Source organism: Enterobacter sp. MGH85 (assembly GCF_001037655.1).
Classification (GTDB): domain Bacteria; phylum Pseudomonadota; class Gammaproteobacteria; order Enterobacterales; family Enterobacteriaceae; genus Enterobacter; species Enterobacter intestinihominis.
The window spans coordinates 2,971,114-3,086,456 of the sequence record NZ_KQ089925.1; the positions used below are offsets into that span (position 1 = coordinate 2,971,114).

Genomic DNA, 115,343 nt, shown 5'->3' on the forward strand with positions numbered 1-115,343 from the left:
AGTGCACGGGGATGAGCCGCTGACCTACGTCTACAGCGATCAGGACAGCTACGATCCGCTGGCACGTATTGACGGCGTTGATGCCCCGGAAATCTTCTGGTTCCACTGTCAGCCCAACGGCACACCGGAGCGGATGACGGATATCGAAGGGCAGGTGCGCTGGGAAGGGGTGAACAGCGCCTGGGGCAAGCTGCTGCGGGAAAGCGAGACGCAGGTATCAGGATATTCCCAGAACCTGCGTATGCAGGGGCAATACCTGGATCGCGAGACAGGGCTGCACTACAATCTGTTCCGGTATTACGACCCGGACTGCTGACGGTTTACGCAGCAGGACCCGATAGGGCTGGCGGGGGGGATAAACCTTTACCAGTATGCGCCGAATGCGCTGGGGTGGGTGGATCCGTGGGGGTTGAGTAGGTGTTCTGGAGGTACCCGCTTAACTGTTAATAAACCGAAGATTTTAAGCAGCACAAAGCTGTCATCAACTGAGAGAAAATTCCTCGAAAGACAGTTTATGAAAAAAATGAATGCCTTAAACCGAGCGGCTCAAAGAGGAGAGTTAGTTTGGTCCCCTGGCACCCATGAGGTTAGGATTTCATCTTTGCAAAGTTCTTACAGGCAGGCTGTTTCTGCACGCTTTGAAAAAATGTTTGGTTCAGCACCTGATCTAAGTAAATTAAACGCTGATCATCCTGTTGATTTAATTGTTGGAGGTTCGCCTACACAAAGATTACAAATGCTGAATGAAACTATTAATAAAAGTGTCGGTAGTTCTTTGAAAAATGCAGGCAGAAAGGCGGGGCTTCAGCCCGGAGATGCCATCAGTGAAATAATATTTCAATAGGGGGTAAAATGAATAAATCTATTAATATACAGACGGATACTGCCACATTAGTAATTTATGATTTGATGTCATTGAAGCATAGGATTAATGATGATGCAGATTGGTGGAGTCTTCCAGAAGATGAAGTTGAAGAAATAAATAAAGGGAATGTATTATTTCTCAATCTTGGAGATGATGGTAACTATAAAGTTGATATTAAAAGTGACATTGGTGAATATGCCGGATCGTTATTTTTAAACGTACCTACTGGAAAGGTTTTCATAGGGGCGGGAGAGGATGTCACTGGCGGAGATCTGGAGCCAGATGATTCAGATGCTATTTCAGGTGAGTTTATTACTTTAGAACCAGGTAGTTACGAGGTTAAATATAAAAAGCATGGTTCAGATGTGCTAATTTCCTTTACAAAAGCAACGTTTACTGAAAACTCATTAGAAGAGGGTGTTTATCTCTGAATAAAAATCCACGCCCTGGCGTGGATTTTTTCATCCAAAAAAATGTTAAAATGAAGAACCATAGATCAGAGACAAAAAGGCACTTCTAGTTATACTTGTGACTTTTTACATAAAATCAGTAAGGTAATCAAAATGTATTTTTTAGAAAGAAAAGATGCAGAAAAAATGCTCTTTGAATTTTTAAAGAGAACTTTAATAAAAGAGTCTGATATTGAAGAGTTAATGAGCATGGCAACTAAACATGATTCAGGCCCTCCGATGAAAGGTATAATGTATAAGTATGACAAAATGGAGAGAAATGAACTCACCGCACAAGATTTAGATGATCTTAGTACATTGATGCATTTTTATGGCCCGTGATTAAGCATATCAATTCTTTTCTTTTAAAATATTATAATTCCAGAGCCTGGAAAGCTATCAACAACCAAATAGATAATATTTTTATTATTTCTCAGAAAAGATATTCAAATCAAAACTAAATTTAAGGTTGTTATTCTTAATGATAAAAACCTGAAGCCTCATTGGAATCTTGAGGCCGTTCTAAAGAGTAAAGTCAGCATCAATATCAAAAACTTTCAACATCGTCCATGTATAAAAATAATTTTTTATTAAGAGAGAATATGAACGCTGACTTCAAGTTTATCTGAGAAAACAACGTGCTAGAATGGATTTTCTGTTCAAAAATTATTAGACTAAACATACCTCGCTTAGATGCCGCAAAGGTCGATCCTGTACGCCAATTAGTCTTTGCGATAAGCGAACCAGAACCATTACCAACCGTTTTGAAAATCTTCAATTTTTATACCTATGATATGAAGCTTAACACGCTGTCTCGGTCAGGCCCTGCGTGTTGAGATCGAAAGCGCCCCAAAATATTAACTATAACTAGTGGCAAAAGAGGGTTGCATAAGCAGTTCTAACAAGTGGCTGATAAACTGTGCTGAGAAGCAAAGGATGAGCACTGTTTACTTTGTCATATTTACCTATATAAAACCAGTCAAAGAGATTGACGCAGCGATACCTGCTCATGTGGAATGGCTAGAAAAGGGGAATTCAGAGCGGATCTTTCAGGCTTCCGGCATACTGATACTGTGAATCGGAGGTGTCAGTCTCGCTAAGTGCTAGTGTCAGGCCTTACTTGGAGAGCATCTACGCGAGAAGTCTTTACAGACTTTAAGTTTGAGACTCTGAAATCATTACTTTTGTACCCAGCTTGAAGACAGTTCTCTTAGACAATAACTTTTACCCTGCAATAAAAAATCCACCCCTAAGCGTGGATTTTTCCCGTTCATAAAAATTAAACGTAAACAAGAAGTTCATCACATCGCCATCTTCAACAATGTAATCTTTTCCTTATGCACGCATCTTGCCTCCTTCTTTCGCGTCTGGCCCTTCCTGACCCAGCTCGGCCATAAACTCTTCACGGTCGGCATCGTCCAGTTCAGCATTATCGGATTAAACCGTGGCGTAAACTACTACCACTAACGAACCTTCACCGCTTGAAGGTTCTGCTGAGAAGCTCACGCAAAACCGTCTGACGCAGCTCAACGGCATTCGGTGGCGCTATGACATCCACGGACGCACCGTATAGAAAGATAACGGTCAGACCATCTGGCACTACCGTTACGACGGCGAGCATCGTATGACGAGGGTCATCAGCCGGCCGAGGGACCGCAACAGGGCGCAGACGCAGGTCAGCTTCCGCTACGATCCACTGGACCGCCGCATCAGCAATACGCACCGCCAGATGCCTGACGGCCTGCCAACCGGTAAGCTGGTCGCCACCCGGTTTGTCCGGGAACGGTTACGGCTGTTACAGGAAATGTGCGGGGATGTGCTGCTGACCTACGTCTACAGCGATCAGGACAGCTACGACCCGCTGGCTCGTATTGACGGCGTTGATGCCCCGGAAATCTTCTGGTTCCACTGTCAGCCCAACGGCACGCCGGAGCGGATGACGGATAGCGAAGGGCAGGTGCGCTGGGAAGGGGTGAACAGCGCCTGGGGCAAACTGCTGCGGGAAAGCGAGACGCAGGTATCTGGGTATTCCCAGAATCTGCGGATGCAGGGGCAATACCTGAACCGTGAGACAGGGCTGCACTACAATCTGTTCCGGTATTACGACCCGGATTGCAGAAGGTTTACGCAGCAGGACCCGATAGGGCTGGCGGGGGGGATAAACCTTTACCAGTATGCGCCGAATGCGCTGGGGTGGGTGGATCCTTGGGGGTTGAGTAGATGTTCATCCTCAGGTAAATATAAGCTTGGAACAATTCTGGGACGTACAGTTTATAAAAATACTGTTGATATACATCCTGGGGTTCCTAAGTCAGTTCATACGTCAGTTCATCCTTCAATCAAAGCGAAAGTTAAGGATGGTTGGACAAACGTTGATTTGATGAAAAATGGCTATACTCCGATTGGCACAGATGGAAAACAAGTCAATCTTCATCACGTTCTTGGACAAGAACCTGGACCAATGGTGGAAATTCTTTCATCTACTCATAAGTTGTATCATAAGCAATTGCATGGATTAATCGAGAACGGTGGTAGTTTTAGAAATACTCCTGAACTTGATAGACAGTACATTAGATTCAGAAGTGCGTATTGGATGTTGAGAGCATTAGATTTTTAATAGGGTGTAAAAATGATGACTATCAAAGCTGCAATTGAATATTTGAACAATAATGCGACAGACGAAGTTTTTTGGTTAGGTCAAGTTGATATAGAACAGATTGATTCACTTGAAGATAACCTAGGCATTATACTCCCTCATGATTTTCGAGAGTTTTTATTTTCGGTTGGTGGCGGAGGGGTGATTGGAGAGGAGATTTCAGGAATAGTGGATAATAATGCTCTTGAAGAGTCAGGAGGTGCTGTTTTTTACGATACAATATATTGCCGTAAAGAATTTTCACTTCCTGAAAATTATGCTGTTATATATCTAAAAGATGATGAAGTTTGCTGGTGTATAGATTCAGGCAGTGAGGGTTTTGGAAGGGTTGTTAATTATGACCTATTTTCCAAGAATACGACAAACATCATAAGCCCTTCGTTTTCTGAATTTTTTGATAATTATGTTAAGTTGCGGACGTGATTAGTGGAATGAATGCCAATTGTATTCATGAGCATTTCCCAAGCTGATAAGGTCCAGGAGAGAATTTGGACCTTATTGTACGTATTCTATTGCTTCTAAATAGTGGTTGTTGATTATATGTTAAGTGATTAAATGTTGAAAATTAAGTATGAAATAATACATTTCCAAACAAATACAGCAACAATATCATTTATGATTTAGTTTCACTAAAACATAGAGTTAACGATGATGCAGATTGGTGGAGTCTTCCAGAAAATAAAGTTGAAGAAATAAATAAAGGAAATGTATTATTTCTCAATCTTGGAGATGATGGTGTCTATAAAGTCCTTACTAAACATGATGTTGATGAATATACCGGGGCGCTATTTTTGAAAGTACCTTCTGGAAAGGTTGTTATTGGGGCGGGAGAGGATGTCACGGACGGCGATCTTCAACCTGATGATTCAGATGTTATATCAGGTGAGCTTATTATTTTAGAGTCGGGTAGTTACGAAGTTAAATATAAAAAGCAAAGTTCAGAAGTTCTAATTTCCTTTACAAAAGCAACATTTACTGAAGCTCTTTAGAAGAGGGAGTTTATCTCAGAAATGAATCCACGCCTTGGTGTGGATTTTTCATTTAAAAAAACAAATGTTAAACAATTAATTCATCACGTAGCCATTTGTAACAATATTCTTTCTTCCTTCTGCGCATCTCTTGCTTATTTTTTTTTCGCGCCTTATTTACCCTTGCCCTTAATAAACTGTCAATTTACTCGCAACGAACAACACCACCCTGAGGATAGCCCCCTGTGGCTGCTGACCACCCGCAGCGAATACGACCGTCTTGGCCGACTGCATCGCCGGGACGTCTTTACCGGCAATGCCCAGCGCCCGTCGCCGCGCCGCTGGTCCCGCCGCTGGGATTACGGCTACCGCAATAACCTGGTGCGGGAAAAGCGGGACGATAACCCTTTCAACTAGGACAATAGCGCCTGCGACTACTCGTTCAGGACAGCACGCTGAGGGACAGGAGCAGTGGTGTTGGGATGCTGCCGGGAATTCGAACGGAGGATCCCCTGAGAAGATTATCCATAACCGTCTGCTGAAGGAAGTGCATAGGGATGCTCTGCTTACCTATTTTCTACAACGATCAAGACAGCTACGATTCGCTGGTGAGTATCAATGCCCCGTAGATTTTCTGGTTCCAATGCCAACTCGACTGCACCGATGACGGATATCGAAGGGCATAACTGTGGTACAGGTTCAAGTATTGGTAAACTTTTATCAGAACTTCCAGTTTGAACGATAATAAAAGTCGAGGTAATGTAATGAATGATAAAAAAATACAAATAGTTGATCTGCTGATTTCGCATAGTCAAATATTGTTACGCTCCAGAGACTATGATGAGAAACTGAGTCAGTGGGGGAGAGGAAATGTTTCGCAAAGTGCTGTATTTCACAAGGATTATGTTATATTCGATCCATTGCCAGAGGACGCGTTTGGAGCAAACGTCAATATCAAAATAGAGAATGATTTCAAATTAGATGAACATGCTCAGCGCTGTATTGTTGTACCATTTTTCATTACGGATAAACATAAGCTGCAAATCGCATCTGCAACTGAGAAATTCGATTTAAATATTGATGTGAACGATAAAGTTTATTCACTCTTTTATGAGGTTTGTGAAGGTGAAGAAATTTACTATAATTTCACTCTTGTACCGGCAAAAGAAGCTATTAATGCTAAGTTTTTGCTAGATGACCCTTGGGGAGGAATAAAAGACCATCCTCTCAAAGAAGGTATTTTTTAAATTTAATACTGATCGGGGAATTAATCTCGGAATAAAAAATCCACGCCAAGGCGTGGATTTTTTCACTCAAAACTAATCAGACGTTAAACAGGAAGTTCATCACATCGCCATCTTTAACGATGTAGTCTTTCCCTTCAGCACGCATCTTGCCAGCTTCTTTCGCGCCTTGCTCACCCTTGTAGGTGATAAAGTCTTCAAACGCGATAGTCTGCGCACGAATGAAGCCCTTCTCGAAGTCGGTGTGGATCTTACCAGCCGCCTGAGGCGCAGTCGCACCGACAGGGATGGTCCATGCACGCACTTCTTTTACGCCAGCAGTGAAGTAGGTTTGCAGATTCAGCAGCTCATAGCCCGCGCGGATCACGCGGTTCAGACCCGGCTCTTCCAGACCCAGCTCGGCCATGAACTCTTCACGGTCGGCATCGTCCAGCTCGGCGATATCAGATTCAACGGCCGCGCAAACCGCTACCACCACAGAACCTTCAGCCGCTGCGATTTCACGCACTTTGTCGAGGTACGGGTTGTTCTCGAAACCGTCTTCGTTAACGTTGGCGATGTACATGGTTGGCTTCAGGGTCAGGAAGCTCAGGTATTTGATCGCCGCTTTGTCTTCTTCAGTCAGGTTTTTCAGCGCGCGCAGCATGCCCGCGTTTTCCAGCTGTGGCAGACATTTTTCCAGGGCAGCCAGTTCCGCTTTCGCGTCTTTGTCGCCGCCTTTGGCTTTCTTCTGCACGCGGTGAATGGCGCGCTCGCAGGTGTCGAGGTCAGAAAGGGCCAGCTCGGTGTTGATGACGTCGATGTCGTCAGCCGGATCCACTTTGTTGTTAACGTGGATAATGTTGTCGTTCTCGAAGCAGCGCACAACGTGGCCGATCGCTTCGGTTTCACGGATGTTGGTCAGGAACTGGTTGCCCAGGCCTTCACCTTTGGATGCGCCTTTTACCAGGCCCGCGATGTCCACGAACTCCATGGTAGTTGGCAGAATGCGCTGCGGCTTCACAATTTCTGCGAGCTGGTCCAGACGCGGATCGGGCATAGGAACAACACCGGTGTTCGGCTCGATGGTACAGAACGGGAAGTTCGCCGCTTCAATACCTGCCTTGGTGAGCGCGTTGAACAGGGTGGATTTGCCCACGTTTGGCAGACCGACGATACCGCATTTGAATCCCATTTCTAAATCACCTTAATATCTTGATAATCAATCCGTTAACGATAACCGATTGAAGAAAAGTAAATAACTACGCCTATTATACACGTAACCCGCGCGACGCGCGGTAAAAAAGCCCCAGGGCGTCGATTATTGCGCTTTGAAAGCGTGCAGTCGATTGGTGGCTTTCGTCAGGCCGTCCTGAAGCCAAATCTCGGTGCAGCGGGCCGCTTCGTCCACCGCTTCGTCAATCAACTTCTGCTCAGAAACCGGTGGTTTACCCAGTACGAAACCAACAACTTTGTTTTTATCGCCCGGATGGCCGATTCCCACGCGCAAACGGTGGAAATTAGGGGTATTACCCAGTTTGCTGATGATGTCTTTAAGGCCGTTGTGGCCGCCATGACCGCCGCCCAGCTTGAACTTCGCCACGCCTGGCGGCAGATCCAGTTCGTCGTGGGCCACCAGGATCTCATCCGGATTGATGCGATAGAACGTTGCCATGGCCGACACGGCTTTGCCGCTCAGGTTCATAAAGGTGGTTGGCACCAGCAACCGCACGTCGGCACCCGCAAGATTGATGCGTGAGGTATACCCGTAAAACTTGGGTTCTTCACGCAGGGGCGCGCGCAGACGTTCCGCCAGCAGATCAACATACCAGGCGCCGGCGTTATGGCGGGTAGCGGCATACTCTGCGCCCGGATTGGCGAGGCCGACAATCAGTTTAATCGTCACGATTTACTTCCTAATGGGTTCCAGATCTGGCGCGTAGTTTACTGTCTGGCGCGCCGCTTGACAAAGTTCTGCCTGCTGTACACCGAAATGCGAATAATTTCTTCTTTGAACAATTAGAATTTCAAGCTGTTCAATGTCTTATTTGTAAATTTTTGTCCGGGAGTTATCTGTAAATGTGATCATTCACGCAACTCATATAAGTGGCGTTGTCTATACTTTACACACAAGGAGAAGGGGTTTTTCCCCTGACAACCCAAAGTTCCGGAGGTGACATATGAAACGCAAAAACGCTTCAATGCTCGGTAACGTGCTAATGGGGTTGGGACTGTTCGTGATGGTCGCCGGTGTCGGTTATTCAATTTTAAACCAATTACCGCAGCTTGACCTCCCACAATACTTTGCGCATGGCGCGGTGCTGAGTATCTTCCTCGGTGCGGTATTGTGGCTCGCCGGGGCGCGCGTGAGCGGACATGAGGAAGTCTGCGATAAATACTGGTGGGTGCGCCATTACGATAAACGATGCCGCCGCGACCAGCATAAGCACGGCTAGTGCCCCATAAAGAACACCGAAACGACTTCATCTGAAGTCGTTTTTTTTTGCATGACGCATTGACCCTCACGTAACGTAAGGCTTCAGAGTAGCAACACTGGCAGAACAAAAGGAGCCGTTATGTTGATTCAGGTGGGTGAACTGGCGAAACGTGCTGGGATCACCGTGCGGACTTTGCATCACTACGAGCAAACAGGGCTGTTGTTACCTTCTGCCAGAAGCGCGGCAGGCTACCGGCTTTATAACCTGGCGGATGTGCAGCGTCTGCATATGATCCAGACGCTGGCAAAAGCCGGGCTGGAGCTTGCCGAAATCAGGGATTTTCTGGAACAGCGTTCGCTGTCATTAGCGGAATTACTCGACGGGCAAATCACTTTGCTGGACAAGCAACTGCGTAGCATCCATACGCTGCGCAACCGGCTGGTGGAATTGCGTACCGGGCTGACCGACGATGCGACGCCGGATCTGGAATCCTGGCTACAGACTCTGGAGTTAATGAATATGTACGATCGCTGGTTTAGCAAAGAAGAGTTGCAGCAACTGCCGTTTGCGGTAGAGAAAGAGGCGCTGGCGGATATCTGGTCGGGTCTGGTGACGGAGGTTAAACATTCACTGGAACAGAACGTCAGCGTCACGGACGCGCGGGCGACCGATTTGGCTTCACGGTGGATGGAACGCCTGGAACAGGATACCGCAGGCAAACCGGAATTTTTGACCCGTCTGAACGAAATGCACAGCGTGGAGCCGCAGATGCAGGAGCAAACCGGCATTACACCGGAGATTACGGATTACATCACGCGGGCGTTTGCCGAATCAAAGCTCAGCATCTGGGAGAAATATCTCACTGCCGAAGAGATGGCCTTTACCCGGGCGCACTACTTTGACCGGATGATGGAGTGGCCGCCGCTGGTGGCAAAGCTACATCAGGCGCAGCGGGATAATCTCAGTCCCGCTTCTGACGATGCGCAAAAGCTGGCAGAAAAGTGGCTGGTTTTATTCCAGTCCTATGCGGGAACAAACCCGCAGACCCAGCAAAAATTTCGTCTCGCCATGCAGCAGGAGCCGCATCTGATGAAAGGCACGTGGATGACGCCTGCCGTGCTTGAATGGCTCCAGCAGGCGATCGGGGTGATGATGCAAAGACGTATCTCTGCATCAGATGACTCACAGATCCGCTAATGCAGCTTCACGGTTAGGGTAGAAGGACAATCGGCCAGGGATCGGCTGTACGCCCGCGCGCGCCATGGTGCGCAGGGGCTGGAATTCGAGGTTACTGATCCGCAGCTCGCAGCCTTCCGGCAGGCGGGCAACAAAGCGCTGGAAGGCATCCAGACCGCCGGCATCCAGCACCGGGACGGCATCCCACTTCAGCACCACAATCCGTTTGCCCGCGATGCGGGACGCCAGATCGCTGAACAAACCTTCCGCCGCGGCGAAGAACAGCGGGCCAATCACGCGCAACACCAGCACATCTTCAGGCACCTCAACGTTAACCGGGGAGAGACGCGTCATCTGCGCGATGCGGCGCATAAACAGCAGCGAGGCCAACACTATGCCGACGCTGATAGCGATAACCATATCAAACAGCACGGTCAGCGACATGCAGATCAGCATCACGATGATGTCATCTTTCGGCGCACGGCGCAGCAGATTCACCACCTTATGCGCCTCACTCATATTCCAGGCCACCATCAGCAGCAGCGCAGCCATGGCAGAGAGCGGAAGCCATGAAAGCAGTGGGGCAAGGATCAGCAGCGCCATGATCACCAGCAGGGAGTGAATGACCGCGGAAACCGGTGATGTCGCGCCCGCACGTACGTTCGCGGCGGAACGGGCAATCGCAGCCGTAGCCGTAATACCGCCGAAGAACGGTGCAACGATGTTCCCTAAGCCCTGACCGACTAGTTCGCTGTTGGCTTTGTGCTTAGTGCCGGTCATGCCGTCGAGCACGACGGCGCAGAGCAGGGATTCAATCGCGCCCAGCATTGCCATGGAGAACGCGGCAGGCAGCAGAGCGCGAAGGGAATCCCAGCTCAGGGTGAAGCTGGAGCCCGGCATGTCCCACGGCAGAACCAGCTGCGGCAGCAGCTGCGGAATACCGTTACCCTGTGAGCCATCCGCCAGAACATAGTGGAACTGGGAGCCAATGGTGGCGACCTGTCCACCGAGCAGGTTGACGACGCCCATCACCGCGCAGCCCAGCAGCAGAGCGGGGAGATGCCCCGGGAGACGAATGCCTAAGCGAGGCCAGACGATGAGTGTGCCGAGGGTAACGATGCCAATGGCTGCATCGCCCAGGTTGGCCGTCGGCAACGCCATAAACAGCGCGCCCACTTTCTGTAAGTAGTGCTCCGGAACATGGGCCATTTGCAGGCCGAGGAAATCCTTAATCTGCATGGTCCCGATGGTAATCCCAATCCCCGAGGTGAACCCCAGCGTCACGGAAAGGGGAATATATTCAATCAGGCGACCAAAGCGGGCCAGACCGAACAGAATTAAAAAGATGCCGGACATCAGGGTGGCAACCAGCAGGCCTGCCAGACCAAACTGTTGGGAAACCGGGTAGAGGATCACCACAAAGGCGGCAGTTGGGCCGGAGACGCTGAAGCGGGACCCGCCCGTCAGCGCAATCACAATCCCCGCAACGGCTGAGGTGTACAGCCCGTACTGCGGCGCGACGCCGCTACCAATCGCCAGTGCCATCGCCAGCGGGATGGCAATAATCCCGACGGTGATCCCGGCTATCAGGTCACGAACGAAGCGTGACGACGTGTATTTCTCTTTCCAGCAGGCGTCGATGAGGGCGCGAAAGGGCAGAACATGTGAGGAGGTTACGTTTTTCACAATTATCTATCATCCGTGTGCGCATCATCTGTCATATGAATGGCAGGTGAAGGAGGCATAAGTCATACAAATAAATACTATAAACAAAAAAACCCGCCGTAGCGGGTTTTTTGGCCGTGTTCGATCAGTGTTCGAACATTGCAGAGATGGATTCTTCGTTGCTGATACGACGAATCGCTTCGGCCAGCATCCCGGACAGAGTCAACGTACGCACGTTTGGCAGCGCTTTGATCTCGTCACTCAATGGAATGGTATCGCACACCACAACTTCGTCGATGACGGAGTTACGCAGGTTGTTTACCGCATTGCCGGAGAAGATCGGGTGAGTCGCGTAAGCGAATACGCGTTTCGCACCACGCTCTTTCAGCGCTTCAGCGGCTTTACACAGCGTACCGCCGGTATCGATCATGTCGTCCACCAACACGCAGTCGCGGCCAGCCACGTCACCGATGATGTGCATCACCTGTGAAACGTTAGCACGCGGACGGCGTTTGTCGATGATCGCCATGTCGGTATCGTTCAGCAGCTTCGCGATAGCTCGAGCACGTACCACGCCGCCGATGTCTGGAGAAACCACAATCGGGTTGTCCAGATTCAGTTGCAGCATGTCTTCCAGCAGGATTGGGCTGCCGAAAACGTTATCAACCGGCACGTCGAAGAAGCCCTGGATCTGCTCTGCGTGCAGGTCGACCGTCAGTACGCGGTCAACGCCGACGCTGGACAGGAAGTCTGCGACAACTTTAGCGGTGATTGGCACACGCGCGGAACGGACGCGACGGTCCTGACGTGCATAGCCAAAGTAAGGAATAACAGCAGTGATACGGCCAGCAGAAGCGCGACGCAGCGCGTCGACCATAACAACCAATTCCATCAGGTTGTCGTTCGTTGGAGCACAGGTGGACTGGATGATGAAAATATCACCACCGCGTACATTTTCGTTAATTTGTACGCTGACTTCGCCGTCGCTAAAGCGACCTACAGCGGCGTCGCCGAGGGAAGTGTACAGGCGGTTGGCAATACGTTGTGCTAGTTCCGGGGTGGCGTTACCAGCAAAAAGCTTCATATCAGGCACGAGAAGAACCTCAGGCATGCGTCCAGTGGTGGATAGCGTTCGCCGCAAACTGCGGGGCCTAAGCAAACGCTATCCAGGCGGTGTATTAAAGAGCGCGATGCAACGTCTGGAACAGGGTGACGTTGTCACCGAAACTCAGTCTGCGCCAGAATGGCCTGCTGTAGGGGGGAGGTGTTCATCCCGCGTGCTACAAAACCATGCAGCCAGTCCGGCGCTTGCTCAAGCACCTGACGGGCGGCGGATTCGGTGTCAAATTCAGCAAAGACACAGGCCCCTGTACCGGTCAGGCGCGACGGCGCGTATTCTAACAGCCAGGAAAGCACCGCATCAACCTCGCGAAAACGTTTTCTTGCGATATCCTCGCAATCGTTGCTGAATTCACAATTTAATAACGTTTTTATTGACCGTACCGGGGTATTTCTTTTCAGGTCAGGATCTTTAAAGATGACCGGGGTAGGAACGCTCACGCCAGGGTGAACGATCAGATACCATTTTTCCGGCGGATCGACCGGCGTGAGGATTTCGCCCACCCCTTCAGCAAACGCCGCGTGGCCGCGCACAAACACTGGTACATCGGCGCCCAGCGTCAACCCTAACGCTGCCAGCTCGTCCGTTGTCAGACCGCAACCCCACAGATGGTTAAGCGCCACCAAAACGGTTGCAGCATTTGACGAACCGCCGCCAAGACCGCCGCCCATCGGCAGGCGTTTGTCGATACGGATATCCGCACCGCTTCCCGCTGGCAGACGATCCGACGACGACGCCGTTTTCATAAGCAGGCGGGCAGCGCGCACGATCAGGTTATCGTCATGCGCCACGCCGTCGACTGGCGTCAGCAGGCAAATCTGCCCGTCCTGACGCGGTTCGATTGAGATCGTGTCGCCGTAGTCGACAAACTGAAACAGGGTTTGCAGGGTGTGATAGCCGTCAGCGCGCTGCCCGGTAATGTAGAGAAACAGGTTCAGTTTTGCGGGAGAGGGCCAGTGGGTCATCATTTAACGATCCAATTGTCCATTTTCAGCTTAATACGCTGGCTACCCTGCGTCAGCTCCATATTGGACGGCAGCGATGGTTGAGTCTTGCTGTCATACGCGCTGTACACCACTTTCCAGGTTTTACCGCCCTGGGTGTAGTTAACCTGGCTCAGACGGTATTGGTCATCAAGCGTATAGTCGGTGGCGTCACCCGGCAGGCCAAGGATCCACTGGCGCAGACTATTGAGCGGAATCGGCATCCCGGTCAGCTTGCCAATCATCTCTTCGGCGTCAGTCGCGGTGTAGTGCTGGCCTTTGTTATCGGTGATCTGCGCTTCGCCAGGCTTCGCGTTAAGCTCCAGCTCGGTGCTGCCCAGCGGGTTGAGCAGCAGCAGGCGATAGTTGTCCTGCCCCGTTTGCTGCCAGAAGAAGCGAGCATAAACTTTTTGTTCGTCAGAGAGATATGCAAATGCACCGCGGGTCTGGTACTGGCTTAATTTCAGCACATCCTGCTGGTGCTGATGCCACTGCGGTGAGTCGGGGCTTTTGCCCGGGCCCTTCGGCTGATGAACGGAACAGGCGGTCAGAACCAGGGCCGCCAGAGGCAGCAGGCGAATCATTCGGGTCATAATGATGACAAATCCTTGAGATACGTTGCAGTTATAACTGTTAATGCTAGCGTTGAAGGGTGCCACCGTCTACGTTCAAATTATCTCAAAGCGCGGCGTAAGCTATTACTCCGAAAGGGGGCAGTCTCTTTTATTGATCTCGCGCATCCTGTATGATGCGTCCTGCTAACCTTATTAACGCTGGTACTACTCCCGCTCAACATGACCCTATTAGCACTCGGTATTAACCACAAAACGGCCCCGGTTTCACTGCGAGAACGCGTTACGTTTTCGCCGGATACGCTCGACCTGGCGCTGGATAGCCTGCTTGCACAGCCGATGGTGCAGGGTGGCGTGGTGCTGTCGACGTGCAACCGTACCGAGCTCTATTTAAGCGTGGAAGAGCAGGACAACCTGCACGAGGCGCTAATCCGCTGGCTATGTGACTATCACAACCTCAACGAAGAAGAGCTGCGCAACAGCCTGTACTGGCATCAGGATAACGATGCGGTCAGCCATCTGATGCGTGTGGCCAGCGGTCTGGATTCGCTGGTGCTGGGCGAGCCGCAGATCCTCGGCCAGGTGAAAAAAGCCTTCGCGGATTCCCAGAAAGGGCATCTGAAAGCCAGCGAACTGGAGCGAATGTTCCAGAAGTCATTCTCCGTGGCGAAGCGTGTGCGAACCGAAACCGACATTGGCGCCAGTGCGGTTTCGGTTGCTTTCGCGGCCTGTACTCTTGCCCGTCAAATCTTTGAATCGCTGTCGACCGTCACCGTACTGCTGGTGGGGGCGGGCGAAACCATCGAGCTGGTGGCGCGCCATCTTCGCGAACACAAGGTGAAGAAGATGATCATCGCTAACCGCACCCGCGAACGTGCGCAGGTGCTGGCAGATGAAGTGGGCGCTGAGGTGATTGCGCTGAGCGACATCGATGAACGTCTGAAAGAGGCGGACATTATTATCAGTTCTACCGCCAGCCCGCTGCCGATTATCGGGAAAGGGATGGTCGAGCGTGCGCTGAAATCCCGCCGCAATCAGCCGATGCTGCTGGTGGATATCGCCGTTCCGCGTGATGTCGAACCGGAAGTGGGCAAACTGGCGAACGCCTACCTGTACAGCGTGGATGACCTGCAAAGCATCATTTCGCACAACCTTGCCCAGCGTAAGGCGGCGGCTGTGCAGGCGGAAACCATCGTTGAACAGGAAACCAGCGAATTTATGGCCTGGCTGCGCGCGCAAAGCGTCAGCGAGACCATCCGCGAATACCGCGGTCAGGCGGAGCAGGTGCGTGATGACCTGACGGCCAAAGCGTTAGCGGCCCTTGAACAGGGCGGCGACGCGCAGGCGATTATGCAGGATTTAGCCTGGAAACTGACCAACCGCCTGATCCATGCCCCAACCAAATCTCTTCAGCAGGCTGCCCGTGACGGGGACGATGAACGCCTGACTATTCTGCGCAACAGCCTCGGGCTGGAATAGCGCCCTATACCCATTTTCTAAGACAAGGTGCATTTACGCCTATGAAGCCTTCTATCGTCGCTAAACTGGAAGCTCTGCACGAGCGCCATGAAGAAGTCCAGGCGCTGCTCGGCGATGCCGGGACCATTGCCGACCAGGAACGTTTTCGCGCGCTGTCGCGTGAATACGCGCAGTTAAGTGATGTTTCAAAATGCTTTACCGACTGGCGACAGGTCCAGGAAGATATCGAAACCGCGCAGATGATGCTCGACGATCCTGAAATGCGCGAGATGGCCCAGGAAGAGTTGCAGCACGCTAAAGCGCGGTCAGAAGAGATGGAACAGCAGCTTCAGGTCCTTCTGCTGCCAAAAGATCCGGACGATGAGCGTAACGCTTTTGTGGAAGTCCGCGCCGGTACCGGCGGCGACGAAGCGGCGCTGTTCGCCGGAGATCTGTTCCGTATGTACAGCCGTTATGCGGAATCACGCCGCTGGCGCGTAGAGATCATGAGCGCCAACGAAGGCGAGCATGGCGGCTACAAAGAGGTTATCGCCAAAATCAGCGGCGACGGCGTTTATGGTCGGCTGAAGTTTGAATCCGGCGGTCACCGCGTGCAGCGCGTGCCTGCGACAGAATCTCAGGGACGCATTCACACCTCGGCCTGTACGGTGGCGGTCATGCCCGAGCTGCCGGAAGCGGAACTGCCGGATATCAACCCGGCGGATCTGCGCATCGACACCTTCCGCTCTTCAGGGGCGGGTGGTCAGCACGTTAACACCACCGACTCCGCTATCCGTATTACTCACCTGCCCACCGGGATTGTGGTTGAGTGTCAGGACGAGCGATCCCAGCACAAGAACAAAGCTAAGGCGTTATCCGTGCTGGGTGCCCGTATCCACGCGGCGGAAATGGCGAAACGCCAGCAGGCGGAAGCCTCTACCCGCCGTAACCTGCTGGGCAGCGGCGACCGTAGCGATCGTAACCGCACCTATAACTTCCCGCAGGGGCGCGTAACCGACCACCGCATCAACCTGACGCTCTACCGTCTGGATGAGGCAATGGAAGGCAAGCTCGATATGCTGATTGAGCCTATCGTGCAGGAATACCAGGCCGACCAGCTGGCGGCGCTGTCCGAGCAGGATTAATGGATTTTCAGCGCTGGTTACGTGAGGCGGCCCGTGAACTTTCAGAAAGTGAAAGCCCGAAGCGGGACGCCGAAATTCTGCTTGAGCATGTGACGGGTAAAGCCCGCACGTATCTGCTGGCTTTCGGCGAAACCGAACTGACAGCTGAACAGCTATCGCAGCTGGAGGCGCTGCTCGCCCGCCGTAAAACCGGCGAGCCGGTGGCGCATCTGGTTGGCGAGCGCGAGTTCTGGTCACTTCCGCTGTATGTCTCAGCGGCGACGCTGATCCCGCGCCCGGACACCGAGTGTCTGGTGGAGCAGGCGCTGGCGCGGTTACCGGCGCAGTCGTGTCAGATCCTCGATCTGGGTACCGGCACCGGCGCGATTGCGCTGGCGCTTGCCAGCGAGCGGCCGGACTGCACCGTGACGGCGGTAGACGTGATGCCTGATGCGGTCGCCCTCGCGCGGCGCAACGTTGAACGGCTGAGGCTGAACAATGTTTCCGTTCTGCAAAGCAGCTGGTTTGCCGCGCTTGAAAGCCGCATGTTCGAAATGATTGTCAGCAATCCGCCCTACATCGACGAAGACGATCCGCATCTCGCGCAGGGCGACGTGCGTTTCGAACCGTTGACCGCGCTGGTCGCTGCGAATCAGGGACTTGCGGATCTCGATCACATTGTGACAACGTCACGGCAACATTTGCTTCCCGGTGGCTGGCTGCTGGTGGAACATGGGTGGACGCAGGGAGAGGCGGTGCGAGCACTGTTTACGCGTGCCGGATACGCCGCCGTGGAAACCTGCCGGGATTACGGCGGCAATGAACGTCTGACGCTGGGGCAGTGGTCATGAGCCTGTTTACGCTGCTAATCTCCGTTCACCTGGTTTCCGTTGCCCTGACCATCGGCTTTTTCATTGTCCGCTACTGGTGGCGCTACAGCAATAATCCGCTGATTAACGCCCGCTGGGTACGTATCGCCCCACACGGTATAGACACAGTGCTGTTCCTTTCCGGAGCCGGGTTAATGTGGAAGACCGGCTATCTGCCATTTACTGATAAAGGCCTATGGCTGACTGAAAAGCTGTTTGGCGTTATCATCTACATCGTTTTGGGTTTTATCGCGCTTGGGCGTCATCGTCCGCGCAGCCAGCAGACAGGGTTTATCGCCTTTCTGCTGGGTCTGGTGGTGCTGTACATCATCATTAAACTCGCCACCACAAGAATACCGTTACTGGGGTAAGTCATGAGGTCCTTAGCCGATTTCGAATTTAACAAAGTGCCGCTATGCGATGGTATGATCCTGATTTCAGAGATGATCCGCGACGATTTCACATCACAGTACGTTTACGCTGAACTGGAAAATCTGGTCAGCCTGGCGCGCGAAGAGATCAATCAGGCACGTCCGCAAGACTGGCAATTAGAGAAGCTGATTGAGCTTTTCTACGGCGAATGGGGTTTCTGCGACACGCGAGGCGTGTATCGCCTGTCTGACGCACTGTGGCTGGACCAGGTGCTGAAAAATCGACAGGGTAGCGCCGTCGCGTTGGGCGCCATTTTACTGTGGGTTGCGCACCGACTGGATATTCCACTGGTGCCGGTCATTTTCCCCACGCAGATGATTTTGCGGGCGGAGTGGCTGGACGGTGAGATGTGGTTAATCAATCCGTTTAACGGCGACACGCTGGATGAGCATACGCTGGACGTCTGGCTGAAAGGCAACATCAGCCCGATAGCGGAGCTGTTCAATGAAGATCTCGATGAAGCCGATAACGCCGAAGTGATCCGCAAGCTGTTGGATACGCTGAAGTCTGCGCTGATGGAAGAGCGTCAGATGGAGCTGGCCCTGCGCGCAAGCGAAGTGCTGTTACAGTTCAATCCGGAAGATCCGTACGAAATCCGCGACCGCGGCCTGATTTATGCGCAGCTCGACTGCGAACACGTGGCGCTGAATGATTTGAATTATTTCGTCGAGCAATGTCCGGAAGATCCGATCAGCGAAATGATTCGCGCGCAGATCAACGCGATCGCGCATAAACACATTACACTGCATTAATCTTAATTCCGATTCACACCTGAATAAGGCGATCCTATGAAACAAAAAGTGGTTAGCATTGGTGATATCAACGTGGCAAACGACCTGCCGTTCGTGCTGTTTGGCGGTATGAACGTTCTGGAATCCCGCGATCTCGCTATGCGCATCTGTGAACACTACGTGACCGTGACCCAGAAGCTGGGCATCCCGTACGTGTTTAAAGCCTCTTTTGACAAAGCCAACCGCTCCTCCATTCACTCCTACCGTGGCCCGGGCCTGGAAGAGGGGATGAAGATTTTCCAGGAGCTGAAACAGACGTTTGGCGTGAAAGTGATCACCGACGTGCACGAAGCGTCTCAGGCACAGCCCGTGGCTGATGTGGTAGACGTGATTCAGCTTCCGGCGTTCCTGGCGCGCCAGACTGACCTGGTAGAAGCGATGGCGAAAACCGGTGCCGTGATTAACGTGAAAAAACCGCAGTTCGTGAGCCCTGGCCAGATGGGTAACATCGTCGATAAGTTTATCGAAGGTGGTAACGACCAGGTGATCCTGTGCGACCGTGGTTCAAACTTCGGTTATGACAACCTGGTTGTGGATATGCTGGGCTTCAGCGTAATGAAGAACGTCTCTAACCAGTCTCCGGTGATTTTCGACGTGACCCACTCCCTGCAATGTCGCGACCCGTTTGGCGCCGCGTCTGGCGGGCGTCGTGCGCAGGTGACCGAACTGGCGCGCGCCGGTATGGCAACCGGCCTGGCGGGTCTGTTCATTGAAGCGCACCCGGATCCGGTTAACGCAAAATGCGACGGTCCATCTGCGCTGCCGCTGGATAAGCTGGAGCCATTCCTGAAACAGATTAAAGCGATTGACGATCTGGTGAAGAGCTTCGACGAGCTGGATACCAGCAACTAATAAAAAACCCGCTTCGGCGGGTTTTTCTTTGCCCGGCGGCGCTACGCTTGCGCGGGCCTACGGGTTTCGTAGGCCGGGTAAGCGCAGCGCCACCCGGCAAAAAAATTACGCAAATATCGTCATCAGATACGCAATAAACAGCGCCATATGCGCCGCGCCGTTCAGCACATTGGTGCGGCCGGTTGAGAAGGAAATCTGGCACAGGAGTAGCGACGCTACCATCACAATCATCTCTGGTGCACCCAGCGCAAACTGCAATTCATTCCCCGTCATAAAGGCAATAAGCGTTACCACCGGAACGGTAAGGGAGATGGTCGCCAGAACGGAGCCAAAGAACAGATTCATCGCACGCTGCACCTGATTATTGAGCACCGCTTTCAGCGCTCCCAGGCCTTCTGGCGACAGGATCAACAGGGCTACCAGGAAACCGGTAAAGGCGACCGGCGCGTTCAGTTCAGTTAACAGCGCCTCCAGCGGGTTCGCATTCATCTTGGTGACCGCAATTACCGCAATCAGATGCACGATTAGCCAAACCGTGTGCCACGCGCTGCTGTGGGCCGACGGCTTACCGTGATGCGGGTCATCATCGTCGCCGTCGTCTTCATGCTCGTAAACAAACAGGCTCTGGTGCGTTTTGGTCTGGATCAGCAAAAACACGCCGTACATCGCCGCGGAAATCAGTGCCACCAGCAGCGCCTGGCCGGTGGTGAAGTTTGCGCCCGGCAATGCCATCGGGAATACCAGCACGATAATCGCCAGCGGGAACAGGGCGATCAGATACTGTTTAATGCCAAAAAGGTTCATGTACTGGGTGGCAAATTTGCGGCCACCTAATAAAAGCGAAAAACCGACCAGGCCGCCGGTAACAATCATAATGATGGAGTAGAGCGTATCGCGCATTAACGTTGGTGCGGCGTCGCCGGTGGCCATTAATGCGGAAATTAGACTGACCTCAAGAATCACAACCGAAAGGCTTAAAATTAATGACCCATACGGCTCTCCAAGACGGTGGGCTAAAACATCCGCATGGCGTACCACGCTAAATGCACTGGTTAAAATACCCACCAGAGCCAGAATATTGATCCCCACAACCACTGGCAATGACTGACTGCTTCCCCAGAAGAGCAGCACAGCCAGTGCCAGAACCGGGAAAATGAGAGAGGTCTCCTTGTGGCGGGTCTTTACCGCCTCGTGTGTTGCTGTCATGTGTTTCTCCAACAGTGCAGGTGCTTGTAATTATAGATAGATTTTGAGGGTGTTAAATTAACAGAAAACGGTTAAATACCCTGTATTTTTTACTTAATTTTACCCTTTAATGGGAATTTTATTCCTGAAGCTTATAATACCTTATTTACACAAAATATTAATTTAATAACAACGCCTTGCGCTCTTAATTAGTTCATTTCTTGCTGTCGGCTGGCACCCTGGCGTATCGTCGTCCACACTTATCTTTTAGCCAAAAGAGAGGTTAACGATGCCATACAAATCGAAAAGCGAATTACCGGATAACGTGCAAAACGTACTGCCTGCCCACGCTCAGGATATCTACAAAGAAGCCTTTAACAGCGCCTGGGATCAGTACAAAGATAAAGAAGATCGCCGGGACGATGCCAGCCGTGAAGAGACGGCGCATAAAGTGGCCTGGGCCGCCGTAAAAAATGACTATGAGAAAGGGGATGATGACAAATGGCACAAAAAGAAATAGCTGCCGAATAATACGCTGCCTCCATTTTGACATTTCAGGCGGTTGAACTGCCGCTGTATTGCATCTGGCCCGCGAATTGCTTATCGTTTCTCAACTGCTGTTAAAATGAACAGCACAGAATGCCGGGAAGGCGCATTAAAGATGTCGCAAGGAAGCATGCAGTGGCGGAGGTGGAATGTGTTAACGCGTGATTTCTTGATGAAGGCAGATTGTAAGACGGCATTTGGTGCTATTGAGGAATCGCTTCTGTGGTCGGCTGAACAACGTGCGGCGTCGCTTGCGGCAACGCTGGCCTGCCGCCCGGATGATAGCCCGGTCTGGATTTTTGGTTACGGCTCGCTGATGTGGAACCCGGCGCTCGAGTTTGTTGAATCGGCAACCGGAACGCTGCCTGGCTGGCACCGCGCCTTCTGTTTGCGCCTGACCGCCGGACGCGGCAGCGCGTGTCAGCCTGGACGTATGCTTGCACTAAAAGAGGGCGGGCGCACCACGGGCGTGGCATACCGGCTGCCGGATACCACGCTGGAAGATGAGCTGACGCTGCTGTGGAAGCGCGAGATGATCACCGGCTGCTATATGCCCAGCTGGTGCAAGCTGGAACTGGACGACGGCCGCACCGTCAACGCGCTGGTGTTCATTATGGATCCGCGGCACCCGCTGTATGAAGCCGACACCCGAACCCAGGTGATTGCCCCGCTGATTGCCGCCGCCAGTGGACCGCTGGGCACTAACGCCCAGTACCTTTTCTCGCTCGATCAGGAGCTGACGCGTCTCGGTATGCAGGACGACTGTCTGAGTGAGCTGGTGGTGAAGGTAAAAGCGCTGCTGGAAGGGAACCCGCTCAGCAATACGCTGCGCCCGGGTTTTGCCTGATAATACGCCCGGCTGGCCGGGCGTTTATGGTTATGCTGCCACGTAACTTACGGAATGTTCGAGCGACTGGCTGTGGCTGTCGATCAGCACATCCCAGGTGCCGGTGTAAGGCACCGTCAGCCAGGCCTTATCATCCTGGACGGTAAGGATATCTGCCTGCGATTGCTTTTGCCCTTTTGTACTCATCAGATGGATGCGGCAACGTTCTGAGCAACGCACCACTACCGTATCCCCGCCAAACAGTTTCAGACTCGTTTTAACTCGTGCCATTTTTTATACCCCGTCGTTTTTGCCCATCCCGAGCGTGATGTTGTTCACAATTTACTCATTGCATAACACCAAAGGGGAAGGTGGGTGATGCTGATTTCGATCAAAAAATGGCGCAACGATTAAACAAAAATGACAAAATTTCTGAAACCTTTCAGCCGACGCGCGTTTTCCCTGCTTAACGCGCGTCCGGGAAAAATTATATGCGGAAATGGCCAGCGGTCTCAGCAAGGTCGCCCGCCTGGCTTTGCAGCGCGCTGGCCGCCGCAGCAGACTGTACAACGAGTTCAGCGTTCTGCTGCACCATGCGATCCAGGTGAGTCACCGCGTGGTTAATTTCATGGATCCCTTTCATCTGCTCGCGGGTGGCAATAGATATTTCACGCATAATGCCAGACACGCTCCCGACGCTGGCGCGGATCTCATCCATGCTGTCGCCCGCAAGGTGCACAAACCGGGAGCCGGTTGCAACGCTTTCGGTAGTGGAGTCAATAAGGGATTTGATCTCTTTCGCCGCCTGAGCGCTGCGGCTGGCCAGATTACGCACTTCCCCCGCAACGACCGCGAACCCACGGCCCTGCTCACCGGCACGAGCCGCTTCGACGGAGGCGTTAAGCGCCAGAATGTTGGTCTGGAAGGCGATGCCGTCAATCACGCTGGTGATATCGCCAATCTTTGCAGAAGCCACTTCGATGGACTGCATGGTGCTGATTGCCTGCGAGACAACTTCGCCGCCGCGCGCTGCGGCCGCAGAGGCCTTACTGGCCTGGTCGTTGGCTTCTTCGGCCGATTCATTCGACTGGGTAACGGAGGCGGTTATCTCTTCCACGGCGCTGGCGGTCTCACGCAGGCTGGACGCGGCCTGCTCGGTACGTCCGGAGAGATCCTGGTTGCCTGCCGCAATCTCCTGCGCGGCGTTTTTCACTGAGGCGCTGGCGTCGCGAAGCTGGACCATCACCACCGAGAGCTTATTGCTGAAGGCGTTAAACGCCTGCGCAATTTGCGCCACTTCGTCATCACCGCTATCCGGCAGACGCTGGGACAGATCGTTGGTGCCGTTGGCAATGCTGTGCATCGCGTCGCGAATGTCGGACAGGCGCTTAAGCAGGCGGGCTATCAGGAGGTGGACAATGGCGCCGCTCAGAAGCGCCAGAATCACCAGCGAGATTGCCGACGCTTTCAGCAAGGAACGCATGCCGGAGGTGGCGTCGCTGCTGTCGAGGGCGACGACCAGCAGCCAGTTCGTGCCCGGCACGGCTGAGGCGATAAAGGTTTTTTCCTCATCATTCAGCGTCCCGTCGACCGGATTACCGCTCTTCAGCGCCGCAAGGTCGATGCCTTTGATCGTCCCGGTAAACGGCTTCAGCGTCAGGGTCGGCTCGTTGGCGGCAATAACCGTGCCGTCGCTGTTCAGGAGCAACCCGCTGCTGGCAGGCGTTGGGTGGATCCCGCGCACGTTCGCCACCACGCTATCCATGGCGACATCGCCCGCTACCACTGCTTTCAGAGTACCATTCTCCTTCACCGGTACGGCAAACGTCACCACCAGCTTCCCGGTCCCGGCATCAACGTAGGGCGCCGTCACAACCGGGCCGTCCGTGCTCACCACCTGCTGATACCAGGGACGAATGGTTGGGTCATAATCCGCCGGGACCCCCGCAGGATCGGAGAATTTCGCCGTCTTGCTGGCGTAGCCTGCGTAGACGTTGGTGAAGCCGCCCGCCTGGGCTAATTGCTTAAACACCGGAACCGGATCGTCAGCCAGCGCGATGCTCTGCGCGGAGGCAATCACCGTCATTTTGCTTTTGACCCAGTCGGCAATCGCCATATTGTGGCTGGCGCTGGTGCTGGTCAGTATATCGCGCTGCGACTGCTGATTATCCTGGCGCGTGACCTGAAAGTTGATAATGGTATTAAGAAGAAGGGCGACGACCATACAGCCTGTCGTCGCCGCAATAATGCGGGCGCGAATGGATCTGAACATAAGTGTAATACCTGCTGTGTTGTTTCCATGCCTATCGGCAATGGCGCAGGTAAACTTGATGCTGAAACCGCGTCCATAAGAAAATAATATTTTTAGCGATTTATTATTAAAAAGTTAATACTTTATCAGCGGTAAGAGTCCATTCAGCCAGTTCAACCAGCGTGCCAATTTCCACGCCATCAATCAGGGGCAGCCCGGTAATGCCGCGACCGTCGGTACAGGTTTTGCACAGCTTGACCGGAACGTTTTGCGCGGTCAGGATCTCCAGCATGTGTTGGATGTTGTAGCCCTCAGCGGGTTTCTGCCCCTTCAGCGCGGCCGTGACGGCATCGGACATCAAAAAGAGGCGCAGCTCCAGCTCACTCTCCTTATCGCGCAGCGCGATTGCCAGGCGCAGACTGTTAAAAAGGGATTCACTGCCGTAGGCCGCACCGTTGGCGACGATCACAATCTTCTGCATGTTGACTCCTGTTCTTTAAAAAGGCACGAATATTGCTTCTCATACCGAAGAATATGTATCGGAGAGAGAAACGATGACGATAGTGGCTGGCAGTTCGCCTGGCGCGACCGAATGGTTCCAGCGTGCAAGAATGCTGCGGGAGGAACAGCTCGGCAGATTAGCGCAGCTGGGCGCACTGGTGAACGGCATCAGTCGACTGGTGCATATGCTACAGTGCGAACGCGGTGCGTCAAATGTCTGGCTCTGCTCGCAGGGTAAATTGTACGGGCCTGAATGCAAGGCCAGCAGGGCTTTGGTGGATGAAAACCTTGCGGCATTGCACCTCCTGTTTAGCGAACCGCTGCCGGGCAGCGCCCTCTGCGAACGTATCGCCAGTGCACTGCACGGCCTTGAAACGCTGATGGTGCTGCGTGATGGCGTTACAGGTCAACGCGTCACCGCGCCGCAGGCGATGGAACACTACAGCCGCATACTGCGGCATCTGCTCAATATCGTACCTCAACTCAGCGACAGCATTGACGATCCGCACATCGCGGGCCGATTTGTGGCCCTTTACAGCCTGATGCAGGGCAAAGAACTTGTGGGACAAGAGCGGGCGTTAGGGGCTATTGGTTTCACCCAGGGATTCTTTGACGATGAAACTCGCCAGCGGCTGGTGGATCGCATTGATGGCCAGCAGGCCTGCTTTGAGGTTTTTATCTCCCATTGCACTCCAGACGTGCAGGAGACGTTTACCCTCAACTGTCAGCCGGGTCTGGAGACTGAAAAACTCAGGCGTGAAGCGTGCACCCGCCAGCCTCCGGCAGATAATGGCGATACCGCCCTCAAATGGTTTGCCCTGCAAACCGCGCGCCTTGAGCATCTGCGCACGCTGGAGGAGGTAGCCATTGCCGATCTGATGACGGCAGTTGAGGAGCGTCGCTATAGCGAAAACCTGCACGTAGACGATGAGTACGACGATATCCTGGCGCGATTTCCGGATAGACCACTGCTGCCGCTGGTGCGCCAGCAGGCGCGTGAAATTGAGCAACTCTCCCGTCAGCTTGCTTCCCTGCGCGACACGCTGGAGGAGCGCAAGACCATCGACAAAGCCAAAAGCGTGCTAATGACGCATCAGAACATGAGCGAGGAGCAGGCGTGGACAGCCCTGCGCAAAATGGCGATGGATAAAAACCAACGCATGGTGGATATCGCCCGTGCGCTCCTTACGGTGAAAAATCTGTGGAATGTACCCCCTGGGGAGTAGTTGCACAGTCAGTGGGCATTTAATGCCTGATTGAGGTGCGTAAAAGAGCGCTCTCCTTGCAGAAACCCCGTAAAGCCGGGGTTAAAAAGCTGGCATCACCTTTGCATTAACAGATTAACTATTTTTGACGATGCGCCAACGGCGGTGCATACGTCTTCGGGATAAAGGCGTCCAGCGGTGCATCAGCACCGTCGGGCGCTTTTTTTTGCCTTTTTTCAGGAGCAATTATGGCGGATTTGTCGAGACGGCGTTTATTGCAGGCCAGCATGCTGGCGAGTGGTGCGATGCTGTTGCCGGGTGTCATGCAGGCCGCATGGGCGGCGGGGTCAGATAAGCCGGAGCAGGATTCCGTGCGTATCGGGTTTATCCCCCTGACCGATTGCGCGCCAGTGGTTATCGCGGCCCTGAAAGGGTTCGATAAAAAACACGGCATTACCATTGTACCTACCAAGGAGGCGAGCTGGGCGGCGGTGCGCGACAAGCTGGTGGCGGGGGAGCTGGACGCCGCACACATTCTTTACGGCCTGCTGTACGGACTGGAGCTGGGTATCGCGGGCAAGCCGCAGCAGATGGCGAACCTGATGACTCTCAACCAGAACGGTCAGGCCATTACGCTCTCCAGCGATCTGGCGGAGAAGGGCGTTCGTGATCTCGACGGGCTGAAAAAGCTGATTACACAGCAGGCACCGGGAACCTACACCTTCGCGCATACCTTCCCGACGGGGACACACGCTATGTGGCTCTACTACTGGCTGGCCAGTGCGGGCATTAACCCGTTTGACGACGTGCGCACTGTGGTGGTCCCGCCGCCACAGATGGTGATGAACATGCGCATCGGCAACATGGTCGGGTTCTGCGTCGGCGAGCCGTGGAACGCGCGGGCGATTAACGACCGCATCGGGTTTACCGCCGCCACGTCACAGTCCATCTGGGCCGATCACCCGGAAAAGATCCTCGGCACCCGACGCGACTGGGTGGTGAAAAATCCGCACACCGCACGGGCGCTGGTGAGCGCCGTGATGGAAGCCGCGCGCTGGATCGAGGCGTCAGCGGAAAACAAACGTGAAACCGCGCAGATCCTCTCGCGCCGCGCATGGCTCAACTGCAAGGAACAGTACCTCACCGGACGCATGCTCGGCGAATACGACAACGGGCTCGGTCAGCGCTGGCAGGATGCGCACCCGATCCGTTTCTTCAATGAGGGTGCCGTGAGCTACCCGTATCTCTCCGACGGCATGTGGTTCTTAACCCAGTTCCGCCGCTGGGGTTTGCTCAACGCCGCGCCAGATTATGCGGGCATCGCACAGCGCATTAACCAGACCGCGGTCTGGCAGGATGCCGCGACCGCCGTGGGCGGCATGTCCACACCGTCATCACCGTATCGCAGCAGTACCCTGATGGACGGCACCGTCTGGAACGGCACCGATCCGGAAGGGTACGCCAACCGCTTCGCCATTCACCGTAAAGGGGCCTGAGTATGCAGCATCTGCAAAATACGCAACCACAAGAGAAGTCAGAGAGCGGGGAAGTGATTGTCCTGCCTCCGCTACAGGTTCGCCGTCGTGCGCCAGCGTTTACGCGTCGGATGAATGAGTTTTTACAGCGCGTCATCCCGGCGCTGCTCGGTCTCGGTCTGCTGGTGGTGCTCTGGCAGCTGGCGGCGATAAACAGTAAAGGTTTCCCGACGCCGCTCAGCACGCTCGATTCGGCCATGACCCTGTTTGCCGATCCGTTTTATCGCGACGGGCCAAACGATATGGGCATTGGCTGGAACGTGCTGGCGTCGTTGCAGCGCGTCGCCATCGGCTTCGGTCTGGCGGCGCTGGCGGGCATTCCGCTGGGCTTTTTGATTGGGCGCTTCACCTTTTTCTCCCGCATGTTCAACCCGCTGATCGCGCTCCTGCGTCCGGTCAGCCCGCTGGCCTGGCTGCCTATCGGCCTGCTGCTGTTCCAGAAAGCGGAGCCCGCGTCGAGCTGGACCATTTTCATCTGCTCCATCTGGCCGATGGTCATTAACACCGCCGAAGGGGTGCGCCGTATTCCGCAGGACTACCTCAACGTGGCCCGGGTGCTGCAACTCTCAGAGTGGACCATCATGCGCCGCATTCTTTTCCCCGCCGTGCTGCCTGCGGTGTTGACCGGGGTACGTCTCTCCATTGGCATTGCCTGGCTGGTGATTGTCGCCGCCGAGATGCTCACCGGAGGTTTAGGCATTGGCTTCTGGATCTGGAATGAGTGGAACAACCTCAACGTCGAAAACATTCTCATCGCCATCGTCATCATTGGCGTGGTCGGGTTGCTGCTGGAGCAGGGGCTGATGCTGATCGCCCGTCGCTTTAGCTGGCAGGAAAAATAAGGAGTGAAGATGAAACCTTTAATTCAGGTTCAGGCCGTGAGCCAGCGTTTTTCCACCGCCAGCGGCGAGTTTCTGGCGCTGCAAAACGTCTCTTTTGATATCCACGAGGGCGAAACCGTCAGTCTGATTGGTCACTCCGGCTGCGGCAAGTCGACCCTGTTAAACCTGATCGCCGGGATCACGCTGCCGACGGAAGGCGGGCTGATTTGCGACAACCGCGAAATCGCCGGGCCGGGGCCTGAGCGTGCGGTAGTGTTCCAGAACCATTCGCTGCTGCCGTGGTTAACCTGCTTCGACAACGTGGCGCTGGCGGTGGATCAGGTCTTCCGTCGCACCATGAGTAAGGCCGAGCGCAAAGAGTGGATTGAGCACAATCTCGACCGGGTGCAGATGGGCCACGCGCTGAATAAGCGCCCCGGGGAGATCTCCGGCGGTATGAAGCAGCGCGTCGGTATTGCCCGGGCGCTGGCAATGAAGCCGAAAGTGCTGCTGATGGATGAGCCGTTTGGCGCGCTCGATGCGCTGACGCGTGCCCATCTTCAGGACTCGGTGATGCAGATCCAGCAGGCGCTGAACACCACCATCGTGCTCATCACTCACGACGTGGACGAGGCGGTACTGCTCTCTGACCGCGTAATGATGATGACCAACGGCCCGGCGGCCACCGTGGGTGAGATCCTGCGCGTCGATCTGCCGCGCCCGCGCAACCGGGTGCAGCTGGCGGACGATAGCCGCTATCACCACATGCGCCAGCAGATCCTCCATTTCCTCTACGAAAAACAGCCGAAAGCGGCGTAATGAGGGGGCACGATGCGACTGGTCATTATCGGTAATGGTATGGCGGCAACCCGGCTGATTGCATCGCTCACCGGGCGTGTGCCCGGTCTTTTTGCTATCACCGTCATCGGTGACGAGCCGGAGCAGGCGTACAACCGCATCCAGCTTTCGCCGGTGCTGAGTGGTGAAAAGCAGGCGGAGCACATCTGTCTGCACGATGAAGACTGGTACACGGCACGAGGCGTGACGGTGCTGCGAGGAGAAACGGCGCTCGCAGTAGACGTCAACGCGCGTGAAGTGCATACCTCTGCTCGCACGCTGGGCTGGGATGCGCTGGTGTTTGCCACCGGGTCTACCCCTGTAGTGCCGCCGATCCCCGGCGGCGATGCGCCGCATGTGTTCACCTTTCGCACCCTGGCAGAGACCCGCGCCATCCAGAACCTCTCCGGTCCGGCGGTAGTGCTGGGCGGTGGCGTACTTGGCGTGGAAGCAGCGGCAGCGCTGGCGCGCAACGGTGACAACGTCACGCTTATCCATCGTGGTCCCTGGCTGATGGAACAGCAGCTGGATCAGCAGGCGGGACTGCTGCTTGAAGAGGCGCTGGCTGCGCGGGGTGTTAGCTGTGAATTCGCCTCTGGCATCGCGGCGATTAACGGCAAGAGCGTGACGCTACTCAACGGGCACAGCGTCACCGCCGCGCGCGTGGTGCTGGCCACGGGTGTACAACCCAACGTTGCGCTGGCAAAAGCCAGCGGCATTCACTGCGCGCGCGGCATCGTGGTGGATCACCAGATGCAAACCTCCGTGCCGGATATCTACGCCATCGGCGAGTGCTGTGAAATTGACGGCCAGACATTTGGCCTGGTCGCCCCTTGTCTGGCGCAGGCGGATATTCTCGCCGCGCGGCTGGCCGGGGAGATCACCGCGCCGTTTACCCGGACCGACAACGGCGTGCGTCTTAAGGTGACCGGCGTGGAGCTGTTCAGCCTCGGACGCGCGACGGCGCAGGCGGACGATATGGTATGGAGTTCATGGGATCCGCTGACCCGTCACTATCGACGTTTACTGATCCATCAGGGGACGCTGGCTGGCGTGCTGCTGCTGGGTGACTGCCGCAGCGCGGCAACCTTTACCGATTTACTGGCAACGGCTGCGCCCGCCCACGCGGACTGGCTGTTCGATCGTTTCACAACGCAACCGCAGGTTGCAGGACAGAACGCTATGACAAAACCTACTCTGGTGGTGGTTGGGCACGGTATGGTCGGCCATCATTTCCTCGAAGACTGCGTTAACCGCAATTTGCATCAGCAGTATCAGATTATTGTTTTTGGCGAAGAGCGCTATGCGGCCTATGACCGCGTGCATCTGTCGGAATATTTTGGCGGACGCAGCGCGGACTCGCTCTCGCTGGTGGCGGGGGAGTTCTTTGCCGATAACGGTATAGAGCTGCGCCTCTCGCAGCAGATTGTCGCTATCGATCGTGATGCACACGTTGTGCGTACCGCCAGCGGCCATGAAACCCACTGGGATAAGCTGGTGCTGGCGACCGGCTCGTACCCGTTCGTACCGCCCGTTCCGGGCAGCGATCTGCCGGGTTGTTTTGTCTACCGCACCCTCGACGATCTGGACAACATTGCGGCCCATGCGGCAGGCTCTCGCCGCGGCGTGGTAATTGGCGGCGGCCTGCTGGGGCTGGAGGCGGCGAATGCGCTTAAGCAGCTAGGGCTGGAAACCCACGTGGTGGAGTTTGCGCCGAACCTGATGGCGGTGCAGCTCGACAGCGACGGTGCGGCAATGCTGCGCAAGAAAATTGAGGCGCTGGGCGTAGGGGTACACACCAGTAAATCGACGACGGAGATTGCCACCGCAGACGACGGGCTGGTACTGCGCTTTGCCGATGGTGAACAGCTGGAAACGGACATGGTCGTCTTCTCTGCCGGTATTCGTCCGCAGGACGCGCTGGCACGCAGCAGCGGGCTGGCTATTGGCGAGCGCGGCGGGATCTGTATTGACGACGGCTGCCGGACCTCCGATCCGGACGTGCTTGCCATCGGGGAATGCGCGCTGTGGGAGGGGAAAATCTTTGGCCTGGTGGCCCCGGGCTACCAGATGGCGCGCGTGGCTGCCGCTGTGCTGGCGGGTGAGGAGAAGCGCTTCACCGGCGCGGATATGAGTACCAAACTCAAGTTGCTGGGGGTGGATGTGGCGTCGTTTGGTGATGCCCACGGGCGCACGCCGGGGGCGCTGAGCTACCAGTGGACGCACGGGCCGCAGCAAATCTACAAAAAAATTGTGGTCAGTCACGACAGCAAAACCCTGCTGGGTGGCGTGCTGGTGGGCGATGCCAGCGAATACGCCACGCTGGTGCAGATGATGCTTAACGGCATTAGTCTGCCAAAAGAGCCGGAAACGCTGATCTTACCCGCGTCGTCAGGCTGCGCGCCGAAAGCGCTGGGCGTGGCGGCGCTGCCGGAAAGCGCGCAGATCTGTTCGTGTCATAACGTCAGCAAAGGGGATATCTGCCTGGCGGTAAGTGCGGGCGCAACGGATATCGGCGCCATTAAGCAGTGCACCAAAGCGGCGACCGGCTGCGGAGGTTGTAGCGCGCTGGTGAAGCAGGTGATGGAGTTCCAGCTTGCGGAGCAGGGCGTGGAGGTGAAAAAAGATATCTGTGAGCACTTCCCGTACTCGCGTCAGGAGATATACCACCTGGTGCGCGTCAACCATATCCGGACCTTCGACCAGCTTATCAGCCGTTACGGACAAGGGCACGGCTGTGAGATCTGTAAACCGCTGGTGGGATCAGTGCTGGCCTCCTGCTGGAACGAATACCTGCTGAAACCGGCGCATCTGCCGCTGCAGGACACCAACGACCGCTACTTTGCCAATATTCAGAAGGACGGAACGTATTCCATCGTGCCGCGCATGCCCGGCGGGGAAGTGACGGCCGACGGGCTGATCGCCATCGGCCAGATTGCGAAACGCTATAGCCTTTACAGCAAAATCACCGGCGGACAGCGTATTGACCTGTTTGGCGCCACGCTCGAACAGTTGCCGGAAATCTGGCAGGCGCTGGTGGAGGCCGGATTTGAGACCGGTCATGCGTACGGGAAATCCCTGCGCACGGTGAAATCCTGCGTCGGGTCGACCTGGTGTCGCTATGGCGTGCAGGACTCCACCGGCCTTGCGGTCAAACTGGAGCATCGCTACAAGGGGTTACGTGCGCCGCACAAAATCAAAATGGCGGTCTCCGGCTGTACCCGTGAGTGCGCAGAGGCGCAGAGCAAAGACGTGGGGGTGATTGCCACGGACAAGGGCTGGAACCTTTATCTGTGCGGCAACGGCGGGATGAAGCCGCGCCACGCGGATCTCTTTGCCAGCGATCTGGACGACGAAACGCTGATCCGCACCGTTGACCGTTTCCTGATGTTCTACATTCGCACGGCAGATCGTCTGCAACGCACCAGTACCTGGATGGATAATCTGGAAGGCGGCCTCGACTATCTGCGCGAGGTGATCCTGAACGACAGTCTTGGGATCGCCCACGAGCTGGAGCAGGAGATGGCCCGGGTGGTGGAGACCTATCAGTGCGAATGGCAAACCACCCTCAACGATCCTGATCGCCTGGCGCTGTTCCGCACCGCGGTGAATGTCCCTGCCGCGGCGGAGAGCAAGCGCTGGCAGGAAATTTGCGGCATCGATGATATCCCCGAGCAGGCGGGCATCGGCGCGCGGCTTGGCCGAAAACCGATTGCGCTGTTCCGCTTTGGAACGTCCGTTTATGCCCTGGACGACCAGGAGCCGGGCAGCAGCGCGAACGTGCTTTCGCGCGGCATCCTTGGCGATGCAGCGGGCGAGCCGGTGGTGATTTCCCCGCTTTATAAGCAGCGCATACGTCTGCGCGATGGATGTCAGGTGGAGAACGGCGAACCCGTGGTGCGCGCCTGGCCGGTAAAAATTGAAAACGGCAAGGTTTGGGTTGGAAGCCAAGAGCTGGTGATGCGTGCGGAGGCCTCATGACGGAAACCCGTACAACGTGCCCTTACTGCGGGGTGGGCTGCGGCGTGGTCGCCAGTGTGGAAGATGGCGCGGTAAGCGTTCGTGGGGATGAAACTCATCCGGCGAACTTTGGTCGCCTGTGCGTAAAAGGATCTGCCCTTGGGGAAACGACGGGGTTGCAGGGACGTCTGCTGCGCCCGGTTGTTGACGGCATGGAGGTGGCATGGCCGCAGGCGCTGGGTGAAGCGGGCGAGCGGCTACGGAAGATCATCAACGAATGGGGGCCGCAGGCGGTGGCGTTTTATGCCTCCGGCCAGCTGTTGACCGAGGATTACTATGCGGCCAACAAGCTGATGAAAGGCTTTATCGGGGCGGCGAACATTGATACCAACTCGCGGCTGTGCATGTCGTCAGCGGTGGTGGGCTACAAACGCGTCTTCGGTGAAGACATTGTGCCGTGCAGCTACGAGGACGTGGAAAACAGCGATCTGGTGGTACTCGTTGGCTCAAACGCGGCCTGGACGCATCCGGTGCTGTATCAGCGGCTGGTGCAGGCAAAACGCAGCAACCCGCAGATGAAAGTGGTCGTGATCGATCCGCGCAAAACCGCCACCTGCGATGTCGCTGACCTGCATCTGGCACTTAAGCCCGGCAGCGACGCCGGGCTGTTTGTGGGATTGCTCAATCTGATTCAGGGGAGCGGCGAGTGGCCGATTCCTCACGTGGCCGCGTTTTGCGATCTGCCTTCAGACGAGATTGGCACCTTCTACGACTGGTTTGTCACTGCGCCACGCGCGATCACGCTCTACACCATGGGGATCAACCAGTCCTCCAGCGGCAGCGACAAGTGTAACGCCATCATTAACGTGCATCTTGCCAGCGGGAAGTTCAACCGTCCGGGCTGCGGCCCGTTTTCGCTGACCGGACAGCCAAACGCCATGGGCGGGCGGGAAGTGGGTGGGCTGGCGAACCAGCTGGCGGCGCACATGAACTTCGAGCCGGACGATCTTTCGCGCGTGGCGCGTTTCTGGGGAACCGAGCGGCTGGCACAAACGCCGGGGCTGATGGCGGTAGAGCTGTTTGACGCGATTGCCCGCGGCGAGGTGAAGGCGGTGTGGATCATGGGCACCAATCCTGCCGTGTCACTTCCCGACAGCCACGCGGTGTGCCAGGCCCTGGCAGCCTGCCCGCTGGTAATAGTATCTGAGGTGATGCAGGAGACGGACACCAGCCGGTTTGCTCATATCCGTTTTCCCGCCCTGGGCTGGGGCGAAAAAGACGGAACGGTGACCAATTCCGAGCGGCGTATTTCGCGCCAGCGCGCGTTTCTGCCTGCGCCGGGCGAGGCCAGACCGGACTGGTGGATCATCGCCCGGATCGCAGAGCAGCTCGGTTATGGCGATGCCTTCGCCTGGGAACACCCTCATGAGATATTTTGTGAACATGCGGCGCTGACGGCGTTTGAAAATAACGGCGAACGGGCGCTAAACCTGCGCGAACTGGCGTCGCTGTCGCGAGAGGCGTGGGACGAGCTGGCGCCTTATCAGTGGCATGCCGGTGATTTCCCGCAAAGAAATCTTGTACCGGTTGATCCTTTCTCACATGGGGCAGGCGTCGACGAATTGTACCCCTTGATACTGAATACCGGGCGGATCCGCGATCAGTGGCACACCATGACGCGCACGGGGTATGTTCCGCGCCTGATGCAGCATATCGATGAGCCTTTTATTGAGATGAACGCAACCGATGCGGCGCGCGCGGGGCTGACTGACGGCCAGCTGGCGCGGATAAGTTCCCCGCGCGGGGTCATGGTTGCCAGAGTACGTATCTCTACCGCACAGCGTGCGGGCGAGCTGTTTGCGCCGATGCACTGGAACGCGCAGTTTGCCCGGCAGGGGAAGGTCAACGCGCTGGTGGAAGGGCGGGTTGATGCCTGGTCCGGCCAGCCGGAGAGTAAACAAACCGCGGTGAGGATCCTGCCCTGGCTACCCGCCTGGCAGGGGGAGCTGTATGCCCGCGAGTTGCCAGCGCTGCCGCCGTCGGTATGCTGGTGGCGTAAAGCCTCACGTCTGACGGTGGCGGGGGAGCAGCCGTTGCTGTCGTGGGTCATGGCGTACGCCAGCGGTCGGGGCTGGCAGTTACAGGTGGCACAGACGGGAGAACGCAGCAGCGTGCTCGCCTGGCATCACGGCGAGCTGATGCTGGGCTACTGGGAGGGCCATACGCTGCCGGCGCTGGCGCATGCGTTTATTGAAGAAGCCTTTGCTGCTGCGCCCGTACAACTCGCTGAACGCCACGCGCTGCTGCACGGACAACGGCCGGGCGAAGATGCCGATCCCGGGCGAATTATCTGTAGCTGCTTTAGCGTGGGTGAAAATACGATACGTAAGGCGATAGCCGGAGGCTGTAATTCTGCCGCAGCGCTGGGCGTGAAGCTGCGTTGCGGTACGAACTGCGGCTCCTGCCTGCCGGAGCTGAAAGGGCTGTTGGGATAATAGTGTAAAGGCGTCAGGTGGCGGCTTCGCACCGGCACGAATTTGTAGGCCGGGTAAGGCGATGCCGCCACCCGACAATTCTGTTCAGGATATTCCTGAAATTTCTGTTAAGACTGGTTTTCAGTGCTTATGGCGTTAACATAATAAGTGTTTGTTCATAAACACAGGTTCTGATTGACGACGTTGAAGGCTGTATCGTCCCGCATCCGTTTTTTGCTGTTACTCCCCCTTTTTACGGCTGGAGCCGTTCACGGTGCGCCGAAATCCTTCGTGCAGCAGGCGCAAAATCCGTTTGATAACAACGGCGATAGTCTGCCGGATCTCGGTATGGCGCAACCGACTACCGAAGGCGAAAAACACCTGGCTGAAATGGCAAAGGCCTTCGGTGAAGCCAGTATGATCGATAACGGCCTGACGGCCGGGCAGCAGGCGCGACAGTTCGCGTTTGGCAAGGTGCGGGATGCCGTCAGCGGGGAAGTCAACGAGCAGATTGAATCCTGGCTTTCCCCCTGGGGTAACGCCAACGTCAATGTACTGGTGGATGACGACGGCAACTTTAACGGCAGCAGCGGAAGCTGGTTTATCCCCTGGAACGACAACACCCGCTATCTGAGCTGGAGCCAGCTTGGCCTGACGCAGCAGACAGACGGGCTGGTGAGCAACGTCGGGATCGGGCAGCGCTGGGTTGCCGGAAACTGGCTGCTGGGCTACAACACTTTTTACGACAACCTGCTGGAAGACAACCTGCAACGTGCCGGACTGGGCGCAGAGGCGTGGGGCGAAAACCTTCGCCTGTCGGCCAATTACTACCAGCCGTTCGCTGGCTGGCAGCCGCGTTCCGACATCCGGGAGCAGCGCATGGCGCGCGGGTACGACGTAACGGCCAAAGCCTGGCTTCCCTGGTTTCATCACCTGAACACCAGCGTCAGCTTTGAACAGTATTTTGGCGATAACGTCGATCTGTTTAACAGCGGTACGGGGTATCACAACCCGGTTGCGGTCAACCTGGGGCTGAATTATACCCCCGTTCCGCTGGTCACCCTGACGGCTGCCCATAAGCAGGGGGAGAGCGGCGTTAGCCAGAATAACCTCGGGCTGAAGCTCAACTATCGCTTTGGCGTGCCGCTGGCGAAACAGCTTTCCGCCGGGGAAGTGGCGGCGACGCGCTCGCTGCGGGGTAGCCGCTATGATTCACCTGAGCGTGATAATCTGCCCGTGATGGAATTCCGTCAGCGTAAAACCCTCTCGGTCTATCTGGCCACGCCGCCGTGGGATCTTAAGCCAGGCGAAACTGTGATGCTGAAGCTGCAAATTCGCAGCACGCACGGTATCCGTCAGATCCACTGGCTGGGTGATACCCAGGCGCTCAGCCTGACCTCACCGGCAAACAGCAACAGCAGCGATGGCTGGAGCATAATCATGCCCGCCTGGAACGACGCGGAAGGGGCGAAAAACGAATGGCGGCTTACGGCCGTGGTGGAAGATAAGGATGGGCAGCGTGTCTCCTCCAATGAGATCACGCTTTCCGTGGTGCAACCGCTCGTCGCAATGCCTGCCGACGATCCACGGTGGAAGTTGCTGCCGGATGAGTAAGTTAAAAAATGCGCTCCTGATGCACCCAGACGGCGGCTTCGACGCGGGATTTTAACTTCATTTTCTTCAGCATGTGTTTGACATGCACTTTGACCGTGCTCTCGGTGATGTCCAGACGGCGGGCGATCATTTTGTTCGGCAGACCCTGAGCAATCAGCTTCAGAATGTCGCGCTCGCGCGGGGTCAACTGGCTGACGTCACGGTCAGACGTGGCGCGGTTCGCACGCAGGCTGGCGGCCAGTACCGGCGTTAACGCTTCACTCAGCACCATCTCGCCTGCGGCAGCCTGTTGCAGCGCCTTGAGCAGATCTTCCGGCTCCATATCTTTCAGCAGATAGCCGTCTGCCCCCCGCTTGAGGGCGGTGACCACGTCTTCTTCATGGTTTGAGACGCTGAAGACCACCACCCGGCCAGAGAGGGATTTCTCCCGCAGCTTGTCGAGGGTTTCCAGGCCATTCATGCCCGGCATGTTGAGATCGAGCAAGATCAAATCAGGATCGAGCGATTCGGCAAGTTCAATACCCTGTTCGCCGTTGCTGGCTTCCCCGACGACGGTGATATCGGGCGCCATGCTGACAAGCTGTTTAACGCCAGTGCGCAGCATCGGATGATCGTCAATCAACAGGATAGATGCCGGTTCCTGATTAGTCATGGTTTTCTCCTTGAGCAGTTATGAGGGGCTTTTCGGGTATAAAGGTGACCACGACTTCGGTGCCACCTGACTCTCCCCGGCGAACCTGGCAATCACCGCGCAGGCTTTGCGCGCGGTCTCGCATGATGATTAAACCATAATGGTTCGTTCGTTCGGCATTTTCCGGCACGCCGCGGCCGTTATCCTGAACCCTGAGCTTCACCTGATTATCCTGGCAGCTGACGGTGACCGTGACGGCCGTCGCCTCGGCATGCTTGAGCACGTTGCTCAGGGCTTCACGGGCAATTTGCAGCAAATGGATCGCCTGGTGAGAGGGGACAAAACGCGGTGGCAACTGGTAATCCAGCTTCACCGGGAAGCCCAGCCTGGCACTAAATTCCTGACAGCTGGACTCCAGCGCAGGGCGTAGCCCCGGCTCGGTGAGCTGTAAACGGAAGGTGGTCAGCAGCTCGCGAAGCTGAATCCACGAGGTGTTAAGCTCGTTGCGGATCTGGCTGAGCAGCTGTTTGCTGCTCTCGGGCATGCCTTCGTCCTGCATTTGCAGGCAACTCACCTGCATCTTCATGCAGGAGAGGGACTGGGCGATGGAGTCGTGCAGCTCGCGAGCGATGGTGGCGCGCTCCTCCATCACGATCAGCTGCTGCTGTTTTTCCTGGTGACGGTCGAGCGCCAGCGTGGCCGTGAGCTGCTCTACAAGAGTATCGACCAGCTGCTGCTGGTCGTGGCTCAGGTGACGTCCGGCGGGCAGGGTGGCCAGCAAAATACCGTACTGGGTATGGCTGTCCATCAGCCGCCACTTGAGGGTCGTGCCGCTGGTGGTAAGCGGCGGCAAGCCGCGCGGGCACAGATGACACCCTTTATCGTCGCAGGAGACGTCCGACTGACAGGTAAATTCCTGATGGTTTTCCTCATCTTCAACGTCATAAACCCGTAGCTCAAGATCGTGGAGCAGAGTCAGGTTTTGCAGGCCGTTCAGTACCGGCGAGAGACGCTCGCAAAGCGGTACCTGCATATGCAGGCGACGGTTCGCCTGCCAGAGGAAAGAGAGGATCTCGTTTTTCTGCTCAAGCCCGGCGGTTTTCTCCTGGACGCGTTTTTCCAGTACCGCGTAGCTTTCAGATAGCTCCGCCGACATGGTGTTGAGCGCCTCGCCGAGCATCGCCATTTCGTTGCGCCCGCTGATGTGCGTGCGTTGGGTAAAATCGCGCTGTGTGACGGCGCGGGCCATCGCCAGGAGTTGCTTCCAGGGGTTAAGCAACCGCGCGCGCAGCCAGATAACCGTGAAAATCAGCAGCAAACCCATAAACAGCGCCATTGCGCGGTGAACCATCACCACGCGGTCAATGCGTAACTCTGTGGTGCGATCGAACGAGGAGACGAGATGATCGATGCGTGACACAAACCCGGCGACATCCTGGGCGACCGTTTCCCGGTCTTCCGCCCGCTTTAACCCGGGCTCCAGCTGGGTATGCCAGTAGCCCTGAAGCGCCTTAAGCTGAGATTGCTGGCCGTCACGGATGGCGGCTCTTTCCAGTTCAGGGCTGAATGCGGTACGCTCCATTTCGTCGATAAGCGGTTGGTCAGCCTGCGTCAGCGGCACCGACGCCAGCAGCCGGTAACTCTGCATACGTAGCGAGCCTGCCTCGTTGATGGCATGCGCATTACCCTGCACACCCTGTACCAGCCAGCCAGAAATAGCCATGCCGGTCACACCGATAGCGGTGGACAGCAGAACAATAAGCGCCAGCTGGTTAACCAGCGTCAACGGAGATAAACATCTTTTTAACATAGAGTTGCCGGGCTCCTGACGTGACCTGATTGCAGGAATGGCGCTATTCTGGTGCATACCCTGGAGTATACCCATACCAATAAAGGATTACCTCTAAATTGCCAGAGAGGTAACGGTTAGTGGGTGGACGAAGCAGGGATGCGTCAGCACCGTGAAAAACCACACCTTTTTTTCGTTTTGTATCTACTCATTAAGAGTGATGGCTTTTTTTTCGCCGCAAAACCTCCCACTTTTCCTTTGATTTATATCAACTTACCGCCGCCCTAAAGCCCTAATGTTTGCAGCATCATTCGAGAATCAGAGGTGTCTATGAGTCACTCTTCCGCTCCCGAAAGGGAAACTGGTGCCGTTATTACAGACTGGCGTCCAGAGGATCCGGCGTTCTGGCAACAGCGCGGCCACCGTATAGCAAGTCGTAATCTGTGGATTTCCGTGCCATGTCTGTTACTGGCGTTTTGCGTCTGGATGTTGTTCAGTGCGGTTGCGGTTAACCTGCCAAAAGTGGGCTTTACCTTTACCACCGATCAGCTGTTTATGTTGACTGCGTTGCCGTCGCTTTCAGGCGCACTGCTGCGCGTTCCTTACGCGTTTATGGTGCCGGTCTTTGGTGGTCGTCGCTGGACGGCTTTCAGTACCGGGATCATGATCGTGCCGTGCGTGTGGCTCGGTTTTGCGGTGCAGGATACCTCTACACCGTTTAGCGTGTTCGTGATTATCTCTCTGCTGTGCGGCTTTGCGGGGGCGAACTTTGCGTCCAGTATGGCAAACATCAGCTTCTTCTTCCCGAAAGCGAAGCAGGGTGGTGCGCTGGGCATTAACGGCGGTCTGGGTAACATGGGCGTGAGCGTGATGCAGCTGATTGCTCCGCTGGCGATCTCGGTCTCCATCTTTGCGGCGTTTGGCGGCGGCGGTGTGACGCAGCCCGACGGTTCAGTGCTGTTCCTGCAAAATGCCTCCTGGATTTGGGTACCGTTCCTGGTGGTCTTTACCCTGGCGGCATGGTTCTTCATGAACGACCTGTCCGCGTCCAAAGCGTCCCTGAGCGAGCAGCTGCCGGTTCTGAAACGTGGCCACCTGTGGGTAATGGCACTGCTGTATCTGGCGACCTTCGGCTCGTTCATCGGTTTCTCCGCAGGCTTTGCCATGCTGTCGAAAACCCAGTTCCCGGACGTACAGATCCTTCAGTTTGCCTTCTTCGGTCCGTTTATTGGCGCGCTGGCACGTTCGCTGGGCGGGATGATCTCCGACCGTCTGGGCGGAACGCGCGTTACGCTGGTGAACTTTGTATTGATGGCCATCTTCTGTGCGCTGCTGTTCCTGACGCTGCCTGCGGGTGGTGAGGGAGGTAACTTCTTTGCCTTCTTCGGCGTCTTCATGGTGCTGTTCCTGACCGCCGGGCTGGGCAGTGCGTCTACTTTCCAGATGATCTCTGTCATCTTCCGCAAGCTGACCATGGACCGCGTGAAAGCGCAGGGCGGGAGCGACGAGCAGGCGATGCGTGAAGCCGCCACCGATACCGCTGCGGCGCTTGGGTTTATCTCTGCGATTGGCGCGATTGGCGGCTTCTTTATTCCAAAAGCGTTCGGTATCTCACTGGATCTGACCGGCTCTCCGGCGGGTGCGATGAAGGTATTCCTCGTCTTCTATATCGCCTGTGTGGTCATCACCTGGCTGGTATATGGCCGTAATACCAAGAAAAACAAGTAAGCTTGATTATCCGTTTGCGCGGCCTGAGTGCCGCGCTTTTTTTAATCGCTTAATAGTTACAACATACTAATAGCGTTTCCCGTAGTCGCACACAGGTAACGCTGTGATCGCCATCGCTTTACAGGTGTCTCTACCCCTTAATACCTTAGATGTTAAATTTTGCTCCACTTATTGTACGATAAATAAAATATATCCATATAAATCATTAAGTTAAAAAATATTAACAGCTACCGCTTTGGTGGTATTTGATCTAATCCCCCCCACAGAGACCCCCCTCCGTCTTGATCGTTATCAATTCTCACCATCTTTCATAGCGTTACCTTCGCTGCAAATCAGCAATGTCGATTTAGAGAGCCACAGGCTCCACACAGGAGATACCCGATGAGCAAATTTTTGGACCGGTTTCGCTACTTCAAACAGAAGGGTGAAACTTTTGCCGATGGGCACGGCCAGGTTCTGGATACCAACCGGGACTGGGAAGACGGTTACCGTCAACGCTGGCAGCATGACAAAGTTGTCCGTTCTACCCACGGTGTAAACTGCACTGGCTCATGTAGCTGGAAGATTTTCGTTAAAAACGGTCTGGTGACCTGGGAAATGCAGCAGACCGACTATCCGCGTACCCGTCCGGATATGCCGAACCATGAACCGCGCGGCTGCCCGCGTGGGGCCAGCTACTCCTGGTATCTCTACAGCGCCAACCGTCTGAAATACCCGCTGATGCGTAAACGCCTGATGAAAATGTGGCGTGAAGCGAAAGTGCAGCACAGCGATCCGGTTGATGCATGGGCATCCATCATCGAGGACGCCGACAAAGCGAAAAGCTTCAAACAGGCGCGTGGTCGCGGTGGTTTCGTTCGTTCTTCCTGGAAAGAGGTGAACGAGCTGATTGCGGCCTCCAACGTCTATACCGTGAAAACTTACGGTCCTGACCGCGTGGCAGGCTTCTCGCCAATCCCGGCAATGTCGATGGTCTCTTACGCCTCCGGCGCGCGCTACCTTTCACTTATCGGCGGTACCTGTCTGAGCTTCTACGACTGGTACTGCGACCTGCCGCCAGCGTCGCCGCAGACCTGGGGCGAACAGACCGACGTGCCGGAGTCCGCTGACTGGTACAACTCCAGCTACATCATCGCCTGGGGCTCTAACGTTCCGCAGACCCGTACCCCTGATGCGCACTTCTTTACCGAAGTACGTTACAAAGGGACCAAAACCGTTGCCGTGACCCCGGACTACGCCGAAATCGCCAAACTGTGCGACCTGTGGCTGGCACCGAAACAGGGTACTGATGCCGCCATGGCGCTGGCGATGGGCCACGTCATGTTGCGTGAATTCCACCTCGACAAGCCAAGCCAGTATTTCACCGATTACGTGCGTCGCTACACCGACATGCCAATGCTGGTGATGCTTGAAGAGCGTGACGGCTATTACGCCGCTGGCCGTATGCTGCGTGCTGCGGATCTTGTGGACGCGCTGGGTCAGGAAAACAACCCGGAGTGGAAAACGGTCGCCTGCAACAGCAACGGCGAGCTGGTGGCGCCAAACGGTTCTATCGGCTTCCGCTGGGGAGAAAAAGGCAAATGGAACCTGGAACAGCGTAACGGCACCACGGGTGAAGAGACAGAACTTCGCCTCAGCATGCTGGGCAGCCAGGACGAAATCGCCGATGTCGGCTTCCCGTACTTTGGTGGTGAAGGTTCCGAGCACTTCAACAAGGTTGAGCTGCAAAACGTTCTGATGCACAAACTGCCGGTTAAGCGCCTGCAACTGGCGGACGGTTCTACCACTCTGGTCACTACGGTCTACGATCTGACCATGGCGAACTATGGCCTGGAGCGCGGTCTGAACGACGAAAACTGCGCGACCAGCTATGATGACGTGAAGGCTTATACACCAGCCTGGGCGGAGCAGATCACCGGTGTGCCACGCGCCCAAATCACCCGTATCGCCCGCGAATTTGCGGAAAACGCAGACAAAACTCACGGTCGCTCCATGATCATCGTCGGTGCCGGTCTGAACCACTGGTATCACCTCGATATGAACTATCGCGGCCTGATCAACATGCTGATCTTCTGTGGCTGCGTCGGGCAGAGCGGCGGCGGCTGGGCGCACTACGTGGGCCAGGAAAAACTGCGTCCGCAGACCGGCTGGCAGCCGCTGGCGTTTGCCCTTGACTGGCAGCGTCCGGCTCGTCACATGAACAGCACCTCCTACTTCTATAACCACTCCAGCCAGTGGCGCTACGAGACGGTGACCGCGCAGGAGCTGCTGTCGCCGATGGCAGATAAATCCCGCTACAGCGGCCATCTGATTGACTTCAACGTGCGCGCTGAACGCATGGGCTGGCTGCCGTCTGCACCGCAGTTGGGCACTAACCCGCTTCGCATTGCGGAAGCGGCGAAGAAAGCGGGCATGTCACCGGTGGACTACACCGTGAAATCGCTGAAGGATGGCTCAATCCGTTTTGCGGCAGAACAGCCTGAGAACGGCAAAAACCATCCGCGTAACCTGTTCATCTGGCGCTCCAACCTGCTGGGTTCGTCCGGTAAAGGCCATGAGTACATGCTGAAATACCTGCTCGGTACCGAAAACGGTATTCAGGGTAAGGATCTCGGCAAGCAGGGCGGCGTGAAGCCGGAAGAGGTGGAGTGGAAAGACAACGGTCTGGACGGCAAGCTGGATCTGGTGGTAACGCTGGACTTCCGTCTGTCCAGTACCTGCCTGTACTCCGATATCGTGCTGCCTACCGCCACCTGGTACGAAAAAGACGACATGAATACGTCGGATATGCATCCGTTTATTCATCCGCTGTCTGCGGCCGTTGACCCGGCGTGGGAATCAAAAAGCGACTGGGAAATCTATAAAGACATCGCGAAGAAATTCTCCGAAGTCTGTGTAGGGCACCTGGGCAAAGAGACCGACGTGGTGACGCTGCCAATCCAGCACGACTCCGCTGCCGAACTGGCGCAGCCGTTTGACGTTAAGGACTGGAAAAAAGGCGAATGCGATCTGATCCCGGGTGTGACCGCGCCGCACATTATTCCGGTTGAACGTGATTACCCGGCAACGTACGAGCGCTTTACCTCTATCGGTCCGCTGATGGAGAAGATCGGTAACGGCGGTAAAGGCATCGCCTGGAACACCCAGAGCGAAATGGACCTGCTGCGCAAGCTCAATTACACCAAAGCAGACGGCCCGGCCAAAGGCCAGCCAATGCTGAACACGGCAATTGATGCAGCGGAAATGATTCTGACCCTGGCACCGGAAACCAATGGCCACGTGGCGGTGAAAGCGTGGGCGGCTCTGAGTGAATTTACCGGCCGTGACCATACGCATCTGGCGAAGAATAAAGAAGAAGAGAAAATCCGCTTCCGCGATATTCAGGCTCAGCCGCGCAAGATTATCTCCAGCCCGACCTGGTCTGGCCTCGAAGATGAACATGTGTCCTATAACGCCGGATACACCAACGTTCACGAGCTGATCCCATGGCGCACGCTCTCTGGCCGTCAGTCTCTGTATCAGGATCACCAGTGGATGCGTGACTTCGGTGAAAGCCTGCTGGTTTACCGTCCGCCAATCGATACCCGCTCCGTGAAAGCGGTGATGGGGGCGAAATCAAACGGTAACCCTGAGAAGGCGCTGAACTTCCTGACGCCGCACCAGAAGTGGGGTATCCACTCCACCTACAGCGACAACCTGCTGATGCTGACGCTGTCACGCGGGGGGCCGATTGTCTGGATGAGCGAAGCGGACGCCAAAGATCTGGGTATCGAAGATAACGACTGGATCGAAGTGTTCAACAGCAACGGTGCCCTGACGGCACGTGCGGTGGTGAGCCAGCGTGTACCAGCCGGGATGACCATGATGTACCACGCGCAGGAACGTATCGTTAACCTGCCGGGTTCAGAGATCACCGAGCAGCGCGGCGGTATTCACAACTCTGTGACCCGTATTACGCCGAAACCGACGCATATGATCGGCGGCTATGCCCAGCTGGCCTACGGCTTTAACTACTACGGCACTGTAGGATCAAACCGCGATGAGTTCGTGGTGGTACGTAAGATGAAGAATATTAACTGGTTAGATGGCGAAGGTAATGACCAGGTACAGGAGAGCGTAAAATGAAAATTCGTTCACAAGTCGGCATGGTGCTGAATCTGGATAAATGCATCGGCTGTCATACCTGCTCAGTCACCTGTAAAAACGTCTGGACCAGCCGTGAAGGTATGGAGTACGCCTGGTTCAACAACGTGGAAAGTAAGCCGGGCACCGGCTTCCCGACCGACTGGGAAAACCAGGAGAAGTGGAAGGGTGGCTGGATCCGTAAAATCAACGGCAAACTGCAACCGCGCATGGGTAACCGTGCGATGCTGCTCGGTAAAATCTTTGCTAACCCGCATCTGCCGGGCATCGACGATTACTACGAGCCGTTTGATTACGACTATCAGAACCTGCACAACGCGCCGGAAAGCAAACACCAGCCGATCGCCCGTCCTCGCTCGCTGATCACCGGTAAGCGCATGGACAAAATTACCAGCGGTCCAAACTGGGAGGAAATTCTGGGCGGCGAGTTCGAAAAACGCGCCAAAGACCAGAACTTCGAGAACATGCAGAAGGCGATGTACGGCCAGTTCGAAAACACTTTCATGATGTATCTGCCGCGCCTGTGCGAACACTGCCTTAACCCGGCGTGCGTGGCGACCTGCCCAAGCGGCGCCATCTACAAGCGTGAAGAAGATGGCATTGTGCTGATCGACCAGGACAAGTGCCGCGGCTGGCGTATGTGCATCACCGGCTGCCCGTACAAAAAAATCTACTTCAACTGGAAGAGCGGTAAGTCAGAGAAGTGCATCTTCTGCTATCCGCGCATCGAAGCCGGTATGCCGACCGTCTGCTCTGAGAGCTGCGTAGGGCGTATCCGCTACCTCGGCGTGCTGCTGTACGACGCGGATGCGATTGAAAATGCCGCAAGCACCGAGAACGAGAAAGATCTGTATCAGCGTCAGCTGGACGTCTTCCTCGATCCGAACGATCCGAAGGTGATCGAGCAGGCGCTGAAAGACGGTATTCCGCAGAGCGTGATTGACGCCGCACAGCAGTCCCCGGTGTACAAAATGGCGATGGACTGGAAGCTGGCGCTGCCGCTGCACCCGGAATACCGCACGTTGCCGATGGTCTGGTACGTGCCGCCGCTGTCTCCGATTCAGTCTGCGGCTGACGCAGGTGAACTGGGCAGCAACGGCATTCTGCCGGACGTGGAAAGCCTGCGTATTCCGGTTCAGTATCTGGCCAACCTGCTGACGGCCGGGGATACCCAGCCGGTGCTGCTGGCGCTGAAACGTATGCTGGCGATGCGTCACTTCAAACGTGCGGAAACCGTTGACGGCGTTAACGATACCCGCGCGCTGGAAGAGGTCGGCCTGACCGAAGCGCAGGCGCAGGAGATGTACCGCTATCTGGCAATCGCTAACTACGAAGATCGTTTCGTGGTGCCGAGCAGTCACCGCGAGCTGGCTCGCGAGGCCTTCCCGGAGAAAAGTGGGTGTGGCTTTACCTTTGGCGACGGTTGCCACGGGTCAGACAGCAAATTCAACCTGTTCAACAGCCGCCGCATCGACGCGATGGATGTGACCAGCAAAACGGAGCCGCACCAATGATTGAACTCGTCATTGTTTCGCGTCTGCTCGAGTACCCTGATGCTGCGCTTGTGCAGCATCAGCAGGAACTCTTTGATGCACTCGCGTCATCTGAAAACCTGGATAAAGAGGATGCCCAGTCGCTGGGCATTTTCCTCCGCGACCTGCTGGCGCGCGATCTTCTTGATGCGCAGGCGGACTACAGCCAGCTGTTTGACCGTGGTCGTGCCACGTCTCTATTGCTGTTCGAACACGTTCACGGTGAATCCCGCGACCGTGGTCAGGCGATGGTGGATCTGATGGCCCAGTACGAGCAGCACGGTTTGCAACTCGACAGCCGCGAGCTGCCGGATCACCTGCCTCTGTACCTGGAATATCTGGCGCAGCTGCCGAAAGAGGAAGCGCTGGGCGGGTTGCAGGACATCGCTCCCATTCTGGCGTTGCTCGGCGCACGTCTCCAGCAACGTGAGAGCAATTATGCAGTCCTGTTCGATCTGCTGGTGAAACTGGCTAACGCCTCGGTTGACAGTCAAAAAGTGGCGGAAAAAATTGCGGATGAAGCCCGTGACGACACCCCACAAGCACTGGATGCCGTCTGGGAAGAAGAACAGGTGAAATTCTTTGCTGACCAGAGCTGTGGCGAATCTGAAATCTCCGCGCATCAGCGTCGTTTTGCCGGAGCGGTGGCTCCGCAATATTTGAATATCTCTAACGGAGGACAGCACTAATGCACTTCCTGAATATGTTCTTCTTTGACATTTACCCGTATATCGCGGGCACCGTGTTCCTGGTGGGAAGCTGGCTGCGTTATGACTATGGCCAGTACACCTGGCGTGCTGCCTCCAGCCAGATGCTGGATCGTAAAGGGATGAACCTGGCGTCAAACCTGTTCCACATCGGGATTTTGGGTATTTTCGCCGGTCATTTCCTGGGGATGCTGACGCCGCACTGGATGTACGAAGCGTGGCTGCCGATTGAAGTGAAGCAGAAGATGGCGATGCTCGCCGGTGGCGCTTGCGGCGTGATGACCCTGGTGGGTGGGCTGCTGCTGCTGAAACGCCGTCTGTTCAGCCCACGCGTGCGGGCTACCACGACCGGAGCGGACATCCTGATCCTCTCCCTGCTGATGGTGCAGTGTGCGCTGGGTCTGCTGACCATTCCATTCTCTGTGCAGCATATGGACGGCAGCGAGATGATGAAGCTGGTGGGATGGGCGCAGTCTGTCGTGACCTTCCGCGGTGGTGCCTCTGAGCATCTGGACGGCGTGGCGTTCATCTTCCGCGTTCACCTGGTGCTGGGTATGACCCTGTTTGTGCTGTTCCCGTTCTCTCGCCTGGTGCACATCTGGAGTGCGCCGGTGGAGTACCTGACGCGCAAATATCAGATCGTGCGTGCTCGTCGCTGATTCGCTGTATTGATACAACCCCGCATTTGCGGGGTTTTTTTTGTCCTGGAACCAGGGTTTCGTGCGGATGCCGGGTGGCGGCTGCGCCTTACCCGGCCTACGGAATTCACTATGCTCGGATCGAACCCTGGTCGAAGCTTCTCATCTTTCCCCGCATGGGAGAACCATGGGGCATTGTGCTTTTGGAGAGTGCTAAAGAATCTGGAAGTGATGGTGGTGGGGGAAGGATTCGAACCTTCGAAGTCGATGACGGCAGATTTACAGTCTGCTCCCTTTGGCCGCTCGGGAACCCCACCAGGGGTAATTCATATTTTGAGGTAAAGCTGGAGATGGTGGTGGGGGAAGGATTCGAACCTTCGAAGTCGATGACGGCAGATTTACAGTCTGCTCCCTTTGGCCGCTCGGGAACCCCACCACGGGGTAATGCTTTTAACTGGCCTGCTTCCTGTTGGAAGCGGGGCGCATCATATCAAATGAGACGCCCCTGTAAAGCATTCCTTTAGGAAAATGAAGCTGTTTGCCTGCTTTTTATCCGTAAAGGCGTAAAGCTAATCAATTCATTTTCCGAAGGATTAAAGAATAATCGTTCTGTTGCCGTACACAAAGACGCGCTGAGCAAGTACCTGATAAAGCGCACGGCTCAGTACGTTCTTCTCAACGTCACGGCCAGCACGCATCATATCTTCTGCCGTGTAGGTGTGATCCACGTGGATCACGTCCTGCATGATGATTGGGCCTTCGTCCAGATTATCATTTACGTAGTGCGCGGTTGCGCCAATGATCTTCACCCCACGCTCGTACGCCTGGTGGTACGGACGCGCGCCAATAAAGGCTGGCAGGAAGGAGTGGTGGATGTTGATAATTTTGTTCGGGAAGCGCGCCACGAAGGATGGCGTCAGCACGCGCATGTATTTTGCCAGCACCACGTAGTCCGGGTTATGCGCTTCAATCGCAGCAGCCATCAGGTTGTCGTGCTCTTCGCGGGTATGACCTTCATGGCTGACCAGTTCAAACGGAATGTCGAAACGTTCAACCAGCGTACGCAGCGTCTCGTGGTTGCCAATGACGGCGGCAATTTCGACGTCCAGGCCACCGTAGTTGGCTTTCATCAGCAGATCGCCCAGGCAGTGCGCCTCTTTGGTGACCAGAATGACAATGCGGCGACGACCCGCCGGGTTTAGCTCGCGCACCGAGCCTTCCGGCAGGGCGCTGTCCAGATCGGCAAGCAGGGTTGTGTCGTTGAAAATACCTTCCAGCTCGGTACGCATAAAGAAGCGACCGGTACGGTGGTCAACGAACTCGTTGTTCTGCACGATATTCAGTTCATGCTTGTAGCAAATGTTGGTAATTCGTGCGATCAGTCCTTTTTGATCGGGACAGATAGTGCGCAGAACTTTACGTTGTAATGATTGCATCGCCGGGAAATCCTGTTTATGTATTTGCGAAATCTGAGTTGTCAGGCATTACTGCCGCAACACTTTTTAAATTTTTTTCCTGAACCACAGGGGCAGGGATCGTTACGACCGAATTGCGGACGTGTGCCGTCAATATAATACCATTGCCCGCTGTCGTTTAAGAACCGTGAGCGTTCAATGATGGCGCCGGGTTTGTTTTGTTCGCTAAAGCGGGCGACAAAACTGACATAGCCCTCGTTGGCATCGCGGCCGGGAGCGGCATCAAAGACGGTAAGGCCCAGCCAGACGGTGTTGGCAAATCCGGCTTCAATCTCTTGCCGAAAATCGGCAGCATCACAGGACGGATGCCAGGTTTTAATCAGGTAGTCTGCGTTTTTGATCACAAAAGCAGTATACCGCGAGCGCATAAGGTGTGACGGGTCTGGTGCAACCTGCTCGCCAGAAAGATATCGCTGGCAACATAGGCTATACTCCAGAGCGCTACCACAGGGGCAGAGTTGAGACACGATTCTCTTCCTGGAACAAAAAATAAGGCGTTAAACGCTTAAGGTAGCAATATGTTAACTGAGCAGGTGCGTTGACGCTATGTCGGGAATCCAGGGGAAGTAAAACAGGGCTAATGAGAAAGGTAAAAATTGGACTGGCGTTGGGCTCAGGTGCAGCCCGGGGTTGGTCACATATTGGCGTTATCAATACCTTAAACCAGATGGGGATTGACGTTGATATTGTCGCAGGATGTTCTATCGGGTCGCTGGTCGGATCCGCGTACGCCTGCGGTAAGCTCCCGCAGCTTGAAAGCTGGGTGCGCTCCTTTAGTTACTGGGATGTACTGCGCCTGATGGATCTCTCCTGGCAGCGTGGCGGCCTGCTGCGCGGCGAACGCGTATTCAATCAGTTTCGTAAGATAATGCCCCTCGCTGACTTCAGCCACTGCCAAATGCCTTTCGGCGCCGTTGCAACCAACCTCAGTACGGGCAGGGAGTTATGGCTCACCGAAGGGGATATTCATCTCGCCGTTCGCGCATCCTGTAGCATGCCTGGGTTAATGGCGCCTGTGCCTCATAATGGCTACTGGCTCGTTGATGGTGGCGTGGTGAATCCTGTCCCCATCTCTCTGACGCGCGCCATGGGGGCAGATATCGTCATAGCAGTGGATTTACAGCACGACGCTCACCTTATGCAGCAGGATTTGATGCCGGTTAATCTTCAGAGCGATGATGCGGAAGAAGAGAAACTTGCCTGGCATGCGCGTTTACGCGGCAGAATAGGGCGCCTGACTGCCCGTCGCACGGTGACCGCGCCGAACGCCATTGAAATCATGACGACCTCCATTCAAATTCTTGAGAATCGCCTGAAGCGAAACCGTATGGCTGGCGATCCTCCGGATATTCTTATTCAGCCCTATTGTCCACAAATCTCTACCCTTGATTTCCACCGGGCTGAGGCCGCCATAGCAGCGGGCTCGTTAGCCGTCGAAAAGAAAATAGATGAACTGTTGCCTTTTGTGCGTACAGCACGTTAAGCACTTTTTTGATTACTTCAGCAAAATCTGACAGGCGATAGTACCAATAGCATGCCACTATTGAGTAACTGTCAGCCAGGGGAGGAACCATGACACAGCCATTGGCCGGAAAACATATTTTGATAGTAGAAGACGAGCCCGTTTTCCGATCGCTACTGGATTCGTGGTTATCCTCACTGGGTGCAACCACGTCCCTTGCCGAAGATGGCGTCGAGGCACTGGAAAAAATGGCCAGCATGGCGCCTGATCTGATGATCTGCGATCTCGAGATGCCGCGCATGGACGGATTAATGCTGGTGGAAAATCTGCGTAACGAAGGTTATCAGACACCGATACTGGTGATCTCGGCAACCGAAAATATGGCGGATATTGCTAAGGCGTTGCGTTTGGGTGTGCAGGATATCCTGCTCAAACCGGTTAAAGATTTAAACCGACTGCGTGAAACGGTGTTGGCCTGCCTGTATCCCAATATGTTTAATTCCCGGGTGGAAGAAGAAGAACGTCTTTTCCAGGACTGGGATGCTTTAGTCAGTAATCCGCTCGCGGCCGCGAAGCTGCTTCAGGAACTTCAGCCGCCGGTGCAGCAAAATATCTCTCATTGCAGAGTAAATTATCGCCAGCTGGTAGCGGCTGACCAGCCTGGACTGGTGCTGGATATTGCGCCGCTATCAGATTCCGACCTCGCTTTTTATTGCCTGGATGTTACCCGAGCGGGTGATAACGGCGTTCTGGCGGCCTTATTACTCCGTGCGCTGTTTAATGGATTGCTACAGGAACAATTATCCCATCAGGGGCAACGACTTCCTGAGTTAGGCAGTTTACTAAAACAGGTCAACCAACTTTTTCGCCAGGCCAATTTGCCGGGGCAGTTCCCGCTTCTGGTTGGCTATTATCACAGCGGGTTGAATAACCTTATTCTGGTCTCTGCTGGATTAAATGCCACGCTGAATACCGGCGAACATCATATACAGGTGAGTAACGGTGTGCCGTTGGGAACGTTGGGTAATACTTACCTTAATCAAATTAGCCATCGCTGCACCTCCTGGCAGTGCCAAATTTGGGGTGCCGGTGGGCGGTTACGCTTAATGTTGTCCACGGAGTAAGTAGTCAGATTTTATTTTTCAGATTGCTTTACCTGTGTTTTTGCTGGCAGTGCTACTATCGCTGCAAGTTTCATGCGTATTTGTCTTAATTGATCGGCAACGCGTTCTTTTCAGACCCGTATTAGTGGCTGAGACTGTATACTCAACGCGTTATTCAATGCATAAAAGTTCAAAACTTGAACAGTTCAGGAGAATTTCAATGGCTGCCCTAAATTCGAAAGTCAGAAAGGCCGTTATCCCGGTGGCGGGATTGGGTACCAGGATGTTGCCAGCGACGAAGGCAATCCCAAAAGAGATGCTGCCTCTGGTTGATAAGCCATTAATCCAGTATGTCGTGAATGAGTGTATTGCGGCAGGTATCACCGAAATTGTACTGGTGACGCATTCATCTAAAAACTCTATCGAAAACCATTTCGATACCAGTTTCGAACTTGAAGCAATGCTGGAAAAACGCGTAAAGCGCCAGCTGCTGGAGGAAGTGCAGTCTATTTGCCCTCCACACGTTACCATTATGCAGGTTCGTCAGGGCCTGGCGAAGGGCCTGGGACACGCAGTATTGTGTGCACATCCGGTAGTGGGTGATGAGCCGGTCGCGGTTATTCTGCCAGACGTGATCCTTGATGAGTATGAGTCCGATCTTTCCCAGGAAAACCTGGCGGAAATGATTAAACGCTTCGACGAAACCGGCAGCAGCCAGATTATGGTTGAGCCAGTCGACGATGTGACTGCTTACGGTGTGGTTGACTGCAAAGGTGTTGCCCTGCAACCTGGTGAAAGCGTACCGATGGTTGGCGTTGTTGAAAAACCTAAAGCGGACGTCGCGCCGTCTAACCTTGCTGTCGTTGGCCGTTACGTACTGAGTGCTGAAATCTGGGCGCTGCTGGCCAAAACGCCTCCGGGTGCGGGCGATGAAATCCAGCTGACGGATGCTATCGATATGCTGATCGAGAAAGAGACCGTGGAAGCCTACCATATGAAAGGTAAGAGCCATGACTGCGGTAATAAGCTCGGTTATATGCAGGCATTCGTCGAATATGGCATTCGCCATAACAGCCTGGGTGAAGAATTTAAAGCCTGGCTCAAAGGTAGCGTGGGTATTAAGTAATAAACTCACGGACCAGTGAACAAGACCGGTGTGGCGATGCCCACCGGTTTTTTTATGCCTGTCGATCCGTAATTGGCTGGAGATTGTCAAGGACGTTAAATAGTGAGCCAGGCAATATGACAGAATGTAAGGAGATGTTTGGGGAATATTATGGGCATAAAAAATCCCGCATTAAGCGGGATTTTTCAGAATCTTTCCAGATTAATCCTTGATCAGGAAGTCATCCAGTTGTTTACCTTGTTCGTCCATAGCTTTCTTGATTACAGCAGGAGTACGACCCTGGCCGGTCCAGGTTTTCTCTTCGCCGTTCTCGTCGATGTAGCTATATTTAGCAGGACGTGCTGCGCGTTTTGCTTTGGTACCGGTTTTAGCCGCAGCCATGCTGTTCAGCAATTCGTTTGGATCGATACCATCGGCAATCAGCATTTCGCGATACTGTTGCAGTTTACGTGTACGTTCTTCGATTTCAGCCGCTGCTGCGCTTTCTTCTTCACGACGTTCGTTAACGACAACTTCTAATTTTTCGAGCATCTCTTCAAGCGTTTCAAGGGTACATTCTCTTGCCTGCGCACGAAGAGTACGGATGTTGTTCAGAATTTTAAGTGCTTCGCTCATTGTAGTAATCTCAAACTTATAATGGGGGTGGGTTTGTTGTCCTAATAATAGAGCGTTAATTTCACTTGTGCAATAGGTTGGAATGTAAGGAATTCAAAAAATGCAAAATTAATGACGCTATTATTAATTACGCTAACTTAAATTTCATTGTTTGCTGGGGCGATGAGATATCGTTTCAAACGGCAAAAGCGCGTCATTTGCATGTTTGTTTTGTGACTTTTACCTCAGGAATTATAGTTGCGGTTGATAAATATCAGCCTTTCGTATTACTCCGGCTAAGCGCAGCGAACAGAAGAATAGTTAATAAATAGTGAATTTTAAAGATTGCAGAAGCCACTATAAAAAGAAGTGTTATCTCCGGTGTCGAGCTCGCCTTATTGTCCGTGCTAAAAGCCTTTACTGTCTGTTTTAACGCATTATTTTGCGCTATCAACGAAGAGTTTATTGGTGCAGAACAGCCTGGAGCACGCAGCCCGCCGCTGATGACAATACAAAATATGGTACAATGATCCATCGGGAATATTACACATTGATTAGGGTTCTTCGGCCAATGGCACAACTTTATTTCTACTATTCGGCAATGAATGCAGGGAAATCGACGGCGTTACTGCAATCCTCATACAATTATCAGGAGCGGGGGATGCGTACCGTTGTTTATACCGCCGAAATCGACGATCGCTTTGGGGCAGGGAAGGTAAGCTCAAGAATAGGGCTCTCGTCGCCTGCAAGGCTGTTTAACCCTGAAACGGACCTGCTTGAGGACATTCGTGCCCAGCATGCCTCTAAGCCTGTCCATTGCGTGCTGGTAGATGAAAGCCAGTTCCTGACCCGCGAGCAGGTCCATGCGCTTTCAGAGGTCGTTGATGAGCTGGATATTCCCGTTCTTTGCTATGGATTACGCACTGACTTTCGCGGTGAGTTATTTGCCGGTAGCCAGTATCTGCTCGCCTGGTCGGATAAGCTGGTTGAGCTGAAAACTATCTGCTTTTGTGGCCGCAAGGCAAGTATGGTTCTTCGCCTGGACCAGTCGGGTAAGCCTTATGCTGATGGCGAGCAGGTGGTGATAGGGGGCAATGAACGTTATGTCTCGGTCTGCCGCAAGCATTATAAAGAGGCGCTGGCTGTAGGCTCGCTGACGGCGTTACAGGGCGACAATCGCAAATAAAAAAAATGTCTTACGGATCCTCAGATATAAAAAAACCCGCCAGCGGCGGGTTTTTTTCACACTGTCAATCAAGCATTTTTCTTCGCTTTCTTGTCAGCTTTTACAACTGCGGGGATGTCTACTTTTACGGCAGCGACATCGCTTTCAGTGAAGTTACGACCGTAATAGGTATCCAGCAGGATCTGTTTCAGTTCGGAAATCAGTGGGTAGCGCGGGTTGGCACCAGTACACTGGTCATCGAATGCATCTTCAGACAGCTTATCTACGTGAGCGAGGAAGTCAGCTTCCTGAACGCCTGCTTCGCGGATAGATTTAGGAATACCCAGTTCAGCCTTCAGGCTTTCCAGCCATGCCAGCAGTTTCTCGATCTTCGCTGCAGTACGGTCGCCCGGTGCGCTTAGACCCAGGTGGTCTGCGATTTCAGCGTAGCGACGACGAGCTTGCGGACGGTCGTACTGGCTGAATGCAGTCTGCTTGGTTGGGTTGTCGTTGGCGTTATAGCGGATAACGTTGCTGATCAACAGGGCGTTCGCCAGACCGTGAGGAATGTGGAACTGTGAACCCAGCTTGTGCGCCATGGAGTGACAGACACCCAGGAAGGCGTTAGCAAATGCAATGCCCGCGATGGTTGCCGCACTGTGTACACGTTCACGAGCTACAGGGTTTTTCGCACCTTCGTTGTAAGAAGCTGGCAGGTTTTCTTTCAGCAGTTTCAGTGCCTGTAAAGCCTGACCGTCAGAGAACTCAGAAGCCAGTACGGAAACGTAAGCTTCCAGGGCGTGAGTTACCGCATCCAGACCACCGAACGCACACAGTGATTTCGGCATTTCCATGACCAGGTTGGCGTCAACGATAGCCATATCTGGCGTCAGTGCGTAGTCAGCCAGCGGATATTTCTGACCCGTTGCGTCATCAGTCACAACAGCAAATGGCGTCACTTCTGAACCGGTACCGGAAGTGGTGGTGACGGCGATCATTTTCGCTTTCACGCCCATTTTCGGGAACTTGTAGATACGTTTACGGATATCCATAAAGCGCAGCGCCAGTTCTTCGAAGTGGGTTTCCGGATGCTCGTACATGACCCACATAATTTTCGCGGCGTCCATTGGGGAACCGCCACCCAGTGCGATGATCACATCAGGTTTGAAGGAGTTAGCCAGTTCAGCGCCTTTACGTACAACGCTCAGGGTTGGGTCAGCTTCAACTTCAAAGAAGACTTCAGTTTCGACGCCAGACGCTTTCAGAACAGAGGTGATCTGGTCTGCATAGCCATTGTTGAACAGGAAACGGTCAGTCACGATGAGCGCACGTTTGTGGCCATCAGTAATCACTTCGTCCAGCGCGATTGGCAGAGAGCCGCGGCGGAAGTAGATAGATTTCGGAAGTTTGTGCCACAACATGTTTTCAGCTCGCTTAGCAACGGTTTTCTTGTTGATCAGGTGTTTTGGACCAACGTTTTCAGAGATGGAGTTACCACCCCAGGAACCACAACCCAGAGTCAGGGAAGGTGCGAGTTTGAAGTTATACAGGTCACCGATACCACCCTGAGAAGCAGGGGTGTTGATCAGGATACGTGCCGTCTTCATCTTCTGACCGAAGTAAGCAACACGCTCTGGCTGGTTATCCTGGTCGGTGTACAGGCAAGAGGTGTGGCCGATACCGCCCATCGCCACCAGCTTCTCTGCTTTTTCTACCGCGTCATCGAAATCTTTCGCACGGTACATTGCCAGTGTCGGGGACAGTTTTTCGTGAGCAAACGGCTCACTTTCATCAACGACTTTCACTTCACCAATCAGAATCTTGGTGGTAGCAGGGACGCTAAAGCCGGCGAGTTCAGCGATTTTATACGCTGGCTGACCTACGATAGCTGCGTTCAGTGCACCATTTTTCAGAATCACGTCCTGAACGGCTTTCAGTTCTTTACCTTGCAACAGGTAGCCGCCGTGGCTGGCGAAACGTTCACGAACGGCGTCGTATACCGAATCAACCACGACAACAGACTGTTCAGATGCACAGATAACGCCGTTATCGAAGGTTTTTGACATCAGCACAGAGGCAACTGCACGCTTGATATCTGCCGTTTCGTCGATCACAACAGGGGTATTACCTGCGCCTACGCCGATGGCTGGTTTACCGGAGCTGTATGCTGCTTTAACCATACCAGGGCCGCCGGTCGCCAGGATTAAGTTAATGTCCGGGTGATGCATCAGGGCGTTGGACAGTTCAACAGAAGGCTGGTCGATCCAACCGATCAGATCTTTTGGCGCACCCGCAGCAATGGCAGCCTGAAGCACGATATCCGCTGCTTTGTTGGTGGCGTCTTTCGCACGTGGATGCGGGGAGAAAATGATTGCGTTACGTGTTTTCAGACTGATAAGAGATTTGAAGATGGCGGTAGAGGTTGGGTTAGTGGTTGGAACGATACCGCAAATAATGCCGATGGGTTCAGCGATAGTGATGGTGCCAAAAGTGTCGTCTTCTGACAGCACACCGCAGGTTTTCTCATCTTTATAGGCGTTGTAGATATACTCTGAAGCAAAGTGGTTTTTGATCACTTTATCTTCAACGATACCCATACCGGATTCGGTAACGGCCATTTTAGCGAGAGGGATTCGAGCATCTGCAGCAGCCAGAGCGGCCGCGCGGAAGATTTTATCAACCTGTTCTTGGGTGAAATTGGCATATTCACGCTGGGCTTTTTTCACGCGCTCGACGAGGGCGTTCAGTTCAGCGATATTGGTAACAGCCATAATGCTCTCCTGATAATGTTTAAACTCTTTTAGTAAACCAGCGCTCGATACGTCTGACAGTATAGTCAGAGCCGATCCCACTTGCGTAACACACAGTAAAACAAAGGATTACTCACTGCTTCCGCTCACTAATTTACTAAAAGAGCCTTACCTTAGCATCATACCTTTTTGATAGGTGATCTCCCTGGCGGCGTAACCAAGATTACTCACTTCTGAGTACGAAAATTATGATCAAGATCAATTTTGTCCTAAGCTGATACCTTTCAGCAGGGTTATTTTGTGCTAATTATTCCAGTGTTAAATAATTAAGTAACTATTGGAAGTGGCGCTATCATTGATTATACAAATGTTTAACATCATGAATTGATAACGTTTTAGAACAGATTTCTGGTGAAGTGTGCGGCTAAAAAGCGTATCTTCAGCGCGGATTTATCATTACACGCTGTCTCTCCCTGACCATGCTCAATTGCGGAGCTTAATGTGATTCAAACGCTCTTTGATTTCCCTACATATTTCAAGTTTTTTATTGGCTTGTTTGCCCTGGTCAACCCGGTAGGGATTATCCCTGTCTTCATCAGTATGACCAGCTATCAGACAGCCGCCGCGCGAAATAAAACCAACCTGACGGCAAACCTGTCGGTGGCGATTATCTTGCTTACGTCTCTTTATCTGGGGGACGCCATTCTTCAGGTCTTCGGCATCTCGATTGATTCATTCCGAATAGCAGGCGGGATCCTGGTGGTGACGATTGCCATGTCGATGATCAGCGGCAAGCTGGGGGAGGATAAACAGAATAAGCAGGAAAAATCAGAGACAGCTATCCGCGAGAGCATCGGCGTGGTGCCACTGGCACTGCCGCTGATGGCGGGCCCGGGGGCAATCAGCTCTACCATTGTATGGGGAACACGCTATCACAGCCTGATGCACCTGATTGGCTTCTCTGTCGCCATTGCCCTGTTCGCACTTTGCTGCTGGGGCGTATTTCGTATGGCGCCATGGCTGGTTCGCTTGCTGGGACAAACGGGCATCAACGTGATTACCCGTATCATGGGTCTGTTGTTAATGGCGTTAGGCATCGAATTTATCGTTACCGGTATAAAAAGTATATTCCCCGGATTAGTACACTGACTTTCGTTTGAAAGAGCGGAGCCAGCGGCTCCGTTTTTTTACGTGAATATCAGCAAATCATATAAATAAAGTTGAAATACGCACCAGCCATAATAAGTTCTACTAATAACCCTCTTTTGTTGATTTTCAAGAGGTTGTTTATTTTCAGTTTGCTTCTCTGCCCATAAATCCTTCAAACGCTCTGTTATTTTACTCACATGATACTCTGGGGCTTGCTGACAGATAACCGAAATGATATTAGTAATTTCGACGCTGACCCAGACGAATGTGCTAAATAATAACCAGATGTTAAATTTTCGTGAAAAATCGTTCGAATTTGTCATGTCATCGCACCAGTCACGAGAGAACTCTACAACTGAATGTATTGTAAGGGTTTTACTTGTTTTTGGCGTGAAAGGTGGTCGGCGGCATAGCTACGCCTGACTCCGTAAAAGAGAAATGCTTAACAAATTTGCAAAATGTATTGGCGAGAGTTGGCACCATTTGGTACTTTCCGGCCTTATATTTTGCGGCATTAAACAAGTTGATGAGAACTATTTTCATATAGACCTCACTTAAGCTTTCCAGCACACCTCACTGACAGGGGAGAGGTGTAAAGAATCGACGCAAGATCGCCGTACGAGCGGTCAGTAATAATGAAGTCGATGATAGCAAGAAGTAAAAAAAGAACCTGACAGCAGCAAAAAAAACTCCTGCGCTGTACAGGCCCCAACAGGGGATTACACTACTGGCGAAGGCCAGTCATAATAATGAGTGGAGTATCAACACAATGTCCATCATCACAAAAAAAAGTCTGGTAGCGGCGGGGATTTTAACTGCGCTAATCGCGGGCAACGCTGCAATGGCTGCGGACGTTCCTGCTGGTGTTCAGCTGGCTGAGAAGCAAACGCTGGTACGTAATAACGGTGCGGAAGTGCAGTCTCTTGATCCGCACAAAATTGAAGGTGTTCCAGAGTCTAACGTTAACCGCGATCTGTTTGAAGGTCTGCTGGTGACTGACGTAGACGGCCACCCGGCTCCGGGCGTGGCGGAAAAATGGGACAACAAAGATTTTAAAGTCTGGACCTTCCATCTGCGTAAAGATGCCAAATGGTCTGACGGTACGCCGGTTACCGCCGAAGATTTCGTCTATAGCTGGCAGCGTCTGGCGGATCCGAATACCGCCTCCCCGTACGCGAGTTACCTCCAGTATGGCCATATCGCCAATATTGATGACATCATCACGGGTAAAAAGCCAGTAACCGACCTGGGCGTAAAAGCCATCGATGCCAAGACTTTTGAAGTGACGTTGAGCGAACCTGTTCCGTACTTCTATAAGTTGCTGGTTCACCCGTCCGTTTCTCCGGTACCAAAATCCGCGGTAGAAAAATTTGGTGAAAAATGGACGCAGCCTGCGAAAATCGTGACCAACGGTGCATATAAGCTGAAGGACTGGGTCGTTAACGAGCGTATGGTGCTGGAGCGCAACCCGCAGTATTGGGATAATGCCAAGACGGTTATCAATCAGGTCACCTACCTGCCAATCTCTTCTGAGGTAACGGACGTAAACCGCTACCGCAGCGGCGAAATCGACATGACCTATAACAACATGCCGATTGAACTGTTCCAGAAGCTGAAAAAAGAGATCCCGAAAGAAGTTCACGTCGATCCGTATCTGTGCACCTACTATTATGAAATTAACAACCAGAAAGCACCGTTCACCGACGTACGTGTTCGTACCGCACTGAAGCTGGCTCTGGATCGCGACATTATCGTGAATAAAGTGAAGAATCAGGGCGACCTGCCGGCTTACAGCTACACCCCGCCTTACACCGACGGTATGAAGCTTGTTGAACCTGAATGGTTCAAATGGTCCCAGGAAAAACGTAACGAAGAAGCGAAAAAGCTGCTGGCTGAAGCGGGCTATACCGCCGACAAGCCGCTGACGTTTAGTCTGCTGTACAACACCTCCGATCTGCATAAAAAACTGGCTATTGCCGTCGCGTCAATCTGGAAGAAAAATCTCGGCGTGAACGTGAAGCTGGAAAATCAGGAATGGAAAACCTTCCTCGATACGCGCCATCAGGGAACCTTTGACGTGGCACGTGCAGGATGGTGTGCAGACTATAACGAACCGACCTCATTCCTGAACACCATGCTCAGCGACAGTTCGAACAATACCGCACACTATAAGAGCCCGGCGTTTGATAAGCTGATTGGCGATACCCTGAAAGTGGCAGATGACGCCCAGCGCGCCGATCTGTACGCGAAATCAGAACAACAGCTCGATAAAGACTCTGCGATCGTTCCGGTTTACTACTACGTTAACGCCCGCCTGGTGAAACCATGGGTAGGGGGTTATACCGGTAAAGACCCGTTGGATAATATTTCCGTTAAGAATCTTTATATTATCAAGCATTAATGGCAATACGTGGGGCGAGCGAGCTTGCCCCACTGTGTCTATTTTGTAACATTCATCAGGCACACGCCAGAAGGTACGGGCAATGTTGAAATTTATCCTGCGTCGCTGTCTTGAAGCGATTCCAACGTTATTTATTCTAATTACAATTTCCTTCTTTATGATGCGTCTTGCGCCGGGCAGTCCTTTTACCGGTGAACGCACGCTTCCGCCAGAAGTTATGGCCAACATCGAAGCGAAATACCATTTAAACGATCCTATCACCACGCAGTACTTCAACTATCTGAAGCAACTTGCACACGGTGATTTTGGTCCGTCATTCAAATATAAAGACTATTCCGTTAACGAGCTGGTGGCGTCCAGCTTCCCGGTATCGGCTAAATTAGGGGCTGCTGCATTTATCCTGGCCGTTGTTCTCGGTGTCACTGCGGGCGTTATCGCCGCACTAAAACAAAATACCCGATGGGATTACGCCGTAATGGGGGTCGCAATGACCGGGGTGGTTATCCCCAGCTTCGTTGTCGCGCCGTTGCTGGTCATGATATTCGCGATAACCCTTAAATGGCTGCCCGGGGGCGGCTGGAATGGCGGGGCGCTGAAGTTCATGATATTGCCGATGGTGGCATTATCTCTGGCCTACATTGCCAGTATCGCCCGTATTACGCGTGGTTCAATGATTGAAGTCCTGCATTCGAACTTTATCCGTACCGCCCGAGCGAAAGGGTTGCCGATGCGCCGGATTATTTTCCGTCACGCTCTCAAGCCTGCACTGTTACCGGTGCTCTCCTATATGGGTCCTGCTTTCGTCGGCATTATTACGGGTTCAATGGTGATTGAAACCATTTATGGCCTGCCAGGCATCGGGCAGTTGTTTGTTAACGGGGCGCTTAACCGTGACTATTCGCTGGTGCTGAGCCTGACGATCCTCGTGGGCGCGCTGACCATACTCTTTAATGCCGTTGTCGATGTGCTGTATGCCGTTATCGATCCGAAAATCCGTTACTAACTGGAGCACGCCATGATGTTGAGTAAGAAAAACAGCGAGGCGCTGGAAAACTTCAGTGAAAAGCTGGAGGTCGAAGGTCGTAGCCTTTGGCAGGACGCCCGCCGTCGTTTTATGCATAACCGTGCCGCCGTTGCCAGCCTGGTCGTGCTGGTGCTTATCGCGCTTTTCGTAACCCTTGCGCCAATGCTCTCTCAGTTCACCTATTTCGATACGGACTGGGGCATGATGTCCAGCGCGCCGGATATGGAATCCGGGCACTATTTCGGTACCGACTCCTCCGGGCGTGATTTGCTGGTGCGTGTGGCGATTGGCGGCCGTATCTCCCTGATGGTTGGCATCGCAGCGGCGCTGGTGGCGGTAATTGTCGGCACGCTTTACGGTTCGCTTTCCGGTTACCTCGGCGGGAAAGTGGACTCCGTGATGATGCGTATGCTTGAAATCCTGAACTCCTTCCCGTTCATGTTCTTCGTCATTCTGCTGGTGACCTTCTTTGGTCAAAATATCCTGCTGATCTTCGTGGCGATCGGGATGGTGTCCTGGCTGGATATGGCGCGTATTGTGCGCGGCCAGACGCTGAGCCTTAAACGTAAGGAGTTTATCGAAGCCGCACAGGTTGGTGGCGTTTCTACCGCCAATATTGTGGTGCGTCATATCGTTCCTAACGTGCTGGGCGTGGTGGTGGTATACGCCTCCCTGCTGGTGCCAAGTATGATCTTGTTTGAATCTTTCCTGAGCTTTCTGGGATTAGGTACGCAAGAGCCGTTGAGTAGCTGGGGCGCTCTGTTAAGTGACGGCGCAAACTCCATGGAAGTGTCACCGTGGTTACTGCTGTATCCGGCGGGCTTCCTGGTCGTCACCCTGTTCTGTTTCAACTTTATCGGCGATGGCCTGCGTGATGCCCTCGACCCGAAAGACCGTTAAGGAGCGCCGTCATGACCATTATTGAAACGGCAACCGCGCCACAGGCGCAACAGCGGACCAGCGCACTGCTGGACGTTAAAGACCTCCGCGTGACGTTTAAAACCCCCGACGGTGATGTGACTGCCGTTAACGATCTCAACTTCGACCTGCGTGCCGGTGAAACGCTGGGCATTGTGGGCGAATCCGGTTCCGGTAAATCCCAGACCGCATTCGCGCTGATGGGCCTGCTGGCATCAAACGGCGTGATAGGGGGTTCGGCGACGTTTAACGGGAAAGAGATCCTGAATTTGCCGGAACATGAGCTGAACAAGCTGCGCGCCGAGCAGATTTCAATGATTTTCCAGGATCCGATGACCTCCCTGAACCCCTATATGCGGGTGGGTGAACAGCTGATGGAAGTGCTGATGCTCCACAAGGGGCTGGGCAAAGCCGAAGCGTTTGAAGAGTCCGTCAAAATGCTGGATGCGGTGAAAATGCCTGAAGCACGCAAGCGCATGCGCATGTATCCGCACGAGTTCTCCGGCGGTATGCGTCAGCGAGTCATGATCGCGATGGCATTGCTTTGCCGGCCAAAACTGCTGATCGCTGATGAACCAACCACCGCCCTTGACGTGACCGTCCAGGCGCAGATCATGACGTTGCTGAACGAGCTGAAGCGTGAGTTCAACACCGCCATCATCATGATCACCCACGATTTAGGCGTCGTTGCCGGGATCTGCGACAAAGTGTTAGTCATGTATGCAGGCCGCACGATGGAATACGGTAATGCCCGCGATGTGTTCTACCAGCCAGCCCACCCGTACTCTATCGGGCTGCTGAATGCCGTACCGCGCCTCGATGCGGAAGGGGAGTCGCTGCTGACTATCCCGGGCAACCCGCCAAACCTGCTGCGTTTGCCAAAAGGCTGCCCGTTCCAGCCACGCTGTCCGCATGCGATGGAAATCTGTAACAGCGCACCGCCGCTGGAAGCGTTTGCCCCAGGCCGTCTACGCGCCTGCTTTAAGCCGCTGGAGGAGCTGGTATGAACGCAATCGACGAAAAAAGAAATGTGCTGCTCGAAATCGCTGACCTGAAGGTCCATTTCGATATCAAAGACGGTAAACAGTGGTTCTGGCAGCCTGCCAAAACCCTGAAAGCGGTGGATGGCGTCACGCTACGCCTGTACGAAGGGGAGACCCTGGGCGTGGTGGGCGAATCCGGCTGCGGCAAGTCGACATTTGCGCGTGCGATCATCGGCCTGGTGAAAGCCACCGACGGGAAAGTGGCCTGGCTTGGCAAAGATCTGCTGGGGATGAAGCCGGATGAATGGCGCAATGTGCGCAGTGATATCCAGATGATTTTCCAGGATCCTCTGGCGTCCCTGAACCCGCGTATGACCATTGGCGAAATCATTGCCGAGCCGCTGCGCACCTATCATCCGAAGATGCCGCGCCAGGAAGTTCGCGATCGGGTGAAAGCGATGATGCTGAAGGTGGGTCTGTTGCCTAACCTCATCAACCGCTACCCTCACGAGTTTTCCGGCGGTCAGTGCCAGCGTATCGGTATCGCACGCGCGTTGATCCTTGAACCGAAACTGATTATCTGTGATGAGCCGGTTTCGGCGCTGGACGTTTCCATCCAGGCCCAGGTGGTTAACCTGCTACAGAAACTGCAACGGGAAATGGGGCTGTCGCTGATCTTCATCGCCCACGATCTGGCGGTGGTAAAACACATTTCAGACCGTGTGCTGGTCATGTATCTGGGCCACGCCGTGGAACTGGGCACGTATGATGAGGTGTACCATAATCCGCTGCACCCTTATACCAAAGCGCTGATGTCTGCGGTTCCCGTTCCGGATCCCGATCTGGAAAAAAATAAAACCATTCAGCTTCTGGAAGGTGAACTGCCTTCGCCAATCAACCCGCCTTCAGGCTGCGTATTCCGTACGCGATGCCCAATAGCCGGGCCGGAATGTGCAAAAACACGGCCGGTTCTGGAGGGCAGTTTCCGACATGCGGTTTCCTGCCTGAAAGTAGACCCGTTATAATCGCAAGGGCTGACATGATGTCAGCCCTTATTTTTTAGAGGTTAATGTGTCGCGATTATTCACGTCGGCCCGTCAGCGGCTTTATCACCTTTTATTTGATCCAGAAACGGTTTCCGGTCGCCGTTTCGAGGGTCTGTGTGGCTTATTTGCGCTGATTAGCGTCATTATTATCTTTATCGAATCCGGTGCCGGAACGCAGTACCACATGACGTATGAGGAGTGGCACGTTTTTGTCTGGCTGGAATTGATCGTCACGCTGGTGTTTACCGCAGAGTATGTGCTGAGGGTCATTAGCTGGCCAAATCCGGCGAAATACGTTTTCAGCTTCTGGGGATTTATTGATTTAGCCACTATCCTGCCGCTGTATGTCATGTGGCTGTGGCCTGAGATCAGCCTGAATTATGTGTTTGCCTGGCGCGCAATGCGGGCGATTCGTGTGTTACGAATTCTGAAGCTGCTGCGCTTTATGCCGTCGCTGAGGGTTTTTTGGGTCGCCATTGTCAGCGCCCGCCACCAGCTTATTCTCTTCTATTCGTTTATTGCTATCGTGATGATCGTTTTTGGCTCCCTGATGTATTTAATCGAAGGGCCAAAATACGGGTTTACCACGCTTAATGCGTCGGTTTACTGGGCTATCGTCACGGTGACCACCGTGGGCTATGGCGACATTACCCCGCATACGCCGCTCGGACGTATTGTGGCATCGATTCTTATCCTGATCGGTTATTCGGTAATAGCGATACCGACGGGGCTAATTACCACCCATATGAGCAGCGCCTTCCAGAACAGCAAGCAGCAACGCAAATGTCCGAATTGTCAGCAGGGAAATCATGAACCCGGGGCGCGGTTTTGTCACCGCTGTGGAAATGCTTTGCCGGATTAAATAAAAAAGGCTGCGCGGGCAGCCTTTTTTATTATTCGCGCCAGAGAATATGGCACAGCTTATGGTCTTTCTCGCGGCACAGCAGGACGCGGGCAAAGATGTCGTTAATTTCTCCGCCGTCTTCATCTGCCAGGCCAATTACCACCTCAGCGAAGAAGTCCGGGTTGAGATCAAAATCGACGTGTTCGGCCCAGTCTTCAGACGGATCGAACAGCTCAGCACCGCCACGCTCTTCAAATTGCAGGTTGAAAAGAATGACGTCAGCAGGGTCGAGATTATCGACCGCCAGCTCGAGAAAAATATCGTAGGCCTGTTCGAGCGTTTCGTCTTCGGTCAGGCGATTGTTCAGATCCATTTCCATGATGACTACCTGTTAAACATCGTTGGGCACGTTTTACAGCAACGGACTAAAGAAGTAAAACAGTCGTTCGGTAATTCGCTGCCACAGCGGACGTTTCGCCCACAGTCTGGCGTCCAGCAGGCGTGAGCGGGAGATATAATCATCCTGAACCGCCGCCAGATCGCCGCCGAAACCGGCGTCATCAATGACCAGCGTTATTTCAAAATTCAGCCACAGACTGCGCATATCGAGGTTGACGGTACCCACCAGGCTCAGCTCTCCGTCTACCAGCACGCTCTTGGTGTGTAACAGACCGCCTTCGAACTGATAGATTTTAACGCCCGCGGCCAGCAGCTCACTAAAGAACGCGCGACTTGCCCACCCGACCAGCAGCGAATCGTTCTTGCGCGGCATAATAATGCTCACATCCACTCCGCGCTGTGCCGCTGTACAGATGGCGTGCAGAAGGTCGTCGCTGGGGACGAAATAGGGCGTGGTCATGATCAGATATTCCCGCGCTGAGTACGCGGCGGTAAGCAGTGCCTGATGGATCAGATCTTCCGGGAAGCCAGGACCGGAGGCGATAGTGTGGATAGTGTGCCCGCTGGCTTCCTCAAACGGCATGATATTGCCATCCGGCGGCGGGGGAAGAATGCGTTTACCGGTTTCAATTTCCCAGTCGCACGAATAGACGATGCCCATAGAGGTTGCCACCGGGCCTTCCATGCGAGCCATCAAATCGATCCATTGCCCCACGCCGGAATCCTGTTTAAAGAAGCGGGGGTCGACCATGTTCATGCTGCCGGTGTAGGCGATATAGTTATCGATCAGGACCATTTTCCGGTGCTGACGAAGATCCATGCGGCGCAGAAAGACGCGCATAAGATTCACTTTCAGCGCCTCGACCACCTCGATACCGGCGTTGCGCATCATGCCTGCCCACGGGCTACGGAAAAAGGCCACGCTGCCGGCGGAGTCCAGCATCAGGCGGCAGTGGATACCGCGACGTGCAGCGGCCATCAGCGATTCGGCGACCTGGTCCGCCATGCCGCCCGGCTGCCAGATATAAAACACCATCTCGATATTATGCCGGGCGAGCTGGATATCACGGATCAGCGCCTGCATCACGTCATCGGAAGAGGTCATCAGTTGCAGCTGATTGCCTTTTACCCCAGCAATGCCCTGGCGGCGTTCGCACAGCTTGAACAAAGATGCGGCCACGCTGCTGTTCTCTTCGGCGAAGATATGCTTGCAGGCTTTAAGGTCGGCAAGCCATTTTGCCGTGGAGGGCCACATGGCACGGGCGCGTTCGGCCCGGCGTTTACCCAGATGAAGTTCACCGAAAGAGAGATAGGCGATGATGCCCACCAGCGGCAGAATGTAGATAATCAGAAGCCAGGCCATGGCGGAAGGCACCGCTCTGCGTTTCATCAGAATGCGCAACGTCACCCCGGCAATTAACAGCCAGTATCCTAAAATGACCAGCCAACTCACCACGGTGTAGAAGGTTGTCATAAATAAAAAATCCTTTTGAAAGCGTATTGTTATGAGTTTACGCATCAGGATTCATCTGGCAAATAAAAACGGCAGATAAAAGCGCTGGTTTGCCGCCTGCTTAGGCATATAATGGCATCTCTGTTAGAGAAAGAGTTGTAGACATGAAGCGCAGTAGAACTGAAGTAGGGCGCTGGCGCATGTTGCGACAGGTGAGTCGTCGTAAGGCTCGTTGGCTGGAAGCACAATCCCGCCGCAATATGCGTATCCACGCCATCAGAAAATGTGGCCTGAACAGACACCGTAACGCGCTGCTGTTCGCGGTCCAGGATATCTGAAAAGCATGAGGGGCACCGTAAAGGTGCCCATTAAACATCCAGACTATCAATTTTTGCAGTCTCCTCCCGTCTGCTTTCCACGATATACTACGTCCCCATAACGTCATGATATTAAAAGATGAATCCTTATCTCTGGATTTTTATTGCACTTTTGGCGCTGGATGCGCTCAGGGAAGGTTTAGGACTTTCGTCATTTTCCTCATTGGCAGATTATGTTTTTGCATGGGGAATACATTGGCTTTATTAAAGGAAAAAAGGATGAACGTAAAAGTGATGGCAGCACTCTTCGGGATTGCAGTATTAAGCGGTTGTGCCAGTAGCAAAACCTCACCCGAACGGCACGCGTTTTATTTCGTGTCGCATCAGTCCAGCTTTACTGGCGGCAATTACACCTCCAGCGTGCAGAAAAATTATCACCTGAACGTAGCGCAGTTCCGCGAGCTTTATGCCCGGGGCAAAGCTGACCGTGCGGAAGGGCGGACTCAGGCTGAAGCCAGTGAATACGCGCAAAGCATTCGCGATCAGTTGAAAGAAAATGCGAAGTCGCAGGAATTGTACGCAGGCAACGCGAAGGATAAATGGTCTTCGGACATGGACAGTAAAGACGCCATATTATTTGGTAACGAACTGGCCGCGACTTATCTTGATGGCTATAACGGCGTACAATAGCGCAACTGATTCAGGGGATACCGTTATTACTGGTATCCCCGCTGTTTTTGAGCAAAAGGAGTGAGACGTGTTTGCGGAGTTTGGTGTACTGAATTTCTGGACCTATGTTGTCGGCGCATTTTTTATCGTGCTGGTTCCAGGACCGAACACCTTGTTTGTGCTGAAAACAGGGATTGGCCACGGCGTTAAGAAAGGCTATCTGGCAGCCACCGGTGTGTTTATTGGTGATGCCGTGCTGATGTTTCTGGCCTGGGCGGGCGTCGCCGCGTTGATCCAGACCACTCCGGTATTATTTAATATTGTCCGCTATCTTGGGGCGTTTTATCTGCTGTGGCTCGGCGGAAAAATGCTCTGGTCCGTTATGACACGTCAAAAAAATGCGCACGAAAGTAGCGCCGAACCGGCAAGCGCGATCCTTAAGCGTTCGCTGGTGCTGAGCCTGACGAACCCGAAAGCGATTCTCTTTTTATGTATCGTTCTTCGTGCAGTTCATTGATGTCAATGCGAAGGATACCGGCACGTCGTTCCTGATCCTCGCCACAACGCTTGAGCTGATCAGCTTCATGTACATGAGCTTCCTGATTTTCTCAGGCGCGTCTGTCACGCGTTATCTGAAAACCAAAAAGAAACTGGCGAAGCTGGGGAACGGGTTGATAGGCCTGCTGTTTGTTGGATTTGCGGCGAGGCTGGCGTCGCTGCACTGAATGAAGAAAAGGCTCCCGAGGGAGCCTTTTTAATATCTGGCGTAACTTGAAAGACGCGCCAGACAAGGCTTCACGTTTTACTACTAGCAGTCAAAAGCCATAAAAAGCGGCTCTGACGCGCCCGGAGTCCTGTCAATAACTGTGGAAAGCTCACAGGCGGTGGCGATCCAGTTATGACCCCCACACCGTCCGAGCAAGCCGCAGCGGTGTTAAATCTGATTGAGCGCGGGGTTATCGGTTGGAATGAGCCAGACGTTGTGTAGGTGCTTAACGAGGCGTTAAAAGCTCGCGCACCGCGCAAACATCGACATCAAAGAAGCAATGCGCCGCTCAAAACCAGCGAGCAAGCGCCATCAGCCCGGATGACAAAGTCCGAAAGGGATCGCGTCGCAAAAATTCGTTTCGATTTAGCTCAGGACGGCATTACCCCGGAACGGTGTGAGCTCGACGCGCTGGCGCGTGGGGCACGGTGATTTATGGCAAGAAAAGTTTCAAATATCCGGCTACTGACGAGTGGCCTGGAAATTCAACTGAAATGGAGTGGACTTTATGAAAGATTATTTATTCAGATGGCTAATTATCGCAAGAGAAAATAACCGCAAATATAGCGAGATCAGCGATACGAAAATTGAGGGGTTTACACCGGTGATAGGTTCGATAATTCCGCCGCCACGTCGACGATAGCAACGCCGCCGGTGCTGAAACTCGCTTTCAGTGTCGGTGGTGTTGAACAACGAGCCCTGAGAGGCGTTAACTTCTAAGCCGATAAAATCAGAATCAGGAAAAGTAGATTGAAGTAAAAACGTCCTTTATGATGACTCAAAGGTTAGCCCAAAAGGAAATCATGACAATGAGCGTTGGATTAATTACAGACGAGCCAGGACGTTTCTACACCTTCCAGTCTACATTGCCAGCCGGTGAATATTTCGAATTTCGCCCACGCAATCCTCCACTGAACTCAAAACCCATCGTTGATGACGAAAGCGGGATGTGTATTGGTTATTCCGTCGCTCAGGCTCCCGGTTTATGGCAGATTTATGATGCAGACGGCATGTTTGTTAGGCTGGAAGAAGCGCCATTAGAAGCCCCCCTGATTGACCCAACAGACCTCGCTCTAATTGCTTTTGGTGCATTTCGTCTTTTACGGGCAGGTCAGGCGTTACTGGAAAGTGGTGTCAAAGCCGGCGTAACTGTGAGGCTCAGTGAGGCTACCATCAGTCTCTTGCGTGGCCGCCTTAAAATGGGCTTATCCGCTCGCGCGCTCAGGATGAGCGAATCATCGGCAAAACACATGCTGACCCCAGGTCGTTATGTGCCTTTGCAGATTCAGGAAAAGGCCATTCGTTATGGCATAAGAACGCCGGATCCTCTCAAAAAGCCAGGGCTTTTCCGTTACGAGGCTCGTATGTATAAGCTGGTGGAAGACAGGCAAAATAAAGGCACTTATATTTATAAGTCTTACCGTCTTGAGGTTTTGGTCAGGGAAGCTGACTGGACTATCATGCATTTTCAGTACATGCCGTAAGGGGGGATCATGATAGATATCACAAGCGGTGACAGACACCTTAAATTAACACCTTATGAAAGGCTGGCTGAGCCCGAAGAGCCTGCCTATAGCCGTATTATGGTTTGGGTTGAATTCTCAATCCCAGCCTTAAAAACAGAGTTTGCTGCAGAGTTTTTTGTCGGTCAGTTGGAGCAGTTCAGGAATGATACACATGATTTCCATCTGGCCTTAAAGACAGGGGCGAAATTTAAGGATATTAATTTAACCTCGGCATTCGAGCAGGTTGTGCTTAAGTTTCATCAGGCACATTTTGCCGGGGCTGTTGGCGTTAGCATGGTACTTAAGCCTGAAAACCATGCTGACAGTATTACCCTTGATGATTCCTTCGATATTGATGAAAGTTACTTTCCCGACCTGCTCTCTGGACTGGACGACATCATTTCATGGCAAAACTGATGCTTGCATCAAGCCACAAGACCGGCACTCAGAATGCCGGTCTTGTTATGCCATTTACTCGTGATTTTCTCGTATTTAAGCTCTACATGCATCAGGTGCATGAGTTTGCATCCGTTTTTTACTCCAGCATTTGCCAGTCAGCGCCAGCGCTGGCACAGCTTTCCGCAACCGCGTTGTCGTGGCAGTTACAGCGACGACTCATGCTGCCTTCCAGACCGTGTGATTTCAGGAACGACTGCCACTCATGGCTCGTGTACTGACTGACCTGATCAGAGTGAACCAGTACCTGCTTATGAGGATTACGCCTCAACACCGCCATAAAGAATGCGTTCAGGACAATCTCTTTTGTCATGCGGGGTTGCATTGACCAGCCGATAACTTTGCGTGAGAACAGGTCAACCACCACGGCCAGATACAGCCAGCCTTCGTGGATTTCGGCCTGAGCATCTGACTGTTCATTATGAGTGGAAGAATCCGGACCGTACTTCTTTATCCAGGCGTAAAGACTGTGAGTGGTGATATCGAGACGTGTTGCAACACTGGAAACAGAATGACCGCGTTCAACAACCAGTTTGACTGCTTCAATTTTAAACTCTTCAGGATAACGCTTACCGCTCATGGGCACCTCTCTTTAAGTCATCTTAAATGACTCTGAGGTGTCTGTTAAACCCGTGGCGATTCAATTTCATTGTGTTAAGGTGTTTAAAATGGCTCCCGAGGGAGCCTTTCGTTTCAGAACACTTTTTTATACGGGCGAACCGTGACTTTCTCGTACACGCCGGCTGCGACGTACGGGTCTGCTTCTGCCCAGGCCTGCGCGGCTTCCAGAGATTCAAACTCGGCAATCACCGTGGAGCCGGTAAAACCCGCTGCTCCCGGATCGTTGCTGTCAACGGCAGGCATCGGGCCTGCGGTCAGCAACCGACCTTCATCCTGTAGCAGCTGTAAACGCGCCAGATGGGCAGGGCGAACGGAAAGACGTTTTTCCAGAGAATCAGGTACATCTTCAGCGTAAATCACATAAAGCACGGCAAAGCTCCTTAACCGGTAAAAGTGACATTTACGTTATGTGAAAGCACAAATGACTGCAATGTAAAGATAATAACAATGTTAAAACCCTGATCTGGATGCCCCTTTTTTGCCCTCTTATACGCTTAAATTGCGCCAGGACAAAGTGTCTTATTGAATATGATTGCTATTTGCATTTAAAATCGAGGTTCGGTTTTTTAACGTTGATGATTATGACTTCGATGACCCTTGATTTACCTCGCCGCTTTCCATGGCCGACGCTGCTTTCCGTCGTTATTCACGGTGCTGTCGTGGCGGGTCTGCTCTATACCTCGGTTCATCAGGTTATTGAAATGCCAGCGCCAGCGCAGCCAATTTCTGTGACCATGGTATCGCCCGCGGATCTTGAACCGCCGCAGGTTGCGCCGCCGCCGCCACAGCCCGTTGTTGAACCCGAGCCGGAACCCGAGCCGATTCCTGAACCGCCAAAAGAAGCGCCGGTGGTGATCCATAAGCCAGAGCCGAAACCTAAGCCGAAGCCAAAACCCAAGCCGGTCAAAAAGGTGGAAGAGCGTCCGAAACGCGAAGTGCGTCCGGTTGAGCCACGCACCACGCAGCCGGTTGAAAATGCCGCCCCGTCACGTCCGCTGATGAGTAACACCACGACCGCGACAAAACCGACGGTAACGGCGCCAGCGGGCCCGCGCGCGCTGAGCCGTAACCAGCCGCAGTATCCGGCACGTGCTCAGGCGTTACGTATTGAAGGGCGTGTACGGGTAAAATTCGACGTTACGGCTGATGGACGTGTGGATAACGTGGAAATCCTGTCCGCACAGCCGGCGAATATGTTTGAACGCGAAGTTAAATCGGCCATGCGCAGGTGGCGTTATGAAGCCGGTAAACCCGGCAATGGGTTGATTGTAAATATTGTCTTCCGCCTGAACGGCGGGGCACAGATGGAATAAAAGAAGCCTCCGCAAGGAGGCTTTTTTTTACCTGAGGATCAGCTCCGTGGGAGCTGGCGGGGCTTACCGTCGCTATCCACTGCCACGTAGATGAACAGGGCCTCCGTCGCCTTATAGCGCTGACCAATCGGTTCAGAAGAGACTTTTTTCACCCATACTTCAATGTTAATGGAGATAGACGTATTGCCGCGTTTTACGCAGCGTGCGTAACAGCACACCACGTCCCCCACCGCGACAGGGCGCAGGAAGGTCATGCCATCGACCCGGACGGTTACCACGCGCCCGTGTGCAATCTCTTTTGCCAGGATTGCACCGCCCATATCCATCTGCGACATTAACCAGCCGCCAAAAATATCGCCATTGGCATTCGTATCCGCAGGCATTGCCAGTGTGCGTAAAACCAGTTCGCCCTGTGGGGCGTCATTTGTTGTCATTGTTTTAAACTCGTAACTGAAGACTTCAGGCGGGATGCTACTATGATTTCTGGCTGGAGAGAATAGGGTTAGCGCCCGCAGCGCGGGCGCCTGAAGGTCAGAAGGACATGGTTACGCCAGCGTAATAGGCGCGGCCCGGTTCGTTATAGGTAGATGCACCGTCATTTTCACGGTAAATCTGCTTGTCAAAGAGGTTGCTGATGCCGGCATTCAGGCGCAGGTTTTTGGTCAGCTGATAGTTACTGCCGATACCCACGATGGAATACGCGCCGATCTCTCTGTTGGACATCGCATTTTCCTCTTTGCGGATTTCAGCGTTTTCTCTGGGCTTCTGGCGGCCGTACATCGTCCAGCTTACGTTGGCTGAAAGCTTGCTGTTAACCTCCCAGTCCAGCATGGTGTTGACGGTATATTTGGGGATAATCGACAACGGATTACCGGTGTCTTTACTTTCAGACTGAATCATATACGTCGCATTAGTACGCCAGGTTAGCGTGTCGCGAATAACAGGGACGGTGAGGTTGCCTTCCAGCCCTTCAACAACGGCCTTACCGCCGTTCTCCCATTGCAGGATATTTGCGTCGCTGCTTGTCTGCCCCAGCACGTCCGTTCCTGAAACGATCTTGTTTTTGTAATCATTGCGGAACCAGGTAATTCCAGCCTCGTAGCCTTCCAGGGCAAAGGCCAGGCCGATCTCTTTGTTCACGCTGATTTCCGGATCCAGATCCGGGTTACCTAACAGATAACAGCTTCCTTCGGAAACGTTATTCGGGCAGCCATTGCCGCGGGTGGAAAGCAGATAGCCTTCGCTGGATTGATACAAATTTGGCGCTTTAAATACCCGAGCGATACCCGCTTTAACCTTGAACATGTCACCCAAATCCTGAGAGAGGTTCAGGCTCGGACTCCAGTTGCTGCCAAATTGATTGTGATAATCAAAGCGGAGCCCTGGAATCAGGTTGGTGCCCTGACGCGCTTCAATATTGTCCTCAAGATAGATGCCGGTGAGGTCAGCGCTGTTTTTGCTGTTGCGCTCAGAAGCCGTGCCGGGAACGCCGTTAATCACTTCTCCCGACACATTTGTCGACTGCATTGAGGCCGGATCGTTCAGTTCATCACGGTTCCATTCTGCACCCACGGTTAGCGTCTGTTCTACCAGCCAGAAGAGAGGAATGTTCAGTTCACCCGTTGAACGGTATGACTCCAGCCGGCTGGTATCGTATTTATCGCTATTGATCATCCCTTCAACTTTGCTCGTAGAGCCTTCTTCCAGTCGGGTGTTGTTGGTCTTTTCATAATAAACCCCGAACTTTGACTGACCCCAGTCCCAGATGCCGTTGTGCGTAATGCCATAAGACTGGCGGTACATTCGGTTGGTTTCGTGTCCATACAGGGACGACACCAGACCGTCAGGGCTGACGTTGCTGTTGCTGTATTGAGTATCACCCGCGTAGATATTGCCCTGGCGGCTGTAGCTGTAGTCGAAATCGATAATCTGCTGTGGCGTGAGTTTCCAGGAGAGCAGGGCATTAATGTCCTTGTTACGTACGCCCTCTCGCCCGGCGGCGTAAGAGCCGTTTTGCGCGGTGTTGATGTCCTGAGCATCTGCGTCGGTTTTGTTGATGTTCCCGTACAGGCGCATCGTTAACGCATCGCCCGCGAGGGGGCCGCTCAGATCAAAATTAGCGCGTTTCGTCGCCCCCTCTTTATCATTTTCAGGCTGGTTAGTGTACAGGGAGAGGGAGCCGTGCCAGTCGTTGGACGGGCGTTTGGTAATGATGTTGACGACGCCGCCGGCAGCCCCCGAACCATAGCGGGCGGCAGCTGGTCCCCGGAGCACTTCAATACGCTCAACCATCTCTGGCGGAACCCAGTTGGTGTCCCCGCGGGTGTCGCGCTCTCCGCGCCAGCTGTAGCGCACCGAGTTACGTGACGTCACCGGCACACCGTCAATCAGAATCAGCGTGTTCTCTGGCCCCATACCGCGGATGTCGATCTGACGGTTGTTACCACGACTGCCTGTCGCGCTGTTTCCGGTGAGATTAACCCCGGGCATTTTGCGAATAATTTCCGAAAGATCGTTAACCGGTGGATCCTTTTCTATGTCCTTTGCCGTGATGATGGAAACCCCCGGCTGTTGCTTTAGGGCCTCTTCAGCGGTTGCCTGAACGACCATTGTTTCACCATCGGCGAGAGGATCTTCCGCTGCGTGCGCGCTCTGGTATAGCGTTGAAAAAATGGCGAGTGTAAGTGTAGCCGGGGCAAATCTTATTATGTTATTCATCAACTCATTTCCATTTGTTAAAAATGCGATGAAGAATATTAATGATAGTGATTCTCATTACAATAAAGCGACAGCAATCTCCATAAAATCTTCATGATTCAGACATTTTCGCAGGAAGGTTGTGGAGAAAAGGGAAGGCGGGAAAAGAGGCCAGACCGCGTGACGATCTGGCCAGAAGGATCAGTGCTTGTCATCCTGCGGCATGTGGCGATAAATATAAACGCCGCTGAGCAGGGTGAAGATAAGGGTCAGCGCCGTCAGGCCAAACACCTTGAAGTTGACCCAGATATTCTGCGGCAGCCAGAATGCGATATAGATATTCGCCAGACCACACAGAATAAAAAATAGCGCCCAGGCGATATTCAGACGCCCCCACACAGCCTGCGGCAGCGTCAGTTCTTTCCCCAGCATGCGCTGGATCAGCGGCTTCTTCATCACCCACTGGCTGATGAGCAGCGCGCCCGCAAACAGGCCGTAAATCACTGTGACCTTCCATTTGATAAATTCATCATTGTGGAAGAACAACGTCAGACCACCAAACACCGCCACCATCAGGAAAGTGATGAGCGCCATCTTTTCAACTTTGCGATAGCGAACCCAGCTGTAAATCAGCACCACAGCCGTTGCCACAATCAGCGCCAGCGTGCCGGCATAGATGTCGTACAGCTTATAAAAAGCGAAAAATACGATCAGCGGTAAAAAATCAAGAAACTGCTTCATTCTGCGATCCCGGTTACTGACGAATTAACATGTACAGGCGGAACAAATAGACCAGCAGTACAGCTGAAATCAGATTGCTCAGCGTATTGGCGACAACCGCGCCGACGTTTGGCGTTAATACCGCAAAATTCGGCGCAAACAGCAACAGTAGAGTCTTGGCCAGCAACCAGCTGATAACGGCCGGGGCGACCAGACGCATATTCGCCCACGCGAGCCTTATACTGCTGCGCATGGCGGTGAAAATACCCATTTTGTCCTGCACAACCATTACTGGCGCAAATGAAAGCACGATAGCCAGCAGCACGCCCGGAACGACAACCAACATTATCCCCATCTGGACCAGCAGCGTAGTCAGGAAGATGAGGATAAACAGTTTCGGCAGCACCGGAGCACTGGCCCCGATGGCACGTAACGCGCTGACGCGTTGGCCGGCAGACACCAGCTGGATCATCACCAACACGCCACCCGCCAGAATGGCGTTGCCGATCAGCCCCGAGAAGGTAGATGCCGCAGATGCACGCAGCAAGATTTGCTGTTGCTCTGGCGTCATATTCTGCACAAGGTCAAATAACCCTGCGCTGCCTGCAAGATGATCCCCCTGGCTCAGCGAGGCAATCTGTTCATCACTGGGTGAGAACGCATGACCCAGCACCACCGTAATGAAGGCGCACAACAACGCGATCAGTAAAAAAGTAACGAACTGATTGCGGAAAAAATTTCCCGTGTCACGGTAGACAGACTTCGCCGTGATAGACATGCACTCTCCTTGAGTATTGCAGGTGTTAATTAGCCGGCAATTGTACACCGGATAACACGCTGGTGGCAGCATCAAGGCTTGTATGGAAAAGCATATCTTTGTAAAGCGGCGGTAATCCATAGCGGGCGCGGGCGCGATTGCATGCCTCATTGACCTGTCCATCCTCTCCCGACATCGCGAAAGTGCGGCACGGGCTGGGGCGATCCGCGTAAATGGAACAGCGGGTGGATACCCCTGGTTCACCTTGCAGTGCCACACAGCGGCTCTGTTTTTGGTTGGTGCCGCGCATGCAACGCAGGAAAGGGGTCAAGGGTTCAGTGAGATCAACCGGAACGGTGCCGCCGCCATCGCTGGCTTCAGCCCAGTAGAAAGAGACTCGAAAATACGCACAACAGGCTCCGCACGTCATGCACGGGTTATGATCACTCATGGCACACCTGCAAAAGTAGAACGCATCAAATCAGATTGTGAGAGCGATAAATTATCCAGCCGCTACAGGAAGCGCAAGAGAGGAAAAACAGAAAATTTTTCAACTATGAAATGCCAAAAATTGACGCGGTAACAACTTATTGCTTTATGAGGCGTCACCAAAAATTAACCTAGATCAATGAATGTTAACTTACTGGTTTTAATGTGATCTGTGTTAGATCACTTATTACTCATTTGTGAGTATATTCTCCTCCGCAATTAAAACCACAACGATGGAGCGGATATGAAAAAATTAGCGGTGGCAGCCCTTATCTTAAGCAGTCTCTCTGGCGGCGCGTACGCGCATGAAGCAGGTGAATTCTTTATTCGTGCCGGTTCGGCAACGGTGCGTCCAACGGAAGGTTCCGACAATGTACTGGGTATGGGCGGGTTTAACGTTAGCAATAACACCCAGTTAGGCCTGACATTCACGTATATGGCTACGGATAACATTGGCGTTGAGCTTCTGGCCGCCACGCCATTCCGTCACCGCGTCGGTTTAGGGCCGACCGGGGACATTGCTACGGTGCACCATTTACCACCAACCCTGATGGCGCAGTGGTACTTCGGCGATTCCAGCAGCAAGTTACGCCCTTATATTGGTGCAGGCGTTAACTACACCACCTTCTTTGATGAGAAATTTAACGATACCGGTAAAGAGGCTGGGCTATCCGATCTCAGCCTGAAAGACTCATGGGGCATGGCGGGGCAGGTTGGTCTGGATTATCTGATTAACCGTGACTGGCTGATCAACGCCTCGGTCTGGTATATGGACATTGATACGGACGTGCGCTTTAAAGCTGGCGGCCAGCAGCAAAGTATCAATACCCGTCTGGATCCGTGGGTATTTATGTTCTCAGCAGGCTATCGTTTCTGACAGAAGATATATCCCCGGTCAGCCGGGGATTGCTGTATGGTGGTTGTTCCACATACCTGGCTGGAGGGGATATCCCCAACATCAAATTTGAGTGTCCGGTTTGTGCAGGTAAACAGTTTCAGTTCACGACGTTCAGCCCAGCACATAGCCTACCTCACGGTGCTATCTGTTCCGTTTGCGGAACACGTCTCACCATTCATTCATGCCTGCCGAAGCTCAGACGACGACGGTGGCCAAAGCCAGTAAACTAGAAAAGGCCTCTGAGAGGCCTTTTTCGATCGTGAAATCACTTCTGAATTAAATAACGAATGGTTGGTCCGTCCTGCTGGATATCTAGCACGGTATAGCCGTGATTTTTGGCATCAAGCGGAATGTTATTGATCGACTGGGGGCAATCGCTCACCACTTCCAGAATTTCACCTTTCTTTAGCTGCGGTAGCGCTTCAAGCGTGGCGACGGCCGGGTAAGGGCAAGGTTCACCCACCATATCGAGACGATAATCAGGCACGATCTCTTTCATGCGGCATTCTCCTGAGTTTCAGTTTTGACGGTGACGCGTCGGAAGAAGCGCTTCTCTTGTGCAACAACCAGTAAGAAGGCGATAAGCAGCAGGGCGTAGGTCACCAGGAGTCCCCCGAGTGGACCAAAGGTTTTCAGCAGGTTGACCTTGTCCCAGTTTGTTGCCAGCACCGGAGAGACGTCATCCCAGTAGCAGGCCAGAAGGGTAGAGCCAATCACGTTACCCAGACCCACCCACCAGTAATGCACCTGGCCTTCCACAGCGCGATACATCCAGCCGGTTTCACACCCGCCCGCCAGCACGATGCCAAAACCAAACAGCAGCCCGCCAATGACCGCATTTGGGCCCGCCCACATGATTTTCGGTTCCACGCCGAGCTGAACGTAGCTGAAGATGCCGATCGCGCTCACGGCCATACCGGCAATGATCGCCTTCGCCATCATGGTTCGTCCGGTGATCCACATATCGCGAAACGCGGAGGTAAAGCAGATCTGCGCGCGTTCAATCAGCAGACCAAAGCCGACGCCGAACAGCATGGCCAGACCGAGTTTGGGCTGATTCATCGCCGTGCAAATCGCCCAGGCAACCATAGCAAAAAAGACCAGCATACCGAGGCGGAAGCGACGACGCGCCTGATCGGGTTTTTGCGTTAACGGAGATGCAGCGCTAACTTTCGTCATTTTCACCGGAATGCGGAACAGTGGCAGCAGGGTGAACTTTGCACCGAAATATGAGCCAATGGCGGTGGCGACGGCAAAGAACCAGGCATGCAGCGAGAACTGCGGAATACCGGTAAAGAACGCGGCCAGATTACAGCCCATCGCCAGGCGGGCGCCAAACCCGGCAATGATACCGCCGACCACGGCCTGCATAATGCGGATGCGGCTTTTCGGCATGCGCAACTTAACGTTGTTGGCCCACAGCGCGGCCGCAAAACATCCGCCAAACATGCCAATGATCATCATTCCGTCGATGCGGGTCAGCGGTGAGCCCTCAAGATGGATCAGTTTGAAGTAACCCCACTCTTCGGCATGAACGCCTGCCAGCTGTAATAGCTGCCCACCCCAGCGGGTAAACTCGCCCGTAACAGCCCAGAAGGTGCCGGTAATACCGAAATAATAGGTAGAGAGAATGCCTGCCGCGATAACGGCCGGAACAGGTGACCAGAACTTAACCAGGTAAGTCTGTTTGAAGGAATGCCAGGACATGAATAACCTCTGAACTCAGAAGGGTAACGCTAAAAAGAGCCCAGATCATACGCTTACGCGAAAGTTTGAAAAGTCATTCACACCGAAAATATCGACAGGATCAATTTTGACCTGCTTCTTTCAGGAAGAGAGAAGGGAAAACCGCCTGACGCCGGTGCCAGACGGTGTTAACGGTTACGCCTTGTGTGTGGCCGCTTTCATGGATGTGACGAATGCGTGTAACTCAGCCAGCATCTGATCTGGCTTATCCACGTTCTTCTCGATGATTTTCACGATAGCCGAACCGGAAATGGCCCCGGCGGCTTTCGCGTCAATCGCCGCAGTAACCTGATCCGGAGAGGAAATCCCAAAGCCCTGAAGCGGCGGCGCAGCATGGTATTCTGCCAGCTTCTCCACCAGATGATGCAGCGGAAGCGCGGCTTTGTTTTCCGCACCGGTGACGCCCGCACGGGAGAGCAGGTAGGTGTAACCCCGTCCGTAAGAGGCAATCTGGCGCAACAGAGCGTCATCGGCATTCGGTGGACAGATGAAAATCGGCGCGACGTTGTGGCGCATCGCCGCCTGACGGAACGGCGCAGACTCTTCAACGGGCACGTCAGCCACCAGCACGGAGTCAACGCCCACGCGGGCGCACTCTGCGTAAAACGCATCAATACCGCGGCTGAACACCAGGTTGGCGTACATCAGCAGGCCGATCGGAATGGTCGGGTGCTTCTGGCGGATCGCCGCCAGCATTTCGAAGCACTGGCCCGGCGTCACGCCCGCAGCAAACGCGCGAAGCGTCGCGTTCTGGATGGTCGGGCCATCCGCCAGCGGATCGGAGAACGGAATCCCCAACTCCAGCGCGTCGGCACCGGCGTCAATCAGGGTATCGATAATCTTCAGCGACAGCTCCGGACCGGGGTCGCCCAGCGTCACGAAGGGAACGAAAGCGCCTTCCTGGCGGGCTTTCAGTTGTGCAAATGCGTTGTCGTAGCGTTCCATCAGATTTCCCCTCGTGCTTTCAGAATATCGTGAACGGTGAAAATATCTTTGTCACCGCGACCGGAAAGGTTTACCACCAGCAGTTGCTCTTTTTCCGGGTTTTCCTTCATCATTTTCAGCGCGTGTGCCAGCGCGTGGGAAGACTCCAGCGCCGGGATGATCCCTTCATTGCGACACAGCGTTTTGAAGGCCTCCAGCGCTTCGTCATCAGTGATGGAGACATAATCCGCGCGGCCGGTGCTGTTGAGGAACGCGTGCTGCGGCCCTACGGACGGGAAATCCAGCCCGGCTGAAATTGAGTAAGACTCCTCAATCTGCCCTTCATCGGTCTGCATCATCGGGGCCTTCATGCCGAAATAGATCCCCACGCGGCCATGCTTCAGCGGCGCACCGTGCTCACCCGTTTCAATGCCGTGGCCGGCAGGCTCAACGCCAATCAGCCCAACGCTGGTTTCGTCGATAAAATCGGCAAACATGCCGATGGCGTTAGATCCGCCGCCAACGCAGGCGATCACCGCATCCGGCAGGCGACCCTCTTTTTCGAGGATCTGCGCTTTAGTCTCTTCTCCGATCATGCGCTGGAATTCACGCACGATGGTCGGGAACGGGTGTGGGCCTGCCGCGGTACCGAGCATATAGTGGGCGGTTTCGTAGCTGCCAGACCAGTCGCGCAGCGCTTCATTACAGGCATCTTTCAGCGTGGCAGAACCGCTGTGCACAGGGATCACTTCCGCCCCCATCAGACGCATACGGAACACGTTAGGCGACTGGCGTTCCACGTCTTTCGCCCCCATATAGATGCGGCACTTCAGGCCGAGCAGGGCGCTGGCGAGGGCAGAGGCCACGCCGTGCTGGCCCGCGCCGGTTTCGGCGATAATTTCGGTTTTACCCATACGTTTGGCGAGCAGAGCCTGGCCAAGCACCTGATTAGTTTTATGCGCGCCGCCGTGCAGCAGATCTTCACGTTTAAGGTAGAGCGTGGTTCTGGTGCCTTCGGTCAGGTTGCGGCATTTGGTCAGTGCCGTCGGACGACCGGCGTAGTTTTTCAGCAGGTCAGTAAACTCCGCCTGAAACGCCGGATCTTTCTGCGCGCTCACGAACGCTTCTTCCAGCTGGCGCAGCGCGGGCATCAGGATTTGTGGGACGTACATCCCACCAAACTCACCAAAATACGGGTTAAGTAATGTCGTCATCTTCTCTTCCTTAATATGCACGCAGAGTTTTAAATACCGATGCCAGCTTGCTGGCGTCTTTTATGCCCGGTTGGGACTCTACGCCTGAATTGAAATCGAGGCCGGCGCAGCCGGTTTTGGCTGCTTCCACACAGTTATCGGGGCTTAATCCCCCCGCCAGCAGGACATTGTCCAGCACTTCGCCACGCAGCAGTGACCAGTCGAAACGCTGCCCCGTGCCGCCCTGGCCGTTGTCGAGCACGTATTTATCAACATGCGTAAGGTTACGCGCGGGCAGGATGGCGCCAACGCTTTGCGCTTTCCAGATCTGAACCTGAGGTGCCAGAACATGTCGCAGAGCATCGATGTATGTCTGATCTTCATCGCCATGTAGCTGAACCGCGCTCAGGGATAACGCGTCCGCTTTCGCCGCAACGTCGTTAATATCCGCATTGCGGAACACGCCCACATAGCTCAGTGGCGCAGCCGCAATCACCTTGCGCGCCTGTTCTTCATTAACGGCGCGAGGAGAGGACTCAACAAAGATCAGACCACCATAGATTGCGCCCGCCTCATACGCGGCCTGCGCATCCTGTTCACGGGTCAGGCCGCAAACTTTGTTCTCACCCAGCAGCACGCGGCGCACGGCCGCATTAAGATCGTCGTGTTCCATCATCGCGGAACCGATCAGGAAACCGTTGGCAAAGTGGCTGAGTTCGCGCACCTGAGCGTAGCTGTTGATTCCGGATTCGCTGATCACCGTGACGCCCGCACCCAGACGCGGCGCAAGCTGGCGCGTACGGTTAAGGTCAATCGACAGGTCGCGCAGGTCGCGGTTGTTAATGCCGACCACTTTGGCTTCCAGCGCGATGGCGCGCTCCAGCTCCTCTTCGTTGCTCACTTCGGTAAGCACGCCCATATTCAGGCTGTGCGCGACGGCGGAGAGCTGGCGATACTGTTCGTCAGCCAGCACGGAGAGCATCAGCAGGCAGGCATCGGCCTGGTAAAAGCGCGCCAGCCAGATCTGATACGGGTCGATAATAAAGTCTTTGCACAGAATCGGCTGCGGCGCGATGCCGCTGACTACGGGCAGAAAATCGAAGCTGCCCTGGAAATATTTCTCATCCGTCAGCACAGAAATGGCAGACGCATGATGCTTGTAGATACCGGCAATACGCGCCGGGTCGAAATCGTCACGGATCACGCCTTTGGACGGAGACGCTTTTTTACACTCCAGAATAAACGCGGTACGCGCGCCCTGGAGGGCATCATAGAAACGACGGCTGCTCGGAACGACGTCATTCTGAAAACTGGCGAGCGGCTGCTGTTGCTTACGGGCTTCCACCCAGATGGCCTTATCGGCGACGATTTTCGCTAAAACGGTCTGCATTATTTACCCTCTTGCCGCAAGTGCGGTAACGCGATCGTAAGCTGCACCGGAGCGCAGTACGTCCAGAACTTTTTGGGCGTTGGCTTTCAGATCTTCCTCGCCATGTAAACGCATCAGCATGGCTACGTTGGCCGCCACGGCGGCCTCATGGGCGGCCTCACCTTTACCTTGTAATAAGCGCGTGAGAATGTCACGGTTTTCTTCCGGCGTGCCGCCCGCCAGGGCGTCCTGATGGTACGGGGTCAACTCGAAATCAGCGGCCTCAAGCTGATAGTTCAGCACTTCGCCGTTATTCAGTTCGGCCACCAGCGTGGGCGCATGCAGGGAAACTTCATCCATCCCGCCGCTGTGTACCACGGCGGCGCGTTGGTAACCGAGGACGCGCAGCGTCTCCGCAATCGGCAGGACCAGCTCCGGACTGTAAACGCCAATCAGCGCCAGCGGCGGGTGCGCCGGGTTAATGAGTGGACCGAGCACATTAAACAGTGTCCGGGTTTTAAGCTGCTGGCGAACCGGCATCGCGTGGCGGAAACCGGTGTGATACTTCGGCGCAAACAGGAAACAGACGCCCAGGTCATCCAGCGCTTCACGGGAACGCTCGGCGTTCATGTCCAGATTGATACCGAAAGCCGCCAGCAGGTCGGACGATCCGGAACGGCTGGACACGCTGCGGTTGCCGTGCTTCGCCACTTTCAGTCCGCATGCCGCCGCCACAAAGGCGCTGGCGGTCGAAATATTGATGCTGTTGCTGCCGTCGCCACCGGTCCCAACGATATCGGCAAACGGATAGTCCGGGCGCGGGAACGGGGCAGCATTTTCCAGCAGCGCGGTTGCCGCACCGGCGATCTCCTGCGGGCTTTCGCCGCGCACTTTCATGCTCACCAGCGCAGCGGCCAGCTGCTCAGGCTTCAGCTCGCCGCGCACAACGGCGGAGAAAAGCTGGTGGCTCTCCTGCTGGCTCAGGGTCTGGGCCTGATACAGTTTTTCCAGAATCGGTTGCAGGGTGTTGGTCTGCTCCAGCTTTTGCAGCGCCCAGTTGAGCGTTTGCTCCAGCAGGCGCGCGCCGTTAGACGTCAGGATAGATTCCGGGTGGAACTGCATCCCGCAGACGCGATCCGCATCGTGACGCACCGCCATCACCATCCCTTCAAACGAGGCGTTAATCGTCAGCCCGGCCGGAATATTGCTGCCGACCAGCGAGTGGTAACGCGCTACCGGAAGCGGGTTCGGCAGACCGGCAAACATCGCCTGACCGTCATGTTCAATGCTTGACGCTTTACCATGCAGGATCTCCCCCGCCTGACCCACGTAACCACCGTAGGCTTCGACAATCGCCTGGTGGCCGAGGCAGATGCCGATAATCGGCAGCTTGCCGCGCATACGGGTCAACAGCTCAGGCATACAGCCCGCTTCGCTCGGTGCGCCTGGCCCCGGGGAGAGCATCAGCACCGGGTTTTGCATGGTCGCCAGACGGTCAATCAGCGTCTGGGCCGGAACGTGGTTGCGATAGATAACGACATTGTGCCCATTCGCACGCAGCTGATCTGCCAGGTTGTAGGTAAAGGAGTCGATATTATCGAGCAGCAGAATGTCAGCCATCAGAAAATCTCCTGTGCATGGTGTGCGGTAGCAATGGCGCGCAGTACCGCGCGCGCTTTACTGCGGGTTTCGTCGGCTTCCGACTGCGGAACAGAATCCAGCACAATCCCGGCCCCGGCCTGGACGGTAGCAATGCCGTCCTCAACGTAGGCGGAGCGAATCACGATGCAGGTATCGAGGTCACCGTGAGCGGTGAAATAGCCCACCGCGCCACCGTAGCTGCCGCGACGGCGGCCTTCAGCTTCGGCAATCAGCTGCATGGCGCGGACTTTCGGCGCGCCGCTCAACGTGCCCATGTTCATGCAGGCGCGGTAGGCGTGCAGGACGTCGAGGTCGTGGCGCAGCTCACCCACCACGCGGGATACCAGATGCATGACGAAGGAGTAGCGGTCGACTTTGGTCAGGTCTGCCACATAGCGGCTGCCCGGCGTACAAATACGCGCCAGGTCGTTACGTGCCAGGTCAACCAGCATCAGGTGTTCGGAGAGCTCTTTGTGGTCGGTACGCATTTCCAGTTCGATGCGGCTGTCGAGATCGCGGTCCAGGGAGCCATCGGCACGACGGCCGCGTGGACGGGTTCCCGCTATCGGGTAGATCTCAATCTGGCGGCTGGTGGCGTCGTACTTGAGGGCGCTTTCCGGTGACGCGCCGAACAGGGTGAAATCATTGTCCTGCATAAAGAACATGTACGGGCTTGGGTTGCTCTTTTTCAGCACATCGTAAGCCGCCAGCGGCGACGGGCAGGGCAGTGAAAAGCGACGGGACGGCACCACCTGGAAAATCTCCCCGGCACGAATCGCTTTTTGCATCTGACGCACCACCGCGCCGTACTGATCGTCGGTCTGACTCACCTCGCAGGTCATCTTTTCAACACGCTGCACCGGGAGCGCGGGCGGTGCTTCTGACATCTGCTGTTGCAGTTGGGCGATGCGCTGCCCAAGTCGGTTTTTCTCAGACACGGACGGCGTGAACAGGCTGGCCTGGATGCGGGTGTATTTTTTCTGATGGTCGATCACCAGCAGGGTTTCGGCCAGGTAGAAGCAGTAGTCCGGGCAGCGGTTACCCTGCTCGGTTTCCGGTAAATCTTCAAAGCCAGCAACCAGGTCGTAAGCAAACAGCCCACCAAAGAACATTGCTTCGCGCTCATCTTCCGGCACATTGACCAGATTTTGCAGCAGGCGGAAGGCGTCGAAAACGGAGAGTGAGCAGAGGCGGGCATCTTCATCCAGCAACTGGCTTACCGGCGGGAAATGCAGAATTCGCAGGTCCGGATGACGCTCATTTTCAATGCCTGAAGGCAGAGCCGCATCCAGCAGCGGCAGCAGCGACGCACCATTCTCGGATAACGCCTTAATAGTGACAGTGTCACCCGCTGCGGTAATGCGCAGCGCGCTGTCAACCAGCAGCAGGCTTTTGAGATCGTCCTTGCTGTCGATATCAGCAGATTCCAGCAGCAGCGTCGCAGGACGTGCACCGCACACCTGATGAAAGAGCGCGGTAGGGTTATGGCGATAGGCCGTCTCGCAGGTCAACAGTTCGAGGTGGGGTTTGGCTGTTTGCATGTTGTTATTCTCATATTCTGTTCAAAAAAAAGCCCGCTTGGGAGCGGGCCGGGTATCTGTTTGCTATTCGCAGACGCGTGACACTGCCCGAAGATCAGGAAGTACGCCACCAACCGTGCAGAGCGAAATGTGCTGTCATTTTCAGATACCTTTCTCGTGTGAACTTGCGTACTAGTTAACTAGTTCGATGGCGTGTTGTCAACCCCTGATTTCAGTATTTCGCGGTAAGTCGGTATCATAGGTGCTTCGGATGTCTCCAGACTGTTATGGGAAGTGCTTTGAGCGATACCACCTACGCCGTAATTTATGATTTACACAGCCATACGCAGGCTTCAGATGGCCTGCTGACGCCCGAAGCCCTGGTCCATCGCGCCGTTGAAATGCGTGTCGGCACGCTGGCAATAACCGATCACGACACAACAGACGCCATCCCCGCCGCGCGCGCCGAGATTGCCCGAAGCGGGCTGGCGCTAAATCTGGTGCCCGGGGTCGAGATCTCCACGCTCTGGGAAAACCACGAAATTCATATCGTTGGCCTGAATATTGATACAGAACATCCGGCAATGTGCGCATTTTTGCAAGAACAAAAAGCACGACGCAATCAACGCGCGGAGTTGATAGGCGAACGTCTTGAGAAGGCGCATATCCCCGGTGCGCTGGAAGGTGCGCGCAAGCTGGCGAACGGTGGGGCGGTCACGCGCGGCCATTTCGCCCGTTTTCTGGTTGACGCCGGTAAAGCGACGACCATGGCGAATGTGTTTAAAAAGTATCTGGCCCGCGGGAAAACCGGATACGTTCCTCCCCAGTGGTGTACAATAAAACAAGCTATTGATGTGATTCATCATTCTGGTGGTAAGGCCGTATTGGCCCATCCGGGGCGGTATAATCTTTCTGCTAAATGGCTGAAAAGGCTGCTGGCCCATTTTGCCGAATCCGGCGGTGAGGCGATGGAAGTTGCCCAGTGTCAGCAGGCACCCAATGAGCGTTCGCAGCTCGCGACCTACGCCCGTCAGTTTGGCCTGCTTGGGTCACAGGGTTCAGATTTCCATCAGCCCTGCGCGTGGATTGAACTGGGGCGCAAGCTCTGGTTACCCGCTGGCGTTGAGCCCGTCTGGCAGCTCTGGGAACAGCCACAGCAAATTGAAGAGAGGGAAGTATGAGTCAGTTTTTCTATATCCATCCGGATAACCCACAGCCACGTCTGATTAACCAGGCTGTGGAAATCGTCCGTAAAGGTGGCGTTATTGTCTACCCAACCGATTCTGGCTACGCGCTGGGCTGTAAAATCGAGGATAAAGGGGCGATGGAGCGCATCTGTCGCATCCGCCAGCTGCCGGACGGCCACAACTTTACCCTAATGTGTCGCGATCTCTCTGAGCTGTCGACCTATGCGTATGTCGACAACGTGGCCTTTCGCCTGATCAAAAACAACACGCCGGGAAACTACACCTTCATTCTGAAAGGGACAAAAGAGGTGCCGCGTCGTCTGTTGCAGGAAAAACGTAAAACCATCGGCATGCGCGTGCCGTCGAACCCGATTGCCCAGGCGCTGCTGGAAACCCTCGGCGAGCCGATGCTGTCTACCTCGCTGATGCTGCCGGGCAGTGAGTTTACCGAGTCCGACCCGGAAGAGATCAAAGATCGTCTGGAGAAAGTGGTGGAGCTGATTATTCATGGCGGCTATCTAGGCCAGCAACCGACCACCGTGGTGGATCTCACCGAAGACGCGCCAGAAGTGATTCGTGAAGGCGTGGGCGATGTTAAGCCTTTCTTGTAAGGGTGTAAGCAGATATACTACGCGGCCATCAAAGCAGGGCGCCGCCCTGTTTTTGACCTGATTCGACGCCTGTGAAGGCGCACAAGATAAATATTAAATCTTTTGCAATCAATTAGTTAATGTGTCTCGGTTAATGGTTATTACCAGCTTGTGTGACAGCCATTAGCTACATCTCGACTCTCATCATGTATGTACACGTTTCCCTACCATTCCTGTCTTCGTTGGTACTGTTCCTTACTTGGTATTAATACGACAAATTGGAAAGCCTCATCGATTCTCTCGCTCAAAGACAACGCTCATTTGTCGAAATTATGCTTGATAGTAAACGCGAAGACTATCCCATCTGGAACAATACCTAACTGTAATTATCCTCTCATCATATGCACGTGTTAGAACTTCCTGTTCCGGAAGCTGGAATACATCATCAGATAGCGTTTCAGATTGCGTAATGTCATCAGATTCATTAGCGTTTGTGGTCGCATCCTTTTGTTGCGAATGTAGTACAGGGTGAAAAGCTGATATTTTTTACTCGATACGTCTAATTTTGCTTTGTGCTTCCGGTAAAAATCCAGATAACCTGAAAACTTACGTCCTGAGCAGGTGATGCGGACCTCACCGTGATTGACATATAGCACCTGAGTTATCACGTCCAGTTTGAAAGGATCGCCATAGGTTTCAGCCAACCGGTAGAATGCATCATAATCCTGAGCGGCGGTCAGGTGTTCATCAAACAGAACCTGCTGCATCCGGCTGGTTAAAGTAAGCATCTGGTTGCCGATAATATTCCGCTTATCAAACAGGTTCTTTTTATAGGGAGGTTTAGGGTAAACCTGTAATTCATTAAGGTGCTTGTATCCGGTGCTGTCGCAAAGGTAATCATCAGCGTATAAGAAGCTGTGCTGTTGAAGTTTATGTTGGCAGGCAAGAAAGGAGGACAGGCGTGTCGGCAGCCATTCATCATCATCATCCAGACCCGTTATCAGATATCCCTTGGCCATTCGTATCGCCTGATTCCGGACGGCACAGGCTCCGGAATTAAATTCATTGCGGATGTAGGTAATGCGCGGGTCATTCAGATCGGCGATATAAGTCTGAAGTTTATCAAATGACGATGAGAAATCATCGATAATAATGAGTTCCCAGTGTGTATAATCCTGTTTCAATACTGATTGTATAGCCCTGATCGTCAGTGTTTCACGGTTCCAGGTAGGCATATAGACGGAGATGAGCGGTCGGGATGAAAGCGTGTCGCTGCTAATATCCACACGCTCTGTCAGTGCCCCAGTAAAAGTAGCTTTTTGTATGTCACTCCCTGAAAAGTCCACTCCGGTACAGTTCGCGTGACTGAAAATCGCCCCTTCCGTTTTACAGTGGCTGAGATTTGCCCCTTTCAGAGAGGCATATGAGAAATCGGCTCCCCGAAGATCGCTGAACGAAAGATCGCAACCCGATAAATTAATATTACGCAAGTTAAACCTCCTAAGATCCATAAACCGCAGGTCCGAACCTGCCAGATCCGACTGGTGACGAGGGTTCTTAAGGTCAATGTGATGATATTTCAGCAGTTTTTTTTGAATTCTATTTTTGCTGTTCATGTTCAGCTTACTGTGAGTATCGATAATAAATTAGGCTTGCAGTTAATCACTCCCCATATCATTCTGCAATTGTACCCATTCATTTTCAGAAATATTCCCAAAGACAAACTGACGTTATGTAACATTTGTTTATAGTCGTCTGGCGTTCGCCAAGGATGGCAAAACTGCCAACGTCAGCACATTCAAACTTTTCATGGTGATCACCATTCTAAAGAAAACTCCTCTGTTAAATCGTCCTGCACGTCCTGACCGTACCCGATGTAATACATGGTTGAACGTGGATCTGTCTGCCCCAGGAAATGGGCGATAGTTTCAATAGCTACACCATTTTCGAATAGGATTCGCCCCCGACTTTTTCGCGGCGTATGGCAGCCCACGTTAGAGAATCCGGCTCTACGTCCCATCTTCCCAAATTCAGTGAATACCGTGTTACGGGTTACTGCGTTGCCTTTACTACGTAGATCGCCCTTGCTAAAGATGAAATCCGTCTTCACTGGCATATCGGCTTGCTCTGCCTTACGTTGCGCTACGGCTGACAGCATCGCGGCTGTCACCTTTGGCCTCACTACGTTTCCGGTTTTCTCCTGCTTCACCTTAAGGTGAGATTGCCCTTCTACATCTTCGTACCGGAGTTTGAGCACATCAGAGATACGTAGACCGCTTTCATACATAAACACCCACAAGCAATAAAACAGGTTGCTTCTGGCGTTGCGCTGTAGCTCTGCTGCTACTGCCTTAACTTCGTCTGCACTCTTTAGCGCCTGACTAATACCTTTCATCTTTACCCCTCCTTATGTTCGTTTCGGTGAAAACATCATTGATCAGAAATTGATCATTTTCAACAGGTTGTACGATACGTATGTTTAAGAAGAGCACAAAATGATCAAAATGTGTGCGCGGTTGCTTGAGTTGCTTAACGGCGTGATCAAGGCCGCCCCAATTCCAGGAGCAGATTTTGGCAAATATCAGTAAGTGATTGAAAAATAGATGAAAAGACGTTTAATCTCATGAGTCATGAAAGGGGTATTCTGTCAAGAAATTTATTTTCGATGGTGGGGTGTTACCCCTGTTTGCACGGTGAAGTGATGGAAAAGTGTACTGATTGAATAGAATCAATGAGTTGCAGAATACACTTTGCTAATGTGTATCGAAGTAGGGCGTAATTGCACTGTAGATGATAGTTATTATGATTTGAATTGGTTGCGATAAGAAATGATTAGAATGCTAATGAATTGGCGGGTTTTGGCATGGAAAAAGAAACATCGTTTCAATTTAGAAAACTCGTTCAGCACAGTGCATCGAATATGGAAGTGCTCATTGTGGACAATGACCGCTGTAAGCCTTGCGTAGTACGGTTTCCGCATAAGTGAGTGATAGTTACTATTTGCTAACTATGGCAACTTTATCCCTGTAACAACGGCAATCTTTACCTGGCATTTAAGATAGGTTTTGGCGTTATTAATGTAGTTTTTTGATAGGGATAATCTAAGATTTGCCTCTGGCTGTTCTTAGGATTGTTGCATGTGCGATTTGGAGTGAGCAGGGCGACGGTCTACCGTTGGGTGAAGGTCTGATCGGTACTTTGGATAACCCTCAAATTGAGGTGTATTTGCACCTGTGATAATCGGATAGCCATCAAATTGAGGGATAAACTCAAGATATAACCCTCAAAATGAGGGATAGATTGGCAGGATAACCCTCAAATTGAGGTGCTATACAAAGAGATTCTAAAAGCGATCTCTAAAAGAGAGCTTTTAGAAGATCTATGTTTTTGCGCTTGTCGCAAAAGACCTTTTGCCTGGCGTCTATCGCCGTCACTCCTGGCAAGCAGCCTTACTTCGCTTCCTTTCGGGCTACGTTGGCTGGCCTCGTTCCGCTCACGACGCAGCAAAGCGTTATCTATACATTCTGTATGGTGCAATGGCTTTGCCACCGTGAAACGGTTGCACACGATGATTTCGCCGTGGGCGAATACCATTGCGCTGTGCGCGGAATTACCATCTGACCAACCAACTACCGTTGATTGTCCATCTGATAAGCTGACTAACTTCACCTCTTACTCTCCATTTCATTACGTGCAAGGTTTCAGTAAGTCAGTGGCTCAGGCTTCACTATCACTCGTACCGTGTGCCAGTTCATCCAGCCTCAATCCAATCCCAACACCTACTATCCTGATAACTAACGTTATCCCTCAGTAGTTGTGCTATTGGTTTCGGTAAGTGCCAGAGGGCGGACTTGATGCGAATAGAACGCCTCAGACGCGCTTTAAGCGGTTTTGAGAGGGTAGGGGATGTAGATTGCTACCGATGTAACAAAAGCTCTCAGAACGCGATACAGGAGGTTTTGTTAGTGTGAGAAGGGGTTGAACAAATAGCTTGAGTGTGTTAAAATTTTAATTCACTTAATTTTGAAATTAGCTATTGACTTTGAAATCATTTCATGTTATAGTAAGTTTTGTCGGGTGATGAAAGCATTCATCCCGTTACCTTCTTAGGCATCCAGCCTAACGCAAACAATCCAAATTACACCGCACTATCAGGCAACGTTATTAACGTTCTCCCTGGATGGTGTTTTCGTTTATCTCACACAAGGAGAATCAAAGTTAAGTATTTCAACCCAGAACTTGTCTTCGAGGCTTTGAAAACTGGAGACAAGACCCGCAAGGCACTTAACAGCCAGCGAGCAGCAGCACAGCGTCAAGGATATTTGGAACACGCTGAAAGATTGCGTAAAGGAATCGAACTTTACGATCAATGGAAAGCTGAACAGGCTGAAACCACCACCAACGACTAAACCAGAAGGAGAAACCAAATGAGCGACATTATAAACGCAACCCCAAAGGGGAAGGCATTCACTACTCTGAAAATTGATGATTCAACGTTTCAAGCTCTTTTTAAGGCAGCGAGAGCGCAAAGAATTACCGTAAGAGAATACATTCTTTCTATTCTTGACCAGCACGCGGAGAAATTAACAGAGGGCAAGTGATCCCAAACTCACCTATTAACCGCGCAAGCGGTGACGACAAACAAGGAATAATAACCAATGACCAAAATAAAATACATCGATACTAACGATTTCGATTATGTTCCATCTGAAACAGCATTTCTCGAATGCACCAGGATCACCAATCTGAAATCAGGCATTACAGAGTCACTCACAAACAATGACAAAGATTTTTACGTCAGGATGCGGCATCGCTACTATTACTTCGTGAAAGAGTTGGGCGGTACTTATTACGATAACGTCGATCAGCTTGGTCAAAGTATTGGTGTCAGCCCAGCAACGGCAACACGTATTGTTGCAAAGCTGAGAAAGATCGGTCTTATTTCCAGTGATAATCCAAAGCGATCCAATCAATGGACTGTTACACCGCTCACGCCGGAAAACTTCCTCTTAGAACGTGATCGTAACGCGCTGGAAGATAAAGCCGATCCTGATTGGGTGGACTGTCTGAAACATCCCGTGTTTGGCAAATCTAATGAAGACGTAACTCCAGAGGTGCAATTAGAGGTGCAACGCGAAGAGGCGAAAGCCGATCCGATGTGCGAGCTTGAGGAAGCACCGGAAGAGGAAACGCCAGCGCCTGAAAAAGTGAAGCCCACGAAGAAACCAGCGGCAAGGAAAGCACCCGCCAAACAGCAAACCGTTTCCCCATTCGAGTTTAAAACGCCACGAGACGAACGTTTTGATGGGTTAGCCTTTGAAAGGTTAAACGACGCATCTGATCGCTTCTTAGTTTTCCAGGATTACGATCTGCCATACCTCGTGTTATTCGAAAGTCAGGGGAAACTAACCAACCCAGCCGCAATAGAACATTTGAAAATGAAGAGGAATCTCTTCGAAATAACAGGGCGCTTGTAGCCATTTTAACCAGGAGGACTAATTGATACAATACTTAGTGAAATACGGCGTTGACCGTATTCAGATTAATGACGCTGGAAAGCGTGTGTTAGAAACCCTGCATTACTTCTATAAATCCAAACCGACAAAGATCAGCTACGGTGACATTATCGAACGTTCTGGATGTTCGCAAGGTGGTGTGATGTTCTGACTACATTCTCTTAAATCTTTCGGTGTGATCGATTTTAAAGAAGCTGGACATCTCGACATAACAATAAAATCTATGATCTCGGATTATGAGATCATTTATTCGAACGACTAAATAACAACAATCGGGAAACTTTTATGATCATCGCTATGTATTGGTTATTTGCATTTTACGCAGTATGGACATTAACGAGAAAACACGGAAGTTTCCCTCTACGAGGAATGAATGGGACGAAAAGAAAACGTAACGTAGTTACAAAATTTGAACGAAACGCACAATCATTATTACGAACATCTGATTTTCAAAATCTATCTCGCCTTTCGAAGGAATACAATTCTGTTCCTGGTGAATGGCAAACTACAATAATTGAAGAGAATAGCCCTGCAATGTCTCCTGACGAGATGGGCGCATTACAGGATATTCTCAATAGCTGCCCAGGTGCATTCTGGAAACCCAGGAAGATGAAAATCTTTAATGTTGATTCATCGAATCTTAAGAAGTGGCAAATTCTTAATTTCTCCTCATACGAACATTATTGCGGCTGGCTTTCGGTTAATCACCTTAACAATTTAACCCGCGACTTTGACACCCTATTTGATACCAAGGAACATTATGACTCTTAAAACTTTGGACATCGTGAACAACGTGAACACCCTAATTAACTCTTTCCACGATATTTGGCATTTACCAACCCTACAGCTTGTTAATAAGGCGTGGCGTGAGAGAACGCCCTCCGTGCTCCTGGAGGCGGTGCAATACACTGAACAGGCAATCACTGCCCTTGAACACTGGTATGCTGCTGTAGAGCACCTGGTGCAGATGAACGGGGATACCGTCACCGTGGATCAGGCGTGGCGCATTGCCAATGATATGGAGGAGCTTGCTTGCTCCCTGCAATACATCACCGCCGAACTTGCGGAACTGGCAGGAGCCATTGCCGAGAAATACGCAGTAAGCAAATTTGAATAAAAATGCAAGGAAAGTGAATAAAATTTCGGTTTGGGTATTGACAAATTAACAGAAATGTTATAGAATAAGAAGTATGGATAGAATTCGAATCACTTCTCCCTCCTGAATGCCGTTTCCCATAGCGGCACTCTTTCCATTCGAATGTTCTCTCTGAAAGTGTTGGTTCTTTCTTCTTTGTCTTGTTTAGTTCCGAAGGAATGCGCGGGCGTTCCCACTTGTGTCGGGTGGTAACGGACAATCACCGCGCACATTCTCTTTCAGAGAGCAAATTCTTTGCTCTAAACCTTATAACCCCGTTAGGGTGAATGTAGTCAGACTGAATAAATGCCGTCAGTGGTAGTTACGTTCAGGCTGGCAATCTCTTATTACTATTCCAGTGGTGATATTGAGATTCCATTCCCACTTCTCGCCATGACAGAAGGGCTTCTGTTTTGAAGTGGGAGCAATGACGGGCGATCCTTCTTCTGTTATTCGTAACAGTTGCGCCCTTCATTATTTTAGATGTCATTCTTTAACATCATGATCCTCCGAAACGAAAATGATTTTAACAGAATGCTTTCTAACAAGGGCATACTCTTCAGGGCTACTTCGGTAGCCCTTCTCTTTACCCTGCATACAGCATTTATGTTGTACGCAGACACAACGCGAAGGAACAACATGTTTCTATTAAATAATCGCGACCGAATCCTAAAATACAAATCCGAAGTGATTCAAGTTAACCCTGAAATAACAGCTAAAGTGGCTGAAATGGCAGGATGCACTATAGAAGAAATTGAACTCGCTGTAGAGCGTTATTTCCCTTCTGAGGACACTCCTCAACTTAGTATGCAGGAACGGATCGCAATCAAATCCAAGGAAATCAAACAACAATGATTGTAGACCTAACCGAACTTTTCCCGGTTCGTAAGAGCTTCACAGACATTGTGAGCTACGCCACTGATTCTTTTGCAGTCGTAGAAGGTCGTGTTTTCGACCTGCCAGCGGATATTCAATGCGCCGATGTCATCGGGGCTGATGGCGCTCTCTATACCTCTGGCGATAATGCCTTTGTGGTGGTAAGTGATATTGTGAGTGCTGCGACGGTAAAACCGTGAATGTCCTACGTGCGCCTAATGTTGGCAGCTTCGTAGCGCTCAAAGCCGACAACCTGAATGCAGCTAACCACGCAGCAGCGATCAGCGCATTACAGGCGCAAGGCTTCGCCACTCGTGAATTTTTCACCTCTTAAGCAAGGAAGATAAATAATGATTAAAATCGCAATTGGGCGTGAGATGGTCGATTTAGCGCCAATCTTCCAGGCCCTGCCGGAACGTAACTACCTTATGAATGCCCTCGACCTCTTCGACGAAGTAGGTGTTCAGAATCCGAAAGTGGTGGTGACACAGCTGCTGGAAGATAACACCAGCCTGTTTAACACCCCGCAGAGCCGTTATTCATCAAACCACGACACTACCGCGCGTCAGAGCGGCAAAGAATATTTGGTGGAGATTCCTTGGTTTGCAAGGGAAGACACCTTCAAACCAGTAGACGTACAAGGGAAAAGGGTACAAGGCACTGATTACGAACAAACCGTTACAGACCTGTACACCGAATACACTGGGAAACATAAAATTGCTTACCTTCGAACCCGTGAAAGTTACCTCGCACGATCACTCTTCTCTGGTCAGGTGTATACACCTGCAACTGATGACCTGCTGATCTCTTATGCTGAATTGTTTGGCGTTGTGCCAATGACAGCCAGCGTGAGTGCAGCGACAGCGGCACAGGATTTTGATGCCATCTTAGACAAAGTTCAGGCTGCCGCAGGTGGATTGGCTGGTCAGATTGAACGAGTGATCGTATTCGCTAAACCTGCTGCATTCAGCCAGATTCGCTTCTCTGACAGTATGTCTAAAGCGTTCCAGTATGTAGCGCCATATGACGACCGTAACCTGTTCTACCAGCGTCACGAGCTTCTCCCTGGTGTTTCAACCTTTAGCCTACCTGGTAGCCCAGTAGATTTTGTGAAGGTCACAGACACGCTGATCCTTGCACAGATGCCAGATGATTGAGATGGTGGCGGTTCCGGTGTTCAGCAAGGGCAGTGGCAGTACAAACCCTTATCAGAACATCTACGGCGCTGCCTCGGCAACTTTGCGCTGATTGATGCTGCACCTGCTGAATACTACTCCTGGGGCTACCTGAGCGAGCGCGGCGATGCTTACCACGTTATGCACGAAAACTCAGCACTGCCAGTTAACCATGCGTTAGGTATGCAGGTGAAAATCACCATCACTGCTTAATGAGCAAGCGGCAGCCTGCCGCTGGAAATAATCAGGCGTTTTAATGAGGGATGCTCACTAATCCACAGCGCAATTGTGGCTCTGGTTGCATCCCTTTTTTTATTTCCAGAATATGAGGAAAGATAGAGGTGGAACTCATACTCAAATCCAATCGTGGCCTACACGTCCGACTGAGTGCAGACGATGCAGAAGGGCTGCTCAAGGTGAGCCAGCTTTGCGAGCTATTAGAGATATCGTATACGGGCGTTAGAGCGCGTATTTTCCGTGGTGAAACCGTCGAAGCGGCAATTCATCACTTCTTGGATCAGAAAGGCGGTGGCGATGCTTGATATCAACGTAGCTTCCATCAAGACGACGGTTACATTCGTGGTGGATAAGCAGAGCATTGCTCTGGCTAAAGCCGCAGCGGATAACCTTCAAAAGCACTTCCAGAAAATAGCCGATCCCAAGATTCGCTTCCAGGCTCAGAAGCAGCGCAGACAGAAAGCTCGTCAACAAGCCGATGATGCACGTTTTAATGATAAACCTCGTGATACGAAGGAAATGAAAGCCCAACGTGCGGCGCAGAAGCAGAAAGCCAGGGATGAAAAGGCCAATCTGAAAGCGAAGCAGCAGCTACAGAAGCGCCAAGAGACAGCCGAGCTTAAACTTCACCATGCAGGGCTACAAGTGTCAGGAATTAAAGGTAAATACGGACTTGATCCTAAATCTCAATATGAAGCGTTACGTTTCATACGTCAGCAAACAGAGGAATTTGCCAAAGGCAATCTGACCAGTGACCGTATGAACGCATCTATTCGTGAGCGTGTAACCCTGTTACGCAGAGAAGCCGCACAGCAAGCCAAAGTGACACAGGCACAGCGTACCCAGTATGCCGCAGCAGCCACTAAGCTAAAGGCTCAGAAGGGCGGGAATGCTCCTATCGTCGGTGGTGGGGTATTAGGAAGCCTTGCGTTAACGGCTGGCTCCCTCGGAGTGGGGCAGCGAATTGTTGACAAAGGGAATGAAAATCTTGACCTGGTGCGACAGTCGGCTCTTGTTAAGACAAATCCTAATGCAATCAAGACAATGGTAGCCTGGGGGCAGCAACATGGGGTTGACTCAGCTAATACATCTAAAGCCGTTGATAATATGAAAGATGTTCGTGAACGCCTCGCCATGACTGTTAACGATGCTCAAATGAAGAATGGCGAATGGAAGGGTGGGGATGGTGGCATTACGTCGATAATGAACAAATTTGGATGGAGTAAGGATCAGATTTCCAAGTTCCAAGATTCACCACTCGATTTTGTTCAAGCTACAGTGAATGAAGGGCAACGCCGTGGTATGTCACAGGCTCAGATTGGTACGCTGATTGAGAGTTTAGGTGATGACCTGATGCACTACACAGATATGTTCATGAATAACGGAGCTGAGTATAACAAGACGCTGAAACAGCTTGTGGAAAGTGGTCAAACTCTTAACGACGAGCAAATCAAACAAACCTACGCTTACGGCGATCTGTCTGTGGCAATGGGTAATCTGATGAATGGTGTGGATAATTCTTTATTCACCGGATTCATGAAAGGCTTCGCTGATGGTGGTGATGACCTTGTGAAGAACACCAAAGTGATTACTGAATCGGCTGGAATGCTCGGAGAGGGGTTAGGCAATCTCTCGAAAGAAATCACCGGATTTGTGGGTGAGATTTCCAGTGTGGTGAGTGATATCAATGCTGGGCTTCGCTCTCGTTTCCCAGAGTGGTTTAGCAATGCTAACAAACCAGCGGCACAGAGTTTGTATGATGGTGCTGTTACAGGAAGTGCCAACAGTGCTGCCGATTGGGTGCAGGACAAGACAGGGTTTAATACCCGTAGTGTCGGTCATGCTGTTAAAGGTTGGTTAGGAATAGATGATAAGCCTACAGGGACAGCGGTAGAACAGTACGGCCTGAATGGTGATTCTCTGCGAGGGGGAGCGCTTCGTGATTCTGCTATATCATCCCTAACCAGCACCAATAGTGCGCCATCGTACAACCTTGCACCTGTATTCAATCTCAATCTTGAAGCGTCTGTTCCGCTCACCATCGCCAGCGATAGCTCAAGATTAAGCGATTACATTGATTTCCAGGCGAGAGCCTCACAAGCAAGTTTCGCACAGTCACTAACCTTGTCAGCCTTGAGCGGTCAAAGCAGTACAGGCGGGTGATACATCAAAGGGGCGTAAGCCCCTTTTTTGATGGTTTCAACACTACAGCAATAAATCCACGTTTTTAAAAGGGACAGATTTAAAAAGATACCCCTGTAATCCCCAAATCCCCACCTCACGCAGTAACCCCATATGATCTCTATTCTCAATCCCTTCAATAATAATTTTGTCACAGTGTTTTTTGATTGATGCAATCAGCTGGTTGAAGGTTGGTTTCTGCACCTGTTCATTAAAGAAGCAGCGATCTACCTTTACAACCTCAAAGTATCCTTCCATCAAACTAACTACATTCGCGTTTCCTGCGCCAAGGTCATCGAGCCATAGCCCATTTACACCCTGGCTCAGCGATTTTAATAAGGGACTTTTCAATCCCTTATCCAAACCAGGGAAATGCTCAGAAAGTTCAAGTTTGATGAATGGCATCGATTCGAAAGTTTGTCTAAGTATGTAGTCATGACGTATCAGAAAAGCCATTTGCTGATCAATGTTCAGTGTACAAAATAGATTCTTTTGCTCGAACCACGTTTGCTTAATGGCAATGTTTCCACATTGTTCGTATAGGAAAAGCCGCTTCCTATCTAAATCCCAAGATGAAATTACGAACTCAGGGTGAAGGGGACGTCCATCTGAGGTAATGAAGCGAGTGAGAAGCTCAACGCCTAACAACCTCTCGTCAATGCTCACAATTATTTCCGCGATAAATTGAGTCTGCATGTGTTTACTCCATGAATGTAACAGACTGATAATGATGCATTTAAAAATGCTGATCAATAAAAGCGATCAATTAGCAATATACGATTGATAATAACGATTGATATAAGCGATTGAAATATGGGGGGAAAATAAATTTCAGATCATTCCTAATCATGGGTTAGGGGGCTGAGGATTTATGTGTTCTTGAGCGGGAAGATATAAATGGGGCATCAGCCCCTTTTTTAGTTCTGGAAGTCAACTACACATAACAGGTCTTTAAGCGGTGGGCGATGCGTGTAAATAGAGGTGACGCCTAAACTTTGGGTTCGGGAATGACCAACTACAAACTGCATCAAAGGTAAAGACACGCCCCCAGATGCAAGGCAATGGCTTACGAAGGTGTGACGAAGACTATGTATGCGCCTTTTTAGCCCAAACTCATCATAATCAGGGATACCTGTTTCATTCATCAACTTACCCCATTCGACTGTTGCTGTGGTGTAGTTAGGTAAGTCACTGAAAATCAGATCACCATCGTTTAGAGCATCGGCAAGACTGAGTAAACCTGACTCTAAAACCTTATTGAGTGGTATCTGGCGTTGGGCATGTTCGGTTTTCCCGTCTTCTATATAAATGTACCAGCGTGAAGTTTCTTCATCTAAACGGATGTCCCGCTTTCTGATAGAGGCAATCTCGCCACGTCGAGCACCAGTATAAATGAGGGTGAGGAAGTACCATTTGCGCCAATCGTTATTTTCCAGTGAGAACAGCTTGGTTTTAAGCTTACTCAACTCAGTGTTGCTGAAATGACCTCTCCGATTAGGCTTCACCTCATATGTGATTCCATCGGTTGGGGATTTCTCTAACTGGTCTTTGGTTTCGACGAGGTAAGTTTTAAAAAGCGAGCGCCAGATCTTGAGATGTTTTTCAACATGCTGACTACTGATCAGATCTTCCTCTGGTACGTCATAATCAATGCATTCAGGCAAAGATAGGCGCTTGTATGGCAGCTTAGTACGAGTAGGTAAGTTTTCGGTCACTTTCAGCGCTTCACGAATATCTTGCTTAGTAACCCGATCAATCGGTTTATCACCAATAACGTAAATCAGCACATCAAAGAAACGCTGGTTCTCGTTAGCGATGCTTGCTCGCCATTTTTGACCTTTTTCTTCAACATACTGCGTCCATGCTTCGGAAAGTTTGATTGCTTGGCTTGCGGTATCTTTAACTTCCGTTGAAAAAGCCTGGTTTGTTTCAACCCTACTTTGGGGTGAAGATTTTAGTTTCTGCTCTTCTAACTGATTTTGCAGTGTTGCAATGAGTTGGCGATATCGTAGCAAATCTTTCGAATAGAATGCTTCATAGGCTTGCGCGACGGTCGCGCGGCTCATATCAAGTGCAGCACCTACTTGATTCGCAAAGGGCAAATCTCCCTTGGAAAGTTCAAGTTTCTTCATGTGAAGACTTGCAAGCACTTCGTTTGCTGTCTGATCGCTACCATTAACCACGCGTTGGAAGTGAGCTTCCGAATAGCCTTGTGCGGCTTCTACCGTATCTGAAGCAGATAATAGACAATTAGGATGTATGTTTCTGTGCCACTGTCCTAACTCCGGCAGACGCTCCACCTCTGCAATATCTCTTTCGAGTGCATGTAGAAGATAGTTGTCAAAGTCCTGCTTAGTGGCAGCTCGGTAGCCTTGCATTTTGCGTTTGAACTCTTCGAGGCTCATCGTTCCATTCTGCACAAGGGGAATGAAAGGGCGGATCTGATTCATGATCACTTCTGCTTGCTTTCGGCTATCAGTACCGAGACTCAGACGCACAAAACTTGTTGAATCATTTAGTCTAAAGTTAGTGTAGTATGTGCGCCCACGAATCATTGTGTGTGACAGCTTGTGTGACACGTTGTTTGCCATGCTGTGTACCATGAAAGAGTTACAGATCAGTGAGTTAAGTCGATTTATTGGCTAACTCGTTGTTTTAGAAAGTATACCAGACGCCTGTGAAGGCGACACCTGAGGAAGCTCAATGAGCGAGAAGTTACAGAAAGTGCTGGCGCGTGCCGGCCACGGTTCGCGCCGTGAAATCGAAGCCATTATTGAAGCAGGTCGCGTGAGTGTGGACGGTAAAATCGCCACACTCGGTGACCGCGTTGAAATCGTACCGGGGCTGAAGATCCGCATTGACGGCCATCTTATCTCCGTGAAAGAGTCCGCTGAACAGATCTGCCGCGTGCTGGCTTACTACAAGCCGGAAGGCGAACTGTGTACCCGCAACGATCCGGAAGGCCGCCCGACGGTGTTCGACCGTCTGCCAAAACTGCGTGGCGCCCGCTGGATTGCCGTAGGGCGTCTGGACGTGAATACCTGTGGCCTGCTGCTGTTCACCACCGATGGTGAACTGGCAAACCGCCTGATGCACCCGAGTCGTGAAGTGGAGCGTGAATACGCCGTTCGTGTTTTCGGCCAGGTTGATGAGAACAAACTGCGCGATCTGTCGCGTGGCGTTCAGCTGGAAGACGGCCCAGCGGCGTTCAAAACCATCAAGTTTACCGGTGGTGAAGGCATTAACCAGTGGTACAACGTTACCCTGACAGAGGGACGTAACCGCGAGGTGCGTCGTCTGTGGGAAGCGGTCGGTGTCCAGGTAAGCCGTTTGATTCGTGTCCGCTATGGCGACATCCTGCTGCCGAAAGGCCTGCCACGTGGCGGCTATACCGAGCTGGATCTGACGCAAACTAACTACCTGCGCGATCTGGTTAGCCTGACGCCAGAAACCACATCGAAAGTGGCGGTAGAGAAAGATCGTCGTCGTATGAAGGCGAACCAGATCCGCCGTGCGGTTAAACGTCACAGTCAGGTTAGCAGCAATCGCCGCTCTGGCAGCCGTAATAACAACGGTTAATCTAAAAGCCCGGTGAATATACCGGGCTTTTTTCTTCAGTAATCAATCCCTATTTGCGCTTTGATACCCGCATCGAACGCATGCTTAACCGGACGCAGCTCGCTGATGGTATCGGCCAGCTCCAGAATGTCCCGATGACACCCGCGCCCCGTGACGATCGCCGTCTGGTGTGCAGGGCGGTTCCTGAGGGCCTCCAGCACGGCTTCCAGCGGCAGGTAGTCATAGGCCACCATATACGTGATCTCATCCAGCAACACCATGTTCAGCGACGGGTCAGAGAGCATTCTTTTGGCATGCTCCCAGACGGCGAGGCAGGCTGCGGTATCTGTTTCCCGGTTCTGGGTATCCCAGGTAAAACCGGTCGCCATCACCTGAAACTCAACGCCATGCGGTTCGAGCAGATTACGCTCGCCGTTGGGCCATTCACCCTTGATAAACTGGATCACGCCCACTTTCTGACCGTGCCCGACTGCGCGGGTGGCGGTCCCAAATGCGGCGGTGGTTTTGCCTTTGCCGTTGCCGGTGAACACGATGAGGATCCCGCGCTCGTCCTGAGCGGCCGCCACGCGTGCATCAACCTGTTCTTTCAGACGCTGCTGGCGCTGCTGATGACGGTCTTCACTCATTGCGATATCCCCGGTTTGCGGCCTGGCTGAGCATCGAATGTCATTCCGGTTTTACGACGGCTGTCGTCACCCATTAGCCACAGGTAAAGAGGCATAATATCGGCCGGGGTTTTAAGCTTTTGCGGATCTTCTGTCGGGAACGCGCTGGCACGCATTTTAGTGCGCGTACCGCCAGGGTTAATACAGTTAACCCGCAGATGGCGGTTTTGATACTCTTCGGCCAGCACCTGCATCATTCCTTCCGTGGCAAATTTTGAGGCGGCGTAAGCCCCCCAGTTCGCACGACCCTGACGCCCCACGCTGGAGGAGGTAAACACCAGCGAACCGGAATCTGAGTTAAGTAATAAAGGAAGCAAGGCCTGGGTCAGGAAAAACGTCCCATTGACGTTAACCTGCATCACCTGCTGCCAAATCTCCGGATCCTGTTCATCCATCGGGCGCACTTCGCCCAGTAACCCCGCGTTGTGCAGTACGCCGTCCAGACGCGAATAATGCGTACTAATGCGCTGGGCAAGGGCCTGACATGACGCTGGCGTACAGGTCAGCAGATCGAGCGTATACCAGGGCGTGGGGGTACCGCCTGCGTTTTCGATTTCACGGGCAACGGCTTTGAGCTTTTCTTCATTACGTCCCAGCAGAATAAGGCTCGCACCGTATTCAGAATAAGTCAGCGCCGCTTCGCGACCAATCCCGTCGCTGGCACCGGTAACCAGAATGATGCGGTTCTGTAGAAGGTTTTTTTGTGGCTGATAATGCACGGTGGCTCCTCAGGCGCATTGGGCGTGACTTGCACCTTTATTTATGACTTTTCGGCTTTATGCCCGAAACCGCGTCAGAATTCAATCAGTCTACAGGACAGAACGCTGGGAAATTAACAATTTGCAAAGATTTAAACCAGAAACGGGGGATTCCTGAAGCCGCCTCGCAGAGCTAATGTCCAGAGCGAGACGCCTGCGCAGGGCTGTTGTACACTGGCGTGAAAGATTCGTGGTTAAATCAAGGTGGAACGCGTGGAATTACTTTCTCAGTATGGGTTGTTTTTGGCCAAAATTGCGACGGTGGTTATTGCTGTCGCGGTGATTGCCGTCCTGATTGTCAACCTGACGCAGCGTAAGCGTCAGCGTGGTGAGTTACGCATTACCCGCCTGAGCGAGCAGTATAAAGAGATGCGGGAAGAGATGTCTCTGGCGCTGCTTGACGATCATCAACAGAAACTGTGGCTAAAAGCCCATAAGAAAAAACATAAGCAGGACGCCAAAGCCGCGAAGGCGAAAGCTAAGCTCGCCACGCCACAGGCTGTCGCAAAACCGCGCGTCTATGTGCTCGATTTTAAAGGTAGCATGGATGCGCATGAAGTATCCTCTCTGCGTGAGGAAGTGACAGCGGTGCTGGCCGTGGCGACAGCCCAGGATCAGGTGGTGGTACGCCTTGAAAGCCCGGGCGGCGTAGTGCATGGGTATGGACTGGCGGCTTCGCAGTTACAACGTCTGCGGGATAAACAGATCCCGCTCACCGTGGCGGTAGATAAGGTCGCGGCGAGTGGCGGCTATATGATGGCGTGCGTGGCGGATAAAATCGTCGCAGCACCGTTCTCCATTATCGGCTCGATTGGGGTGGTTGCGCAGATCCCTAACTTCAATCGTTTCCTGAAAAATAAAGAGATCGACATCGAATTGCATACGGCGGGTCAGTACAAACGTACGCTAACGCTGCTCGGCGAAAATACCGAAGAGGGACGGCAGAAGTTCCGGGAAGATCTGAACGAAACCCACCATCTGTTCAAGGATTTCGTGCACCGCATGCGCCCAACGCTGGACATTGAGCAGGTGGCTACGGGCGAACACTGGTACGGCACGCAGGCGCAGGAGAAAGGGCTGGTGGATGAAGTGGGTACCAGCGACGACCTCCTGCTCAACCTGATGGAAGGCCGTGAGCTGGTGGGGGTGCGCTTCACCCGACGTAAGCGCCTGCTTGACCGTTTTACCAATAGTGCGGCAGAAAGCGCGGATCGCCTGCTGATACGCTGGTTGCAGCGCGGACAAAAGCCGCTGCTGTAAAGAAAAACGCGAGGCAGATGCCTCGCGTTTTCGTTTTAATCGACCAGGTGGTACTTCTCTGAGAGGGTATGCGCCAGGTATTTAAACATGTTAAACACGGCGGTGCTTTTCGGGGTTGGTAACCCTTGTTCATCAAGGAAGTATTCACCGCTGAACACCAGCACGCCATTACGTTGTTCCACGCCAGTCGCTTCAATCCCCGCCAGGGTGTCTTCATGGTCGCGAATGAGTTTGTTTGCTTCGATAAGCAGTGAAGCTCGGTCAATGGGTTGGGTCGTATTCTGCATATTCCACTCCTTAAACAGTGACAATAGTCTACGCCTGGGTCGCTTCGGGGGCAAATTTTCCCTGCTATACGCGGGTATAAGGAACAGGGGCTGGCTGGCGGGATTTGCTTTTGCATGCTAATAAAGTTGCGTAACGAATTTTATCAGGTACAGTGTGCGCTTTCGTCATTCTGGCAACAGAATTGCTTGACATTCGACCGGGAATTCGTCACGAATGAACTTTGATGTGAGAAAAATACCCGAAAACTCAATGACCTGGATGTCGCCATACTGACGTTCGGTAAGACAAAGGGGTTGATATCCCCTGACGACGTCGCAATATCAATGGCTCGTCGTCAGCGGAAGGGAAATCAACGTGCGGCGTATTCCTGGAAGAATTAAATTAGGTAAAGGTGAATATGGGTAAAGCTCTCGTCATCGTTGAGTCCCCGGCAAAAGCCAAAACGATCAATAAATATCTGGGCAATGACTACGTGGTTAAGTCCAGCGTTGGTCACATTCGCGATTTGCCGACAAGTGGCTCAGCCAGCAAAAAGAGCGCAGACTCTACCTCCACCAAAGGGGCTAAAAAGCCTAAAAAGGATGAACGTAGCGCGCTTGTCAACCGCATGGGTGTTAACCCATGGCACAACTGGGATGCACAATACGAAGTGCTGCCAGGCAAAGAAAAAGTCGTTAACGAGCTGAAACAGCTTGCTGAAAAAGCAGACCACATTTATCTCGCAACCGACCTTGACCGCGAAGGGGAGGCCATCGCATGGCACCTGCGGGAAGTGATTGGGGGTGATGACAAACGCTACAGCCGTGTAGTGTTTAACGAAATTACAAAGAATGCGATTCGTCAGGCGTTTGAAAAGCCGGGTGAACTGAATATCGACCGTGTTAACGCTCAGCAGGCGCGTCGCTTTATGGACCGCGTTGTAGGCTACATGGTTTCGCCGTTGCTGTGGAAAAAGGTCGCTCGCGGCCTGTCTGCGGGACGTGTGCAGTCTGTGGCTGTTCGTCTTGTTGTCGAACGTGAACGCGAGATCAAAGCGTTTGTCCCGGAAGAGTTCTGGGAAGTGGATGCGAATGTCACCACGCCGGGCGGCGATGCGCTGCCGTTGCAGGTGAGCCACCACAACGACAAACCGTTCCGTCCTGAAAATCGCGATCAGACCATGGCCGCCGTAGCGCTGCTGGAAAAAGCGCGTTATCAGGTGCTGGATCGTGAAGACAAACCGACCAGCAGCAAGCCTGGCGCACCGTTTATCACGTCAACGCTTCAGCAGGCGGCAAGTACGCGTCTGGGTTACGGCGTGAAGAAAACCATGATGATGGCCCAGCGTTTGTATGAAGCGGGTTACATCACCTACATGCGTACTGACTCCACCAACCTGAGCCAGGACGCTGTCAGCATGGTGCGTGGCTATATCGAGGACAACTTCGGTAAGAAATACCTGCCGGACAGTCCTAATCAGTACGCCAGCAAAGAGAATTCTCAGGAAGCGCACGAAGCGATCCGTCCTTCTGACGTTTCCGTTCTGGCGGAATCTCTTAAAGATATGGAAGCGGACGCCCAGAAGCTGTATCAGCTGATCTGGCGCCAGTTCGTGGCCTGCCAGATGACGCCAGCGAAATACGACTCCACTACGCTGACCGTTGGCGCGGGTGATTTCCGCCTGAAAGCGCGCGGCCGCATTCTGCGTTTCGACGGCTGGACAAAAGTGATGCCTGCGCTGCGTAAAGGTGATGAAGACAGAACGCTGCCTTCCGTCAACAAAGGCGACGAGCTGTCGCTGGTTGATCTGGTACCGGCCCAGCACTTCACCAAGCCGCCTGCGCGTTTCAGCGAAGCGTCGCTAGTAAAAGAGCTGGAAAAACGCGGCATCGGTCGCCCGTCTACCTATGCGTCAATCATTTCGACCATTCAGGATCGTGGATACGTTCGCGTTGAGAACCGTCGTTTCTATGCTGAAAAAATGGGTGAGATTGTTACCGACCGTCTGGAAGCTAACTTCCGTGAGTTGATGAACTATGACTTCACCGCGCAGATGGAGGACAGTCTCGATGAGGTTGCCAGCCATAAGGCCGAGTGGAAGAAAGTTCTCGATAGCTTCTTCAGCGATTTTACCAACCAGCTTGAGAAAGCTGAGAAAGATCCTGAAGAAGGCGGCATGCTGCCTAACCAGATGGTACTGACCAGCATCGACTGCCCAACCTGTGGCCGTAAAATGGGGATCCGTACCGCAACCACGGGCGTGTTCCTCGGCTGTTCTGGTTATGCGCTGTCGCCGAAAGAGCGTTGCAAAACCACCATCAACCTCGTGCCGGAGAACGAAGTTCTCAACGTGCTGGAAGGTGACGATGCGGAGACCAACGCACTACGCGCCAAGCGCCGCTGTAAGAAATGCGGCACGGCGATGGACAGCTACCTGATCGATCCAAAACGTAAACTGCACGTTTGCGGTAATAACCCAACCTGCGACGGTTATGAGATCGAAGAAGGTGAGTTCCGCATTAAGGGCTATGACGGTCCGATCGTTGAGTGTGAGAAATGTGGTTCCGAAATGCACCTGAAAATGGGACGCTTCGGTAAGTACATGGCATGTACCAACGACGACTGTAAAAACACGCGTAAGATCCTGCGTAACGGTGAAGTTGCGCCGCCGAAGGAAGATCCGGTTCCGCTTCCTGAGCTGCCGTGCGAGAAGTCAGATGCGTATTTCGTGCTGCGTGACGGCGCTGCCGGGGTATTCCTGGCGGCCAACACCTTCCCGAAATCGCGCGAAACCCGTGCGCCGCTGGTAGAAGAGCTGTACCGCTTCCGCGACCGTCTGCCGGAGAAACTGCGTTACCTGGCCGATGCGCCACAGCAGGATCCGGAAGGCAACAAAACCGTGGTGCGCTTTAGCCGTAAAACGAAGCAGCAGTACGTGGCGGCAGAGAAAGAGGGTAAAGCGACCGGTTGGTCAGCCTTCTTTGTCGACGGGAAATGGGTTGAAGGCAAGAAATAATCTTCCCTTACCGTAACTTACCTGTAAAAGGGCCGGACTTCCGGCCCTTTTTTATTACGTAGTTATTATTTTTTGTTCCGTACTATACAGCCTGGCTATAAATGATATAGTGGTTATAGTTAACCCGTTTCTTATTATCAAATCGTATTAAGCGATTGACGCATGCGCTAAATCGGATGGTCTGGCATGAAATTACAGCAGCTTCGCTATATCGTTGAGGTCGTCAATCATAACCTCAATGTCTCTTCCACCGCAGAAGGTCTTTATACCTCGCAGCCTGGCATCAGTAAGCAGGTGCGTATGCTGGAGGATGAATTAGGTATTCAGATATTTGCCCGCAGCGGTAAGCACCTGACTCAGGTCACGCCGGCAGGGCAGGAAATCATTCGCATCGCACGAGAAGTGCTTTCCAAAGTCGACGCCATTAAATCCGTCGCCGGGGAACATACCTGGCCGGATAAAGGCTCCCTTTATATTGCCACCACGCACACGCAGGCGCGTTATGCGCTTCCCGGGGTGATCAAAGGTTTCATCGAACGCTATCCCCGCGTTTCCCTGCATATGCATCAGGGCTCACCGACGCAAATCGCAGAGGCCGTGTCTAAAGGCAATGCCGATTTTGCCATCGCGACGGAAGCTCTTCATCTGTACGATGATCTGGTCATGCTCCCGTGCTACCACTGGAACCGCTCTATTGTCGTGACCCCCGATCATCCGCTGGCGGGGAAGGGCGAAGTGACAATCGAAGAGCTGGCGCAATACCCGCTGGTTACCTATACGTTCGGATTTACGGGCCGTTCTGAGCTAGACACCGCCTTTAACCGCGCCGGATTAACGCCACGAATCGTCTTCACTGCAACGGATGCGGACGTCATTAAAACGTACGTGCGTCTGGGTCTGGGCGTAGGCGTTATTGCCAGCATGGCGGTGGATCCTGTATCAGACCCGGATCTGGTGCGTCTGGACGCGCATGATATCTTCAGCCACAGCACCACCAAGATAGGTTTTCGTCGCAGCACGTTCCTTCGCAGCTATATGTATGATTTTATTCAGCGCTTCGCACCGCATTTAACGCGTGACGTGGTCGACACGGCCGTGGCGTTACGCTCCAATGAAGACATCGAAGAGATGTTTAAAGACATCAAACTTCCTGCCAAATAATTACACCCGGTATCTTTCTCTTCTGGAAAGATACCGGTTTCCCCCTTTAAATCTAAATTAGAATTAACCTCATCTGCGCCTACTGTCATATATCGTCATAACCCATTTGATGAATAGGGTTTTACTGTCGCAAATTTGCGACAAAAGTAGAAACTAATTTACAGGTGTGCAAATTATTCTTTTCAATTATTTATTTCTGGTCAAAAGATTGAATTTTCCCAGGCTCAGATTCGTAAATTCACTGGCTTTTCGGCTAAAGTTTCTTTAGGATTTATCTCATCAGATGATTACTTGTGCCAATTGTTTGGTCTCTAAATGATAAGCGATATCGATTGTATGAGGTTAGCAATGCCGTCAGGAAGTGAAGAACCGCAAAGGGATCCCGCGCTTAAGCGTAAAGCCTGGCTGGCGGTCTTTCTCGGCTCTGCCCTGTTCTGGGTGGTTGTTGCTCTTCTCGTCTGGAAATATTGGGGTTGAATATGGTCATGACGGTGCGTACTGACGCGAGAAAAGAGATGTGTCAGCTTCGTGACAATGCTCACAAAGCGCGTAAGGCGCCAGCAACCAGCGTGCCAGGCTCCTGGCAACTGACGCCACAGCAGCAGGCCTTTATTGATGTGTTCGCAGAAGACGAACCCAAAAAACAATAATTTTGATTTTTGCGTAATGATGCAAATAGTCTGAATAAAGACTGTGCACTTTTGTACTCCTTAATAAATACACATCAGCAATATAGAACGAGGGCAGACCTCGCATCCTTAAATAATTAAAGTCTGGTGTCCCTATGATGAATAACATGACAACCGTAAAATACTGGTCATGGCTCGGCGTATTCTCAGCGTCGATCCTCTTCTGGTGTCAGCTCCTCTGGCTGGCCTTACACTAAATCGTAAAACCTCGCCACGGCGGGGTTTTTTGTTTAATCCCTCGCGTTGGACCATTCCTAAATTTATCAATTTGGGTTGTTATCAAAACGTTACGACATCTTTGTGTTATCTTTAATTACAGCCCTGATGATTGTCAGGACATCCCTGTTTTTAAGGAGGAGCTTATGTCGTTAACCCTACGCGAAGCCAGTAAGGACACATTACAGGCGGAAAATAAAACCTGGCGCTACTACAGCTTACCGCTGGCTGCCAGGACGCTTGGGGACATTTCGCGGTTACCCAAGTCGTTGAAAGTACTATTGGAAAACCTCTTGCGCTGGCAAGATGGCGACTCGGTTACCGAGGAGGATATCCAGGCTCTGGCAGGGTGGCTGAAAAATGCTCACGCAGACAAAGAAATTGCCTACCGCCCGGCCAGGGTATTGATGCAGGATTTCACCGGCGTGCCGGCGGTTGTGGACTTGGCCGCCATGCGTGAAGCTGTTAAGCGTCTCGGGGGCGATACGGCTAAGGTGAACCCGCTCTCACCGGTAGACCTCGTCATCGACCACTCCGTCACCGTCGATCACTTTGGTGACGACGATGCTTTCGGTGAAAACGTCCGTCTGGAGATGGAACGTAACCATGAACGCTATGTCTTCCTCAAATGGGGTCAGCAGGCGTTCAGCCGCTTCAGCGTTGTTCCACCAGGCACCGGCATTTGTCACCAGGTCAACCTGGAATATCTCGGCAAAGCCGTCTGGAGTGAATTGCAGGATAAAGAGTGGGTGGCTTACCCGGATACGCTGGTGGGCACCGATTCACACACGACCATGATTAACGGCCTTGGCGTTCTGGGCTGGGGCGTCGGTGGTATTGAAGCGGAAGCGGCCATGCTCGGCCAGCCGGTATCGATGCTCATTCCCGATGTGGTGGGCTTTAAGCTGACCGGTAAATTGTCCGAAGGCATTACCGCCACGGATCTGGTCCTGACGGTCACCCAGATGCTGCGTAAGCATGGCGTGGTGGGTAAATTCGTTGAATTTTATGGTGATGGTCTGGATTCACTGCCGCTGGCGGACCGGGCCACCATCGCCAACATGGCGCCGGAATATGGTGCGACCTGCGGCTTTTTCCCGATTGATAGCGTTACGCTTGAGTATATGCGCCTCAGTGGTCGCAGCGAGGAGCAGGTGGCGCTCGTAGAGGCCTACACCAAAGCGCAGGGCATGTGGCGTAACCCGGGTGACGAGCCGGTATTTACCAGCACGCTGGAACTGGATATGGGCACCGTTGAGGCAAGCCTCGCAGGGCCGAAACGACCGCAGGACCGCGTCGCCCTGAGCAACGTTCCGAAAGCCTTTGCCGCCAGCAATGAGCTGGAGGTTAACGCCGCGCAAAAAGATCACCGTCCTGTGGACTATGTTCTGAACGGGCATCAGTATCAGCTCCCTGACGGCGCCGTGGTGATCGCCGCTATCACTTCCTGTACCAACACGTCCAACCCGAGTGTGTTAATGGCTGCCGGGCTGCTGGCAAAAAAAGCGGTAGAACTGGGACTCAAGCCACAGCCGTGGGTTAAGGCGTCCCTGGCGCCTGGTTCGAAAGTGGTTTCCGATTACCTGGCGCAGGCCAGACTCACGCCGTACCTCGACGAGTTGGGCTTTAACCTTGTGGGCTACGGCTGTACGACCTGCATCGGTAACTCTGGTCCACTGCCTGAGCCTATTGAAGTGGCGATCAAGCAGGGTGATTTGACCGTTGGCGCGGTACTTTCCGGTAACCGAAACTTTGAGGGGCGTATTCATCCGCTGGTGAAAACCAACTGGCTGGCCTCGCCGCCGCTGGTTGTAGCCTATGCTCTGGCCGGAAACATGAACATTAACCTGGCGACCGATCCGATTGGTCACGATCGCAAAAATGAACCTGTCTATCTGAAAGACATCTGGCCATCATCGCGTGAAATTGCGCGCGCGGTAGAGAAAGTTTCCACCGAGATGTTCCGCAAAGAGTATGCGGAAGTGTTCGAAGGTACAGCGGAATGGAAAGCGATTGACGTGGTGGGTTCCGATACCTATGACTGGCAGGATGATTCCACCTATATTCGTCTGTCGCCCTTCTTCGATGAGATGCTGGCGGAGCCTGCACCGCTGAAAGATATTCACGGCGCGCGCATTCTGGCGATGCTGGGCGATTCCGTCACCACTGACCATATCTCACCAGCGGGGAGCATCAAAGCGGACAGTCCGGCAGGTCGGTATCTGCAAAGCCGTGGCGTGGAACGTCGCGATTTTAACTCCTACGGTTCGCGCCGCGGTAACCACGAAGTGATGATGCGCGGGACATTTGCCAACATCCGCATTCGTAATGAAATGGTCCCGGGCGTGGAAGGGGGCATGACGCGCCACCTGCCAGATACAGAGGTCATTTCAATTTATGACGCAGCCATGAAGTATCAGCAGGAGGGTACGCCACTGGCCGTTATTGCCGGTAAAGAGTACGGCTCTGGTTCCAGTCGCGACTGGGCGGCTAAAGGTCCACGTCTGCTCGGGGTTCGCGTGGTGATTGCCGAATCCTTTGAACGTATCCACCGCTCAAACCTGATCGGGATGGGGATCCTGCCGCTGGAGTTCCCGCAGGGCATAACGCGTAAAACGCTGGGTCTGACCGGGGAAGAGCAGATTGATATCAGCGGTCTGCAAAATCTGCAACCGGGTAAAACCGTTCCGGTGAAGTTAACGCGGGCAGATGGTACAACAGAAGTGCTGGATTGTCGGTGTCGTATTGATACGGCAACAGAGCTAACCTATTACCAGA

The 115,343-nt window shown here is 53.0% G+C and carries 103 protein-coding genes, 2 tRNA genes, 13 pseudogenes and 1 other annotated feature (1 of these 119 running past the window's edge); of the genes and pseudogenes, 73 read left to right on the forward strand and 45 right to left on the reverse strand.

What is annotated here, in order from left to right; genetic code table 11:
- The 5 genes and pseudogenes from SK51_RS13980 to SK51_RS25860 form a co-directional block, all read left to right on the forward strand.
- A pseudogene (locus SK51_RS13980) lies at positions 1 to 418 on the forward strand (RHS repeat-associated core domain-containing protein); the annotation flags it as partial.
- A 96-nt stretch (positions 419 to 514) separates the two neighbouring features.
- Entirely contained in the window at positions 515 to 844 is a 330-nt protein-coding gene (locus SK51_RS25260) for a hypothetical protein (protein ID WP_126493257.1), read from the forward strand.
- A gap of 8 nt (positions 845 to 852) precedes the next feature.
- The gene (locus tag SK51_RS13985; RefSeq protein ID WP_032676195.1) at positions 853 to 1,296 is read left to right on the forward strand and encodes a DUF6386 family protein; all 444 of its coding nucleotides are present in this window, start codon (positions 853 to 855) and stop codon (positions 1,294 to 1,296) included.
- 132 nt (positions 1,297 to 1,428) lie between these two features.
- Positions 1,429 to 1,656: a hypothetical protein gene (locus SK51_RS13990; RefSeq protein ID WP_023306442.1), complete on the forward strand. Its 228-nt coding sequence runs from the start codon at positions 1,429 to 1,431 to the stop codon at positions 1,654 to 1,656.
- 594 nt (positions 1,657 to 2,250) lie between these two features.
- Positions 2,251 to 2,590: pseudogene (locus tag SK51_RS25860) on the forward strand (YciI family protein).
- Here SK51_RS25860 and SK51_RS25865 read toward each other — a convergent pair.
- Positions 2,539 to 2,679, reverse strand: a pseudogene (locus SK51_RS25865) (DUF933 domain-containing protein); the annotation flags it as partial. The pseudogenes SK51_RS25860 and SK51_RS25865 sit on opposite strands and share 52 nt — an antisense overlap.
- Before the next feature lie 109 nt (positions 2,680 to 2,788).
- On the opposite strand from SK51_RS25865, the pseudogene SK51_RS25430 reads away from it, so the two are divergent.
- From SK51_RS25430 to comJ, 6 genes and pseudogenes are all read left to right on the forward strand, one after another.
- Positions 2,789 to 3,535: pseudogene (locus SK51_RS25430) on the forward strand (RHS repeat domain-containing protein); the annotation flags it as partial.
- A gap of 156 nt (positions 3,536 to 3,691) precedes the next feature.
- Positions 3,692 to 3,931: pseudogene (locus tag SK51_RS25870) on the forward strand (HNH/ENDO VII family nuclease); the annotation flags it as partial.
- 12 nt (positions 3,932 to 3,943) lie between these two features.
- Complete coding sequence (locus SK51_RS14005; protein WP_032671271.1) at positions 3,944 to 4,393, forward strand: SMI1/KNR4 family protein; 450 nt, start codon at positions 3,944 to 3,946, stop codon at positions 4,391 to 4,393.
- Positions 4,394 to 4,581: 188 nt separating this feature from the next.
- Positions 4,582 to 4,959 (forward strand): DUF6386 family protein, encoded by a 378-nt coding sequence (locus tag SK51_RS24280; RefSeq protein ID WP_223861962.1) that lies wholly within the window; start codon positions 4,582 to 4,584, stop codon positions 4,957 to 4,959.
- Positions 4,960 to 5,142: 183 nt separating this feature from the next.
- Positions 5,143 to 5,476: pseudogene (locus tag SK51_RS25875) on the forward strand (RHS repeat domain-containing protein); the annotation flags it as partial.
- Between the two features lie 226 nt (positions 5,477 to 5,702).
- Positions 5,703 to 6,185, forward strand: coding sequence for a competence protein ComJ (comJ, locus tag SK51_RS14015; RefSeq protein ID WP_032676196.1), 483 nt, complete (start codon positions 5,703 to 5,705; stop codon positions 6,183 to 6,185).
- A 76-nt stretch (positions 6,186 to 6,261) separates the two neighbouring features.
- Here the strand turns inward: comJ and ychF are convergent, their stop codons facing one another.
- Positions 6,262 to 7,356: a redox-regulated ATPase YchF gene (gene ychF / locus SK51_RS14020; protein ID WP_010432886.1), complete on the reverse strand. Its 1,095-nt coding sequence runs from the start codon at positions 7,354 to 7,356 to the stop codon at positions 6,262 to 6,264.
- 126 nt (positions 7,357 to 7,482) lie between these two features.
- On the reverse strand, positions 7,483 to 8,067 hold the full coding sequence (gene pth, locus SK51_RS14025; RefSeq protein WP_023306437.1) for an aminoacyl-tRNA hydrolase: 585 nt from the start codon (positions 8,065 to 8,067) through the stop codon (positions 7,483 to 7,485).
- A 274-nt stretch (positions 8,068 to 8,341) separates the two neighbouring features.
- Here pth and ychH point away from each other — a divergent pair, with 274 nt between their 5' ends.
- Together ychH and SK51_RS14035 are read left to right on the forward strand one after the other, a co-directional pair.
- Entirely contained in the window at positions 8,342 to 8,617 is a 276-nt protein-coding gene (gene ychH / locus SK51_RS14030; protein ID WP_022648382.1) for a stress-induced protein YchH, read from the forward strand.
- A 120-nt stretch (positions 8,618 to 8,737) separates the two neighbouring features.
- Complete coding sequence (locus SK51_RS14035) at positions 8,738 to 9,796, forward strand: MerR family transcriptional regulator (protein WP_023306436.1); 1,059 nt, start codon at positions 8,738 to 8,740, stop codon at positions 9,794 to 9,796.
- Here SK51_RS14035 and dauA read toward each other — a convergent pair.
- From dauA to lolB, 4 genes are all read right to left on the reverse strand, one after another.
- On the reverse strand, positions 9,782 to 11,461 hold the full coding sequence (gene dauA / locus SK51_RS14040) for a C4-dicarboxylic acid transporter DauA (protein ID WP_023306435.1): 1,680 nt from the start codon (positions 11,459 to 11,461) through the stop codon (positions 9,782 to 9,784). The two genes, SK51_RS14035 and dauA, sit on opposite strands and share 15 nt — an antisense overlap.
- A gap of 124 nt (positions 11,462 to 11,585) precedes the next feature.
- Positions 11,586 to 12,533 (reverse strand): ribose-phosphate diphosphokinase, encoded by a 948-nt coding sequence (gene prs, locus SK51_RS14045; protein WP_003856663.1) that lies wholly within the window; start codon positions 12,531 to 12,533, stop codon positions 11,586 to 11,588.
- Between the two features lie 125 nt (positions 12,534 to 12,658).
- Positions 12,659 to 13,528, reverse strand: coding sequence for a 4-(cytidine 5'-diphospho)-2-C-methyl-D-erythritol kinase (ispE, locus tag SK51_RS14050; RefSeq protein WP_023306434.1), 870 nt, complete (start codon positions 13,526 to 13,528; stop codon positions 12,659 to 12,661).
- A complete protein-coding gene (gene lolB / locus SK51_RS14055; protein ID WP_032676197.1) occupies positions 13,525 to 14,136 on the reverse strand; it encodes a lipoprotein insertase outer membrane protein LolB in 612 nt (203 codons plus the stop codon). Before lolB ends, ispE begins: the two co-directional genes overlap by 4 nt.
- A gap of 201 nt (positions 14,137 to 14,337) precedes the next feature.
- Between lolB and hemA the strand changes: the two genes are divergently transcribed.
- From hemA to kdsA, 6 genes are read left to right on the forward strand one after another with little or no spacing between them, the layout of a single operon-like run.
- On the forward strand, positions 14,338 to 15,594 hold the full coding sequence (hemA, locus tag SK51_RS14060; protein ID WP_003856666.1) for a glutamyl-tRNA reductase: 1,257 nt from the start codon (positions 14,338 to 14,340) through the stop codon (positions 15,592 to 15,594).
- 41 nt (positions 15,595 to 15,635) lie between these two features.
- Positions 15,636 to 16,718 carry a peptide chain release factor 1 gene (prfA, locus tag SK51_RS14065; protein ID WP_023306432.1) on the forward strand — a complete coding sequence of 361 codons (1,083 nt, stop codon included), beginning with the start codon at positions 15,636 to 15,638 and terminating at the stop codon, positions 16,716 to 16,718.
- Positions 16,718 to 17,548: a peptide chain release factor N(5)-glutamine methyltransferase gene (prmC, locus tag SK51_RS14070; RefSeq protein WP_023306431.1), complete on the forward strand. Its 831-nt coding sequence runs from the start codon at positions 16,718 to 16,720 to the stop codon at positions 17,546 to 17,548. Before prfA ends, prmC begins: the two co-directional genes overlap by 1 nt.
- The gene (sirB2, locus tag SK51_RS14075) at positions 17,545 to 17,937 is read left to right on the forward strand and encodes an invasion regulator SirB2 (protein ID WP_022648377.1); all 393 of its coding nucleotides are present in this window, start codon (positions 17,545 to 17,547) and stop codon (positions 17,935 to 17,937) included. Before prmC ends, sirB2 begins: the two co-directional genes overlap by 4 nt.
- A gap of 3 nt (positions 17,938 to 17,940) precedes the next feature.
- Positions 17,941 to 18,750: an invasion regulator SirB1 gene (sirB1, locus tag SK51_RS14080; protein ID WP_022648376.1), complete on the forward strand. Its 810-nt coding sequence runs from the start codon at positions 17,941 to 17,943 to the stop codon at positions 18,748 to 18,750.
- Between the two features lie 36 nt (positions 18,751 to 18,786).
- The gene (kdsA, locus tag SK51_RS14085) at positions 18,787 to 19,641 is read left to right on the forward strand and encodes a 3-deoxy-8-phosphooctulonate synthase (RefSeq protein WP_022648375.1); all 855 of its coding nucleotides are present in this window, start codon (positions 18,787 to 18,789) and stop codon (positions 19,639 to 19,641) included.
- 105 nt (positions 19,642 to 19,746) lie between these two features.
- Here the strand turns inward: kdsA and chaA are convergent, their stop codons facing one another.
- Entirely contained in the window at positions 19,747 to 20,847 is a 1,101-nt protein-coding gene (gene chaA / locus SK51_RS14090) for a sodium-potassium/proton antiporter ChaA (protein WP_003856672.1), read from the reverse strand.
- A gap of 268 nt (positions 20,848 to 21,115) precedes the next feature.
- Here chaA and chaB point away from each other — a divergent pair, with 268 nt between their 5' ends.
- Positions 21,116 to 21,346, forward strand: a complete 231-nt coding sequence (chaB, locus tag SK51_RS14095; RefSeq protein WP_003856674.1) for a putative cation transport regulator ChaB — start codon at positions 21,116 to 21,118, stop codon at positions 21,344 to 21,346.
- A gap of 177 nt (positions 21,347 to 21,523) precedes the next feature.
- Positions 21,524 to 22,219 (forward strand): gamma-glutamylcyclotransferase, encoded by a 696-nt coding sequence (locus SK51_RS14100; protein WP_023306430.1) that lies wholly within the window; start codon positions 21,524 to 21,526, stop codon positions 22,217 to 22,219.
- Positions 22,220 to 22,249: 30 nt separating this feature from the next.
- Here the strand turns inward: SK51_RS14100 and SK51_RS14105 are convergent, their stop codons facing one another.
- The 3 genes from SK51_RS14105 to SK51_RS14115 form a co-directional block, all read right to left on the reverse strand.
- Positions 22,250 to 22,489 carry a hypothetical protein gene (locus SK51_RS14105; RefSeq protein WP_015570352.1) on the reverse strand — a complete coding sequence of 80 codons (240 nt, stop codon included), beginning with the start codon at positions 22,487 to 22,489 and terminating at the stop codon, positions 22,250 to 22,252.
- Positions 22,490 to 22,685: 196 nt separating this feature from the next.
- Positions 22,686 to 24,470, reverse strand: a complete 1,785-nt coding sequence (locus SK51_RS14110) for a methyl-accepting chemotaxis protein (protein WP_023306429.1) — start codon at positions 24,468 to 24,470, stop codon at positions 22,686 to 22,688.
- Positions 24,471 to 24,576: 106 nt separating this feature from the next.
- Positions 24,577 to 24,930 carry a DsrE/DsrF/TusD sulfur relay family protein gene (locus SK51_RS14115; RefSeq protein WP_023300288.1) on the reverse strand — a complete coding sequence of 118 codons (354 nt, stop codon included), beginning with the start codon at positions 24,928 to 24,930 and terminating at the stop codon, positions 24,577 to 24,579.
- A 73-nt stretch (positions 24,931 to 25,003) separates the two neighbouring features.
- Between SK51_RS14115 and nasR the strand changes: the two genes are divergently transcribed.
- The 7 genes from nasR (at position 25,004) to SK51_RS14150 (ending at position 37,396) form a co-directional block, all read left to right on the forward strand.
- A complete protein-coding gene (nasR, locus tag SK51_RS14120) occupies positions 25,004 to 26,176 on the forward strand; it encodes a nitrate regulatory protein NasR (RefSeq protein ID WP_023306428.1) in 1,173 nt (390 codons plus the stop codon).
- Between the two features lie 227 nt (positions 26,177 to 26,403).
- Complete coding sequence (locus SK51_RS14125; protein WP_023306427.1) at positions 26,404 to 27,651, forward strand: CmpA/NrtA family ABC transporter substrate-binding protein; 1,248 nt, start codon at positions 26,404 to 26,406, stop codon at positions 27,649 to 27,651.
- Positions 27,652 to 27,653: 2 nt separating this feature from the next.
- Complete coding sequence (gene ntrB, locus SK51_RS14130) at positions 27,654 to 28,532, forward strand: nitrate ABC transporter permease (RefSeq protein ID WP_022648369.1); 879 nt, start codon at positions 27,654 to 27,656, stop codon at positions 28,530 to 28,532.
- A 9-nt stretch (positions 28,533 to 28,541) separates the two neighbouring features.
- Positions 28,542 to 29,330 carry an ABC transporter ATP-binding protein gene (locus tag SK51_RS14135; protein WP_023300285.1) on the forward strand — a complete coding sequence of 263 codons (789 nt, stop codon included), beginning with the start codon at positions 28,542 to 28,544 and terminating at the stop codon, positions 29,328 to 29,330.
- A gap of 12 nt (positions 29,331 to 29,342) precedes the next feature.
- The gene (nirB, locus tag SK51_RS14140) at positions 29,343 to 33,329 is read left to right on the forward strand and encodes a nitrite reductase large subunit NirB (RefSeq protein ID WP_075551277.1); all 3,987 of its coding nucleotides are present in this window, start codon (positions 29,343 to 29,345) and stop codon (positions 33,327 to 33,329) included.
- Complete coding sequence (locus tag SK51_RS14145; RefSeq protein WP_032676199.1) at positions 33,326 to 35,803, forward strand: nitrate reductase; 2,478 nt, start codon at positions 33,326 to 33,328, stop codon at positions 35,801 to 35,803. Before nirB ends, SK51_RS14145 begins: the two co-directional genes overlap by 4 nt.
- Positions 35,804 to 35,977: 174 nt before the next feature.
- The gene (locus tag SK51_RS14150; RefSeq protein WP_023306424.1) at positions 35,978 to 37,396 is read left to right on the forward strand and encodes a YchO/YchP family invasin; all 1,419 of its coding nucleotides are present in this window, start codon (positions 35,978 to 35,980) and stop codon (positions 37,394 to 37,396) included.
- Position 37,397: 1 nt separating this feature from the next.
- On the opposite strand, the gene narL is transcribed toward SK51_RS14150, so the two are convergent.
- Complete coding sequence (gene narL / locus SK51_RS14155) at positions 37,398 to 38,048, reverse strand: two-component system response regulator NarL (RefSeq protein ID WP_003856701.1); 651 nt, start codon at positions 38,046 to 38,048, stop codon at positions 37,398 to 37,400.
- On the reverse strand, positions 38,041 to 39,837 hold the full coding sequence (gene narX, locus SK51_RS14160) for a nitrate/nitrite two-component system sensor histidine kinase NarX (RefSeq protein WP_023300282.1): 1,797 nt from the start codon (positions 39,835 to 39,837) through the stop codon (positions 38,041 to 38,043). Before narX ends, narL begins: the two co-directional genes overlap by 8 nt.
- Positions 39,838 to 40,146: 309 nt before the next feature.
- Here narX and SK51_RS14165 point away from each other — a divergent pair, with 309 nt between their 5' ends.
- From SK51_RS14165 to narI, 5 genes are all read left to right on the forward strand, one after another.
- On the forward strand, positions 40,147 to 41,544 hold the full coding sequence (locus tag SK51_RS14165; RefSeq protein ID WP_022648363.1) for a NarK family nitrate/nitrite MFS transporter: 1,398 nt from the start codon (positions 40,147 to 40,149) through the stop codon (positions 41,542 to 41,544).
- A 381-nt stretch (positions 41,545 to 41,925) separates the two neighbouring features.
- Entirely contained in the window at positions 41,926 to 45,669 is a 3,744-nt protein-coding gene (locus tag SK51_RS14170; RefSeq protein ID WP_048206776.1) for a nitrate reductase subunit alpha, read from the forward strand.
- Complete coding sequence (gene narH, locus SK51_RS14175) at positions 45,666 to 47,201, forward strand: nitrate reductase subunit beta (RefSeq protein WP_032624103.1); 1,536 nt, start codon at positions 45,666 to 45,668, stop codon at positions 47,199 to 47,201. The genes SK51_RS14170 and narH overlap by 4 nt, the downstream gene beginning before the upstream one ends.
- Complete coding sequence (narJ, locus tag SK51_RS14180; RefSeq protein ID WP_023306422.1) at positions 47,198 to 47,908, forward strand: nitrate reductase molybdenum cofactor assembly chaperone; 711 nt, start codon at positions 47,198 to 47,200, stop codon at positions 47,906 to 47,908. Before narH ends, narJ begins: the two co-directional genes overlap by 4 nt.
- Complete coding sequence (gene narI / locus SK51_RS14185) at positions 47,908 to 48,585, forward strand: respiratory nitrate reductase subunit gamma (protein WP_023306421.1); 678 nt, start codon at positions 47,908 to 47,910, stop codon at positions 48,583 to 48,585. Before narJ ends, narI begins: the two co-directional genes overlap by 1 nt.
- A 211-nt stretch (positions 48,586 to 48,796) precedes the next feature.
- Here narI and SK51_RS14190 read toward each other — a convergent pair.
- The 4 genes from SK51_RS14190 to SK51_RS14205 all read right to left on the reverse strand — a co-directional run bounded on the left by SK51_RS14190 (position 48,797) and on the right by SK51_RS14205 (position 50,506).
- Positions 48,797 to 48,881 (reverse strand) — tRNA-Tyr (locus tag SK51_RS14190).
- 34 nt (positions 48,882 to 48,915) lie between these two features.
- Positions 48,916 to 49,000: transfer RNA gene (locus SK51_RS14195), tRNA-Tyr, on the reverse strand.
- 157 nt (positions 49,001 to 49,157) lie between these two features.
- Positions 49,158 to 50,000: a formyltetrahydrofolate deformylase gene (gene purU, locus SK51_RS14200; RefSeq protein ID WP_003856715.1), complete on the reverse strand. Its 843-nt coding sequence runs from the start codon at positions 49,998 to 50,000 to the stop codon at positions 49,158 to 49,160.
- A gap of 41 nt (positions 50,001 to 50,041) precedes the next feature.
- A complete protein-coding gene (locus tag SK51_RS14205) occupies positions 50,042 to 50,506 on the reverse strand; it encodes a YchJ family protein (protein WP_023306420.1) in 465 nt (154 codons plus the stop codon).
- 113 nt (positions 50,507 to 50,619) lie between these two features.
- Here SK51_RS14205 and rssA point away from each other — a divergent pair, with 113 nt between their 5' ends.
- The 3 genes from rssA (at position 50,620) to galU (ending at position 53,730) form a co-directional block, all read left to right on the forward strand.
- Positions 50,620 to 51,522: a patatin-like phospholipase RssA gene (rssA, locus tag SK51_RS14210; RefSeq protein WP_022648357.1), complete on the forward strand. Its 903-nt coding sequence runs from the start codon at positions 50,620 to 50,622 to the stop codon at positions 51,520 to 51,522.
- A gap of 89 nt (positions 51,523 to 51,611) precedes the next feature.
- Positions 51,612 to 52,625, forward strand: a complete 1,014-nt coding sequence (gene rssB / locus SK51_RS14215; protein ID WP_003856721.1) for a two-component system response regulator RssB — start codon at positions 51,612 to 51,614, stop codon at positions 52,623 to 52,625.
- 199 nt (positions 52,626 to 52,824) lie between these two features.
- Entirely contained in the window at positions 52,825 to 53,730 is a 906-nt protein-coding gene (galU, locus tag SK51_RS14220; RefSeq protein WP_022648355.1) for a UTP--glucose-1-phosphate uridylyltransferase GalU, read from the forward strand.
- A gap of 201 nt (positions 53,731 to 53,931) precedes the next feature.
- Here galU and hns read toward each other — a convergent pair whose 3' ends face one another.
- Entirely contained in the window at positions 53,932 to 54,345 is a 414-nt protein-coding gene (gene hns, locus SK51_RS14225) for a histone-like nucleoid-structuring protein H-NS (RefSeq protein ID WP_003856724.1), read from the reverse strand.
- Positions 54,346 to 54,895: 550 nt separating this feature from the next.
- On the opposite strand from hns, the gene tdk reads away from it, so the two are divergent.
- Positions 54,896 to 55,510 carry a thymidine kinase gene (tdk, locus tag SK51_RS14230; RefSeq protein WP_032622434.1) on the forward strand — a complete coding sequence of 205 codons (615 nt, stop codon included), beginning with the start codon at positions 54,896 to 54,898 and terminating at the stop codon, positions 55,508 to 55,510.
- A 68-nt stretch (positions 55,511 to 55,578) separates the two neighbouring features.
- Here tdk and adhE read toward each other — a convergent pair whose 3' ends face one another.
- On the reverse strand, positions 55,579 to 58,260 hold the full coding sequence (gene adhE, locus SK51_RS14235; RefSeq protein ID WP_023300278.1) for a bifunctional acetaldehyde-CoA/alcohol dehydrogenase: 2,682 nt from the start codon (positions 58,258 to 58,260) through the stop codon (positions 55,579 to 55,581).
- A 480-nt stretch (positions 58,261 to 58,740) separates the two neighbouring features.
- Here adhE and SK51_RS14240 point away from each other — a divergent pair, with 480 nt between their 5' ends.
- The 7 genes and pseudogenes from SK51_RS14240 (at position 58,741) to SK51_RS14275 (ending at position 66,622) form a co-directional block, all read left to right on the forward strand.
- The gene (locus tag SK51_RS14240; RefSeq protein ID WP_017384236.1) at positions 58,741 to 59,388 is read left to right on the forward strand and encodes a YchE family NAAT transporter; all 648 of its coding nucleotides are present in this window, start codon (positions 58,741 to 58,743) and stop codon (positions 59,386 to 59,388) included.
- A 769-nt stretch (positions 59,389 to 60,157) separates the two neighbouring features.
- Complete coding sequence (oppA, locus tag SK51_RS14250) at positions 60,158 to 61,789, forward strand: oligopeptide ABC transporter substrate-binding protein OppA (protein WP_032676201.1); 1,632 nt, start codon at positions 60,158 to 60,160, stop codon at positions 61,787 to 61,789.
- 82 nt (positions 61,790 to 61,871) lie between these two features.
- On the forward strand, positions 61,872 to 62,792 hold the full coding sequence (gene oppB / locus SK51_RS14255; protein ID WP_023306418.1) for an oligopeptide ABC transporter permease OppB: 921 nt from the start codon (positions 61,872 to 61,874) through the stop codon (positions 62,790 to 62,792).
- 12 nt (positions 62,793 to 62,804) lie between these two features.
- A complete protein-coding gene (gene oppC / locus SK51_RS14260; RefSeq protein WP_015570372.1) occupies positions 62,805 to 63,713 on the forward strand; it encodes an oligopeptide ABC transporter permease OppC in 909 nt (302 codons plus the stop codon).
- Between the two features lie 11 nt (positions 63,714 to 63,724).
- Positions 63,725 to 64,738 (forward strand): ABC transporter ATP-binding protein, encoded by a 1,014-nt coding sequence (locus tag SK51_RS14265; RefSeq protein WP_017384234.1) that lies wholly within the window; start codon positions 63,725 to 63,727, stop codon positions 64,736 to 64,738.
- Positions 64,735 to 65,739: a murein tripeptide/oligopeptide ABC transporter ATP-binding protein OppF gene (gene oppF, locus SK51_RS14270; protein WP_022648351.1), complete on the forward strand. Its 1,005-nt coding sequence runs from the start codon at positions 64,735 to 64,737 to the stop codon at positions 65,737 to 65,739. The genes SK51_RS14265 and oppF overlap by 4 nt, the downstream gene beginning before the upstream one ends.
- A 14-nt stretch (positions 65,740 to 65,753) precedes the next feature.
- A pseudogene (locus SK51_RS14275) lies at positions 65,754 to 66,622 on the forward strand (ion transporter).
- Between the two features lie 31 nt (positions 66,623 to 66,653).
- Here the strand turns inward: SK51_RS14275 and SK51_RS14280 are convergent.
- Both SK51_RS14280 and cls read right to left on the reverse strand, forming a co-directional pair.
- Positions 66,654 to 66,983 (reverse strand): HI1450 family dsDNA-mimic protein, encoded by a 330-nt coding sequence (locus tag SK51_RS14280; protein WP_006810881.1) that lies wholly within the window; start codon positions 66,981 to 66,983, stop codon positions 66,654 to 66,656.
- Positions 66,984 to 67,016: 33 nt separating this feature from the next.
- Positions 67,017 to 68,477: a cardiolipin synthase gene (gene cls, locus SK51_RS14285; RefSeq protein ID WP_048206777.1), complete on the reverse strand. Its 1,461-nt coding sequence runs from the start codon at positions 68,475 to 68,477 to the stop codon at positions 67,017 to 67,019.
- 143 nt (positions 68,478 to 68,620) lie between these two features.
- Here cls and SK51_RS25275 point away from each other — a divergent pair, with 143 nt between their 5' ends.
- The 7 genes and pseudogenes from SK51_RS25275 to SK51_RS14305 all read left to right on the forward strand — a co-directional run bounded on the left by SK51_RS25275 (position 68,621) and on the right by SK51_RS14305 (position 72,130).
- Complete coding sequence (locus SK51_RS25275) at positions 68,621 to 68,794, forward strand: YciY family protein (RefSeq protein ID WP_017384232.1); 174 nt, start codon at positions 68,621 to 68,623, stop codon at positions 68,792 to 68,794.
- 118 nt (positions 68,795 to 68,912) lie between these two features.
- On the forward strand, positions 68,913 to 69,041 hold the full coding sequence (locus SK51_RS25880; RefSeq protein ID WP_209662595.1) for a KPN_01571 family protein: 129 nt from the start codon (positions 68,913 to 68,915) through the stop codon (positions 69,039 to 69,041).
- A gap of 11 nt (positions 69,042 to 69,052) precedes the next feature.
- Positions 69,053 to 69,463 (forward strand): Exc2 family lipoprotein, encoded by a 411-nt coding sequence (locus SK51_RS14290; protein ID WP_022648348.1) that lies wholly within the window; start codon positions 69,053 to 69,055, stop codon positions 69,461 to 69,463.
- A gap of 67 nt (positions 69,464 to 69,530) precedes the next feature.
- Positions 69,531 to 70,167 (forward strand): annotated as a pseudogene (gene leuE, locus SK51_RS14295) (leucine efflux protein LeuE).
- Between the two features lie 122 nt (positions 70,168 to 70,289).
- A pseudogene (locus SK51_RS25630) lies at positions 70,290 to 70,720 on the forward strand (replication endonuclease); the annotation flags it as partial.
- Positions 70,721 to 71,017: 297 nt separating this feature from the next.
- Positions 71,018 to 71,692: a hypothetical protein gene (locus SK51_RS14300; protein ID WP_023306416.1), complete on the forward strand. Its 675-nt coding sequence runs from the start codon at positions 71,018 to 71,020 to the stop codon at positions 71,690 to 71,692.
- A gap of 9 nt (positions 71,693 to 71,701) precedes the next feature.
- Positions 71,702 to 72,130: a WapI family immunity protein gene (locus tag SK51_RS14305; protein ID WP_022648346.1), complete on the forward strand. Its 429-nt coding sequence runs from the start codon at positions 71,702 to 71,704 to the stop codon at positions 72,128 to 72,130.
- A gap of 157 nt (positions 72,131 to 72,287) precedes the next feature.
- Here the strand turns inward: SK51_RS14305 and SK51_RS24295 are convergent.
- Positions 72,288 to 72,749: pseudogene (locus SK51_RS24295) on the reverse strand (DDE-type integrase/transposase/recombinase); the annotation flags it as partial.
- A 113-nt stretch (positions 72,750 to 72,862) separates the two neighbouring features.
- The gene (locus SK51_RS14315) at positions 72,863 to 73,159 is read right to left on the reverse strand and encodes a YciI family protein (protein ID WP_003856755.1); all 297 of its coding nucleotides are present in this window, start codon (positions 73,157 to 73,159) and stop codon (positions 72,863 to 72,865) included.
- A 221-nt stretch (positions 73,160 to 73,380) separates the two neighbouring features.
- Here SK51_RS14315 and tonB point away from each other — a divergent pair, with 221 nt between their 5' ends.
- Entirely contained in the window at positions 73,381 to 74,103 is a 723-nt protein-coding gene (tonB, locus tag SK51_RS14320) for a TonB system transport protein TonB (RefSeq protein ID WP_032622462.1), read from the forward strand.
- Positions 74,104 to 74,141: 38 nt separating this feature from the next.
- On the opposite strand, the gene yciA is transcribed toward tonB, so the two are convergent.
- The 5 genes from yciA to SK51_RS14345 all read right to left on the reverse strand — a co-directional run bounded on the left by yciA (position 74,142) and on the right by SK51_RS14345 (position 78,728).
- A complete protein-coding gene (yciA, locus tag SK51_RS14325; RefSeq protein WP_022648341.1) occupies positions 74,142 to 74,537 on the reverse strand; it encodes an acyl-CoA thioester hydrolase YciA in 396 nt (131 codons plus the stop codon).
- A gap of 97 nt (positions 74,538 to 74,634) precedes the next feature.
- Positions 74,635 to 76,821 (reverse strand): TonB-dependent siderophore receptor, encoded by a 2,187-nt coding sequence (locus tag SK51_RS14330; protein WP_048206778.1) that lies wholly within the window; start codon positions 76,819 to 76,821, stop codon positions 74,635 to 74,637.
- 180 nt (positions 76,822 to 77,001) lie between these two features.
- A complete protein-coding gene (locus SK51_RS14335) occupies positions 77,002 to 77,541 on the reverse strand; it encodes a septation protein A (protein ID WP_003856762.1) in 540 nt (179 codons plus the stop codon).
- Between the two features lie 13 nt (positions 77,542 to 77,554).
- Positions 77,555 to 78,298 (reverse strand): YciC family protein, encoded by a 744-nt coding sequence (locus tag SK51_RS14340; protein WP_023306412.1) that lies wholly within the window; start codon positions 78,296 to 78,298, stop codon positions 77,555 to 77,557.
- Positions 78,299 to 78,323: 25 nt separating this feature from the next.
- Positions 78,324 to 78,728: a YkgJ family cysteine cluster protein gene (locus tag SK51_RS14345; protein WP_017384228.1), complete on the reverse strand. Its 405-nt coding sequence runs from the start codon at positions 78,726 to 78,728 to the stop codon at positions 78,324 to 78,326.
- A gap of 282 nt (positions 78,729 to 79,010) precedes the next feature.
- Here SK51_RS14345 and ompW point away from each other — a divergent pair, with 282 nt between their 5' ends.
- The gene (ompW, locus tag SK51_RS14350; RefSeq protein WP_023306411.1) at positions 79,011 to 79,643 is read left to right on the forward strand and encodes an outer membrane protein OmpW; all 633 of its coding nucleotides are present in this window, start codon (positions 79,011 to 79,013) and stop codon (positions 79,641 to 79,643) included.
- A 286-nt stretch (positions 79,644 to 79,929) separates the two neighbouring features.
- Here ompW and yedF read toward each other — a convergent pair whose 3' ends face one another.
- The 8 genes from yedF to trpL form a co-directional block, all read right to left on the reverse strand.
- A complete protein-coding gene (yedF, locus tag SK51_RS14355) occupies positions 79,930 to 80,163 on the reverse strand; it encodes a sulfurtransferase-like selenium metabolism protein YedF (RefSeq protein WP_003856774.1) in 234 nt (77 codons plus the stop codon).
- On the reverse strand, positions 80,160 to 81,371 hold the full coding sequence (gene yedE / locus SK51_RS14360; RefSeq protein ID WP_023306410.1) for a selenium metabolism membrane protein YedE/FdhT: 1,212 nt from the start codon (positions 81,369 to 81,371) through the stop codon (positions 80,160 to 80,162). The genes yedF and yedE overlap by 4 nt, the downstream gene beginning before the upstream one ends.
- A gap of 174 nt (positions 81,372 to 81,545) precedes the next feature.
- Positions 81,546 to 82,355 carry a tryptophan synthase subunit alpha gene (trpA, locus tag SK51_RS14365; RefSeq protein WP_023306409.1) on the reverse strand — a complete coding sequence of 270 codons (810 nt, stop codon included), beginning with the start codon at positions 82,353 to 82,355 and terminating at the stop codon, positions 81,546 to 81,548.
- The gene (gene trpB, locus SK51_RS14370; protein ID WP_022648334.1) at positions 82,355 to 83,548 is read right to left on the reverse strand and encodes a tryptophan synthase subunit beta; all 1,194 of its coding nucleotides are present in this window, start codon (positions 83,546 to 83,548) and stop codon (positions 82,355 to 82,357) included. The genes trpA and trpB overlap by 1 nt, the downstream gene beginning before the upstream one ends.
- A gap of 10 nt (positions 83,549 to 83,558) precedes the next feature.
- Positions 83,559 to 84,917 carry a bifunctional indole-3-glycerol-phosphate synthase TrpC/phosphoribosylanthranilate isomerase TrpF gene (gene trpCF, locus SK51_RS14375; RefSeq protein ID WP_023306408.1) on the reverse strand — a complete coding sequence of 453 codons (1,359 nt, stop codon included), beginning with the start codon at positions 84,915 to 84,917 and terminating at the stop codon, positions 83,559 to 83,561.
- Positions 84,918 to 84,920: 3 nt separating this feature from the next.
- Positions 84,921 to 86,516 carry a bifunctional anthranilate synthase glutamate amidotransferase component TrpG/anthranilate phosphoribosyltransferase TrpD gene (gene trpD / locus SK51_RS14380; protein ID WP_023306407.1) on the reverse strand — a complete coding sequence of 532 codons (1,596 nt, stop codon included), beginning with the start codon at positions 86,514 to 86,516 and terminating at the stop codon, positions 84,921 to 84,923.
- Positions 86,516 to 88,078, reverse strand: a complete 1,563-nt coding sequence (locus SK51_RS24995) for an anthranilate synthase component 1 (protein ID WP_023306406.1) — start codon at positions 88,076 to 88,078, stop codon at positions 86,516 to 86,518. Before SK51_RS24995 ends, trpD begins: the two co-directional genes overlap by 1 nt.
- A 23-nt stretch (positions 88,079 to 88,101) precedes the next feature.
- Positions 88,102 to 88,196 (reverse strand) — a sequence feature (Trp leader region).
- Positions 88,173 to 88,217 (reverse strand): trp operon leader peptide, encoded by a 45-nt coding sequence (trpL, locus tag SK51_RS25280; RefSeq protein ID WP_071524153.1) that lies wholly within the window; start codon positions 88,215 to 88,217, stop codon positions 88,173 to 88,175. It overlaps the preceding feature by 24 nt.
- 139 nt (positions 88,218 to 88,356) lie before the next feature.
- On the opposite strand from trpL, the gene rnm reads away from it, so the two are divergent.
- Positions 88,357 to 89,238, forward strand: a complete 882-nt coding sequence (gene rnm, locus SK51_RS14390) for an RNase RNM (RefSeq protein WP_032622438.1) — start codon at positions 88,357 to 88,359, stop codon at positions 89,236 to 89,238.
- Positions 89,235 to 89,855, forward strand: a complete 621-nt coding sequence (locus tag SK51_RS14395; RefSeq protein ID WP_003856793.1) for an L-threonylcarbamoyladenylate synthase — start codon at positions 89,235 to 89,237, stop codon at positions 89,853 to 89,855. The genes rnm and SK51_RS14395 overlap by 4 nt, the downstream gene beginning before the upstream one ends.
- Positions 89,856 to 90,244: 389 nt before the next feature.
- Here SK51_RS14395 and wcaA read toward each other — a convergent pair whose 3' ends face one another.
- The 4 genes and pseudogenes from wcaA to SK51_RS25285 form a co-directional block, all read right to left on the reverse strand.
- On the reverse strand, positions 90,245 to 91,114 hold the full coding sequence (wcaA, locus tag SK51_RS14400; RefSeq protein WP_072201505.1) for a colanic acid biosynthesis glycosyltransferase WcaA: 870 nt from the start codon (positions 91,112 to 91,114) through the stop codon (positions 90,245 to 90,247).
- Between the two features lie 33 nt (positions 91,115 to 91,147).
- A pseudogene (locus tag SK51_RS25740) lies at positions 91,148 to 91,450 on the reverse strand (pentapeptide repeat-containing protein); the annotation flags it as partial.
- 200 nt (positions 91,451 to 91,650) lie between these two features.
- On the reverse strand, positions 91,651 to 92,229 hold the full coding sequence (locus SK51_RS14405) for a tyrosine-type recombinase/integrase (RefSeq protein WP_023306404.1): 579 nt from the start codon (positions 92,227 to 92,229) through the stop codon (positions 91,651 to 91,653).
- Positions 92,230 to 93,149: 920 nt separating this feature from the next.
- Positions 93,150 to 93,503, reverse strand: a complete 354-nt coding sequence (locus SK51_RS25285) for a hypothetical protein (protein ID WP_123906478.1) — start codon at positions 93,501 to 93,503, stop codon at positions 93,150 to 93,152.
- Between the two features lie 401 nt (positions 93,504 to 93,904).
- On the opposite strand from SK51_RS25285, the gene SK51_RS25290 reads away from it, so the two are divergent.
- From SK51_RS25290 to SK51_RS14445, 10 genes and pseudogenes are all read left to right on the forward strand, one after another.
- Entirely contained in the window at positions 93,905 to 94,243 is a 339-nt protein-coding gene (locus SK51_RS25290; RefSeq protein WP_123906476.1) for a hypothetical protein, read from the forward strand.
- Between the two features lie 18 nt (positions 94,244 to 94,261).
- Complete coding sequence (locus SK51_RS25435; protein ID WP_023306402.1) at positions 94,262 to 94,435, forward strand: hypothetical protein; 174 nt, start codon at positions 94,262 to 94,264, stop codon at positions 94,433 to 94,435.
- A 57-nt stretch (positions 94,436 to 94,492) separates the two neighbouring features.
- The gene (locus SK51_RS14410) at positions 94,493 to 95,311 is read left to right on the forward strand and encodes a Fic family protein (RefSeq protein WP_032676202.1); all 819 of its coding nucleotides are present in this window, start codon (positions 94,493 to 94,495) and stop codon (positions 95,309 to 95,311) included.
- A gap of 324 nt (positions 95,312 to 95,635) precedes the next feature.
- Positions 95,636 to 96,121: a hypothetical protein gene (locus tag SK51_RS25640; RefSeq protein WP_230679793.1), complete on the forward strand. Its 486-nt coding sequence runs from the start codon at positions 95,636 to 95,638 to the stop codon at positions 96,119 to 96,121.
- Positions 96,111 to 96,467 (forward strand): hypothetical protein, encoded by a 357-nt coding sequence (locus tag SK51_RS14420; protein ID WP_048206779.1) that lies wholly within the window; start codon positions 96,111 to 96,113, stop codon positions 96,465 to 96,467. The genes SK51_RS25640 and SK51_RS14420 overlap by 11 nt, the downstream gene beginning before the upstream one ends.
- 657 nt (positions 96,468 to 97,124) lie before the next feature.
- A complete protein-coding gene (locus SK51_RS14425; RefSeq protein WP_023303158.1) occupies positions 97,125 to 97,340 on the forward strand; it encodes a hypothetical protein in 216 nt (71 codons plus the stop codon).
- Positions 97,337 to 97,695 (forward strand): annotated as a pseudogene (locus SK51_RS14430) (hypothetical protein). The gene SK51_RS14425 and the pseudogene SK51_RS14430 overlap by 4 nt, the downstream one beginning before the upstream one ends.
- Positions 97,696 to 97,711: 16 nt before the next feature.
- Positions 97,712 to 98,749, forward strand: a pseudogene (locus tag SK51_RS14435) (major capsid protein).
- 128 nt (positions 98,750 to 98,877) lie between these two features.
- Entirely contained in the window at positions 98,878 to 99,078 is a 201-nt protein-coding gene (locus SK51_RS14440) for a hypothetical protein (RefSeq protein ID WP_023303161.1), read from the forward strand.
- On the forward strand, positions 99,071 to 100,936 hold the full coding sequence (locus SK51_RS14445; RefSeq protein WP_048206780.1) for a cell envelope integrity TolA family protein: 1,866 nt from the start codon (positions 99,071 to 99,073) through the stop codon (positions 100,934 to 100,936). The genes SK51_RS14440 and SK51_RS14445 overlap by 8 nt, the downstream gene beginning before the upstream one ends.
- Positions 100,937 to 100,978: 42 nt before the next feature.
- Here the strand turns inward: SK51_RS14445 and SK51_RS14450 are convergent, their stop codons facing one another.
- Together SK51_RS14450 and SK51_RS14455 are read right to left on the reverse strand one after the other, a co-directional pair.
- Entirely contained in the window at positions 100,979 to 101,650 is a 672-nt protein-coding gene (locus tag SK51_RS14450) for an EAL domain-containing protein (RefSeq protein ID WP_032676205.1), read from the reverse strand.
- Positions 101,651 to 101,871: 221 nt separating this feature from the next.
- Complete coding sequence (locus SK51_RS14455) at positions 101,872 to 103,545, reverse strand: tyrosine-type recombinase/integrase (protein ID WP_047359884.1); 1,674 nt, start codon at positions 103,543 to 103,545, stop codon at positions 101,872 to 101,874.
- A gap of 112 nt (positions 103,546 to 103,657) precedes the next feature.
- On the opposite strand from SK51_RS14455, the gene rluB reads away from it, so the two are divergent.
- Positions 103,658 to 104,533, forward strand: a complete 876-nt coding sequence (gene rluB / locus SK51_RS14460; RefSeq protein ID WP_023306392.1) for a 23S rRNA pseudouridine(2605) synthase RluB — start codon at positions 103,658 to 103,660, stop codon at positions 104,531 to 104,533.
- A 35-nt stretch (positions 104,534 to 104,568) separates the two neighbouring features.
- On the opposite strand, the gene cobO is transcribed toward rluB, so the two are convergent.
- Together cobO and SK51_RS14470 are read right to left on the reverse strand one after the other, a co-directional pair.
- The gene (cobO, locus tag SK51_RS14465) at positions 104,569 to 105,159 is read right to left on the reverse strand and encodes a cob(I)yrinic acid a,c-diamide adenosyltransferase (RefSeq protein ID WP_023300262.1); all 591 of its coding nucleotides are present in this window, start codon (positions 105,157 to 105,159) and stop codon (positions 104,569 to 104,571) included.
- Entirely contained in the window at positions 105,156 to 105,917 is a 762-nt protein-coding gene (locus tag SK51_RS14470) for a YciK family oxidoreductase (protein ID WP_023300261.1), read from the reverse strand. The genes cobO and SK51_RS14470 overlap by 4 nt, the downstream gene beginning before the upstream one ends.
- Before the next feature lie 252 nt (positions 105,918 to 106,169).
- On the opposite strand from SK51_RS14470, the gene sohB reads away from it, so the two are divergent.
- On the forward strand, positions 106,170 to 107,216 hold the full coding sequence (sohB, locus tag SK51_RS14475; protein ID WP_023306391.1) for a protease SohB: 1,047 nt from the start codon (positions 106,170 to 106,172) through the stop codon (positions 107,214 to 107,216).
- Positions 107,217 to 107,251: 35 nt separating this feature from the next.
- Here the strand turns inward: sohB and SK51_RS14480 are convergent, their stop codons facing one another.
- Entirely contained in the window at positions 107,252 to 107,503 is a 252-nt protein-coding gene (locus SK51_RS14480; RefSeq protein ID WP_003856804.1) for a YciN family protein, read from the reverse strand.
- A gap of 398 nt (positions 107,504 to 107,901) precedes the next feature.
- Between SK51_RS14480 and topA the strand changes: the two genes are divergently transcribed.
- The 6 genes from topA to acnA all read left to right on the forward strand — a co-directional run.
- Complete coding sequence (gene topA, locus SK51_RS14485) at positions 107,902 to 110,499, forward strand: type I DNA topoisomerase (protein ID WP_022648322.1); 2,598 nt, start codon at positions 107,902 to 107,904, stop codon at positions 110,497 to 110,499.
- A gap of 186 nt (positions 110,500 to 110,685) precedes the next feature.
- Positions 110,686 to 111,660 carry an HTH-type transcriptional regulator CysB gene (cysB, locus tag SK51_RS14490; protein WP_006810844.1) on the forward strand — a complete coding sequence of 325 codons (975 nt, stop codon included), beginning with the start codon at positions 110,686 to 110,688 and terminating at the stop codon, positions 111,658 to 111,660.
- A 336-nt stretch (positions 111,661 to 111,996) separates the two neighbouring features.
- A complete protein-coding gene (locus SK51_RS14495; RefSeq protein WP_096168876.1) occupies positions 111,997 to 112,137 on the forward strand; it encodes a YmiA family putative membrane protein in 141 nt (46 codons plus the stop codon).
- Positions 112,138 to 112,145: 8 nt separating this feature from the next.
- A complete protein-coding gene (locus tag SK51_RS25440) occupies positions 112,146 to 112,310 on the forward strand; it encodes a hypothetical protein (RefSeq protein ID WP_162274234.1) in 165 nt (54 codons plus the stop codon).
- A gap of 137 nt (positions 112,311 to 112,447) precedes the next feature.
- The gene (gene ymiC, locus SK51_RS25645) at positions 112,448 to 112,546 is read left to right on the forward strand and encodes a small membrane protein YmiC (RefSeq protein ID WP_032103392.1); all 99 of its coding nucleotides are present in this window, start codon (positions 112,448 to 112,450) and stop codon (positions 112,544 to 112,546) included.
- 165 nt (positions 112,547 to 112,711) lie between these two features.
- Positions 112,712 to 115,343, forward strand: partial view of an aconitate hydratase AcnA gene (gene acnA / locus SK51_RS14510; RefSeq protein ID WP_023306390.1) — the 5' portion only. 44 nt of this gene lie beyond the right edge of the window; only the first 2,632 of its 2,676 coding nucleotides appear in the window; the start codon lies at positions 112,712 to 112,714; its stop codon lies beyond the right edge, outside the window.

Bases quoted from the DNA above. Each gene is read 5' to 3' on its own strand.
- SK51_RS25260 (WP_126493257.1), top strand. From the start codon at position 515: ATGAAAAAAATGAATGCCTTAAACCGAGCGGCTCAAAGAGGAGAGTTA.
- SK51_RS13985 (WP_032676195.1), top strand. From the start codon at position 853: ATGAATAAATCTATTAATATACAGACGGATACTGCCACATTAGTAATT.
- SK51_RS13990 (WP_023306442.1), top strand. From the start codon at position 1,429: ATGTATTTTTTAGAAAGAAAAGATGCAGAAAAAATGCTCTTTGAATTT.
- SK51_RS14005 (WP_032671271.1), top strand. From the start codon at position 3,944: ATGATGACTATCAAAGCTGCAATTGAATATTTGAACAATAATGCGACA.
- comJ (WP_032676196.1), top strand. From the start codon at position 5,703: ATGAATGATAAAAAAATACAAATAGTTGATCTGCTGATTTCGCATAGT.
- ychF (WP_010432886.1), bottom strand. From the start codon at position 7,356: ATGGGATTCAAATGCGGTATCGTCGGTCTGCCAAACGTGGGCAAATCC.
- ychH (WP_022648382.1), top strand. From the start codon at position 8,342: ATGAAACGCAAAAACGCTTCAATGCTCGGTAACGTGCTAATGGGGTTG.
- SK51_RS14035 (WP_023306436.1), top strand. From the start codon at position 8,738: ATGTTGATTCAGGTGGGTGAACTGGCGAAACGTGCTGGGATCACCGTG.
- ispE (WP_023306434.1), bottom strand. From the start codon at position 13,528: ATGATGACCCACTGGCCCTCTCCCGCAAAACTGAACCTGTTTCTCTAC.
- lolB (WP_032676197.1), bottom strand. From the start codon at position 14,136: ATGACCCGAATGATTCGCCTGCTGCCTCTGGCGGCCCTGGTTCTGACC.
- hemA (WP_003856666.1), top strand. From the start codon at position 14,338: ATGACCCTATTAGCACTCGGTATTAACCACAAAACGGCCCCGGTTTCA.
- prfA (WP_023306432.1), top strand. From the start codon at position 15,636: ATGAAGCCTTCTATCGTCGCTAAACTGGAAGCTCTGCACGAGCGCCAT.
- prmC (WP_023306431.1), top strand. From the start codon at position 16,718: ATGGATTTTCAGCGCTGGTTACGTGAGGCGGCCCGTGAACTTTCAGAA.
- sirB2 (WP_022648377.1), top strand. From the start codon at position 17,545: ATGAGCCTGTTTACGCTGCTAATCTCCGTTCACCTGGTTTCCGTTGCC.
- sirB1 (WP_022648376.1), top strand. From the start codon at position 17,941: ATGAGGTCCTTAGCCGATTTCGAATTTAACAAAGTGCCGCTATGCGAT.
- kdsA (WP_022648375.1), top strand. From the start codon at position 18,787: ATGAAACAAAAAGTGGTTAGCATTGGTGATATCAACGTGGCAAACGAC.
- chaA (WP_003856672.1), bottom strand. From the start codon at position 20,847: ATGACAGCAACACACGAGGCGGTAAAGACCCGCCACAAGGAGACCTCT.
- chaB (WP_003856674.1), top strand. From the start codon at position 21,116: ATGCCATACAAATCGAAAAGCGAATTACCGGATAACGTGCAAAACGTA.
- SK51_RS14105 (WP_015570352.1), bottom strand. From the start codon at position 22,489: ATGGCACGAGTTAAAACGAGTCTGAAACTGTTTGGCGGGGATACGGTA.
- SK51_RS14110 (WP_023306429.1), bottom strand. From the start codon at position 24,470: ATGTTCAGATCCATTCGCGCCCGCATTATTGCGGCGACGACAGGCTGT.
- SK51_RS14115 (WP_023300288.1), bottom strand. From the start codon at position 24,930: ATGCAGAAGATTGTGATCGTCGCCAACGGTGCGGCCTACGGCAGTGAA.
- nasR (WP_023306428.1), top strand. From the start codon at position 25,004: ATGACGATAGTGGCTGGCAGTTCGCCTGGCGCGACCGAATGGTTCCAG.
- SK51_RS14125 (WP_023306427.1), top strand. From the start codon at position 26,404: ATGGCGGATTTGTCGAGACGGCGTTTATTGCAGGCCAGCATGCTGGCG.
- ntrB (WP_022648369.1), top strand. From the start codon at position 27,654: ATGCAGCATCTGCAAAATACGCAACCACAAGAGAAGTCAGAGAGCGGG.
- SK51_RS14135 (WP_023300285.1), top strand. From the start codon at position 28,542: ATGAAACCTTTAATTCAGGTTCAGGCCGTGAGCCAGCGTTTTTCCACC.
- nirB (WP_075551277.1), top strand. From the start codon at position 29,343: ATGCGACTGGTCATTATCGGTAATGGTATGGCGGCAACCCGGCTGATT.
- SK51_RS14145 (WP_032676199.1), top strand. From the start codon at position 33,326: ATGACGGAAACCCGTACAACGTGCCCTTACTGCGGGGTGGGCTGCGGC.
- narL (WP_003856701.1), bottom strand. From the start codon at position 38,048: ATGACTAATCAGGAACCGGCATCTATCCTGTTGATTGACGATCATCCG.
- narX (WP_023300282.1), bottom strand. From the start codon at position 39,837: ATGTTAAAAAGATGTTTATCTCCGTTGACGCTGGTTAACCAGCTGGCG.
- SK51_RS14165 (WP_022648363.1), top strand. From the start codon at position 40,147: ATGAGTCACTCTTCCGCTCCCGAAAGGGAAACTGGTGCCGTTATTACA.
- SK51_RS14170 (WP_048206776.1), top strand. From the start codon at position 41,926: ATGAGCAAATTTTTGGACCGGTTTCGCTACTTCAAACAGAAGGGTGAA.
- narH (WP_032624103.1), top strand. From the start codon at position 45,666: ATGAAAATTCGTTCACAAGTCGGCATGGTGCTGAATCTGGATAAATGC.
- narJ (WP_023306422.1), top strand. From the start codon at position 47,198: ATGATTGAACTCGTCATTGTTTCGCGTCTGCTCGAGTACCCTGATGCT.
- narI (WP_023306421.1), top strand. From the start codon at position 47,908: ATGCACTTCCTGAATATGTTCTTCTTTGACATTTACCCGTATATCGCG.
- purU (WP_003856715.1), bottom strand. From the start codon at position 50,000: ATGCAATCATTACAACGTAAAGTTCTGCGCACTATCTGTCCCGATCAA.
- rssA (WP_022648357.1), top strand. From the start codon at position 50,620: ATGAGAAAGGTAAAAATTGGACTGGCGTTGGGCTCAGGTGCAGCCCGG.
- rssB (WP_003856721.1), top strand. From the start codon at position 51,612: ATGACACAGCCATTGGCCGGAAAACATATTTTGATAGTAGAAGACGAG.
- galU (WP_022648355.1), top strand. From the start codon at position 52,825: ATGGCTGCCCTAAATTCGAAAGTCAGAAAGGCCGTTATCCCGGTGGCG.
- hns (WP_003856724.1), bottom strand. From the start codon at position 54,345: ATGAGCGAAGCACTTAAAATTCTGAACAACATCCGTACTCTTCGTGCG.
- tdk (WP_032622434.1), top strand. From the start codon at position 54,896: ATGGCACAACTTTATTTCTACTATTCGGCAATGAATGCAGGGAAATCG.
- adhE (WP_023300278.1), bottom strand. From the start codon at position 58,260: ATGGCTGTTACCAATATCGCTGAACTGAACGCCCTCGTCGAGCGCGTG.
- oppA (WP_032676201.1), top strand. From the start codon at position 60,158: ATGTCCATCATCACAAAAAAAAGTCTGGTAGCGGCGGGGATTTTAACT.
- oppB (WP_023306418.1), top strand. From the start codon at position 61,872: ATGTTGAAATTTATCCTGCGTCGCTGTCTTGAAGCGATTCCAACGTTA.
- oppC (WP_015570372.1), top strand. From the start codon at position 62,805: ATGATGTTGAGTAAGAAAAACAGCGAGGCGCTGGAAAACTTCAGTGAA.
- SK51_RS14265 (WP_017384234.1), top strand. From the start codon at position 63,725: ATGACCATTATTGAAACGGCAACCGCGCCACAGGCGCAACAGCGGACC.
- oppF (WP_022648351.1), top strand. From the start codon at position 64,735: ATGAACGCAATCGACGAAAAAAGAAATGTGCTGCTCGAAATCGCTGAC.
- SK51_RS14280 (WP_006810881.1), bottom strand. From the start codon at position 66,983: ATGGAAATGGATCTGAACAATCGCCTGACCGAAGACGAAACGCTCGAA.
- cls (WP_048206777.1), bottom strand. From the start codon at position 68,477: ATGACAACCTTCTACACCGTGGTGAGTTGGCTGGTCATTTTAGGATAC.
- SK51_RS25275 (WP_017384232.1), top strand. From the start codon at position 68,621: ATGAAGCGCAGTAGAACTGAAGTAGGGCGCTGGCGCATGTTGCGACAG.
- SK51_RS25880 (WP_209662595.1), top strand. From the start codon at position 68,913: ATGAATCCTTATCTCTGGATTTTTATTGCACTTTTGGCGCTGGATGCG.
- SK51_RS14290 (WP_022648348.1), top strand. From the start codon at position 69,053: ATGAACGTAAAAGTGATGGCAGCACTCTTCGGGATTGCAGTATTAAGC.
- SK51_RS14300 (WP_023306416.1), top strand. From the start codon at position 71,018: ATGAGCGTTGGATTAATTACAGACGAGCCAGGACGTTTCTACACCTTC.
- SK51_RS14305 (WP_022648346.1), top strand. From the start codon at position 71,702: ATGATAGATATCACAAGCGGTGACAGACACCTTAAATTAACACCTTAT.
- tonB (WP_032622462.1), top strand. From the start codon at position 73,381: ATGACCCTTGATTTACCTCGCCGCTTTCCATGGCCGACGCTGCTTTCC.
- yciA (WP_022648341.1), bottom strand. From the start codon at position 74,537: ATGACAACAAATGACGCCCCACAGGGCGAACTGGTTTTACGCACACTG.
- SK51_RS14330 (WP_048206778.1), bottom strand. From the start codon at position 76,821: ATGAATAACATAATAAGATTTGCCCCGGCTACACTTACACTCGCCATT.
- SK51_RS14335 (WP_003856762.1), bottom strand. From the start codon at position 77,541: ATGAAGCAGTTTCTTGATTTTTTACCGCTGATCGTATTTTTCGCTTTT.
- SK51_RS14340 (WP_023306412.1), bottom strand. From the start codon at position 78,298: ATGTCTATCACGGCGAAGTCTGTCTACCGTGACACGGGAAATTTTTTC.
- SK51_RS14345 (WP_017384228.1), bottom strand. From the start codon at position 78,728: ATGAGTGATCATAACCCGTGCATGACGTGCGGAGCCTGTTGTGCGTAT.
- ompW (WP_023306411.1), top strand. From the start codon at position 79,011: ATGAAAAAATTAGCGGTGGCAGCCCTTATCTTAAGCAGTCTCTCTGGC.
- yedF (WP_003856774.1), bottom strand. From the start codon at position 80,163: ATGAAAGAGATCGTGCCTGATTATCGTCTCGATATGGTGGGTGAACCT.
- yedE (WP_023306410.1), bottom strand. From the start codon at position 81,371: ATGTCCTGGCATTCCTTCAAACAGACTTACCTGGTTAAGTTCTGGTCA.
- trpA (WP_023306409.1), bottom strand. From the start codon at position 82,355: ATGGAACGCTACGACAACGCATTTGCACAACTGAAAGCCCGCCAGGAA.
- trpB (WP_022648334.1), bottom strand. From the start codon at position 83,548: ATGACGACATTACTTAACCCGTATTTTGGTGAGTTTGGTGGGATGTAC.
- trpCF (WP_023306408.1), bottom strand. From the start codon at position 84,917: ATGCAGACCGTTTTAGCGAAAATCGTCGCCGATAAGGCCATCTGGGTG.
- trpD (WP_023306407.1), bottom strand. From the start codon at position 86,516: ATGGCTGACATTCTGCTGCTCGATAATATCGACTCCTTTACCTACAAC.
- SK51_RS24995 (WP_023306406.1), bottom strand. From the start codon at position 88,078: ATGCAAACAGCCAAACCCCACCTCGAACTGTTGACCTGCGAGACGGCC.
- SK51_RS14395 (WP_003856793.1), top strand. From the start codon at position 89,235: ATGAGTCAGTTTTTCTATATCCATCCGGATAACCCACAGCCACGTCTG.
- SK51_RS14405 (WP_023306404.1), bottom strand. From the start codon at position 92,229: ATGAAAGGTATTAGTCAGGCGCTAAAGAGTGCAGACGAAGTTAAGGCA.
- SK51_RS25435 (WP_023306402.1), top strand. From the start codon at position 94,262: ATGAGCGACATTATAAACGCAACCCCAAAGGGGAAGGCATTCACTACT.
- SK51_RS14410 (WP_032676202.1), top strand. From the start codon at position 94,493: ATGACCAAAATAAAATACATCGATACTAACGATTTCGATTATGTTCCA.
- SK51_RS25640 (WP_230679793.1), top strand. From the start codon at position 95,636: ATGATCATCGCTATGTATTGGTTATTTGCATTTTACGCAGTATGGACA.
- SK51_RS14420 (WP_048206779.1), top strand. From the start codon at position 96,111: ATGACTCTTAAAACTTTGGACATCGTGAACAACGTGAACACCCTAATT.
- SK51_RS14425 (WP_023303158.1), top strand. From the start codon at position 97,125: ATGTTTCTATTAAATAATCGCGACCGAATCCTAAAATACAAATCCGAA.
- SK51_RS14445 (WP_048206780.1), top strand. From the start codon at position 99,071: ATGCTTGATATCAACGTAGCTTCCATCAAGACGACGGTTACATTCGTG.
- SK51_RS14450 (WP_032676205.1), bottom strand. From the start codon at position 101,650: ATGCAGACTCAATTTATCGCGGAAATAATTGTGAGCATTGACGAGAGG.
- SK51_RS14455 (WP_047359884.1), bottom strand. From the start codon at position 103,545: ATGGCAAACAACGTGTCACACAAGCTGTCACACACAATGATTCGTGGG.
- rluB (WP_023306392.1), top strand. From the start codon at position 103,658: ATGAGCGAGAAGTTACAGAAAGTGCTGGCGCGTGCCGGCCACGGTTCG.
- cobO (WP_023300262.1), bottom strand. From the start codon at position 105,159: ATGAGTGAAGACCGTCATCAGCAGCGCCAGCAGCGTCTGAAAGAACAG.
- SK51_RS14480 (WP_003856804.1), bottom strand. From the start codon at position 107,503: ATGCAGAATACGACCCAACCCATTGACCGAGCTTCACTGCTTATCGAA.
- topA (WP_022648322.1), top strand. From the start codon at position 107,902: ATGGGTAAAGCTCTCGTCATCGTTGAGTCCCCGGCAAAAGCCAAAACG.
- cysB (WP_006810844.1), top strand. From the start codon at position 110,686: ATGAAATTACAGCAGCTTCGCTATATCGTTGAGGTCGTCAATCATAAC.
- SK51_RS14495 (WP_096168876.1), top strand. From the start codon at position 111,997: ATGAGGTTAGCAATGCCGTCAGGAAGTGAAGAACCGCAAAGGGATCCC.
- SK51_RS25440 (WP_162274234.1), top strand. From the start codon at position 112,146: ATGACGGTGCGTACTGACGCGAGAAAAGAGATGTGTCAGCTTCGTGAC.
- ymiC (WP_032103392.1), top strand. From the start codon at position 112,448: ATGAATAACATGACAACCGTAAAATACTGGTCATGGCTCGGCGTATTC.